We start from the raw sequence: 114,874 nt of genomic DNA on the forward strand, positions 1-114,874 counted from the left end.
CCCCCGAATCGGTGCGCATCATGATCATCGAGATGTCCTCGACATCGATCACCGGATTCAGATCCCGCTGCTCCGCCGGCGGCCAGTTATCCATCGAGAACCAGTCACCCATGCGCCGGTCCGAGTTATCACGCCGGGACTCCACCCGCCCATACACGGCGAGGTCACCGACCCCGACCACGGTCCGCGAGGAGGTGCCGGCGAGCCAATGCATCACATCGATGTCATGCGCACCCTTCTGCAGCAGCAGGCTCATCGACTTGTCCCGCTCGGCATGCCAGTCCTTGAAGTAGTAGTCACCGCCATGACCGACGAAATGACGGCACCAGATCGCCTTGACCTCCCCGATCTCCCCACGATCGATGACGTCCTTCATCATCCGCACCACCCGCATATGCCGCATATTGTGCCCGACATAAAGCTTCGACCCCGTGCGATACGCGGTCTCCAAGATCCGGTCCGCGTCCTCGATCGAGATCGCCAGCGGCTTCTCCAGATAAACCGGAACCCCGCCCTCAAGAAGCTCGACCGCGATATCGGCATGAGTGAAATCCGGCGTCGTGACGAACGCCCCATCAAGCACCACACCCGAAGCGAGCAGATCAGAGACCGAAGCGAACACCGGGACATCCCCGAACAGACGCGCAGCCCGCTCATGCGTCTGCCGCGCAGGATCCACCGCCGCGACCACCCTGCCCCCCGCCCCCGCAACATGCAACGCCACCCCCGCACGCGCACCCACACCGATCACCGCCGAACGGAACTCCTCGGTCGGCGGGGTCTGGTCGTGTTCTCTCATGTCATTCCTTTCTGGTCGGTCGTGGCGAGGCCGGACCGGGGAGCCCCGGTCCGGCCTGTTGCGACGGGCGTTAGCGCACGGTCAGCGTCACGGACTGCGAGGCGTCTCCCGGCGCCTGCTGCTCGAGCCGCATGCGTTCGTTCACGTACTGCAGGGCGAGGCCGCTGTTGCGATTGACCAGTCGGTAGGTGGTCGATCCGTCGAGCGAAGTGCCGTCGGTCGCGACGCGCTGCAGGTACCACTGATCGCTGCCCCCTGGCGTGCCGAGGCCCGCCGAGGTCAGGGGCTGGGCATCGGCCTGCGGCGTCCCGACGGTCACGACGGCATCGACCGCGCGCTGCGCGGCGGGCGCGGAGCCCGACACCTGCAGGTCCTTGCCGGTCGCCGCATCGACGAGGCGGTAGAAGCCGCTGTTCTCATCGCTGCTGCCCCGGACGTCCTTGACGGGCTCGAGCTTCCAGGTGGAGACCCCGGTCGCCGCCCCGTTGCCGCCGTCCAGCCCCGGGCCCCGGTTCGCCGTCACCGCCTTGCCGCCGACCCGCAGCACGTAGGCCGAGCCCACGCTCACGGCATCACCTGCCGTGTCCCGCGGTGTGTACTCGGTGCTCACCGCCGCTGATCCGTCGCCGGCGGTCTGCGCGATGTCGACGACCTTGCCGTTCAGATCCGAGATCGTCAGGAACGATCGTCCGGTGACGTTCTGGTTCGTCAGGCTGCCGTTGTCGAGGGAGGTGAGGTAGCCGCCGTTGGATCCGGCGGGCATGAGCCCCACGACCTTCCACGAGTTCGGATCCCCGAGATCCGCGGTCTCGTAGACGTTGCCGTCGTAGCCGACGATGCGGTAGAGCCCCGAGAACGCGTTGTACGAGATGGCCGACTCGTTGTTGGCCGACGGCAGGTACAGGTGGTTCGAGACCGGATCCTTGTAGTACGCGCTGTTGGTGATGAGGTCGACCGTCTGTGCAGCCCCGCTGCCCGGGTCCGTCTGAGTGACGTAGATACCGCCCGTGACGACCTTGACGCCGTTCTCGTACCTGTCGTCGACCGCCTTGAGGGTCATGTCCTGCCCGGTCACCGGGTCGCGGTAGGTCACCGTGCGATCCGGCGCCGACTGCCCTGTGGCGTTGTCGATGACCGTGTGCGCCAGGGTGTTCGCCGTGTAGGTGCGGCCGGAGGCGTCGGCGAAGACGATCAGATGGTCGGCACCGACCTTGGCCGCCTGATAGGACGCGGATGCGGTGTCGCCCGACCCCTTCCAGGCGATGAGGTCTGTCGCCGGGTCGTAGGACACGTTCAGTCCGCCGATGGAGTTGACGTTGCCGTCGATGCCGCCGACGCCGGGCTGCGACCACGATCCGTTGTACCACTTCTGCCAGGTGCCGCTGGCCATGCCGCCGCTGATCGGCGCGCGCGCCATCTCGGTCCAGCTGGCCAGGGTCGACGAGGCCGGCTTCTTGTAGATCTTCACGTTGTAGGTGACGTAGAAGTAGCCGGTCGAGTAATCGATGAACAGCCGGCACCCGGAGTTCCCGAAGGGGTACGACTGCCCCGGCGACGCGGTGTCGTCGATGACCTGGTCGTCATCCCACGCCGACGTCAGCGCGGGCCCCGCGTACTGCCAGGAGGCGCCCTCATCCTTCGAGGTCGCGAGCAGGATCCGGTTGTTGTGATGCCCCGTCGAGACCTTGTCGGCGATCGTCGCGTCCGCTCCCTTGGTCTGCCAGGGGTCGAACTGGAACTCGTCGTTGAGCAGGGCGTGCCAGGTGCCCTGCGGATCCACCCACACGCCGATGACGTCGCAGTGGTCGTCCTGCTGCGGCGACGGGATCGGGAAGGTCGGATCCTTGTCCAGCTGATAGCAGATCGTGCCGGCGTCGGCGTAGTAGGCGGGCGCCTGCACCTTCTGCGTCGTCGTGCCCATTCCGGCGGACACCGCGCCCATGTCGGTGTTCGTGAACGTGCGCGCCCATGCACTCCCGGGGCTCGTGCTGTAGGCGGTGAGAGCGTTCGTCCAGTGGAACTGGCCGTCCTTGCCGAGATAGGCCGACCCGGCGATGTCGCTGGTCAGTCCGCCCTTCAGCGTCGTGCTGCCGGCCGCGGTGTACTGCGGAGGCGTCGGCGCGGTGTCCGCCTGTGCGGCGGCAGGCAGCGCGAGTGCGAGGACCGCGCCCGCGGCGAGAGCCGGGGTCAGTCGTCGCCAGCGGGCTTTGCGTTCTACGGTGCGGTGCGGTTTCATGGTGATGCCCTTTCCTATTCCTCTTCGAAGCGGAGGGTTTGGGTGTGTCCTTCCCGTTCCCCACGTCGCAAGCGCGGAACGGGAAGGCGCCCGCTCATGCGATCACACGAGCGCGACGTCCGGGTTGGGCTCGCGCGGGCCGCTCGCCTGCTCTGCGGCCACGGTCTCGAGCGCGAGCACGATCGGCATCCCCGTGGACGCGGGAGCCGGGAGCTGGACGGTGTGCGCGTCCAGCACGGTGTAGGGCGCCTCCGCGCCGTCGGCGAGCGCGCGGACGGCGCGCAGCGCGACCCCGGAGGGCAGCGCGATCGTGAGGATGCCGGAGACGGGGATTCGGGTGACGATCGCGTGCACGATGCCCGCGGATCCCTCGGCCGGCGCGTCCGGCTCCAGGGGCGCGGTGTAGAAGCCCCAGCCCGGGTAGTCCCAGCCCGCCGCGGGGCCGCTGTCGTGCACCGCCGCGCCGTTCACGGCCATCCAGGCGCCGACGGCATCGGCCAGGCCGACCTCGACGGGCGCGAGCGAGCCGTCGCCGCGCGGACCGAAGTTCAGCAGGAGGTTGCCGCCGAGGCTCACCGTCTGCGCGAGCTGCTCGACGATCTGCGCCGGGGTCTTCCGTCCTCGCTCCGCCCACGCGGAGTCGTGGAAGCCCCAGCTCGCCTGGGTGAGGGTGGCGCAGGCCTCCCAGTCGTGCACGGCGACCGAGGTGTCCCAGGGTGCCGGRAGCCGGCGCTCGTAGCCGCTCTCGTAGTCGCCCATGAGGGCTCCGTTGGAGTCGAAGTGCCGCGCTCCCCGATCGTCGGCGCGGAGGCGGCTGTTCACGATCGCACCGGGGATCCGCTCCTTGAGGAGCTGTTCGATCTCCGCCGTCCAGCGGCCGTTGGCCTTGACCGACTCGTCCCAGGTGCCGTCGAACCAGAAGCCGCGCACCCGGGGGTATCTGTCGGCCAGTTCGAGCAGCTGATTCGTCGCGAAGTCGAKGTAGCGGTCGAACGCGACGCGGTCGTCCTCGGATTCGATCGCGTATCGCCAGTCGGGGTGATGCCAGTCCAGCACCGAGTAGTAAAGGTGGGTGGCGAGGCCCTCGGCCTGGTAGGCGTCGAGGATCTCCCCGAGCACATCGCGTCCCGAAGGCGTGGCGGCGACGGTGAAGTCGGAGTACGCGCTCGGCCACAGGCAGAATCCGTCGTGGTGCTTGGTGGTGATCGTCACGTAGCGCGCGCCCATCCGCTTGGCCGTGCGCGCCCACTCGGCCGGGTCGAACCCGTCGAGCGTGAAGTCGGCGGCGAGCGCGGCCCAGTCCTCCCGGCTCACGTCCGCCGAGTGCGTGAGGAACTCGGCCGCGAACTCGATCGTGCGCCCCTGCCAGGTCCCCGCCGGGATCGCGTACAACCCCCAGTGCACGAACTGCCCGAACCGGTCGGCGCGGAAGGCACGCATCGTCGGGTCCTCGCGGCGGGCGCCGCGGCCTGCGCCGTACTGCAGCGGGATCATCGCGCTTCCCCTCGCGGACCGGTCAGTCCGGGATGTCCGTCCCACGGGACGAAGGTCGCGAGATCGAACTCCGACGTCGCGCCCGAGGCCCACACGAGGCGCACGCGCGTGCCGTCGACGTCCGCCCGCACGCGGTCGCGCCAGCCCCGCGGATCCACCGCGCCACCGCGTTCGAGCACGTGCAGGGTGATCACGACCGTGCGGCCCGTGCCGGTGACGCCTCGGAGCGCGGGGGTCGCCGAGTGCGGTCCCATCGCGTTCGCGTCGCGGTAGGCGAACACCTGAGCGCGGGCCGGGGCACCGTCGTCGGCGACGGCGGGCTCGGGGGCATCCCACCCGTGCAGCCCGACGACCGCGGCGAGCAGGCCGTCGCGGCCCTGCGCCCACGCTCCATCCTCGAAGACGCCGGTCGCGAGCTCGCGATCGTCGGCGACCGCCCAGCCGCCCTCGCGCATCGCCCAGGGCCGGTCCGTCTGCACGAGGTGCGCACGGACCTCGGCCGTGCCCTCCCCCGCGGTGACGGTCGTCACGGCAGTGCCGGGCAGGGCGCGTCGGTGCAGCTGCGGTACGTGCACGGATCCGGCAACCTCACCCTCGACGCGGGTGGCGCGCAGGGAACTGCGGCGGCTGCCGGCGCCGTCGTCGTCGAGCAGCGCGAAGTGCGAGTCGATCGCCTCGGCCCAGGCCGGCCCGGTGCCCGGCGCGGTGTGCGTCGAGTACGCGAACTTGGCATAGTGCGGGTCGTCGCGGTCCTCATCCTCACCGACGGGCAGCGTCGTGTGGTCCGAGCCGTGGTTCGCCATCCGCACGATCCCGTCCGAGGCTCCGCGCAGCACCCACCCCACGGGTTCGATCGGGGCGGTGAACCCTCCGCGGTCGGAGGGCTGCGCCTCCTCGACGTCGGTCCAGACCGGCGCGGTCTCGGGCTGCGCGAGCCCGAGGAAGCCGATGCCTGCCAGATACGGGGATCCGAAGCCGCTGTAGTCCTGGCACATCGGCTCGAACTCGTCGTACCAGCCCAGGCTGAGCGGACCGTCGGCGCCGACTCCCTGCGCGGTGAAGCGCGCGAGCACGCCGGAGGCGATGCGGCGGGTCTGGCCGGGGGTGAGCGCGCTGGCTCCCGAAGCCTCCGCGCACCAGAAGGCGGCGAGCACGGCCGTGCGGTAGGTGAGCGAGCGGCCCTGATGCAGGAGCGCGCCGTCGGTGGCGACCATGTGCGCCTGCGATGCAGTGAAGTCGTGGAGGCGCTCAAGGTACCGCTGCCCCTCGGGCGTGTGCACGGTGTCCGTCATCCGGTACCAGGCCCAGAGGTAGGGGTGGATCGCCCAGGCGTTGTAATAGTCAACGGCATGCTCCGGACCATCCGTGTACCAGCCGTCGCCGAGATACCAGCTCTCCACCCGCGCCACGTTGCGGACCGCATGCAGTCCGCGCACGTCCTCGTCGACCGAGCGCAGGAAGCCCTCTGCCATGGCGGGGAACAGCTGCCAGTTGTTCTGCCACACCTCGCAACGGGCATGATGTCGCAGCCAGTCCGCGATCTGAAGCTGCTCCGGCCGGGTCAGACCCGACCACAACCGGTCACGGCTGATGTGCAGGGAGAACGCGACGTTCGCGGCCTCGACGATCGAGTTCGTGATCCCGGTCAGGGGCAGGCGGCAGCTGACCCCGCGGGGCCATTCCTCCGCCCCGCCCGGCCGAGTGCCGGCCAGCAGCGCGCGGGAGTAGTACTCCAGGTGCTCCTGGACGACCGGGTCCCCCGGATCCACGGCACCCGCGATGCGCGGAGCGGCGAGCAGGAACGACCGACCCACGGCCTCCATCCCCTCGCGTCGTGGTCCGTCGCCGGTGATCCGTCCTGGCAGACGCGGCAGGGCGCCCTCCGGGCTGGCGTAGCGGCGCACCTGGCCCAGCCAACGGTCCGCCACCGCCTCCCATTGCGCCCTGCCCCAGCCCGTGAACGGGGAGAGGACCGGATCCATCGCGATCGTCGTCGAGATGTCTTCCCTCACGGTTCCCTCTCCCCCGCCGCCCTCTCCCACGTTCACGGATCCGCTGCGTCTCAGGCGCTCGGGGACGGGCTGGCCGTCGCGCCGCTCAGCGCCTTCTGGAACTCGGAGCGGATGGCGTCGCCGCCCGCGCTCTTCCACGTCGAGATCGCGCTCTTCACGTCGTTCAGCGAACCACGTCCGGCGATGTAGTTGGTCACCGCGTCCGAGACCGGCTTGGCGATCGTGATCCCCTGCTTCGCGTTGGTCGGGCTGAACAGGCCCAGAGTCGGATCCGCCACGCCGATCGGGACGAGCTTCGAGTACGCGTCGTGCAGCACTTTGATCGCATCGGGGAACTGCGGCGAGTACAGCGTGTTGGGGCCTGCCGCCAGATACCTCCACGGGACGGCCGTGTTCAGGGCCGCCGCGGGCGTCGGGATCGGGTTGCCCTTGGCGTCGCGGGTGTAGTCGGTGCCCTCGGCGCCGAAGTTCATCAGGAGGTACTCCTCGCTGCCGAACGGCGCCGCCAGGAAGTTCGCCACCTGCAGCACCTGCGTGATGTGGTCCGTGCTGCCCTTCTTCACCATCGTCCAGGCGAAGTCGATGTTGTCCAGCCACACCGTGGCCTTGCCGCCCGTGGCGCTGAACGGGATGAACGGGGCGACCTTGTTCGCGGGGTTCGCCGCGGGCACGGTCTGCTGGTATCCGCCGGGCTTGCCGAAGGCCGGCAGCCCGTCGTAGATCTGCGCGACCTGGCCGGAGATGAACGCGTTCGACATCTGCGACTTGGTCCAGCCCTCGCTGCCGGGGGCGAAGCATCCCGCGGCGTAGAGTTTCTGCACGAACGAGACCATCTCCAGGTACTCCGGTGTCTCGATGTCCTTCACGAGCTTGCCGCTCTTCATCGTCCAGTTGTACGGGACGTGGAAGATGTGCTCGAACGGGATCAGACCGAACTTGGTGCTACCGAGGGCCCAGCGGTCGGCGCCGGTGAGCTGCTTGGCGAGGGAGAGGTAGTCGTCGGCGTTCTTGATGGTCGAGGTGTCGGTGACGCCTGCGGCCTCGAAGAAGGTCTGGTTGATGAAGCCGGATCCGCCGGTCATGCCGCGAGGGATCGGGATTCCGTAGAGCTTGCCGTTCTGCACGGCCGGCTTCCAGAACGCCTGCGGGATGTTGGCCAGGTTCGGGTAGTCCTTGGATTTCTCGCCCGCGAGGAACGGTGTGAGGTCCTGGCAGGCCGACTCGAGGAAGCCGATGATGTCGGCGATCGCAGCGCCGTCGTTGAGCATGAGGTCGGGCATGTCTCCGCCCGCGATCACGGTGTTGAGCTTGGTGTCGTAGTCGTCGCTCGAGACCGCGGTGATGTCGACCGTGCCGCCCAGGCGCTTGTTGATCTCCTGCCAGGCCGGGTTGGACGCCGCGGGCGTGGGCGGCGGACCGAAGATGTTCGTGATCGCGGAGACCTTCTGCCCCTTGAGGAACGGTGCAGGCACCGATCGGAACGGCTTGGCCGGGTAGTTGAAGAAGGCTGCGGGAACCCCCTCGGCAGTACCGGCGAGATCGGGCGTCGCACCGTTCAGCGGGATGTACTTCGGCAGCACAGAGGCCGAGGCGGCGGAGGCGTTGAGGGCGCCCTTCGTGCCGCAGCCGGCGAGGGAGCCCGCGGCGACGACGCCGAGGACGCTGAGAGCGGCGAAGGACAGGAAGGTCCGCCGGTTCGTTTCGAGAGCCACGATGGGCTCCTTTCTTTGCAGGGGAGGTGGATCGATCGGGTGGAACGGGACTCAGCCCTTGACGGCGCCGGTGAGGACGCCCTTGGTGAAGTACTTCTGCAGGAAGGGATAGACGAGCAGGATCGGGATGACGCTGATCACGACGACGGCCATCTGGATCGCCTGCGACGGCGCGGAGATCTCGCCGGCCGACGCCGTGTCGAGCGGGGATCCCAGCAGCACGTACTGGCGCAGGATCATCGACAACGGCCACATGTCGCTGTTCAGATAGAGCATCGCGTTGAAGAAGGCGTTCCAGTAGGCGACCGCGTAGAACAGGCCGACCACGGCCAGCACGCCCTTGGACAGCGGCAGCACGATCTTGACGAGGATGCGGAAGTCTCCGGCGCCGTCGATCCTCGCCGCCTCGAACAGCTCCTGAGGCAGACCCATGAAGAAGGAGCGGACGACCACGAGGTTGAACGCCGAGATCAGGGTGGGCAGTACCAGCGCCGCATAGCTGCCGAGCAGGCCGAGCTGCTTGACCATGAGGAAGCTCGGGATGATGCCGGGAGTGAACAGCATCGTGAACAGCGCTGTCAGCAGGATGAACCTCCCGAACGCGAGATCGCGACGCGAGAGCCCGTAGGCCATGCCGACGGTCGCGGCGAGCGAGCAGAGCGTCCCGATCACGGTGATGAGCATGCTGCGGACGAGCGCCGCGGTCATGATGCCGCCGGAGAAGATCGTCTCGTAGGCGGCGAACGTCGGGTGCAGGGGGAAGAGCACCAGGCCGTTGGCGTTCGCGATGTCGGTGCTGTCCGAGAGGCTGGTCGAGATCACCGTGAGGAACGGGTAGATCGTCGCAACGCAGATCAGCGTGACCACGAGTGCTTTGCCCGTGATGCCGAGACGGCTGGGCTTCTCCATCCAGGCCGGCCGCGCCGACTCGGCATTGCGGTTCCTGCGTCGGGTACGGGGCATGACGACCGCCCTGGTCGTCAGCTGCACGTCACTTGCCACTGGAGTACACCCCTTCCTGGCCGAACAGATGAGCGACCTTGTTGGCGCCGAGCACGAGCGCGAGGCCGACGATGCCCTTCACGAGACCGACGGCCGCTGCCGGGCCCCATTGCCCGTTCTGGATGCCGTGGTAGTAGACCCAGGTGTCGAGCACCTCGCCGGCCCCCGCGCCGACGTTGTCGCGCTGCAGCACGATCTGCTCGAACCCGACCGAGAGGATGCTGCCCAGGTTCAGGATGAGCAGCAGGATGATGACCGGCATGATCCCGGGGATGGTGATCGTCTTCATGCGCTGCCAGGGGCCCGCGCCGTCCACGGCGGCGGCCTCGTACAGCTCCTGGTCGATGTTCATGAGAGCGGCGAGGAAGATGATCGTGCCCCACCCTGCGTCCTTCCAGGCCGACTGGATCGATACCAGGAACGGGAAGAACCAGGGCGTGGTCATGGCCTCGAACGGCTGCATCCCCATCGCCTGCATGAGGTGCGGCACCACGCCGGTCGCCCCGAGCACCTGCCCGAAGATCGACACGATGATCACCCAGCCGAGGAAGTGCGGCAGGTAGACGACGCTCTGCACGAACTTCCGGATCCGGTTCGACATGATGCTGTTCAGCAGCAGCGCCAGCACGATCGGGATCGGGAAGAACAGCACGAGCTGAAGACCGGTGATCACCAGCGTGTTGCGCAGCGCCTGCCAGAACGTCGGATCCCCGAAGATCTTCACGAAGTTGTCGAAGCCGACCCACGCGCTGTCGATGAAGCCCAGATAGGGCTGGTAGTCCTCGAACGCGACGATGTTGCCCGGCAGGGGCAGCCAGTGGAAGACCACGAAGTAGAGGAACCCCGGCGCGATCAGCAGGAGCATGACCCTGTCGCGCTTGACCCGCTCCCAGAGGCTGCGCTTGCGGTGCGCGGGCACGCTGTCGACCCGCGAGGCCCGGCGGCGCACCTTCGCCGCGGGACGCGCGGGCTGCGCACCCGCAGCGCCGTCGCCCGGAGTCGTCGTGCTCTGCACGAACGGCTCGCTGTAACTGCTCATCTTCGACCTCGACCTGAGACGGGGAACCTTCATCGGTTCACGCAAATTCTAGAAAGCGCTTGCTGTGCTGCGAACGTACCCGACGGATCTGCGAGTGTCAACGCTCGGTGCGATATCGCTGAAACATTGATTTTCAAGGGCTTGCAACCTCTGGGAACCCTCGCCCCTGTGGACGGAACGCGTAGTATGCGCTTACTATCAGGATGCAGAACGAAAGGATCGCTGTGGATCACAAGCCCCAGACCGCACGCCCCGCCGCCGTGGTCGTCATGGCGGAGGACTCGTTCGTGGAGGTGTTCTCCGCGGATGCCCTCGCGCGGCTTCGGAACACGGTCGACATCGTGGGACCTCTTCCGATCAGGGACTTCGCCGCGCCCGCGGCCCGTGAGGCGCTGCAGGAGGCGCGCATCATGTTGACCGGCTGGGGCGCGCCGCGCATCGATGCGCACGTGCTCGACCTCGCTCCTCGGCTCGAGGCCGTGGTGCACACCGCCGGCACCGTGAAGACCTTCCTCGACGCCGAGGCGTTCCGCAGGGGCATCAGGGTGAGCACGGCGGCGGCGGCGAACGCCACGCCCGTGGCGGAGTTCACGCTCGCCGCGATCGTTTTCGGACTCAAGCGCGCGAGCCGTTTCGCACACCAGCTGCGCACCACGCAGCGGCATCGCACCGTCGACGGCATCCCCCCGATCGGGACCAACGGCGTCACGATCGGAATACTCGGTGCGTCGAGGGTCGGCCGCGAGGTCATCGCCCTGGTCTCCCGGCTGGATGCGCGGATCCTGGTCTGCGACCCCTATCTGACCGCCGCGGAGGCCGCACGACTCGGCGTCGAATCCGTTTCCCTCGCGGAGATGTGCCGCCGCAGCGACGTGCTCACCCTGCACGCCCCGAGCACGCCCGACACGCGCCGGATCATCGGTGAGCGCGAGCTCGCGCTCCTGCACGATGGCGCGCTCATCGTGAACACCGCCCGCGGCGCCCTCATCGACACGGAAGCCCTGTCCGCGGAGCTCGTGACCGGACGCCTCGACGCATATCTGGACGTCACGGATCCGGAGCCGCTACCGGCGGGCTCTCCGCTGTACTGCCTGCCGAACGTGGTGCTCACGCCGCACATCGCCGGCGCCCTGGGGAATGAGATCCATCGGCTGGGCGACTCCGCTGTGCGCGAGGTCGAGCAGTACGTTGGTCGAGGGATCCTCGCGCACGAGCTCCGCGCCGACGAGCTGGCCTACACCGCCTGATCGAAGAAGCGCACGACGTGAGAGAGCGGGCCGACGGCCCACGAACGGAGGATGGGATGACGACCCAGGACGACCGCGCCACGGTGGGTGCCTTGCACACCGTGACCATGTCCGATGTCGCCGAGCGGGCGGGAGTCTCCTCGGCCACGGTCTCCCGCGTGCTCAACGGCAACTACCCGGTGGCTCAGGCGACGCGCGATTCCGTGAACCGGGCCATCGAAGATCTCGGCTACACGGCGAACGCGCACGCCAGAGCGCTCGCGAGCTCGGCCACGCACAGCGTCGGCATCATCGTGAACGACCTGGTGGATCCGTTCTTCTCGTACATCGTGCGCGGCGTGGAGCAGGAGGCCTCCGCCACGGGCCGGCTCTGCATCGTGGCCGCCTCGCAGGGCGACGTCGACCGCGAGATCGACCTCATCGACCGCATGATCAGCCAGCGCACCGACGCCGTGATCGTGGTCGGCGGAGGTTACGACGATCCGCGCGCACGACGCCGGATGGCCGAACGCGCGAGGACGCTGGCCGGTATCGGATCGACGCTCGTGCTGTGCGGCCGCCCTTCGGTGGGCGAGCAGGCGCCGACGAAGATCGTCGGCTACGACAACGAGGGCGGGGCCTTCGCGGTGACGCAGCACCTCATCGCTCAGGGCCATCGCCGGATCCTCTACCTCGGCGGTCCGATCGGGCTCTCCACGAGCGTCGCGCGTCTGGCGGGCTTCCGCCGGGCGATGCAGTCCCACGGCTACGACGTCCCCCCGGAGCTCGTGCACCAGGGGGCTTTCGGACGTCGTTTCGGCCACACCACGATGGGCGAGATCCTGGACGGGAACCCCGGCATCACCGCGGTYTTCGCGGCGAACGACCTGGTGGCCGCCGGCGCTCTGGACGCGATGACCGCACGCGGCGTGCGCGTCCCCGAGGACATCTCGCTCGTGGGCTACGACGACATCCCGCAGTCCAGCGAGCTCACCCCCAAGCTCACCACCGTGCACGTGCCGCTCGAGGACATGGGACGCGAGAGCGTGCGCCTCGCTCTGAGCCGCACCGACGACGCGTTCGGCCGTCACGCCGAGGGCGAGATCATCGTGGGGACGCGCCTCGTCGAGCGCGAATCCGTCGCCGCCCCGCGTGCGACGCCCTGGGCTCCCCGCTGCTGAACGCGGGCGAGGAGCCTGTCTCGAACGACCCCATGCCCTGCGCTGACGGGCGCCCCCGGAGTCCCGGGGGTCGGGTTACGGACGATCGATTCCTTTGAACGTCTCCAGCACGGTCGTGCCGTGGGTGGTGGCGTCGTCGGGCATGTTGCCGATGCCCTTCGTGGTGGGGACGGCGGTCACGGATTCCCAGAGGTGGTCTGCGTTGCCCGATGCGAGGCTGAGGAGGGCGTCGCGAACAAACTTGTCTCGGACGATCTGCTCGTCGCTGGCGCCGGGCCGAACCTGCCCGACGATGCCGTACATCTCAGTGCCGTGCACGGCCTCGGCTCCCTCGACGGGGCCGATGGAGAGCAGGTGCGCGTTTCCGCCCGCCGCGGCGTGGGCGAGCGCACCGCGAGCCTGGGGCAGTGTGAACGAGTAGTCGGTGAGCAAAGCGCCGCGGACCTCGACCGGAGTACGCCCGCCAACGTCGTATGCGCTGATGATCTTCCTGGCCCGGCTACTCGGAAGACGGTTCCGGGTGGCGAACTCTTCTACCAGGCCGTCGATGCTGCCGGGATCGAAATCCTCGGTCCGATACGTGACCCAGTAGTCCGTCTCGTGCGTCGTGCTGCTGAACAGGATGTCGACGTCGCGGTGGCGTCCGGATTCGAGGGCCCGCATAGGGTGGGCGGTGAGGACGCCTCCCGGCCGGTTCGAGTCATCGACGAGCGCGACGACGTCGTTGTCGATCCCGTGCGCGGCGCCGGGATCTGGCGACTGGGTCCTGCTCATCGTCTCGGCAAGGAGACGCGCGTCGATGTTCAKGAGCTGCTCGGGGTCGTCCTGGATTCCGAGCGCGGTGAGGACTGCCAGGRCACGTTCTTCGGCGCCCCACGCCGGTACCTGGCGCGAGGGCATGCCGGAGAACGCGGCAATGCGGTGGTACAGACCGTCTGCTGAGGGCGCTGCGAGCAGAGCCAGTGCCGAGAAGGCGCCGGCGCTGTGACCGGTGACCGTGATGTTGTCCGTGTCGCCACCGAAGCGGGCGATGTTCTTCCGCACCCACCGCAGGGCGGTGATGATGTCCTGCAGGCAGAGGTTGGTCGCTTCTGCGAGTGCGCCGCCGTAGTGGGAGAGGGACAGCGCTCCGAACGCGCCGAGCCGATAGTTGAGGGAGACTCCGACGGCCTTGCCGGTGGCGGCGAGGCCAGCCAGGTTGGACGTCGTTTGAGTGTTCGCACCGAGCATCCACCCTCCGCCGAAGATGTAGACGATCACGGGCAACGGCTCGTCGCCCGCATCCTCCGGCGCCCAGACGTTGAGGTTCAGACAGTCTTCACTGAATCCGCTATCGGCTTCCAGCCAGCTGGTATCCCCTGCCTGCAGGGGCGCCGGTCCCTTCTGGTCGTAGGGCAGGCGGGGGTCGAAGGGCAGCAGGACCGGGCGGCGGAACCGTTCCGCGGTGGCGAACGGAATACCCAGCCAGGAGCGGACTGTGTGCTCGGCAGTCAGGGTGCTGCGACCGAGGGCGCGCATCGATTCAGGCATGGTTCTGCTCCTCATTGTGGAACGGGTGCCCCGGTGCGGGGATGTTGACGAGGGCGTGGAAGGCCTGACGTACGGTGCGTTCGTCCAGGTCCGCGTGGGGGTGCGCCAGCCGGTGGCTCCACCAGCCCCAGAGCATCGCATTGACGGACAGAGCTGTGCTGTTCGGCATCACGCGGTGCAGCAGGACGAGGGAGTCGTCTTCGACTGCCTGAAGAACGTCCGCGATTTTCGGATTTCGCGCGCCGTAGTGACGTATCTCTTCGTAGAGGCGGATGTCGTCAATCGTGGGGCTCGTTGCGCCCATCGTCGCGTCTACCAGCACGTCGACCACGTCGGCCCGGGTCTGCGCCCGACGGAGCGGGTCCGCGTAGCGAGGTTCGAGATCGGCGCGGGTCGTGTCGAGCGCGCTCACGATGAGGCCCTCGAGCGTGGGGAAATAGTAAGTCATCGATCCCAGCGGAACTCCGGCATGCGCGGCGACACCGCGATACGAAGCCGCCTCGATCCCCCCGGCCATGATGACCTCCAGCGTTGCCTGAAGAATGCGGGCGCGGCGTCCGGGGTCGTTTGGCTTCCCGCGGCGCATGTTCTTCTCCAACCCCGACCTAGTACGTACACTGGTACATACCTTAGTACGTACCGCAAGAGAATCCGAACGCAGGAGGAGGGACATCGCATGAGCGGCGAAGAACTGCAGGAGCTGGCACGGGCGCGGGTTCAGGAGCTGCCCGGCGCGGGGCTGGAACACCCGTTCGGGCCCGGCTGGGATGTCTACAAAGTTCGGGAGAAGGTATTCATGCTGCTCACCGACGTCACCGGCGAACCCATCGTGATCTTGAAGACAGACCCGGAAGACAGCAAGGCGCTTCAGGAGCAGTACGCGGAGATCACTCCGGGATACCACATGAACAAGAAGCACTGGATCACGTTGCACCCGTCCGGCGATCTTCAGGAGCAGCTGATCGAGGACTTGGTCACGGGGTCGTACATACTCGTCGTCGAGAAGTTGCCACGCGCGAAACGCCCGGTCGACCCTGCCAGGTTCGGCTGGCGCCACCAGTGACACTCTTCGAGGCGCGAGCCGACAGCGAAAACCGCCGCGCATCAACGCGAAAAGCCACCTGAACCCAGGTGGCTTTTCGCGTGATCAAGGGATCCGCGTACGGGTTCGCACGCGTTCCACGTGCAAACCCTCGTGCCCCCGACAGGAATCGAACCTGCGACCTACGGTACCGGAAACCGGCGCTCTATCCTCTGAGCTACGGAGGCGTACCGAACGAGCCTAGCATCGGATCCGCCCCGTTTCCGACCTACCGGATCGGGCAGACTGGACGCACGATGACTCTGCCCCCGCCCTCTCCTGCCTCCCCTCAGCCCACCCTGCCTCCGGGCACTCCGGTGCACACGAAATGGGGTTGGGTGACGGCGTGGATCCCCATGGCGTCGCTGCTGCTGACCATCGGGCTGCTCTGGATGATGAGCGCGGCGATGCTGGACTGGTTCCAGCAGCTCGCCTTCATGGTCGTCGCGCACCAGGGCGACCCCCGCGCCCTCGACTCTTCTTTCATCGCCGGCATGTTCGGCACGATGATGCCGTTCACCCTGGGCAGCGCGGCGCTGACCCTGATCAGCTGGGGCCTGTACGCCCTCGGTGTCTTCGCCGCGTACTTCGACTACGCCGCCCTCGGACGGCTGGGCTATCCCCGGCGCTTCCACTGGGCCTGGAACTTCCTCAACCCGGTGTACCCGATCGGGCGCGCGGTCGTGGTGCACCGCCAGACGGGCGCCGGCAGGGCGACGCTGTGGATCGCGGTCTCCGCCACCGCCGCGACCTTCCTCATCTCGATCGTATGGACGCTCTGGCTCGTCTTCGCGATGCTGCAGGTGATGACCGTCTTCACGGGCACGATCGCCTGAGGCGGATCACGGGGTCAGATCACCAGCACTCAGATCAGCACGGCCCCGAGCAGAGCCAGCACCGCCAGCAGCGGGAACAGCCCCTGAACGGTCGCCGCGCGCGCCTTGCTGCGGTCCGAGAGGATCAGCACGAGCGCCGCGGCGAGCATCGACGCGACGCCCGCCATCATCAGCGTCCAGCCGATCGCGAACGACGCGGTCGGGGCGACGATCAGGCCGATGATCACCAGGATCGCGAGGAACAGGTTGTAGAAGCCCTGGTTGAACGCGAGCGGCTTGGTGACCTCCGCATCCTCGGCGGTCGTGCCGAAGATGCGACGGGTGGAGGGATGCGTCCAGCGCACCGACTCCAGCACGAAGATGTAGACGTGGATCAGGGCGGCGAGCCCGGCGAACACGGATCCCAGGATGAAGAGCATGGGCCGATTCTGCCGCGTGCCGCGCACCGGGGCGAGAGGCGCGCTCTATCTCCGGTATCCGTGCACCGGTGCGGCGGTCGCGGGCGGTTCCCCGACCTCGAGGATGGTATGCCCGGTGCACGGCGTCGTCGTCACGCTGGCCCGCTCGATGCGCGACACGGCGAACCATCGCATCGCGTCGCGCAGCCGGCACCACCCGACCAGGTACCACTGGCCGTTCGTGCATGCGAACAGGACGGGCTCGACGTCGCGCGTGGTCGTCGACCCCTCCCTCGCCGTGTAGCGGATGCGGACGACACGCTGATCCGCCATCGCTTCCTCCAGTGCCGACCTGATCGCGCGTGAGGGGACGGGAAGCCGGTCGACCCAGACGCGATCGGCCAACGCGTCGGACCTTGCGCGGGTCCGGGGGTCGAGGACGTCCATGATCTTCCGGACCCCGGCTGCCGCCAGATCCGCGTAAGGGGCATCGGGTGCCGCGGACACGGCCGCCATGAGCGCCACCGCCTGCGCGGCAGTCAGGCTGACAGGCGGCAGAGACCCACCCAGGGCCATTCCGTAGCCGCCGCCGGGGCCCGGGCGCGACCAGAGGGGTGCTCCGCTGCTCTCGAGCGCCGCGAGATCTCTCTTGACGGTCCGGACGGACACGCCGAACTCTCGTGCCAGCCGCTCGGCAGAGCAGCCGCGGGATCCGCTGCGGCGCAGCATCTCGGATAGGGCGTGGAGTCGCTCTGCTCGTTTCACCGCGTCGCTCTCCAGAATTTCATGACATAAATAGTGACATACTGCTGCCCGCGGGGTCGGCGAAGCTGGTGAGATGACACAGAAGACGGGCAACCCCACCATCCTTCTCATCGCCGGCCATTGGCTGGGCGCCTGGGCATGGGACGAAGTGCTCGAGCATCTGGGATCCGTCGGCTCTCACGCCGTCGCGATGACACTGCCCGGTCTGGATGCCGACGATCCGGAGCGGGCCGAGAGAACTCTCGACGATCAGGTCGCGGGGATCCTCGACGTCCTTGCCCGAAACGGCGTCTCTGCGAGCGAGCCCGCGATCGTCGTCGCGCACAGCGGAGCGAACGTCCCCGTCACTCTTCTCCTCGACCGGCATCCCGAGCTCGTCCGTCGCGTGGTGTGGGTCGATTCAGGTCCGGTGGCCGCGGGGAGTGCGTTCGCCCCTGACCTCCCGGAGGAGGTGAAGGATCTTCCGCTTCCCTCCTTCGATGTCCTCGCTCGGCAGGCGAGCCTCGAGGGTCTGAGCACCGATGCCCTCGCACGTTTCCGCGCGCGAGCCGTTCCCGAGCCGGGTCCCGTGCTTCGCCAGCCCGTCCAACTCGTGAACGACGCCCGCCACAGGATTCCGACCACTCTGGTGTGCTGCTCGATCCCGAGTGCTCAGCTGCTGGACCTGGCGCGAGGGGGCCACCCCATGTTCGCCGAGGTCGCGAACCTCGAGCACCTCGACGTCATCGATCTGCCGACCGGCCACTGGCCGCTGTGGAGTCGTCCCCGCGACCTCGCCGACGTCATCCGCTCAGCGGACCGTCCTGCCCTGCGGTAGCGGGCTGCGGCTCGCCCTAGCGGCACGGCGCGCCGTCAGCTCCGCGGCACCCGACGGTAGGCGAGGTCGCGGATGTCGCGGCCCTTCGCGATCCCCTTGCGCTCGAACGCCGTCATCACGCGACCGTCGAAGCGCTCTGCCCACTCCCCCTCGAACGCGCGCTCGAATTCGGGCGCCTCGTCGAGCACCTCGCGCATCTGCAGCGCGTAGTCCTCCCAGTCGGTGGCGAGGCGCAGAAGACCGCCGTCGCGCAGAGCGGCGCCGGCCGTGGCGCCGAAACCAGGACGCACCAGACGGCGCTTGGTGTGCCGCTTCTTGTGCCAGGGATCGGGGAAGAAGATCCACGCCTCGTCGGCGGACCCTGCGGGAAGGTAGGTGGCGAGCACCTCTGGTGCGTTCGCCTCGATCAACCGGAGGTTGCGCACCCCCTCCCGCTCGGCGTCGAGCATCGTGCGGGCAAGACCCGCACGGAACACCTCGACCGCGAGGAAATCCCGGTCGGGGTGCGCTCCGGCAGCAGACACGATCGCGTGCCCCTGACCGGATCCGATCTCCACCGTCAGCGGCGCCTCGCGCCCATAGGCCGCGGCCACCTCGAGCCGCGCCTCGGGGTGCACCGAGGTCCAGGCGACGTCGCGCGGGACGTCCAGCACGTAGAACGCGGCCAGCTCGGCGAACGCCCGCTCCTGCGCCTCGGACATGCGGCCGCTGCGGCGGACGAACGAGACAGGTTCGTCACGGAAGGTGCGGGGTTCGGGCATCCCTCCAGGGTATCCGCCGTCCGGCGTCCCGCCGGCCCGTCCTGCCCCGCGGGCCGAGCGTCCGCTCATCGCGCGCGCCCGTCGATCGGCTCGGTCACGAAGTCGATGAGCTCCTCGACCCGGCCGAGCAGCGACGGCTCCAGATCCCGGTAGCTGCCCACCCTCGAGAGGATGCGCTTCCACGCGTGCGCGATGTCGGTCTGCGACTCCGCGGGCCAGCCGAAGGCACGGCAGATCCCGGTCTTCCAATCGGTGCCGCGCGGGATCTGCGGCCAGGCGCGGATGCCGAGCGCCGCCGGCGTGACGCACTGCCACACATCGATGTAGGGATGCCCGACGATGCGCAGATGCGCCCCGTGCGCGCCGCGCATGATCTGCTCCACGATGCGCGTCTCCTTGGAGCCCGGCACGAGGTGGTCGACGAGCACGCCGTAGCGGCGGTCACGCCGCGGCGGGGCCTCGGCGAGCAGTTCCTCGAGCAGATCGACGCCCTGGAGGTACTCGACCACGACCCCCTCCACGCGCAGATCGTCGCCCCAGACCTTCTCCACGAGTTCCGCATCGTGCCGCCCCTCGACGAGGATCCGGCTCGGCAGCGCGGTGCGCGCGCGGGAGTCGCCGACGGCGAAGGATCCGGACGCGGTGCGCTTCGTCGCGCCCTCCGCGGCCGCACGCGCGGGGTGCACCAGGCGCACCGGCTCCCCGTCGATCATGAAGCCCGCACCCATCGGGAACAGCCGGCGGCGTCCGCGGTAGTCCTCCAGCTCGACCTGTCCGCCCTCGATCCGGGTCACCGCCCCGCAGAAGCCGTCCACTGCGACCTCGACCACGAGGTCCTTCTCGGCGGCGACGTCTGCGGTGACCTTCGCGCCGCGGTCGCGCCAGCCCTTGGCGAGCACATCGGATCCGTACCTGTCGTCCATCGCCACCAGCCTACCGAGGGCGCGTCCGCCCTCCGCCGTCGACGCCTCGGCAGGACAGGAGAAACACAAGGACGCACGCCCTAGACTCGCTCCAGGGGCGTTCCGGGTCCCGGGAGGAGCGAAGATGCGCACGCGCTGGGCTGTCGTCGTCGGTGTGGTCCTGGGCGTGCTCGGCATGTCGTTCCTCTCCGCCCCTGCTCTCGCGAGCACCGACCCGACCGCGTCCACCCCGGCCACAGCCCCGGTGACGCTCGGATCCGACTTCGTCAACGACGAGGCCGGCGCCCTCAGCACCTCTGAGAAGAAGGAAGTCGAAGACCGGCTCGAGACGCTCAGCCGCTCGCAGAACCTCCAGCTGTTCGTGGTGTTCGTCGATGCGTTCTCGAACCCCGAGAACAGCCAGGAATGGACGAACCAGGTCGCCGTGGACAACGGTCTCGGCCAGCAGCAGTACCTGCTCGCGATCGCCACCGAGTCGCGGCAGTACTACCTGTCCGCAGACAAGGCGGGCCCGATCCCGCTGACCCGCGTCGACCAGATCTCCCGGTCGCTCGTGAACGACCTCCGCGACAAGCACTGGGCCGCCGCCGTGAACACGGCGGCGGACGGTTTCGGAGGATCCGGATCCTCCGGTGCCGATCTCGGCGGCATCCTGCTGGTCGTCCTCTGCGTGCTCGCGATCGTCGGCGCGATCATCGTGCTCGTCGTGATGCGCCGCCGCGCCGCCGCGCGGGTGAAACCGGCCGCCACCCAGCCGGTCGGCGATCCGCTCGATGCCATCAGCAACGAGGAGCTGGCCAAGCGCGCCGGGCTCGCCCTGGTGCACACCGACGACGCGATCACCTCCTCCACCGAGGACCTCGGCTTCGCCACCGCGCAGTTCGGCGACGCCGCGACGAGCACGTTCACCGACGTGGTCGCCAAGGCGAAGGGCAAGCTCGACGAGGCCTTCTCGCTCAAGCAGAAGCTCGACGACGAGATCCCCGACTCCGACCAGCAGCGCCGCGACTGGCACCTGCAGATCATCCGACTGTGCGAGTCGGCCGACAACGCGCTGGATGCGAACGTCGCCGCGTTCGACGAGCTCCGCAAGCTCGAGCAGAACGCGGAGCAGGCCCTCACTCAGCTGAAGGCGCATCGCGAAGCTGCAGCCTCAGCCGCAGCCGCAGCCCCCGCCGCGCTGCAGGCTCTGTCCGCCGAATACGACGCCTCCGCCCTGCAGACGGTCGCGGGCAATCCTGCAGAGGCCGCGAGCCGGCTGGAACTCGCAGACGCCCACATCGCCGAGGCGACCGCGCAGCTGGCCGCCGGCAAGCGCGGTGAAGCCGCCTTCGCGATCCGCACGGCGGAGGAGGCGGTGCTGCAGGCGACGCAGCTCGCTGCCGCGATCACGACGCTGCGGGCCGACCTCGGCTCGACGGAGACGCAGGCGCAGGCGCTCATCGCGAATCTCGAACAGGACCTCGCGGGAGCCGCTGCGCTTCCGCCATCCCCCGAGCTGAACGCCGCGGTCGCGGCGACCCGCACGGCACTGGACCAAGCCCGTACCGACGCCACCGGCACCGGACGCCGCCCGCAGGCCGTGCTGGAGTCGCTGACCGCGGCCAACACCCGCATCGACAGCACCGTGGACGCGATCCGCAACGCTCAGCAGCAGGCCGAGCGCGCCCAGCAGGTGCTGGAGCAGACGCTCACACAGGCCCGCGCGGAGATCTCCACGGCCAACAGCTACATCACCACGCATCGCGGGGCGATCGGCCCCGACGCGCGCACCAGGGCGGCACAGGCGTCCGCGGAGTACGACCAGGCCGAGGCCGCGCGTGTCGCGGATCCGAACACGGCGCTGCAGCACGCGCAGCGCGCGATCGCCCTCGCCCGAGAGGCCACCCAGCTCGCCGCAGGCTCCATCGACTCCTGGGGCAATGGCGGCGGCTTCGGCGGCGGCGGGGGCGGCGGAAACCGCAGCGGTATGGGCGATGCGATCCTCGGCGGCATCATCGGCGGCATCCTGTCCGGCGGCGGCGGGCGCTCCAGCGGAGGCTGGGGCGGCGGAGGCGGCGGCGGGTGGCGCTCCAGCGGCGGAGGCGGCGGGTTCAGCCCCTCGAGCTTCGGCGGCGGAGGCCGCGCCGGATCCGGCGGCCGCTTCTGACACCTGGACTCGCAGCTTCTCTTGACGTGCACGACCCCATCGACCGGAAATCTGGAAAGGACATCCCATGACCAAGCAGTCCATCTTCGGCCGCATCTCCACCCTGGTGAAGGCCAACATCAACTCGCTCATCGATTCCGCGGAGGACCCGCAGAAGATGATCGATCAGTTGGTCCGCGACTACACCAACAACGTCGCGGACGCCGAGTCGGCCATCGCTGAGACGATCGGCAACCTGCGCCTGCTCGAGCGCGATCACCAGGAGGACGTGCAGTCCGCCGCGGAGTGGGGCAACAAGGCCCTCGCTGCCAGCCGCAAGGCCGACGACCTGCGCGGGGCGGGCAACACCCCCGACGCCGACAAGTTCGACAACCTCGCGAAGGTCGCTCTGCAGCGTCAGATCAGCTCCGAGCAGGAGGCGCGGACGGCCGAACCGCAGATCGCGGCCCAGACCGAGATCGTCGACAAGCTCAAGTCCGGCCTGAACGGCATGAAGGACAAGCTCGTCGAGCTGAAGAACAAGCGCAGCGAACTGCTCGCCCGCGCCAAGGTCGCCGAGGCGCAGACCAAGGTGCAGGACGCGGTCTCGTCGATCAACGTGCTCGACCCCACCAGCGAGCTGGGCCGGTTCGAGGACAAGGTCCGCCGTCAGGAGGCGCTGGCCCAGGGCAAGGCGGAGCTCGCCGCGTCCAGCCTGGACGCGCAGTTCGAGAGCCTCGAGGACATCGRCCAGCTGACCGAGGTCGAGGCCCGTCTCGCGGAGCTCAAGGCAGGCGCGACCAAGCCGCAGGAAGCACTCGAGGGCTGAGATGACCCGCTTCCTCGTCGTCCCGCAATGGCAGGGCTCCCCTGCCCCGCGGGCGATGCTGCTCACCGAGGGGGCCTCGGCGATCGCCGGCGACCTCCCCAGCGCGCGTACGACGGTGCTGGAGGTCCCGCTCGAAGCCGGCGATGCCGAGGGCACGGGCGTGCACAGGCTCAGCAGCCTGCGCCGGACGAGGGAGCTCATCGAGGAAGCGATCACGGCGCATGCCGAACCCACGCTCGTGGTGGGCGGTGACTGCGGCGTCAGCGTCGCCGCAGTCGCCGCCCTCCCCGGCGCACTGCACGACGTCGCGATCGTCTGGTTCGACGCGCACCCCGATCTGCACACCCCCGAGTCCTCGGCCTCCGGCGCTTACGCGGGCATGGCTCTGCGCGCACTGCTCGGCCACGACTCGTTCCCGATCGACGGCCCCTCGGGGCTCACCCCTGAGCGCACGGTGCTGGTGGGCGCACGGGCCGAGGACGACGCGGAGAGCGCCTATCTCGCGACGTCCGGGATCGTTCGGCTCGATGATGTCGAAGACGCGCGGGCTCTCGCGGCGGCGGTGGCCGCCACCGGGGCATCCCGCGTGTACGTGCACATCGATGTCGACGTGCTGGATCCGTCCGAGCTCGCCGGCGTCTCCTCCGCGGTGCCGTTCGGCCTGCGCACGGCCGACATCGTCGCCGCCGTGAGGGCGCTGCGCGAGCAGCTGCCGCTCGCGGGAGCGACCATCGCGGGCTTCGCTCCACGCTCCCCCGGAGATGCAGTCCAGGACCTGGGCGCGATCCTGCGCCTGATCGGCGCTCTCGCGTGACGGCGGGCGACGCCGCCCGCATCGCCGCGATCGAGGCCGAGGCCGCCGAGGTGCTGGAGCGCGGGCGACGGCGGGACCTGCGTCTGCCCTCCGTGCTGCTGCGCTCCCCGATCAGCCGCCTCGGCTACGCCTGGGGCATGGCCGTGGGCTGGATCTGGGGCGGGCTCTGGAGCACCGGCGAGATCGAGCGCCGCGAGGGGCTGTGGATCTTCCGCGGAATGCCGGAGTGGACCTTCGCGCGCGGCGGTGTCTGCGTCGCGGGCTGCTACCTCACCGGCGACACGGTTCCCGACGACCGCGTCCTGCGGCACGAGGCCGTGCACAAGGCGCAGTGGCTGCGCTACGGCCTTCTGATGCCGTTCCTGTACCTGCTCGCCGGGCGGGATCCGCTGCGCAACCGCTTCGAGATCGAGGCCGGTCTCGAAGACGGGCACTACCTGCCGCGTCGCTGAGCCTCCGGTCCCCGATCCGGTCGGTCCCTGAGGCTGTCGAAGGGCCGGATCCGGTCCCGGTCCCTGTCGAAGGGTCCGGTGCGGGACTCAGAGCAGCCGGAAGCGCTCCGGCGCGGTGATCCGCGCGGGATCCATGCCGAGCCGTTCCGTGAGGTGCTCCGCGATGTCGGCGGTGCCGAGGAAACTTCCGAGCAGCGTCACCGTGGTGTGCTCCTCCGCGCCATCGCACAGCATCTCGTCGGCCCAGGCGATCGCGGCGCGCGAAGCGGCCGTGCCCTGAGTACACCGGCGGGCGGTGCCCGGGGCGCCGGAGCGCGTGGCGCGCGGCAGCCAGGTGACGGTCATCCGCGGCGGGACCGTGACCGCGGAGATCGACTCCGCGTCGGGAACCTCGATGAACACCCGTCCCGTCGCGCACAACGGCAGCGTCGAGAGTTCCGCCTCCAGCTCGGCCAGGGATCCCTCGTCGGCGACGATCAGATGCTGGGCCTTCGTGGAGCGACGCAGCGCACGGCGCTCGGCGCGTGCGGTGGTACGGATCGCAGTGGTCATGATGCCTCTACGATATCACCGGATGAAGGGTTGCCTAACCTACCTCCGCGGCCCCGATGCGGCGGCCACGCGGCTAGCCGACCAGCGCCGCCCCGAGCGCGTCCAGCTCTGCACGGGTCAACCCGGACGCGAGCAGATAGTCCGCCGCCGATCCGTGCTGCTCGTCGATGCCCTTCAGCAGRTCTCGCATGACCGGCGCCGGCGACTGCGTGGCGACCGCGATCGCGTCGTGCGCGATCGGCAGACGCTCCTCGAGCCATTTCGCGATCGCCCTGTTGCGGGACTCCGGAAGCTGCGAGGCGGTCAGCGCGTAATCCTCCACGATCGCCTCGCGATCGGCGCCGACGGCGGCGAGCGCGAGTGCGACGCTCACGCCCGTGCGGTCCTTGCCGAGCGTGCAGTGCACGAGCGTGGGCTCCCCCGCCGACAGGATTCGGACGACCTGCACGATGCGGTCCGCACCGTCGTCGACGATGCGCCGGTAGAGGCCGGGGAGACTGACATCGCCCATCAGGAAGGAGGCGACAGAGCCCGCGAAGAGCGGGATACGGTCGATGCGCAACCCGGGCAGTGCGCAGGGCTCGGCGCTCGCCTCGCTGTCGTCACGGAGATCCACGACACGCGCGATCCGCTCGGTCAGGAACGAGCGCGCATCGGCTCCGACGTGCGCGAGGTTGCCGGAGCGGAACAGAACGCCCTCGCGGATCCGGGAGGCGCCGGCGGGCATGCCGCCGACATCGCGCAGGTTCGTGATGCCGGGCACATCGAGCAGGATCATGTGTGCCTCCTCACCGTGCGCCACCCGCGCCTCCCATCAAGCCTAGGGCGTACCCGGCCCGCACGGCCCTCCGTAGGATGAGAGCGATCCCGCACGGCCGGCGAGACCATGTCCCAGTTCTGGCTGCTCCGGCACCGGTTTCGCAGCCAAAAGTGGGACACGGTGGGGCCAGAAGTGGGACACGGTGTGCGGGCGAGCGAAGGGGCTGGCGGGATGAGCGGGGAGAGCGAGCGGCGCGGCGTGCTCGACGGCGTGCGCGTGGCGGACTTCTCCCGGGTGCTCGCCGGACCTTATGCGACCATGACGCTCGCCGATTTCGGCGCCGACGTGCTGAAGATCGAGCCGCCGGACGGCGACGACACGCGCCATTGGCTTCCGCCCGTCGACGCGGACGGCACGTCGACCTACTTCGGCAGCGTCAATCGCAACAAGCGCTCCGTCGCGCTCGATCTGACGGTCGAGGCCGACCGTGCGCAGGCGGTGCGGCTCGCCGGCACCGCGGACGTGGTCATCGAGAACTTCCGCCCGGGTGTCATGGAGCGCTTCGGACTGGACTACGCCGCCGTCCATGCCGTGAACCCCGGCGTCGTCTACTGCTCCATCACGGGTTTCGGGGACGGCCCCGGCGCCTCCCTCGCCGGCTACGACCTCCTCGTGCAGGCCGTCGGCGGCCTCATGTCCATCACGGGTGATCCAGAGGGGACCGCGGCGAAGGCCGGCGTCGCCCTCGTCGATGTGCTGTGCGGGCAGAACGCGGTGACCGGGATCCTGCTCGCCCTGCGCGAGCGCGACCGCACCGGCCTCGGCCAGCGGGTCGAGGTCTCCCTGCTGCAGAGCCTCCTGTCCGCTCTGACGAACCAGGCCGCCTCGACCCTCGCCACCGGGATCCCGCCCCGCCGTCTGGGCAATGAGCATCCCTCGATCGCCCCTTATGCCCTGTTCCGCGCGGCCGACCGGGAGCTCGTCATCGCCGTCGGCAACGACAAGCAGTTCCGCGCGCTGGCCGAGGCGCTGGGACAGCCGTCGCTCGCCGCGGACCCGCGCTTCGTCCGCAACGCCGACCGTGTCACGCACCGCGACGCCCTCACGACGCTGATCGAGCACGAGCTCGCAGATGCCGAAGCCGCGCACTGGGTCGACGTGCTCCGCGCAGCGCGGATCCCCGCCGGCCTGGTCCACGACGTCGCGGAGGCGATCGCCTTCGCCGAAGAGCTGGACCTCGACCCCGTGGTCCAGCTCGGACCCTCCCGCACGATCGCGAATCCGATCCGGCTCTGGGATGCCCCCGCGGCCTACCGCACGCCGCCGCCCGCACTGAACGACTCTCCGTCCGCCGCCTGGCGCACCGAAAGGACCTGAGATGACGACCGCTCCCCGCATCGATGCCGTGTTCGACCTCGACGCCCTGCTCACGCTCGAGGAGCGCGACTGGCAGCAGCGCGCACGCACCTTCGCCCAGGAGAGCATCCTGCCGGTCATCGACGAGGATTTCGAGAACGCACACTTCCGCCGCGAACTCATCACCGAGCTCGGCGCCGCCGGCTTCCTCGGCATGCATCTGACCGGCTACGGCTGCGCGGGAGCCGGGGCCGTCTCGTACGGTCTCGCCTGTCTCGAGCTGGAGGCCGCGGACAGCGGCTGGCGCACCTTCGTCTCGGTGCAGGGATCGCTCGCGATGAGCGCGATCGCGAAGTACGGCTCCGAGGACCAGAAGCAGACGTGGCTGCCGCGCATGGCGACGGGGGACGCGGTCGGCTGCTTCGCGCTCACCGAGCCGCAGGGCGGCAGCGATCCGGCCGCCATGACGACCACGGCTCGCCGGGACGGCGATGACTGGGTGATCGATGGCGCCAAACGCTGGATCGGGCTCGCCTCGCTCGCCGATGTCGCCGTCGTCTGGGCGCGCGTGGACGATCCAGCCCTCGGTGAGGGCGGCCGGTCGGTCAGGGGCTTCCTCGTGCCGACCAACACTCCTGGTTTCACGGCGACCCCGATCACCGGCAAGCTGTCGATGCGCGCCTCGGTGCAGTGCGATGTCGCGCTCGACGGCGTCCGGCTCCCCGTGGATGCGATCCTCCCCGGAGCCGAGGGCCTGTCCGGGCCGTTCGGCTGCCTGAACGAGGCGAGGTACGGCATCATCTGGGGAGCGATGGGCGCGGCGCGCAGCTGCCTCGAGGCCGCGCTGGAGCGTGCGACGAGCCGGGAGGTCTTCGGCAAGCCGATCGGCGCCAACCAGCTCACGCAGGCGAAGCTCGCCGACATGCTCGTCGAGGTCGAGAAGGGGATCCTGCTGGCGCTGCATCTCGGGCGACTCAAAGAACGCGGTGCGCTGACTCCCGCGCAGATCTCGGTCGGCAAACTGAACAGCGTCCGCGAAGCCCTCGAGATCGCGCATCAGGCCCGCTCGATCCTGGCCGGCGACGGCATCACCAACGCCTACCCGGTGATGCGCCATGCAGCCAACCTGGAGTCCGTCCGCACCTACGAGGGCACCGATGAGATCCACCAACTCGTGATCGGTCGGGCGCTCACAGGGCTGAGCGCGTTCTGATCCGGATCCGGACGCATCGGCCGGACTCGCCGATCGTGTCGGATCATTACGCTTGATAGATCACCGCAGATACGCGCATATTCACCACAATTCGCGCATTTTTGCTGAGCGCACTGATCCCTTGTTTCGCACCGGCGGCTGCACAGGAGCACAATGAGGACGTGTCCCACGTCGCACCAGAAGAGATCACAGAGTTCTCCTTCCTCGCCGGTCAGGCCCGCGCACTCGGAGCCGAGGTTCCGCCCGCCGGGCGTCTGACCCTGCCCCTCCCCGACGGCCGCACGCTGAGCGCGCTGCGCTTCGGCGACGGGCCCGTCGAGGTCACCCTGCTGCACGGGGCTGGACTCAACGCGCACACGTGGGACACCACGGTGCTCGCCCTGGGGCGGCCCGCGCTCGCGATCGACCTCGCCGGCCACGGCGACTCCTCCTGGCGAGGCGACGCCGACTACACCGGCCGCAGCCTCGCCGCCGACGTGATCGAGGCTCTGCACGCATGGACGGACCGCCCGCAGGTGCTGGTCGGGCAGTCCCTCGGCGGGCTCACCGCCGCGGCCGTCGCCGCCCGCGCCCCCGAACTCGTCCGCGAACTCCTCGTCGTCGACATCACTCCCGGCGTCGACCAGAGCGTCGGCCCCGCGGCCCTGCGCGAGTTCTACCGCGTCGTCGACGCCGCCAGCCGCGATGAGCTCGTGGATCGCGCGCAGCAGTTCGGCTTCGGCGGATCCCGCGAGGACACCGCCCGGGGCGTGTTCCTCAACACGCGCGTACGGGCGGACGGCCGGGTGGAGTGGAAGCATCACTTCGCGCACATCGCTGCGCAGCTGCTGGACGCGCCGCCCGCCGCGTCCGAATCCTCCGCCACGCCCGCCGCGCCGGTGCCGACGATCCTCGGCGAGCACGGCTGGGCGGACCTCGACGCCGTCTCCGCCCCGCTGACCCTGGTCCGCGCCGCACACGGATTCGTCTCGGACGCCGCAGAGCAGGAGTTCCGCACCCGCGTCCCCGGCGCACGCGTGCTGCACCTCGAAGGGAGCCATAACCTGCAGGAGACGGCACCCGCCGCCCTCGCCGAGATCATCCGCACCGCCGCGGACAGCACCGGCTCCTGACCGGTCTCAGGTCTCACGAAATGTGACGCCGCGTCTCACCATCCGCACTCCGCGGTGAGGCGCAGCCCTAGGCTMGACCGCACAGCACGACCCGCACCGCACCTACAGCACCGCACCCACAGCACCGCCCGAGAGGATCCCCCGCATGCACCGCACCCGCGCCGCCCTCGCCCCGCGCCGGCCCCGCGCGCCGCGCCGCGCCGCCGTCGCCCTGCTCACCGGATTGACGGCCGCCGCGCTGATGCTGTCCGCCTGCACCGGCTCCCCCGCCCCCTCGGGAAGCAGCGCCGCGGGTGCCGCCGACGCGAACGCGGCCCTCACCGTGGGACTCGTGCTGGAGCCGTCGAGCCTCGACATCCGGCACACGAGCGGCGCAGCCCTCGAGCAGGTGCTCGTCGACAACATCTACGAGGGACTGGTCAGCCGCACGCAGGACAACAAGATCATCGACCGGATCGCGAAGAGCCACGAGATCTCGTCGGATGGGCTCACGTACACGTTCGTGCTCAACGACGGCATCACGTTCCACAGCGGCGCGAAGCTCACCTCGGCCGACGTCGTCGCCTCGCTGCAGACCGCCAAGGACGACAAGACCGTGCAGGGCCACGCCGACCTCGCCGGCGTCGCCTCGATCACGGCCAAGGACGACAAGACGGTCGTGATCACGCTCGCCCAACCGAGCCAGAACTTCCTGTTCAGCCTCACCGGCACGGCGGGGCTCGTCTTCCAGAAGGGCGATACGACCGATCTTCAGGCCGCCGAGAACGGCACCGGCCCGTTCACCCTCACGCAGTGGAAGAAGGGAGACTCGCTCTCCTTCGCCCGCAACGACAAGTACTGGGGGACGAAGGCGGGCGTGAAGAGTATCGTGTTCGACTACATCCCCGACTTCACCGCAGGGGTGAACGCCGCGCAGAGCGGCACGCTCGACGTGCTCACCGCGGTGGACGCGAACCTCGCCCCGCAGCTCGATGGGAAATTCACCATCACGAAGGGCCGGACCACCGATAAGGGCACGCTCGCGTTCAACAACGCCAAGGCGCCCCTGAACGACCAGCGCGTCCGCGAGGCGCTGCGCCTGGCGATCGACCACAAGGCGATMATCGAGGCCCGCGGCGTCGGCGCCACGCTGTACGGCCCGATCCCGCAGCTCGACCCCGGCTACAAGGACCTCTCGAGCACCGCGCCCTACGACCCGGAGAAGGCCAAGACGCTGCTCAAGGAGGCCGGCCAGGAGAACCTGTCCCTCACGCTCACGATCCCCTCGTTCTACGGCACCACGGTGCCGCAGCTGCTCACGAGCGACTTCAAGAAGGTGGGCGTGACCCTGAAGGTGAACTCCGTCGAGTTCCCCGCCTGGCTCGACACGGTCTACACGAAGCACGATTACGACCTCAGCTTCGTGCTGCACGTCGAGCCGCGCGATTTCGGCAACTTCGCCAACCCGGACTACTACTTCGGCTACAACAACCCCGAGGTGCAGAAGCTCTACACCCAGTCGCAGACCGAACTGGACGCGAAGAAGTCGGCCGACCTGCTCTCCCAGGCGGCGGAGATCGTCGCGAAGGACGACGCCGCGGACTGGCTGTACGAGGATCAGACGCTGACCGCGGTGCGCGCGGGCGTGAACGGCTTCCCGAAGGACTCGATCAACTCGCGGCTCGACCTGCGCGGCGTGACCGTCTCGAAATAGCGGTCTGCTCTGTGCTCCGCTATGCGCTCACCCGAGGAGCCCTGCTCATCGCGGGGCTCCTCGTCGCGAGCGCACTGATCTTCCTCGCGCTGCGGGTGTTCCCCGGCGACGTGGCGCAGCTGCTCGCGGGCGACAAGGCGACCCCGGCGCAGGTCGCCGCGATCCGCACCGCTCTGGGGCTGGATCAGCCGCTCGTGCTGCAGTACCTGGGCTGGATCGGGGGCGTGCTGCGCGGCGACCTCGGCACGTCGCAGCTGAACGGCGCCTCGGTCGCCGCCGAGCTCGCACAGAAGGCTCAGGTGACGGTGCCGCTCGCGACGCTGTCGCTGCTCGTCGCACTGGTGATCGCCGTGCCCCTGGGCATCGGATCCGCCATGCTGCGGGGACGTGCGGCCGGCACCGCGCTGAACACCGCGGCGCAGGCGATCGCCGCCATCCCCGTCGTCTGGGCTGGCATGATGCTCGTCGTCGTGTTCGCGGTCTGGCTGGGCTGGCTGCCGGCGCAGGGCTTCCCCCGCGGGGGCTGGGCGGATCCGGGCGCCGCGCTGCAGTCGCTGATCCTGCCCGCGCTCACGATCGGCGCGATCGAGGGCGCCCTGCTGCTGCGCTTCGTGCGCAGCGCGACCCTGCAGGCCGCATCGCAGGACTTCGTGCGCACGGCCGCAGCGAAGGGCCTCACCCGCAACCGCGCCCTGATCCAGCACGGGCTCCCGGCCGTCGGCCTCTCGATCATCACCGTCCTCGGCATCCAGGTCGCGGGGATCATCGTCGGATCCGTGGTCGTGGAGCAGCTGTTCACGCTGCCGGGGATCGGGCGCATGCTCGTCGCCGACGTCGGCACGCGCGACCTCGTGAAGGTGCAGGGCGAGCTGCTCGTACTCACGGGCATGGTGCTCATCATCGGCTTCGTCGTCGACCTCGTGCACCGCGCGCTCGACCCCCGGCAGCGGGAGGCCGACGAATGACTCGGACTCCGCCCTTCGAAAGCACCGGACGCCGGCCGAACGGGCTCCGCCGCCTCCTCTCCTCCGCCTCCGGGATGTTCGGGCTCATCGTGGTGGCCGCGATCCTCGCCACCGCTCTGGTGTCGCTGTTCTGGACGCCGTTCGACCCGCGCGCCACCGACGTGGCATCGCGCTGGCTGCCCCCGGGTTGGCCGCATCTACTCGGCACCGACCTCACCGGCCGGGACATCCTGAGCCTGATCATGGCCGGATCCCGCACGACCGTGCTCGTGGCGGTCGGCGCGGGCGTGATCGCCACGCTGATCGGGCTCGCTCTCGGCGCCCTCGGCGCGCTCACGGCGCGCTGGGTACGCGAGACCGTGGCGGTGCTCGTCGACGTCCTCATCGCCTTCCCCGTGCTCATCATCGCCATGCTCATCTCCACGGTGCACGGCGGATCCCTCTGGGTCGTGGTGTGGGCGGTGGGCATCGGCTTCGGCGTGAACGTCGCCAGGGTCACCCGCCCCGAGCTGCGCCGCGTGCAGCACAGCGACTTCGTGATCGCCGGGAAGGCGTCGGGGCTGAGCCCCCTGCAGAACCTCGTGCAGCACCTGCTGCCCAACATCGCCACGGTGTTCATCGTGCAACTGAGCTGGGCCATGGCCACGGCCGTCCTCGCCGAGGCCGGCCTGTCGTATCTCGGTTTCGGCGCGTCGGTCGTCGACCCGTCCTGGGGGATCCTGCTGGCCGACCTGCAGCGCTACATCCAGATCCACCCGCTCACCGTCGTGTGGCCGGGGCTCGCGATCACGATCACGGTGCTCGCGTTCAACCTGCTCGGCGACGCGTTGCGGGATGCGACCGATCCCACGCTGCGCACCGGACGGCGTCCGTCGAGTCGGGCGCGCGCCGGCGTGCCCCGCCTGCCGGAGGTGACCGCATGAGGCTCGAGGTGACCGACCTCGTCATCGAGATCGACGGCCGCAGGGTCGTGGACGGCGTCTCCTTCGCCGTGCCCGACGGCGCGCGCGTCGGCCTCATCGGCGAGTCCGGATCCGGCAAGTCGCTCACGGCACTCGCGCTCATGGGGCTGCTGCCGGACGGCGCGTCCGCCTCGGGAAGCGTGCGCTGGAACGGCCGTGAGATCCTCGACCTTCCGGACCGCGAGCTCGCCGAGTTCCGCGGCGACGAGATCGGCATGGTCTTCCAGGAGCCGCGGACGGCGCTCAACCCGATCCGCACGATCGGCCGCCAGATCGCCGAGACCATCCGGATCCACGAGCGCATCGACCGGCGCGCGCTCCGCGTCCGCACTGTCGCCGAGGCGGCCCGCGTCGCGCTGCCTGATCCCGAGCGCATCGTGGACCGCTACCCGCATCAGTTGAGCGGCGGTCAGCGCCAGCGCGCCGCGATCGCGATCGCTCTCGCCGCTCGTCCCCGCCTGCTCGTCGCGGACGAGCCCACCACCGCCCTCGACGTCACGATCCAGGCGGGCGTGCTCGCCCTGCTGCTCTCGCTCGTGGAGTCGGACGGGATGTCGCTCGTGTTCATCACACACGACCTCGCCGTGCTCGCTCAGGTCGCCACGCACGCCGTGGTGCTCGCCGACGGCAGGGTCGTCGAGTCAGGGCCGCTCGAGACGCTGCTGACCGCGCCGGCGTCGCCGATCACGCAGGGCCTGCTGCGCGACGCGACCGCGACCCTGTGGCGCGGGGAGGACGAGGGATGAACGAGAACCCGCTGATCCGTGCCCGCGGGCTGCGTCGCGAGTACCTCCGCTCGCGGTCTGCGAGTCTGTCGAAGGGCGCCCGGCGCGCCCGCACCGTCGCTCTGGATGGCGTGGACCTGGACGTCACCGCCGGGCGCGCGCTGGGCATCATCGGCGAGTCCGGATCCGGCAAATCCACCCTGATCCGGCTGCTGCTCGGACTCGACCGCCCGACCGCCGGCACCGTCCAGGTCGACGGGCGCCCGGTGGACGCGACAGCCTCGGCGCGGGCGCTGCACTGGCTGCGCCGCGAGACGGGCCTCGTCTTCCAGGATCCGTACGCCTCGCTGGATCCACGGCAGTCGGTCGGCCGGATCGTGTCGGAGCCCCTGCGCGCGCTCGATATCGACGGTGATCACCGCGCCAGGGTCGCAGAGGTGCTCGCCCAGGTCGGCCTGGATCCCGAGGCGGTGTCGCGCTACCCGCACGAATTCTCCGGCGGTCAGCGTCAACGCGTTGCACTGGCCAGGGCGATCGCACACCGTCCGAGGATCCTCATCGGCGACGAGCCGCTGTCGGCGCTGGACGTCACCGTGCGGGCGCAGATCCTCGATCTGCTGCGAGCGCTCAGCCGCGACGGTATGACGCTCGTGCTCGTGTCGCACGACATCGGCGTGGTGCAGAACCTGTGCGACGACGTCGCCGTGATGAAGGACGGACGCATCGTCGAGCACGGCTCCACCGCGCGCGTGCTGCACCGCCCGGAGCAGGACTACACGAAGCGGCTTCTCGCGGCGATCCCGGTCATCCCGGGGCGCTGAGCATTAGAGGGACTTCTGCAGGAACAGCACGTCCAGGGTGCGGCCGAACTTCACGCCGACGCCCTTCAGGTGCCCCGCATCGACGAAGCCGTACCGGCGGTGCAGGGCGATCGATGCTCCCGCCGCCGTCGGCTCGATGACGGCGATGAGCTCGTGCAGCCCCGCCTTCTCCGATGCGTCCAGCAGCGCCTCCAGCAAGGCCTTCCCGAGTCCGCGCCCCGCGGCGTCGGGGCTCAGGTAGATCGTGTTCTCCGCGCTGAACCGATAGGCGGACTTCGCCCGCCAGTGCTGCGCGTACGCGAAGCCGAGCACGGCGCCGCCGGCATCCGCCGCCACGAGGAAGGGCAGCCCGGTCGATGCGAGCAGCTCGTGCTTGTGCTCCCAGACCGCGAGCTCGGTCTCCTCCTCGTCGAAGGTGACGGTGCTGGTGCGCACGTAGTGGTTGTAGATGTCCCGGATGGAGGCGAGGTCCTCCGCCTGCGCCGCACGGATCCGCGGGGCGGGTGCGGGCGACACCGCCTCGGCCGCCTGCGGGAGGATCGGGGTTTCGCTCATGCGATCCTCCAGTCGACGGGGCTGGCGCCCTGCTCCTCGAGCAGCGCGTTGACACGGGAGAACGGCCGGGATCCGAAGAAACCGCGGCTCGCCGAGAGCGGCGACGGATGCGCGGACGCGACGACCGGGGTCGCGCCCAGCATGGGCCGAAGGCCCTCGGCGTCGCGGCCCCACAGCACCGCGACGAGCGGGACGTCCCGTGCGACGAGGGCGCGGATCGCGAGCTCGGTGACCTTCTCCCAGCCCCACCCGCGGTGCGAGGCTGGCGTGCCTGGACGCACCGTGAGCACCCTGTTCAGCAGCATGACCCCCTGGTCGCTCCATGCCGAGAGGTCGCCGTGCGGAGCGGGCGCGATGCCGAGGTCCGTCTCGAGCTCGCGGTAGATGTTGCCGAGGCTGCGCGGCAGCGGGCGCACGGCCTGGTCCACCGCGAAGGACAGCCCGATCGGATGCCCCGGGGTGGGATACGGATCCTGCCCGACGATGAGGACCTTGACGTCCGCGAGCGGGCGGGAGAAGGCGCGCAGCACGTTCTCGCCGGCGGGCAGATAGCCCCGTCCCGCCGCGGTCTCCGCACGCAACCGGTCGCCGAGTTCTGCCACGAGCGGGGCGACGGGGGCGAGCGCCTCGGCCCAGCCCTCGTCGAGCCGGCCGTCCGCGGCGAGTTCGGCCAGCGACTTCGGCATCAGAGCACCGCCCGGTCGCTCGAGACGGTCACGCCCTCGGATCCCGCGAACACGCGCCAGACGCTGCCCTCGCCGGCGATCCGCAGACCCTCGGCGTCTGCGATGAGCACGGTGCTCTCGTCGATCCCGAGCCCGCCGTCGATCGCACCCGCCTCGGTGGCGGCGATCAGGCGGCTGAGCGTGCCCCACTGCGCGACGTGCACGTCGATCGCCACGTCGACCAGACCGATCCCGGAGACGACCGTGATCTCGTCGAGGTCCTCCGCGGTCTCCTCGGGGGCGATCGCGACCTCGCCGATCCGCCAGCCGCCCAGGATCGCGCGCTCGGCGGCGATCATCGCGCCGGCCGAGAACCCGAGATACGGAGTGCCGGCCTGCACCGCGGTGCGGATGACGTCGTATCCGGCCTCGAGGGCTGCGTGATAGGCGGGAGTCAGGCCCCCGCCGATGACGATCGCGTCGACGCCGTCGAACACACCGGGATCCACGACGTCGCTCAACCCCACGGTCACGACCGTGGCGTCGATCGGCGTCGCCCCGTCGGCGGTGAGCGCGTCAAGGAGGTCGCCCGCATGCTTCGTCGAAGCGTCCTCCCGCACGGTCACCACCACGACGGACGGTCGCTCGCGTCCGGCAGCCACGGCGAGCGCCGTCGCCTCCGCCGTGAACGGCGCGTACGCGGCGCGACCGAACCCGCCTCCGACCAGATGCACGCCCACGGTCAGTCCTCTCCTCGCGGGCGCAGCGGCCCTCGTGCGAGCAGGTGCGCGGCGGCCTGCGCCACGGGGCGGATCACGACGAGATCGAGGTTCACATGACCCGGTGCGTTCAGGGCGTAGGCGATCACGTCGGCGACGTCCTCCGCGACCAGCGGCGCCTCGACGCCCGAGTAGACCGCCTCGGCGGCGACCGCGTCCCCGCCGAGCCGGCGCAGGGTGAACTCCTCGGTGTGCACGAGGCCTGGCGCGATCTCGGTCACCCGGATCGGCTCGCCGTTCAGTTCCTGACGCAGCACCTGCGGGATCATCGACTCCGCCGCCTTGGCGGCGTTGTAGCCGGATCCGCCAGGGTAGGACTGACGTGCGGCGGTCGAGGTGAGGAACAGCAGGTCCGCGTGGCCGCCGTTCCCCGCGGCGACACGCAGCTGCGGCAGCAGCGCGGCCGTGAGCTGCTGCACGGCGAGCACGTTCGCTTCGAACATCCACCGCCACTTCTCCGCGGATCCGTCCTCGACCCGCTCCGTGCCGCGCGCCCCGCCGGCGACGTGAACCACCGCGTGCAGCGGACCGGTCTGCGAGAGGTGCTCCGCGAGTCCGGCGATCTGGTCGGCATCCGTGAGGTCGGCCGCATAAGCGGTGGATCCGGTCTCCGCGGCGAGCGCCTGCAGACGGTCCTCGCGGCGTGCCACGCCTACGACGTCCCAGCCGGTCGCCCTGAGCACTCGTACCGTCGCCTCGCCGATCCCGGTGCTCGCGCCGGTCACGACCGCGCGTCTGCTGTTCTGGGGACCGTCGTTCGTCACGCTGTTCACCATGCGACAACGCTACGGGATCCGCGAGCGCGCTTCGACGAGCAATCCGGCCCGATCGTCCCGGCCGATCCGCGCGATTCCGCGGCTCGGGCGTGTTACGTCACATTTCTCGCGCCTTGTTGACAGCACCCGCCAGTTCGTACTCTCGATGCAACGCCACCGGTCCTCGCCCCTGTCGAGGAACCACGGCCCACCTGCCCTGCGACGCGGTTCCGGTGTCGCGCATCCATGAAGGAGACATCATGACCGCTGCGGAGAACTGGCGCTTCGAGACCAAGCAGATCCACTCGGGCGCCGCGCCCGACCCCGTCACGAAGGCCCGCGCGACGCCGATCTACCAGACCACGTCGTACGTGTTCGACAACGCGGACCACGCGGCGAACCTCTTCGCCCTGGCCGAGTTCGGCAACATCTACACCCGGATCCAGAACCCGACGCAGGACGTGCTCGAGCAGCGCCTCGCGGCGCTCGAGGGCGGCACCGGCGCGCTCGTGCTCGCCTCAGGACAGGCCGCGTCGACGTTCGCGATCCTCAACATCGCCCAGGCCGGGGACCACTTCGTCTCGAGCTCCTCGATCTACGGCGGCACCTACAACCTCTTCAAGTACACGCTCGCCAAGCTCGGCATCGAGGTCTCGTTCGTCGAGAACCAGGACGACATCGAGGAGTGGCGCCGCGCGGTCCGCCCGAACACCAAGCTGTTCTTCGCAGAGACCATCGGCAACCCGCAGATCAATGTCCTCGACATCAAGGGCGTCGCCGACGCTGCGCACGAGGCGGGCGTGCCGCTCATCGTCGACAACACGATCGCGACCCCGTACCTGATCCGTCCGTTCGAGCACGGTGCGGACATCGTCGTGCACTCCGTCACCAAGTTCCTCGGCGGCCACGGCACCACGATCGGCGGCGCGATCATCGACGGCGGATCCTTCGCGTGGTCGCAGAACGTGGAGAAGTTCCCCGGTCTCACCGAGCCGGACCCGTCCTACCACGGCGCCAGCTACACCGCCGCGGTCGGCGACGGCCTCGCCTACATCATCAAGGCGCGCGTGCAGCTGCTCCGCGACCTCGGCTCGGCGATCGCCCCGCAGAGCGCCTGGAACCTCATCCAGGGCATCGAGACGCTGTCGCTGCGCATCGAGCGCCACGTGCAGAACGCGCAGGACATCGCCGAGTGGCTGGACGGGCGCGACGACGTCGCCACCGTCAACTACTCGGGGCTTCCCACCTCGCCCTGGTACGCCGCCGCGAACACCTACGCCCCCAAGGGCGTCGGCGCCGTGCTGTCGTTCGAGCTGAAGGGCGGCGTGGACGCCGGCCGTGAGTTCGTGAACAGCCTGTCCCTGTTCAGCCACCTCGCCAACATCGGTGACGTGCGCTCGCTGGTCATCCACCCCGCCTCCACCACGCACGCCCAGCTCACCCCCGAGCAGCAGCTCACCGCGGGTGTCACCCCGGGGCTCGTGCGTCTCTCGGTGGGTCTCGAGAACATCGAGGACCTGAAGGCCGACCTCGACCAGGCCCTCACCGCCGCGCGCAAGGTCTCCGAGGCCGCCCGCGCCTGATCTGCCGCTGAGCGGGGTGCCCCCGCTAGCATCCACGCCCCCTCTGAGGGACGCACTTCAGCGGGGGCGTGGATGCTGCGAGGGGGCGTCGCCGCCAGGGCGGGTCGTGCGGAGGCAGTTGGTCCACACACACTGACGCCCGCGCGGGATCCGCACAGATCACGGGGACCGCGTGCCGTGCGCCTGGGCCAGCCGTCAGGCTACGTGGATGAAGACGACCATCGGCCTCGCCCAGGCGCGCGAGCTGCTGCAGACGCGCGAGGATCTGCTGAACACCGGACGCAGTCAGCGTCAGATCCGCTCGCTGGTCTCGGCCGGCCGGTTGATCCGGGTGCGGCGCGATCGCTACATCGAGCCGACCGCGCACGACGATCTCTGGAATGAGGGTCGCCACCTCATCGCGGTGATGGCGGCCCACCTCAACGCGGATCCTCCTGGTCCGGTCTTCTGGGGCCCCTCCGCCGCCGCCGTCCTCGGCCTCCCCCTGTACCGCCTGGACCCGAAGAAGGTGCACACCGTCATCCTCGGTGCGCGGCACGGGCGCACACGCGCCGGCATCGCGCAGCACGGCGTGGGGATCGACGACGCGGACATCGTCGAGGTCGACGGGATCCGATGCACCTCGCTCGAGCGCACGGTGCTCGACCTCGCCTGCACGACGTCGCCAGAGGCGGGGCTGTCCGCCGCGGACGCCGCGCTGAGACGCGTCGCCGTCGAAGGACATCGTCAGGATCCGGATCGCGCGACCGACTGGCATCGCCGGATGTCCCTGCGCGCCGCCGCCGTCCGATCCCGCGGTGTGCGCCAGGCACGCTGGATCCTCGACTTCGCGGACGGCCGCGCTCAGCTGCCGGGAGAGAGCGTCAGCCGGCTGCAGCTCCACCGCATCGGGTTCACCGGCCTCGTGCTGCAGCCGCACGTGATCGGCGCGGAGGGGGATGACTACTGGATCGACTTCGGCTTCCCGCGCAACAGGGTCTTCGGCGAGTTCGATGGTCAGGGCAAGTATCTGGATCCGGAGATCCGCGGCGACCGCACCACCGAGGATGCGGTGCTCGCCGAAAAAGACGCGAGGACGACATCCGCGGCGTCACGGGCTGGCGCTTCGCCCGCTGGGAGGACCGCCACATCCGCACCACGGAGACGCTCTCGGCCCGGCTGCAGGGCTTCGGCGTCCGCCCACCGGCCTGACCCGAACTCGACGCCCCCTCTGAGCGTCCACGCCCCCTCCGAAGGACGCCGCTGCGAGGGGGCGTGGAGGCTGCGAGGGGGCGTCGCCGCACACCGAGGCCGGGCTGGCGCCCACGTGACCAACCAGGCCAGCACGACCACGCACCGACACCCGCGGATCCGTAACCTTCCGCGTTCCCCCGCCCGCACCCGGGAGAATGGATCCATGGACTGGCAGACGACCTCGGAGGACACGGTGCCCTCGGCGCGCGTGTCGGAGGCGGACGCCCGCCTGCTGCGTGCCCGACCTCCCTCCACCGGAGCCTGGCGCGACGGGGATCCCGCCGGCGATCGCCGGTTCGAGGCCTTCGGGCCGTTCCGCACCGAGGGCGGGGCCGAGCTGCCGCTGATCCGGCTCGCGTACGAGTCCTGGGGCGAACTGAACGAGGCGCGCGACAACGCGATCCTGATCCTGCATGCGCTCACCGGCGACAGCCACGTCATCGGCGAGGCCGGCCACGGGCACCCGACGAGCGGCTGGTGGGGCGAGATCGTCGGCCCCGGCTGCGCGATCGACACCGACGAGTGGTTCGTGATCGCCCCGAACATGCTGGGCGGCTGCCAGGGATCCACGGGCCCCGCGAGCATCGCGCCCGACGGCTACGAGTGGGCATCCCGCTTCCCCTACCTCACGATCCGCGACCAGGTCGCCGCACAGGTGCTGCTGGCGGACGCGCTGGGCATCGAGCGCTGGGGCGCCGTGATCGGCGGATCCATGGGCGGCATGCACGCCCTGGAGTGGGCCGTCGGCCACCCCGAGCGGGTCGAGCGGCTGGCGATCCTGTCCTCTCCCCCGATCACGACCGCCGACCAGCTCGCCCTCAACTTCGTGCAGCTCGAGACCGTGCGGATGGATCCGCGCTTCGCGGGCGGCGAGTACTACGACGCGCCCGTCGGCGAGGGTCCGCACCGCGGCCTCGCCCTGGCCCGGCGGATGGCCCTGCTCAACTACCGCAGCCCGATCGAGCTGAACCAGCGGTTCCAGCGGTCTTGGCAGTCCGACGTGTCGCCGCTCGGCCAGGGCGGACGCTATGCGGTCGAGAGCTACCTCGACTTCCACGGCAACAAGTTCACCCGGCGGTTCGACGCGAACAGCTACCTGACGCTCGTGGAGGCGATGAACTCGCACGACATCGGGCGAGACCGCGGCGGCGTCGAGGACGCGCTCAAGCGGGTGACGGCGACGACGCTCGTGCTCGGGATCGACACGGACCGGCTGTTCCCGGTGGATGGCCAGCACCGCATCGCCGGCAGCATCCCGCACACGCTGGACGGGAACAAGGCCGTCGTGCTCGCGAGTGACTTCGGCCACGACGGCTTCCTCATCGAGACCGACGCCGTCGGCATGCACCTGGGCCGCCTGCTCGCGTCCTGAGCAACCGCGCCACGGCCGGGCTCGCTGACGAGCTCACCGGTTCACCCCCCCTCACCGGCTCACCGGCTCACGCCCGCTCGTATCGCCACACCGGCTTCTCGGCGATGAGCCGATCGCGGGCCCCGGGCGCTCCCCCGGCGAGCTCGTCGCCGTCCCAATAGAAGATCGTGCCGGTCTCAGTTGGTTCCATCCTCGTCCGGAACACGGCACGATCCGGTACGCGAGCCAGCGCGAACGCCTCCTGCACCGTGGACGCGCCGCGCAATCCGTGCAGCGTGCGCCACGTCGGAGGCTTGAGCGAGATCTCGCCCGCGTCGTTCGCGGCCAGAGCCTCCTCCGGCGTGAGCCAGCGCACCTCGACGACCTCGTCCTGCGCCGCGATCACCCCGGTCCCCGGATCCGCCGTGAGGAAAAACCAGGTCCGGACGCGCTTCGGGATGCCCGCCGGCGGCACCCAGCACGAGAGCAGCACGAGCCGTTCCAGGGCGAGCCCCACCTCCTCGGCGGTCTCGCGCAGCGCGGCGCGTCCGGCGTCCTCGCTCTCCTCCGCACCCGCGACCCGGTCGCCGGGCTCGAGCATGCCTCCGGGGAACACCCACGCGCCCGCGAACGAGCCGCGGTCCGGACGACGTGCCAGCAGCACCTCGAGCCCGTGCGTCCCGTCGCGCAGGATCACCGCGGTGCCCGCGACGGGAAGGTCGTCGTCTTCGGCGGAGCTCATCCGCCCATGCTAGGACGCACCGGGGCACGCCGGCCGCAGCGGCCCGGCGATCGGTTTCGGCTCAGACCAGATCGCGCACCCGCACGGATCCGGTCTCCGTGTGGAAGCGGCGCTGCACGGCATACGAGACGATCGCGATCCCCAGGCCGATGACGGCGAGGCCGGCACCCACCCAGGACGGCGCGGCGAAGCCCCATCCCCACGCGATCACGAGCCCGCCGAGCAGGGCGCCGAGACTGTTGCCGATGTTCAGCGCGGAGTGGTTCAGCGCCGCGGCGATCGACTGGTTGTCGCCCGCGACCTCCATGAGCCTGGTCTGGATCGCGGGGCTCAGGATCGACGAGAGCAGCGCCATGATGAACGAGAGCGGCACGAGCAGCCAGATCGAGAACGACAGGATCGCGAGCAGCACGAGCACCACGGACATCGCGCCGAGCCCCACGAGCAGGGTGAGCCGCAGATTGCGGTCGCCGAAATAGCCGCCGAGCAGGTTGCCCACCGTCATGCCCAGGCCGAACACCACGAGCGTGACGGGCACCATCCACTGCGGCGCTCCTGCCCGCTCCGTGACGACCGGCGCGATGTAGCTGTACACGGCGAAGAAGCCACCGAAGCCGATGGCCCCGGTGCCGAGCGCGAACCACACCTGGGGGCGCCGGAACACGCGCAGCTCGGAGCGGAAGGTGCGGCCTGGATCCCCCTCGTGCTCGGGCACGAAGAAGGCGATGCACACCGTGGCGAGCGCGAACACGATCGTCACCACGAGGAAGGCGCTGCGCCAGCCGACGTGCTGCCCGAGATAGGTCCCGGCCGGCACGCCGACCACGTTCGCGATCGTGAGACCGGTCAGGATGAACGCCACGCCCTTGGCCCGCTTGCCGGGGCCGAGCACGTCGGAGGCGACGAGCGCGCCGATCCCGAAGTAGGCGCCGTGCGGCAGCCCCGCGATGAATCGCGCGAGCCCGACCGTCTCGAAGGTGGGCAGCACCACGGCGAGGCCGTTGCCGAGGGTGAGGGCGATCGCGAGGCCGATCATCACCTTGTGGCGCGGGAAACGGGCGACGAGCCCCGCGATCGTGGGGGCGCCGAGCACCACGCCCAGGGCGTAGAGCGAGACCAGGATGCCGGCGCGGCCGATCGCCTCGTCCGGGTTCTGCGCCCAGAGCTCCGGCAGCAGGTCCTGTGCGATGTTCGGGAGCAGGCCCATGGCGACGAACTCGGTCATGCCGATGCCGAAGCTGCCGATGGCGAGGGAGAGGAGCGCCCGCTTCGCCGCACCCCTCGAGAGGCTCGAGGGTTTCATCCCTCCAGTTTAGCCTCGATCCACCGATGACATCGGACTCGTGCGGTGGCTCTAAAGCCGAAAAGCCGCCGCTACTCGGCCCCGTCGCCGCTGGAATGGAAGTTCGTATCCGCGAGCCGGTGGAGCATGAGGGCGACTCCGAGACGGGTCCGTCCGCGGTCATCGGAGGGGTCGTACCCGAGGAGGCGCGGCAGCTCCTCCAACCGAACGCCCATCGTGGAGTGGTGGACACCGGCGGCGGTCGCGAGGGTGCGCTGGCTTGCGGCCGAAACCACGAGACGCAGCATCCGCTCGGTCCAGGGGCCGGACGCCAGCTGCCCCACTGTGAGCACGTCCGGATGCGGGAGGATGTCATGATCGGCTGCTTCGGCGATCTGGAGGAGCACTCCGAGCGAATCGGCGGAGACGACGGGGGTCTCGTCATCCGTCAGGCGGAGTGATGTCAATGCTGAGCGCCAGGATGCGCGGACATCGTCGCCGGGGCGGACGGCGATCCCCATCCCTGCCCGACGCGCCGGGGCATCGGCGGTTGCGGTCATCACCACGGCGCGGACGATGCCGAAGGGCGAAGCGATGATCGCATTCGGAAGCGGACGGTCCATCGGGATACCGGCGGGCACTGCGACGGCCCGGATCTGCGCCTGAGATCCGAGCCCCAGCCGTGTGATCGCCTCTTCCCTGTCTTCCAGGTCGGCGTCGCCGCTGAGCAGCGTTTCGATCGCACGGCGCTTGGGCGCCTGGGTGTCGAGGCGCATCGAGGTGACCGAGACCGCCAGGGCGAGTCGATCGAGCACCATCGCGTCGTTCGCGTGCGCCTCACCGGAGCGTTCGAGCCACACGCGGGACCCGTCATCCGCCACGCCCGTCGGCCAGCCGTGCGGTGTACCGGCCGGGAGGTCGGATCCGTCGGCTGCGTGGCGTCGGCCGCTCTCGGCGCCGTCGAGGATCCGCCCGATCGTCGCCCCGCAGAGCACTGCCGCTCCGCGCAGCATCCCGTCGATTCCGACCCGACCCTGCACCAGCGTGTCGAAGTAGGTGATGACCTTGAAAGTCTCGCTCGCCGCGGGGTCGAGTGCCGAGAGCCGTCCGGCCAATTCCTTCATCCGAGCCTCCTCGCCCGCTCTGCCCCACCCTAGACCGGGGCGGGGCAGAAGGGCCGGGCTCAGCTGTCGAGCATCCTGGTGAGCCAGCGGTTGCGGGCCTCGAGCATGGCGATCGACAGCTGCGCCTGCGGCGCGAGACCGTCGAAGCCGTGGAACCCACCGGGCCAGACGTGCAACTCGGCGTCGCCGCCGGCCTCCCAGAGCCGAGTCGCGTAGGCCACGTCCTCATCGCGGAAGACCTCGGCGCTGCCCACATCGATGAAGGTCGGCGGAAGCCCCGAGAGGTCGTCGGCGCGCGCCGGCGAAGCATAGATCGACACCGCGTCGGTGCCCCGGCGCTCGCCGAGGAGCGCATTCCACCCGGTGAAGTTGCTCGTCCGATCCCACACCCCGATCCCATCGATCTGCTGCGAGGAGATGGTCTCGTTGCGGTCGTCGAGCATCGGGTAGATGAGCAGCTGCGCGCGCAGCTGCGGCGTCTTGCGGTCGCGGGCGAGCAGGCCGACACCCGCGGCGAGCCCACCTCCGGCGCTCGCGCCCGCGATCACGATCCGCGCAGGATCGATCCCGAGCTCCTCGGCGTTGGCCGCGGTCCAGACCAGGCCTGCGTAGCAGTCCTCAACGGGATAGGGATCCGGGAAGTCCGGTGCGAGGCGATACTCGACACTGACGATGACCGCACTGTGGCTGGCGACGTACGGCAGGAACTCGCCGACGCCGACGGAGCGGTCTCCCATGATCATCCCCCCACCGTGGAAGTGGACGATTCCGGGGCCGACCGCGGTGCAATCGGCGGGACGGTAGACCGACACGACGATGTCGGCGCCTTCATGGCCCGGGATCGTCCGCTCCTCGTGCACGGCCCCGACCTCGGCGACCAGGTCGTCGAACGGAGCAGTCCATGAGGCCTGGCGCAGTGTCGGGATCATCTCGGGAGTGAGGCTGGAGGGCATCATCTCGGCGAGCACAACGAGTGCTGCGGCGAGTTCAGGGTCGAAAGGGGGCGCGGGATAGGTGGGCATGAGTGCCTCCGATGGTCGGTCGCCGCTTCCTTGCGACGCTAATCGATGATCTCGACCCGCCCGTCCGGACGGCACCGCCGGGCGCGCGCACTTTCGCCTTCACTATCCGCCATTTGGCGGACCTGCGACCTGAAGGGACCGCTCACGCCGATCCCCTCAACACCGGGCCCGTCGGAGGATCGAGGCTCAGAGGCTGCCGGAGTCCTCGATCGCCCGCTCGAGGCGTGCGATCTTGCCGTCGATCTCGCCGGTGTAGCCGGGGCGGATGTCGGCCTTGAGCACGAGCGACACGCGGGATCCGAACGGCATGACGGCCTCGGTGGCGCGCTTCACGACGTCCATGACCGTGTCCCAGTCGGGACCCTCGATCTCGGTGAACATGCTCGTGGTGCGGTGCGCGAGCCCGGAGGCACGGACCACCGCCACGGCGGCGGCGACGGCGTCGTGCACCGAGGCGTCGGCGCTCTCCAAGCGCTCGGGGGCGGATCCGCTGGGGGCGACGGAGAAGGCGACGAGCATCAGGACCTCCTGGTTTCGGGGAGTTCGGCGGCGAGGGACGAGGTGCGGCGCACCGGGGTGCGCACGATCGCGCGGATCGCGATCACGCAGATGACGACGACCAGGATGTTGCGGGCGCTCAGCAGTGCGATCGGCAGCGCCTCGGCCGCCAGCAGGTGGTCGTACACCACAGGGTAGACCGCCTGAGTGAGCGCGTAGTCGACGAGCACGAGGATCGCGGGGATCCGCACGCGAGGGCCGTCGAACAGGCACCACAGCACGAGCGGCGCGAGCATCCAGACCTGGAACTGCGGCGAGCCCACTTTGTTGCACGCGATCAGCACCGCGACGAGGGCGAGCATGGTCGCCGGCAGCAGGCGCCGCGCCGAGGCGCCGGCGCGCAGCTTCCACAATGCGAGCGCCGCCACAGCGACCACGCCCACCACCATGAGCGGTGTGAGCAGCGCTGCGACGACGTCGACGCCGGGGCCGGCGAGCTGGAAGGTGAGGATCTGGCGGTCGTACTGGATGCGCGTCACCCCGATCTGGGTGAGCCACAGCAGCGGAGTCGCGCCGACCGCCTCGATCTGCAGCCCCCGGCCGCTCATCTGGCTGAGGAAGCCGAGCAGGTTCTTGGATCCGCCGAGCAGCACGAGCCCGAGCACGACGACGAAGGTGACGATCGCGGCCGAGACGATCATGCGGATCCGGCCGCGCAGCAGGGCGAGTGCTGCGACGAACAGAGCGCCGGGCCAGATCTTGATCCAGGCGCCGATCGTGAACAGCGCGCTCGCCACCGCCGGTCGGGAGAACAGCCACAGGCCGCCGATGATCGCGAGCGGCACGGTGATCGCGTCGATCCGGAACATCGCGATGGGGCCGAGCAGCACCAGCGCGCCCATCCAGAGCAGGGCGGCGCCGCGACGGATCCGGCTGCGTCGCGCCGCGGTGCCGCGCAGCAGGCACGCGAATCCGACCGCATCGAGCGCCGTCACCAGGATCGACCAGGCGACGACGTAGCTCGCGGATCCGACGGCGTACGACCCGGGGAAGAGCGGATGGATGAGCTGCGACAGCCCCTGGGCGATGAGCATGGGCACGAGGGCGAGCTGCGGGTAGACCCAGCTCTCCGTGACGCCGACGATCGCGCCTCCGCCGAGGGCGTTCCGCGCCCACGGCTCGTACACGAAGACCGTGTCGCCCATCGGCAATGCGGGCATCTTCCACCCGATCATCGCCACGTAGAGGTGCGCGATGACGAAGGCCAGCCACAGCATGGTGAGCGGCAGTCCCGCCTTGTGCAGGACCGAGGACGCGCGCCGAGCGGCGCCTCCGGTCGATTCGGCACGGGTCGCGCCCGTCGGCTCGGCACCGCTCACGCGCGGCCCTCCTCTGTCACTACGTGGTGGTCGATGTCTTCGGACTCGCCGTCGTCGGCGAACGCGAGGGCGAACGCGGCCGGCAGCGCCTCCGCGACGTCCAGCGCGACAATGGGGTGGCCCGCTCGGCCGGCGCCGACTTCGGCGGCGATCCGTCCGGCGACGCCGTGCAACCACGCGGCGGTGGCCGCCAGCTCGGCGAGCGCGGTCGTCCCGTCTGCCGCCCGGTCGGCGGCGACGATCGCGCCCAGTACGCCGCCCAGCACATCCCCGGTCCCGGCGGTCGCGAGCCAAGGCGTTCCTGTTCCGACGGTGATGACGGCCGTGGCGTCGGCGACGAGCGTTGTGGCCCCTTTGAGCAGCACCGCGCCGCCCAGCGCAACGGCGGTCTCGTGCACCGCCTCCGCGCGCGCCTCAGGATCCTGCAGAACGTCGGCAGAGAGCGCCGCGAGTCCCAGGGTCGACCGAAGGCGCACGAACTCCCCTGCGTGCGGGGTCGCGATCACGGGGGCGGCCGCCGCGGGGAGCAGATCCAGAGCTCCCGCATCCACGACGACAGGATCCGAACCGGCCAGCAGCGCCCGCAGCGCCGACGTCTCTGAGTCGGCGCGGGTCGAAGCGTCGGTGCCGGATCCGATCACCCAGACATCGGCGCGGACCGCGTCAGCGTCGGGTCCGGTCGTGACGGTCTCCGGCCGCCTGGCGAGCACGAGGTCTGCCGCACGCCGGGGGCCGACGTAGCGCACGTAACCGCAGCCCGCCCGCCACGCGCCCTCGACGCCGAGGACCGCCGCACCCGGATACGCGTCGGATCCGGTGCGCAGCGCGACCACGCCGCGGCTGCGCTTGTCGTCGCGATCTCCGGGCGCATGCAGCAGGCGGCGGACGTCGCGTCTCGTCCACACGATGCGGTCATGCGCGTCACGGACGCCGGTGGACGGAGAAGGCATGGGGTCAACGGTACTGGGCCGAGGCTGTGCGCGCCGCCGTCGGACGCCGCGAGGCGGATCCGTCCGCCACGCGCCTGCATGCCCTCTGCGACGGGTAGCGTCGTCCCGTGAGCCTTCTGTTCTCCCCGCTGACCATCCGCTCCCTCACCCTGCGCAACCGTCTGTGGGTCTCCCCCATGTGCATGTACAGCGCCGTCGACGGCGTGCCGCAGGAGTGGCACCACACGCATCTCGCGCAGTTCGCCTCGGGCGGTGCCGGACTGATCGTGGCCGAGGCGACCGCCGTCGTGGCGGAGGGCCGGATCAGTCCGCGCGACACCGGCTTGTGGAACGACGCGCAGCGCGACGCCTGGGCGCCGATCGTCGATGCCGTGCACGCGCGCGGTGCACGGATCGGGGTACAGCTCGCGCACGCCGGACGCAAAGCCTCGACGTGGTGGCCGTGGGCGCAGGAGCACGGTTCCGTCCCCGCCGCCGAGGGCGGCTGGAGCACCGTCGCCCCTTCGGCGATCCCGTTCGAGGGTTTCGCGGCGCCGGAGGCCATGGACGAGGCGGGAATCGCCGACGTCATCACTGCCTTCGCCACCGCGGCGCGTCGCGCTCTCGACGCCGGCTTCGACGTGCTGGAGATCCACGGCGCGCACGGCTACCTGCTGCACCAGTTCCTCTCCCCGCTCAGCAACCATCGCGAGGACGCGTACGGCGGATCGCTGGAGAACCGGGCCCGCCTGCTGCTCGAGGTCACCGAGGCCGTGCGCCGGGTCGCGGGCGACGAGGTCCCCGTGTTCGTACGGATCTCGGCCACGGATCACGCCCCCGGCGGCTTCACGCCGGACGAGGCGGCCACGGTGGCGGACTGGGCGGTCGCGCACGGCGCCGACCTCATCGACGTCTCGAGCGGCGGCCTCGTCGCGCACCAGCACATCGAGGTGCATCCGGGCTATCAGGTTCCGCTCGCCGCCGCCGTGCGGCAGGGCGGTCGCATCCCCTCCTCCGCGGTGGGGCTGCTGACCAGCGGGGCGCAGGCCGAGGCCGTGCTCGCCGAGGGCGCTGCGGACGCGATCTTCGCCGGACGGGAGTGGCTGCGCGATCCGCACTTCGGTCTGCGCGCCGCCCACGAGCTCGGCGACGACGTCGCCTGGCCCGACCAGTACCTGCGCGCCCGCTGGCGCTGAGGCGCGCTCCGACCGGCCCCTGAGCGAGCGCCCCTCCCGGTCCCTGAGCGAGCGCCCCTCCCGGTCCCTGAGCGAGCGCAGCGAGACGAAGGGCTCAGCGCCCGAAGCCGCGGCGGGTGATGTCGCGCACTTCGCCGACGAGCTCCTCGATGATGTCCTCCAGGAACAGGATCGCCRTCGTCCGGCCGGCCGCATCGCGCACCTGCGCGAGGTGACGGCCCGCGCGGCGCATGATCGCGAGTGCGTCCTCGAGATCCGTGTCCTCCTGCATCGGCACCATCTGGTGGATCCGCTTCGCAGGGATCGGCGCGGCCGCACGCGCTGCCGCATCCGGTCCCTCCGCAGAGCGGATCACGTCCTTCAGGTGCACATAACCCACGGGCACGCCCTCGGGGTCGACCATCACGTAGCGCGAGAAGCCGTGCTTGGCGACGGACCGCTCCACATCGTCCGGCGTCGCGCCGAGCGGCAGCGTCACGAGCCCGGCGAGCGGCACGGCGACGTCTCGTGCGTCCTTGTCGGTGAACTCCACCACTGCGCTGACGGTGCCCGCGGAGTCGGTGAGCACGCCCTCACGCCGGGACTGGTCCACGATCGTGGCGACCTCGTCGAGCGTGAACGTCGAGGCGGCCTCGTCCTTCGGCTCGACGCGGAACAGCCGCACGACCCCGTTGGCCGTGGCGTTCAGCGCGCGGATCACCGGATAGAAGACCTTCGAGATCCACACCAGCGGCGTCGCGAGGATCAGCACGGCCCGGTCCGGCACGGAGAACGCGAGGTTCTTCGGAACCATCTCTCCGAAGACCACGTGCAGGAACGACACGATGACAAGGGTGATGATGAACGCGATCGCGTCCACGGCCCCCTCGGCGAGCCCCAGCGCGCCCAGGGGCGCAGCGAGCAGGTGGTGCATCGCGGGCTCCGAGACGTTCAGGATCAGCAGCGAGCAGACGGTGATGCCCAACTGCGAGGTCGCCAGCATGAGCGTGGCGTGCTCCATCGCATACAGGGCGGTGCGCGCGGAACGGGATCCGCGCTCGGCGAGCGGCTCGATCTGCGAGCGGCGCGCGGAGATCACCGCGAACTCCGCCGCGACGAAGAACGCGTTGAAGGCGAGCAGCACGAACAGCCATGCGATTCCGGCCCAGTCGCTCATCGCCCGCCTCCTTCCTCGGTCGCTGCCTCAGGCGTGAAGCGGATCCGATCCACCCTGCGACCCTGCATGCGCACGACGTGCAGGGTGCCGCCCGGCACCGGCACCTCGTCGCCGGCCTTGGGCAGTCGCTCCAGCACGCTCATCACGTAGCCGCCGACGGTGTCGTACACGTCGCCCTCCGGCACCTCGATGCCGGTGCTGGCGCGCAGCTCGTCGGGCCGCAGCTCCGCGGGGAAGGCGATCCCGTCGCTGCCCTTCACGACGCCGGCTCTGCTGCGATCGTGCTCATCGGACACCTCGCCGACGATCTCCTCCACGAGATCCTCCAGGGTCACGATCCCGGCGGTGCCGCCGTACTCGTCCACGACGATCGCGAGCTGGTAGCCGCCGCCGCGCAGCTCGGCCACGAGCGCGTCCAGGTGCACGGTCTCGGGCACCCGCAGCGGCTCGGAGGCGAGCGCCCCCACCGGCACCTCGGTGCGGCGATCGCGCGGCACCGAGACGGCCGCCTTCAGGTGCACGACGCCGGTGATGTCGTCGAGGTCCTCGTCGAAAACCGGGAAGCGGCTGTGGCCGGTGCGCCGGGCGAGGCCGATCACGTCGTCCGCGGAATCCGCGGCCGCGATCGCGTGCATGCTGGGCCGCGGCGTCATCACGTCACCCGCGGTCAGCCGAGCGAAGCCGAGGCTGCGGTCCAGCAGGGTCGCGGTGTCCTCTTCGAGCAGGCCGGCGCTCGCGGAGCGGCGCACGAGCGAGCTGAGCTCCTCCGCCGAGCGGGCTCCGCTGAGCTCCTCCTTCGGCTCGATGCCCATCGCGCGCAGCACGCCGTTGGCGCTGCCGTTCAGCAGCGAGACGATCGGGCGGAACACCATCGTGAACGCGGTCTGGAACGGGATGACGACCTTCGCCGTGGCCACGGGAAGCGCCATCGCGAAGTTCTTCGGCACGAGTTCGCCGAGGATCATCGACAGCACCGTGGCGACGGTCATGGCGACGATCACCGCGATCGTGACGGTGACAGCCTCGGGGATCCCCCACGAGCCGAGCACCGGACGGAGCAGGTTCGACAGCGCCGGCTCCATCGTGAAACCGGTCAGCAGCGTGGTCAGCGTGATGCCGAGCTGCGCCGACGACAGATGCGTCGAGGTGATCTTGAGCGCCGCGATGGTCATGCCAAGGCGGCTCTCGCCGCGGTCCTGTCGCGCCTCCAAATCGGCGCGGTCGAGGTTGACCAGTGCGAACTCGCTGGCGACGAACAGACCCGTCCCCACGATGAGCAGAAGCCCCACGCCCAACCAGATGTAATCCATCACGGTGTCACCCCCGACGAAGCGGAGAGCAGGCAGTGGGGCGATGTACTACACGAGGGAGGGTCGTCCATGGTGCGAACGATTCTACTGGCTCGTGGCAGAAGCGAAGCTGAGCGGATGCCGGATCAGCCGGGGGGTCACCAGCTGACCGGCAGCGCCTTGCCCTCTTCGTATCCGGCCGCGGACTGCAGGCCGACCAGCGCGCGCTCGTGGAACTCCGGCACGGAGGCGGCTCCGGCGTAGGTGAACGAGGAGCGCACGCCGGAGGTGATCATGTCGAGCAGATCCTCGATGCCGGGACGGAGCGGATCCAGGTAGATCTTCGAGGACGAGATGCCCTCGGCGAAGAGCTCCTTGCGTGCACGCTCGTAGGCGTCGAGACGGCCGAAGCGCGCCTGCACGGCCTTCGTCGAGGCCATGCCCCAGGACTCCTTGTAGAGACGCCCCTCGGCGTCCGCGCGCAGCTCGCCCGGCGCCTCGATCGTGCCGGCGAACCAGGATCCGACCATGACCGACGCGGCTCCTGCGGCGAGCGCGAGGGCGACGTCGCGCGGATAGCGCACTCCCCCGTCCGCCCAGACGTGCGCGCCGAGCTCGGCGGCGGCCTGCGCGGTCTCCCGCACGGCGGAGAACTGCGGACGACCGACGGCGGTCATCATCCGGGTGGTGCACATCGCGCCGGGCCCGACGCCGACCTTCAGGATCGACGCTCCCGCCTCGACGAGATCGCGCACGCCGTCGGCGGTGACGATGTTGCCCGCCACGATCGGGATGCCGAGCTCGAGCGCCGACACCGTGCGCAGGGCCCGCAGCATGCCCTCCTGGTGACCGTGCGCGGTGTCGACCACCAGCACGTCCACCCCGGCCGCCGCGAGGGCCTTGGCCTTGGCGGCGACGTCGCCGTTGATGCCGACGGCCGCGGCGACCGCGAGGCGCCCCGAGGCGTCGACCGCGGGGCGGTACAGCGTCGAGCGCAGTGCGCCGCGCGCGGTCTGCGTGCCGACCAGGTGCCCGTGCTGGAGCACGCACACCATCTCGGCCTCGACGGCGGTGATCGCGTCGAACGCCGCCCGCGGATCGGTGACGTCCTCCGCGTCGAGCGACGGGGAGTCCGCGCGGACCAGATCGCCCAGCTGCGCATCCCGCAGCGCGGTCGCGAGGCGCACCGCGGGCAGGATTCCGTGGATCGCGTCGGCGTGCAGGCCGTCCGGACCGCCCGGCGCATCGGCGACCACGATGCCGTGACCGTCGGTGGCGGGCAGCAGCCGGAGCGCGTCCTCCACGGTGGCCAGCGGGGAGAGCACGAGCGGGGTGTCCCAGGACACCGGCTGGCGCTTGACCCAGCGGATCGCCTCGTCCAGCTCCTGCAGCGGCATGTCCTGCGGCAGCACCCCGATGCCTCCGCGGCGCGCGAGGGTCGCGGCGAGTCGAGGACCGGTCACCGAGTTCATGTTCGACGACACGAGCGGGACGGTCGCGGGAGTGCCGTCCTGCGGCGCGAGATCGACCTGGAGGCGGCTGGTCACATCCGAGTGGCGCGGCACCAGGAACACGTCGGAGTAGGTGAGGTCGACCATGGGTTGTTCGCCGGAGAACTGCATGCTCTCAGGGTAGCCGTCCTCGCCCGGATCGCCTCGGGATCGCGGTCGGCGGACCGCCGGGGACGGCTTCCGTGCGCCGCTGCGGCGAAAGGTCCTGCCATACACCGCGATCCAGGCCCGCACCGCACCTCTGACACGTTAGGCTTGACACCCGGATGAGTGGCCATACCCGGAGACCACCGGGGACGGATCCCACCAGATTCAGCGATGAAAGAGGGCGATCTAGCGTGTCGAGYCAGGTGACCGGCGTCGGGACTTCTGGAGATGGAGAGTTCGGGGCCAATTCCTGGCTCGTCGACGAGCTGTACGAGCAGTTCAAGCTCGATCGCAACTCCGTCGACAAGGAGTGGTGGCCGGTCCTCGAGAACTACCATCCCTCCCAGCCCGCGGCGGCTCCCGCCGCCCCCTCCGCCCCCGCAGCCGCGCCTTCGGCCGCACCGGCCACGGCGGCCGATGCGCATCCGGTGACCGCGCCGATCCCGGTGATCGGCCAGCAGCCCGTCGCGCGCACCACGACGAAGCCCGCACGCCAGGCCCCGATCCCCGCCCAGGCGCAAGACCGCGCCGCCGCGGAATCCGGCACCGAACAGCACGAGGACGTCGTCACGCCGCTGCGCGGCATGCCGAAGACGCTCGCCGCCAACATGGACGAGTCGCTCACCGTCCCGACCGCGACGAGCGTGCGCACCGTCCCGGCGAAGCTGATGATCGACAACCGGATCGTCATCAACAACCACATGTCCCGCACGCGCGGCGGCAAGGTGAGCTTCACGCACCTCATCGGCTGGGCGCTGATCAAGGCGCTCAAGGAGTTCCCGAGCCAGAACGTCTCCTACGCCGAGGTCGACGGCAAGCCCAGCGTCGTCGCCCCCGCGCACGTGAACCTCGGCATCGCGATCGACATCCCGAAGCCCGACGGCACCCGCGCCCTGCTCGTTCCGAGCATCAAGCGCGCCGAGTCCCTCACCTTCAGCGAGTACCTGTCGGCGTACGAGGACCTCATCACCCGCGCGCGCGGCAACAAGCTCACCGCCGCCGACTTCCAGGGCACGACGCTGTCCCTCACGAACCCCGGCGGCATCGGCACCGTGCACTCCGTGCCGCGCCTGATGAAGGGCCAGGGCTGCATCATCGGCGCCGGCGCCCTCGAGTACCCGGCCGAGTTCCAGGGTTCGAGCCAGAAGACGATCGACGTGCTCGGCATCGGCAAGACGATCACGCTCACCTCGACCTATGACCACCGCGTCATCCAGGGTGCGGGCTCGGGCGAGTTCCTGAAGAAGGTGCATGAGCTGCTGATCGGCGAGCGCGGCTTCTACGAGAGCATCTTCCGCGCGCTCCGGATCCCGTACGCGCCGATCCGCTGGAACAAGGACATCGCGGTCGACCTGGCCGAGCGCATCGACAAGACCGCACGCGTGCAGGAGCTCATCAACTCCTACCGCGTGCGCGGCCACCTGATGGCCGACATCGACCCGCTCGAGTACGTGCAGCGCACGCACCCCGACCTCGAGATCGAGACCCACGGGCTGACCTTCTGGGATCTGGACCGCGAGTTCGTCACGAACGGCTTCGGCGGCCAGCGCCAGCTGAAGCTGCGCGACATCCTCGGCGTGCTCCGCGACTCCTACTGCCGCACGCTCGGCATCGAGTACATGCACATCCAGGACCCGGACCAGCGCCGCTGGTTCCAGGACAAGGTCGAGGTCAAGTACGTCAAGCCCGGCCACGACGAGCAGCTGCGCGTGCTCAGCAAGCTCAACGAGGCCGAGGCCTTCGAGACCTTCCTGCAGACCAAGTACGTGGGTCAGAAGCGCTTCTCGCTCGAGGGCGCGGAGTCGCTCGTCCCGCTGCTGGACGAGATCCTCCAGGGCGCTGCCGGGGCGGGCCTCGACGGCGCCGCGATCGGTATGGCGCACCGCGGCCGCCTGAACGTGCTCGCGAACATCGCGGGCAAGACGTACGGCCAGGTGTTCCGCGAGTTCGAGGGATCCATGCAGCCGGGCAACCAGCGCGGATCCGGCGATGTGAAGTACCACCTCGGCAAGGAGGGCACCTTCGTCGCCGACGACGGCGCCGAACTGCCGATCCTCCTCGCCGCGAACCCCTCGCACCTGGAGACCGTCGACGGTGTGCTCGAGGGCATCGCCCGCGCCAAGCAGGACCGCAAGCCGATCGGCACCTTCACCTGGCTGCCGATCCTGGTCCACGGCGATGCGGCCTTCGCCGGCCAGGGCGTCGTCGTAGAGACCCTGCAGATGTCGCAGCTGCGCGGCTACCGCACCGGTGGCACGATCCACGTGGTCGTGAACAACCAGGTCGGCTTCACCACGCTGCCCAACGACTCGCGCAGCTCGGTGTACGCGACCGATGTCGCCAAGACGATCCAGGCGCCGGTCCTGCACGTGAACGGTGACGACCCCGAGGCCGTGGTGCACGTGGCTCAGCTCGCGTTCGAGTACCGCGAGCGATTCCACCGCGACATCGTGATCGACCTCGTCTGCTACCGCCGCCGCGGTCACAACGAGGGCGACGACCCGTCGATGACGCAGCCCCTGATGACCGACCTGATCCAGGCGAAGCGGTCGGTGCGCAGCCTCTACACCGAGTCCCTCGTCGGCCGCGGCGACATCACCCAGGAGGAGTACGACCAGGCCAAGGCCGACTTCCAGAACCGCCTGGAGATCGCCTTCGCGGAGACGCACGCGGCGGAGACCGGCGCCACGCCGATCGCACCCGACCTCGCGCCCGTGGACGACCAGATCGGCTCCCCCGAGGTCACCGGCGTGCCGCTCGAGGTCGTGCATCTCATCGGAGACGCGCACGCGAACAAGCCCGAGGGCTTCACGGTGCACCCGAAGCTGCAGCAGGCGATGGACAAGCGCGTCGACATGAGCCGCAGCGGCTCGATCGACTGGGGCTTCGGCGAACTGCTCGCGTTCGGCTCACTACTCGTCGAGGGCACCCCGGTGCGTCTCGCCGGTCAGGACTCCCGACGCGGCACGTTCGTGCAGCGTCACGCGGTGCTGCATGACCGCGCGAACGGCCAGGAGTGGCTGCCGCTGGCGAACCTCTCCGACAACCAGGCCCGCTTCTTCGTCTACGACTCGCTGCTCAGTGAATACGCCGCGCTCGGCTTCGAGTACGGCTACTCGGTCGAGCGCCCGGAAGCACTGGTGCTGTGGGAGGCGCAGTTCGGCGACTTCGTGAACGGCGCGCAGTCGGTCATCGACGAGTACATCTCCGCGGCCGAGCAGAAGTGGGGCCAGCAGTCGAGCGTCGTGCTGCTGCTGCCGCACGGCTACGAGGGCCAGGGACCGGACCACTCCTCCGCCCGCATGGAGCGCTTCCTGCAGCTGTGCGCGCAGGAGAACATGACCGTGGCACGCCCGTCCACGTCGGCGAGCTACTTCCACCTGTTGCGCCGCCAGGCGTACGCGCGTCCGCGCAGGCCGCTCATCGTGTTCACGCCGAAGGCGATGCTGCGTCTGCGCGGCGCGACCAGCCCGGTGGAGGACTTCACGCAGGGCCGCTTCGAGACGGTCATCGACGACACCCGCGAGCTGGATCGCACCGCCGTCAAGCGCGTGATCTTCCACTCCGGCAAGGTGCACTGGGATCTGGTCTCGGAGCTCGAGAAGAACCCGAATCCAGAGGTCGCGCTGGTGCGCGTCGAGCAGCTCTACCCCGTGCCGCTGCGCACGCTGAAGACCGTCGCCGACACGTACCCCAACGCAGAGATCGTCTGGATGCAGGAGGAGCCGGAGAACCAGGGCGCCTGGCCGTTCCTCGCGCTGCACTTCCAGACCGTGCCGGGTCCGCGCGTCGTGCGTCCGATCACGCGTCCCGCATCGGCGGCGCCGTCGACCGGATCCTCGAAGGTGCACGCCGCCGAGCAGGCAGACCTGCTCTCGAGGGCGCTGACGATCTGACCCGTCCGCTCAGCCGATCGACGCGGTGTCCCGGTTCTCCGGGGCACCGCGTCGTCGTTCCCGCACCCCGCGCACCGCGGTCACGGCGAGTGCGATGATCGCCACCACCGCGGGGACCACGAGCGCGACTCCGGCGAGCAGCAGCAGTCCGATCGTGCAGACCGAGGCGATCACGGCCATCCACCATCCAGGCGTCCGCCGCGGCAGGATCCGGATCGCGGCGATCATGCCGATCGTGTAGACGGCGACCATGCTCGCGGTATGGATGAGGATGAACGGCTGCAGGTCGAAACCGGTCGCCCAGGACACCCCGAAGTAGGCCAGCACGAGGGCCATCGACAGCAGCAGGGCGCGCCGCGGCACCGCGCCGGACTCGGCGCCCTTCGCGAACCAGCGCGGCAGATCGCCGTTGGATGCGAGCGACGCACCGAGCTTGCCGAACGCGGCGAGGTAGACGTTGAGCACGCCGAGCGCGACCACCGCCGACACCACGCCGATCAGGGTCGGCGCCGCGCGCACCCCTCCGGCCTCGGCGAGATCGAGCAGGACGACGTCGCCGTGCCCCGCCCTCTCCCCCAGGGCGCCGACCGTCACGACCTGCAGCGCGAGATAGCTTCCGCCGGCGAGCACCAGCGTGATGGCCGTCGCGAGCGGGATCGTGCGGCGCGGCCGCGCGAACTCTCCGGAGATGTGCGTGCCGACCTCCCAGCCGGCGAATGCCCACACGAACATCACGATCGCGGTGCCCACCCCGCCCCAGCCGTGCGGCAGGAACGGCGTGAAGCTCTCGGGTCGCACGGCGGGCGCCGCCACCGCGACCACCACGACGACGATCGCGAGCAGCAGACCGGTGAGCACCAGCTGCAGCCACCCGGTGAGCCGCACCCCGAACAGGTTGGCGACGAACGGCACCACGAGGAAGCCGAGGGCCAGCCACGGGATGCCGGCGCTGTCGATCCCGACCGCGGTCGCGATGTAGCGCGCGCCGAGCACCGACACGACCGGCCCTCCGGCCGCGACGCCGAAGAGGAACCAGTATCCGGTGGCCCTGGCCGCGGTCGGCCCGAGAGCGCGACGCGCGTAGCTGGCGACGCCGCCCGGATCCGGATGGCGGGCCGCCAGCGCGGCGAACGCGCCGGCGAGCGGCACGGCCAGGAGCGTGATCACCCCCACCGCGATGAGGCTCGCGGGGCCCGCGGTCTTCGCCGCGAGCCCGGGGAGCACGAGGAGCCCGGTACCCAGGACCGACGCGAGGTACAGCGCGATCCCCTGCGCGAGGCCGAGCCCTGACGGCGCATGTGTGCCGAGCTCGGTGCCGTCTGATCCCTCGGCGGGGCGGAGTGCGGTCATGCCCTCACGGTAGCGAGGGCGTCGGACATCTCAGTACCAGATGGTGAGGGCGGGAGCCACCGCGGTGCCGAAGGCGTTCTGGATCGCCGCCGCCGTCTCCGCCGAGGTCGAGATCCGGCCCGCCGCGCGCAGCGTCGGCGCGCTCACGCCGCCGAGGTACAGCGACGACAGCGCATCGACGCCGAGCTCGACGTCTGGCGCATCCGTCGTCACGCCGACGACGCCCTTCCCGTCCTGGCCGACCTGCAGACGCCAGGATCCCTCGGCGAGTCCGAGTGGATCCGACACCCGCAGCACGAGATCCAGCGGGGCCCGGTACGAGCGCGCGCCGAGCGCGACGGGCACGTCGAGGATCCGCAGCCAGCCGTGATCGTGCACGGTGGTCTGTACGGCGCGCTGGTTCACGACGAGCCAGGGCAGCGGATCGTCGACCGGCCGGAGATCCGCGTGCACGGCGCGGATCAGATCGTGGTTGACGGCGAAGGCCCAGAGCACGCGCAGCGCCTCCGGAGTCTCGGCGTCGAGGTGACGGATCGCGAGATCGGCCGCGAACTCGTCGGAGAGCTCATCGAGCGTGTACGCGAGCACCCCGCGGGTGACGCCCTGGGCGTCCACCGCCCTGACCCCCCGCACGGCGCGGGACTTCTCGTCAGCCGGCACGAGCCCCGCCATCCGACGCCAGCGCAACGGCCAGCCGGGGATGTCGCCGGCGCGATCGAGACGAGCCCGCTCATGCACCTCGTCGAGCGCCTCCCGCAGCGCATCGGGCTCCACGTATTCGATCGTCGTGGCCCCATCCCCCGTCGGCAGGGTGACGCCGCCGGCACGCCGTGCGTCCACGCGCAGACGCGACACAGGGATCGCGGGGCCGAAGCCGTAGCGTCCGTAGATCGTCGCCTCGGTGGCGGTGAGCCCCGCGATYGGCACGCCCGCCGCGGCCGCCGCGCGCAGCTCCCCCTCCAGGAGGTTGCGCGCGATCCCCCGACGGCGATGCGTCGCCGCGACCGTGACCGCGCTGATCGCCCACATGTCGACGTGCGCTCCCCTGTCGCCGGGCACCGTCATCGGCGTCACCCAGGAGTCGACCGTCGCGACCGGCAGCTCGGCGCCCGGCGCGTACACGCCCACGTTGCGCCGCTGCGACATCGTCTCGCCCATGAGGCGGATCGTCTCGTCGTCGGGTTCCTTGTCCAGGAAGCCTCGCGCGTCGGCGCGCACGAAACCGCGCAACTGCGCGGGATCCGACAGGTCGACGATGCGGTACTCGAGGCGCGAAGCGCTCAGGCGCTCCTTCGAGGTCGGGTCGACGGGGACGTCACGGGCGTCGAGGTCTGCCATGCCCCCAGCCTATCCACGGTCGAGGACGGCGCGGCGGCCGCGAGGTGCGCCCGCGTCAGACCGTTGCGGTCAGTGGACGCTCGCCTGCACCGCGCGCAGCTGCGCCAGCACCTGGTCGCGGAGCTCCTCCGGGGCCGTCTCCTTGCACGCCCGCGACACGACCTCGGTCAGCGTGGTCGCGACCAGAGCCTCCTCTGCGCAGGACGGGCAGTTGTCGAGATGCTCGCGGATGTCGGAGTGCTCCGTCTTGCACATCTCGTTGCGGAGGTACTCCTCCAGGTCCTGCCGCGCCTTGGCGCATCCGCAGTCCGTCATTTCGTACTCCTCGTGCCGGCCGTGGCGATTCCTCGCTCTGCGGCGTAGTCCGCCAGCAGCTCCCGGAGCATGCGGCGCCCGCGGTGCAGGCGGCTCATGACGGTGCCGATGGGGGTCTTCATGATGTCGGCGATCTCCTGATAGGCGAAGCCCTCGACGTCGGCGAGGTACACCGCCAGCCGGAAATCCTCCGGGACCGCCTGCAGCGCCTCCTTGACGACCGACGCGGGCATCCGGTCGATCGCCTCGGCCTCGGCCGAGCGGCTGTGCGAGGCCGTGGTCGATTCGGCGCCGCCGAGCTGCCAGTCCTCCAGCTCGTCGATCGTGCCCTGATAGGGCTCGCGCTGGCGCTTGCGGTAGATGTTGATGTAGGTGTTCGTCAGGATCCGGTACAGCCACGCCTTGAGGTTCGTGCCCTGCGTGAAGCTCGACCACGAGGCGAACGCCTTCACGAACGTCTCCTGGACGAGGTCCGCGGCATCGGACGGGTTGCGCGTCATGCGCATGGCGGCGGCGTACAGCTGATCCATGAAGGGGATCGCCTGCTCCTCGAATTCCCGGCGCGCGGAGGAATCCGCGTCCGGCTGCGCGTCCAACGGTGCGTGATCGTTCATCGCCAGCCAGTTTAGGCCGATCTCGTCGAGCGCCACCGGTTCGAGAGTCGCGAGCATGCGCACCGCCTTCCGTTTTCCCGCCCTCCGCTGCCGGAGGCCTTCAGTAGGGTAGGAACCGATGAGCGCCTCCACGTATTCCCCCGCACCGCGCGGACGCTGGTCCGCGCCGCTTGCCGCAGGCACCCTGAGCGCGCGGCTGCGCGTGCCGGGATCCAAGTCGCTCACCAACCGCGAGCTGGTGCTGGCGGCGATCGCGGACGCGCCGGGACTCGTCTCCGCCCCTCTGCACTCGGACGACTCCGCCCGGATGATCGACGCGCTGCGCGCCCTGGGCGTCGGCGTCGAGGAGCAGCCGGGCACCGGCGGGTTCGGACCCGACCTCCGGATCATCCCCGCACGGCTCACCGGCGACACCACGGTCGACTGCGGGCAGGCCGGCACCGTCATGCGCTTCATCGCGCCGCTCGCGGGACTCGCCCGCGGCGACGTGCTGCTGACCGCGCACGAGACGGCGCTGCACCGCCCGATGGGCGCGATGATCCACGCGCTGCGCGACCTCGGCGTCGACATCGAGGACAACGGCAGCTGGTCCCTCCCGTTCACGATCCGCGGGCGCGGCCATATCCGCGGCGGTCGCGTGGAGATCGACGCCTCCGCATCCAGCCAGTTCGTCTCCGGCCTGCTGCTCGCCGCACCGCGCTTCGATGTGGGCCTGCACCTCGTGCACACGGGCGAGCGGCTGCCGAGCATGCCGCACATCGACATGACCGTCGAGGCCCTGACCCGGCGCGGGATCAAGGTCTCCCGCCCCGCCCCCGGGGAATGGATGGTCGAGGGCGGCGTGCCGCGATCCAGAGAGATCGCGATCGAGCCGGATCTGTCCAACGCGGCCCCCTTCCTCGCGGCCGCGCTCGTCGCGGGCGGCGAGGTCTCGGTCGAGGGGTGGCCGGCGCGTTCCACGCAGCCGGGCGCCCTGCTGCCCGAGCTGCTGGAGCGGCTCGGCGCCGAGGTGCGCCGCGCGGACGGCGTGCTCACCGTGCGCGGCACCGGTCGCATCCGCGGCGGGGAGTTCGACCTGTCCGCCGCCGGCGAGCTCGCGCCCACCTTCGTGGGCCTGGCCGCCCTGGCCGACGCGCCCACCGCGATCACCGGCATCGGCCACATCCGCCTGCACGAGACCGACCGGATCGCCGCGCTCGCCGGCAACCTGCGCGCGCTCGGCGGCGAGGCCGAGGAGCTCGAGGACGGCATCCGCATCGTGCCGGCCGCCCTGCAGGCCGGCACCTGGCCTGCGCATCACGATCACCGGATGGCCACCACGGGCGCCCTCATCGGCCTCCGCGTGCCCGGCGTCGAGATCGACGAGATCGGCACCACGGCGAAGACGCTGCCCGAGTTCACCCAGCTGTGGGAACGGCTGCTCGCCGTAGACGTCACCGGGAGCGCCCTCGCGTGAGCTGGCTGGACGACGACGGCGACGACGAGCTCGACGACTTCGACGAGACCCAGATCCGGATGCGCCCCAATCCGAAGGCCAATCGCCCGCGCACCAAGCGCCGTCCCGCGCACAGTGACGCAGAGATCGGGCGCGTGCTGGGGGTCGACCGAGGGCGCTACACCGTGCTGCTCGGCGAAGGCGGCGACGCCGATGACGAGCGCACGATCACCGCGGTGCGCGCCAGAGAGCTGCGCCGCACCCCGATCGTCACGGGCGACGCCGCACGGGTCGTCGGTGACATCTCGGGCGAGGACGGCACCCTGAGCCGGATCGTCGGCATCCTCGAACGCTCCTCGCTGCTGCGCCGCAGCGCCGACGACACCGACCAGGTGGAGCGGGTCATCGTCGCCAACGCCGACCAGATGCTCATCGTGGTCGCCGCTGCGGATCCGGAGCCCCGTGCGCGCCTGGTGGATCGCTACCTGGTCGCGGCGCTCGACGCCGGGATCCGCCCGCTGCTCGTGGTCACCAAGACCGACCTGGCGGATCCGTCCGAGTTCCTGAAGCACTTCGAGGGTCTGGATCTCCAGGTCTTCACGAGTGCTCAGGGCGAGATGCCGGTCGACGAGATCGGCAGGGCGCTCATCGGACACTCCACCGTCTTCGTCGGACACTCCGGCGTGGGCAAGTCCACGCTCGTGAACGCGCTCGTGCCGGCGGCTCACCGCGCCACGGGGCACGTGAACGAGGTCACCGGCCGGGGCAGGCACACGTCCTCGTCGACGGTGTCGCTGCGCTATGTCGCCCCCGACCCGACCCCCGGATCGGGCTGGGTGATCGACACCCCGGGCGTCCGCTCCTTCGGGCTCGGACACGTGGAACCGCAGAACATCCTCGCCGCCTTCACCGAGCTCGCCGCGATCGCGGAGAACTGTCCGCGCGGCTGCACGCACCGGGCCGACGCCGAGGACTGCGCGCTCAACGAGGCCGCGGCGGACGGAGCGCTCAGCGGGGCCGGCCTGTCGCGGCTGGAATCCCTGCAGCGGCTGCTCGCGACCTTCGCGGACAAGCTCTGAGCGGATCCGCTCCCGCGCATACGGGTAGCCTGGAGGCGTGACTGCGCAGCGCCTCGAACCCGGATCCACCGCCCCCGACTTCACCCTGCAGGACCAGGACGGCGCGTCCGTCTCGCTGCACGATCTGCGCGGCAGGAACGTCATCCTGTACTTCTACCCGGCGGCGATGACCCCGGGATGCACGACCGAGGCGTGCGACTTCCGCGACAGCCTCGCCTCGCTGCAGGGCGCCGGGTACACGGTACTGGGCGTCTCCCGCGACGACGTGGCGAAGCTCAAGCAGTTCGCCCAGCGCGACGCGCTCTCCTTCCCCCTGCTGAGCGACGCCGACCTCGCCGTCCACCACGCATACGGGGTGTGGGGCGAGAAGAAGAACTACGGCAAGGTGATCCAGGGAGTGATCCGCTCGACCTTCGTCATCGACGAGGACGGCGTGATCGCGCACGCCCTCTACAACGTCAAGGCCACCGGCCACGTCGCCCGCATCCGCAAGCTCGTGGGGCTCGCGGCGTAACGCGCGTCAGTCGTCCTGCTGATCGGCGTCGGCGCTCCGGCGGGCCTCCGCCCCCGCGCGCCGCGTCAGCAGGAACAGCAGCACCGCACCGATCGCAGCGGGGATCAGCAGCGCGACCACGAACACCACGGGGAACGGCCGCACGGTGAGCGCACTCAGTGCGACCGCGATCGCGAGGATCTGCACCACCATGCCGCCGCTGCGCCCGAACGAGCGTCCGCGCAGCACGGCGAAGGCCAGTGCGGCGAGCCCGACGGCACCCACCGCGCTGAGCCCGATCAGTCCGAGGGCGGAGGGCAGAGACGACGCAGCCCCGGAGCTCAGGCCGAACACCTCCATGAGCGTCACCGCGAGCAGCGCCACCGCCTCCAGAGCGAGCACGGCCGCTGCCGCGATGGTCAGTCTCGACGGGCGCATGCGGGCTCCTGAGGGTGTTGTCGGGGCGATGGCGTTCGCTCGCGGTTCGCCTCCCGTTCACACGGAGTGCAGAAAATCCTTGATCGTTCGCCTTTCATGTAAGAGAATAGATCACAGCCATGTGCTCCCACAGCGGCGTGGGGCGAGCATCCGCTCGCATCACCGATGGGCGTCGACCCCCCGAACGCCGCCTATGAATTCCGGGCACGCGAAACTCGCGCGCCCATGACATTTCCACACTGAGGAGCCCCCATGGATTGGCGCGACAAGGCCGCCTGCCTCACCGTCGACCCCGAACTGTTCTTCCCCGTCGGGAACACCGGTCCGGCCGTCGATCAGATCGAGAAGGCGAAGGCCGTGTGCGCCCGGTGCACCGTCACCGAGGTATGCCTGCAGTACGCCCTCGAGTCCAGCCAGGATTCGGGCGTGTGGGGCGGACTCAGCGAGGATGAGCGCCGCGCTCTCAAGCGCCGCGCAGCCCGCGCCCGCCGCGCCGGCTGATCCTCGCCCGGTTCGAGTCAGGACGGACGAGCGGCCCGCAGCCTTCGGCTCGGGCCGCTTCGCGTGCCGCGCTCAGCCGTGAGTCGACACGTCGCGGGTCCGCATCGCGGACGAGCGTCGTGTCGGCTCAACCGTTCACCCAGCGCATGGGGAGGTCGATCGTGACCTTGGTCCCCTCGCCGTCCGAGCCCTCCCACACGATCGTCCCGCCGAGTTCGCCCTGGATGAGCGTGCGGATGATCTGCGTGCCGAGGCCCTGACCGATCCGCCCTTCGGGCAGACCGTGTCCGGTGTCGCTGACGATCACGCGCAGATTCTCGTCGGTGCGCTGGGCCTCGATCATGACCAGGCCCTCCTGTCCCGCGAGCCCGTGCTCGACGGCATTCGTGACGACCTCGGTGAGGGCGAGCGCGAGCGGCGTCGCGTACTCGCTCGGCAGCACGCCGAACCGTCCGGACGACTGGGTGCGCGCCCGCGTGTTGGGCGCAGAGGCCACCTCGGCGACGAGCTTCAGCACGCGCGCGAACACCTCGTCGAAGTCGACCTTCTGCGCGAGCCCGCCCGCGAGCGTGTCGTGCACCACGGCGATCGACTCGACGCGGCGCATGGCCTGGGTCAGCGCGTCGCGCGCCTCCTCGGAGTGCGTGCGGCGGGCCTGGATCCGCAGCAGCGACGCGACCGTCTGCAGGTTGTTCTTCACGCGGTGATGGATCTCACGGATCGTCGCATCCTTGGTGATGAGCTCCTGCTCCTGGTGGCGCAGCTCGGACACGTCGCGGCACAGCACGATCGCGCCGATCCGGGTGCCGTGGTCCTTGAGCGGGATGGCGCGCAGCGAGACGGTGACCCCCCGCGCCTCCACGTCGGTGCGCCACGGCGCGCGCCCTGTCACCACGACGGGCAGCGACTCGTCGACCTGCCGCGAGGGCGGGACGATGCGCGTCGTGACCTCGACCAGGGACTCCCCCTCCAGCTCCTCGTCGAAGCCCATGCGGTTGAACGCGCTCAGCGCGTTCGGACTGGCGAACGTGACGATGCCGTCGACATCGATGCGGATGAGGCCATCGGATGCGCGCGGGGCGCCACGACGCGGCGAGGTCGGCGCCGACAGGTCGGGGAACTCCCCGCCCGAGATCATGCGGAACAGGTCGTCCGCGGCCTCGTTGAAGGTGATCTGCTGCCGTGAGGGCGTACGCGCCTCACCGAGATTCGTGTGCCGGGTGAGCACGCCGACCGGGCGCGCACGCTCGCCGTCGGTACCGATCTTGCGGGAGCGGACGATCGGCACGGCCCTCACCCTGGTCGGCGTCTCCTCGAACCAGTCGGGATTCGCCGAGTCCACGATCTCGGTCGTGTCGAAGGCGCCCTGAACCTGGGTGCGCCACTGCGGCCGCACCCGCTCTCCCACGATGTCGCGATAGAACAGCGTCGCCGCGCCGCTCGGCCGGGTGTGCGCGACCGCGATGAAGGATCCGTCGGCCGTCGCGATCCAGATCACGATATCCGCGGAGGCCAGATCGGCCAGCAGCTGCCCGTCGCTCGCGAGTCGATGCAGCCATTCGACGTCTTCGTCTGCGAGGCAGCCCTGGGCCTGGGCGAGATCACTGAGTGTCGACACCCTAGACAGCCTAAGGCGTTTCACCCGCCCCGCACGCGCGGGACGAGGCGAGGGACGGCAGGCTCAGAGCACGGCGAGCGATGTGGCCCGCCAGCGCCGGTCCAGCCCCTCCAGCCGGACCGCCACCGCCCTCGTGCGCCCGGGGGTCTGCACGATCAGGGTGGCCTCGACGACGCCGTCCGCGGGCGAGGACACGTGCGTGGAGAGGATGCGGAACACCGGCCTGGTCGGCGCCGCCCCGCGCGCGCTCCGCGCCCGTGCAGAGAGGTTCGCGCGCGTCGTCAGCACGATGAAGGCCTCCTCGGCGAACCAGCGGGCGAGCTGATCCGCTTCGCGCACTCCGGCCAGCACCTCGAGGACGCCACGCGTCAGGCTCTGCAGAAGCGGAGTCGGATCCGGCAGCTCCGCGCTCGGTGTCGGTTGCGGCGCGAAATCCTCGAGCGTCATCATCGGCGTACTCCCCCTCGAGGCTCGGATGGCGTGACTCGCATTCGAGCACGTCCGCGGGCGGGGCGGAGCCGATCGGCCGAGGCATGTGGACAACCCGTATGCCGTTTGCGGCACATCCCCTAACCTCGACGGCATGGAATGGGACCGGCTGTTCGAAGACCTCGAGGATCAGGTCGCCTCGGGCTGGGAGGCCGAGCGCGCAGCGCTGGACGCCGAGACCGAGCGGCTGCGCATCGCCCGGCTCGGCCTGCGCACCCGGCTGGGCGCGCTCATGGACGAGGGCGGGACGGTCGCCGCCGTGCTCACCGATTCCACCCGCGTGCACGGCCGGCTGCGGGCGGTCGGCGCGGACTGGACGGCCCTGCAACCGCAGGGCGCGCCGGGGATCGTGCTGCTGCCCGCGCACGCCGTGGAGCTGTGGGCGCTCGACCACGGGGCGCTGCTGAACAGCAGCGCCGCCACCGCGCCGCTCTCGCCGTTGCGCGAGCGGATGACGTTCCGGTTCGTCCTACGGGACCTCGCCCGGCGCCGCAGCGGAGTCACGGTGCGCACCCGCTCCGGCACAGTACTGGCCGGGACGATCGACCGCGCGGGCTCCGACCACCTCGATCTCGCGCTGCACGATGCGGGCTCGCCGCGGCGAGCGCGCGCGGTCGCCGGATTCCGCATTCTGCCGTTCGCCTCGGTGCTCTCCCTCAGCACGAACGCTCCGGCAGCGGGCCTCGGCTGAAGATCGTACGACCGCCCCTGCCCCCACCATTCCGAGTCGTCCCCACCAGCGCACGCCATAGCCTCCGCTCACAGGGACGACCCGGAGGGTGGGCGGCACGCGCCGGCGCCCGCGCCGAAGGCAGATGCTCCACATCCGAGTCGTCCCCACCAGCGCACGCCATGGGCTCCGCTCATAGGGACGACCCGGAGGGGGTGAGCGTCGACGGCGTCCGGGGTCATTCGCCGAGGCGGACCGGCGGCCCCCACAGCTCCGGGAAGCTCGCCGCATTCGCCTGCCGCCATAGCGCCCTTCGCCGCGCGTCCTCCGCCTGCTCCGCGAGGTACTCGGTGATCGAAGCCTCCTCGACCCGCCACGCAGCGGGGACGCCGAGTCTCGCGCCGCGCAGCCGGCTCTGCATGATGAGTTCGACGATCTCGTCGACCTGCACCCCGAGGAGCTCTGCCACCTGCGCCAGCGAGAGATAGCGCACGGCTGGCGTGGATGCGTCGGGCATGCATCCATTGTGCTCCGCGTCGGCGCATCCGAGGCGGTGGACGGGGCGCTGTGGATAACTTCCTCGCCCGCTTCCGGAATCTGTGACCATGGGCGCATGAGCACCGCACGCGCCGCGCGCCGGCCCTGGACCGATCTGCGCTTCTTCATCGGCCTCGCCTTGATCGTCCTGTCGGTCGCCGGCGTCTGGCTGATCGTGGGCGCGGCGAAACAGACCCGTCCCGCGCTGCAGGCCGTGCGCACGATCGTCCCCGGCGATCCGCTCACCTCCGCCGACGTGCGCGTGGTCGACGTCGCCCTCGGCACGGTCGGATCCGGCTATCTCACTCCCGGCACGCTCGGGCCCGGCCTGATCGCGACCCGCACGATCGCCGAGGGCGAGCTCGTTCCGTCGACCGCCGCCGCAGACGCCGACAACGGACGCACGACCTCGGTCGTGGTGCGCAGCGCGGCGTCTGTCCCCGGTTCGGTCGACAGGGGCTCCGTGGTCGAGCTGTGGACGGCCGACCCGCGTGCCGAGGGCAAGGGCTTCGACGCACCGCGCGTGCTGCTGCCTGAGGCGACCGTCGCCTCGGTCGACCGCGAAGACGGCCCGCTGTCGGCGAAGGTGACGACGCTCGAGCTCGTCGTGAGCCGGGCGAAGGTCGGCGAGGTCCTCGGGGCGCTGACCGGCGGATCCTCCCTGTCCGTGGTGCCGGTCGGAGCCCGCTCGTGACCGGGGTCGTCCTGGCCCTGCCCTCGGAGCGCGCCGAGACGCTCGCGGACGAGCTGGAGCTCGCGGGTGTCGCGGTGATCGCGCGGATGCCGCCGCACCAGGCCGCCCGTCTGGTGGCGCACGCCGACGAGCTCCGCGACGCCGAGGCGCTGCTGATCCCGGCCGAGCGGGCGTGGCTGAGCCCGGCGCTCCGCGGGGCCTGCGACCGTGCGGGCGTGCGGATCCTGACGCTGGGCGACGGGCCGGCCGCCGCCCGCCTCGCGCACCGGCACGGACTGGGTACGCCTCTGCCCGGATCCGCGAGCGGCTGGGACATTGCCGACGCGCTCCGCCACGGAGGCGCGCATGCCGGTGCGGACGAGACGAGCGCAGACGGCGCCGAGACCCGGCCGAACCGGCTGATCGCCGTGTGGGGTCCGCACGGCGCTCCCGGACGCAGCACCGTCGCGGTGCAGCTCGCCGCGCTCTTCGCCGCACCGGATCGCGGGGTCGCCCTCGTCGACGCCGACACGCACGCACCGTCCCTCGCCCTCCTGCTGGGGCTCACCGACGACGGACCCGGCATCGCAGCCGCCTGCCGCCGTGCGGAACTCGGACTCCTCGACGGTGCCGAGCTCAGCCGGCTCTCCCGTGCGGTGGAGTCGTCCGGCGGCGCCGTCGACGTGCTCGTCGGGATCAATCGCCCCTCGCGCTGGCCCGAACTGTCCGCGGCGCGACTGCAGGCCGCGCTCGAAGCGTGCAGGCRCTGGAGCGCGATCACCCTGGTCGACGTCGCGGCCTCGCTCGAGGCCGATGAGGAGATCAGCAGCGATCTGGACGGACCCCGACGCAACGCCGCGACGCTCATCGCCCTGCGCAGTGCCGACCGCATCGTCGCTGTGGCCTCCGCGGATCCGGTCGGAATCGCCCGGTTCGTGCGCGGCTACGCAGAGCTGCGCGCCGAGGTCGGCGACGTCCCCGTCACGGTCGTCGTGAACAAGGTGCGTCCCGGCCCCCTCGGCATCGACGCACGCGGTCAGATCCGACGCGCGCTGGACCGGTTCTCCGGCATCCGCGACGTGCACTTCCTGCCGTACGACCAGCGCGCGCTGGATGCCGCAGCACTGCATGCCAGGCCCGTGCCCGACGTGTCGGGGCGTTCCGCGTTCACCGCCGCGGCGCGCGCACTCTCCGCCGTGCTGCTGCGCGACGCGCGCAGTCCGGGGACGCGGCGCGAGCGGCGTCTCGGAGCTGCGGCCGCCGCGGTCTGATCCGACCGAGCTACTGCCTGTAGCTCGCGAGGAAGTTGCCGAGACGCTCGATCGCCTCGGTGATCACGCGCGGTTCGGGCAGCGTTACCACGCGCAGGTGGTCCGGCGTCGCCCAGTTGAAGCCGGTCCCCTGCACGAGCAGGATCCGCTCCGCGACCAGCAGGTCGTAAATGAGCTTCGCGTCGTCGTGGATCTCGTGCACATTCGGATCCAGCCGCGGGAACGCGTACAAAGCCCCGGTGGGCTTGACGCAACTGACGCCGGGGATCGCGGAGAGCCCCTCCCAGGCCGCGTCGCGCTGCAGATGCAGGCGTCCGCTCGGGGCGATCAGCGACTCGATCGACTGCACACCGCCGAGAGCCGCCTGTACCGCGTGCTGCGCAGGCACGTTCGGGCACAGACGGGTGGACGCGAGCAGGGTGATCCCCTCGATGAAGCCCTTCGCGTGCTGCTGCGGACCTGTGATGACGAGCCACCCGGACCGATATCCGGCAACCCGGTACGTCTTGGAGAGCCCGTTGAAGGTCAGGCAGAGCAGATCAGGCGCGAGGGTCGCGGTGGAGATGTGCTGCGCGTCATCGAAGAGGATCCGGTCGTAGATCTCGTCGGACAGGAGCAGCAGATCGTTCTCCCTCGCCACCTGCACGATGCCCTGCAGTACTTCGCGCGAGTACACAGCGCCCGTCGGGTTGTTCGGGTTGATGATGACGATGGCCTTGGTGCGCGGGGTCACCTTGGACCGCAGATCCTCCAGATCCGGGTTCCACCCGTTCTCCTCGTCGCACAGGTAGTGCACCGGGGTTCCGCCGGCGAGGCTGGTCATCGCGGTCCACAGCGGATAGTCCGGGGCGGGGATGAGGACCTCGTCGCCCTCGTCCAGCAGCGCCTGCATGGTCATCGTGATGAGCTCGGAGACTCCGTTGCCGAGGTAGACGTCCTCGGGATCGACGAGCGGGAAGCCGTCGACCTGCTCATAGCGGCTGACCACGGCGCGGCGCGCCGAGATGATGCCCTTGCTGTCGCTGTAGCCGTGCGCAGCCGGCAGTGTCGCGAGCATGTCGCGCACGATCTGCTGCGGCGCCTCGAACCCGAAGACCGCGGGGTTTCCTGTGTTCAGCTTGAGCACCGAGTGGCCTGCCGCCTCCAGCCGAGCCGCCTCGACGAGCGCGTTGCCGCGGATCTCGTAAAGGACGTTCTTCAGCTTGGACGACTGGTCGAAGGTTCTCGGTGTCATCGGCCAAGATTACCGCCCGCGCGAGGCCTGCTCGTGCACGCGCGTCGCGCTACGCGCCCCTGGCGGCCCCCGCGCGCACCGCCTGGGCGTGCGCGATGCGCGCCCGCCGGCTGCTCTCGACGTGCGCGACGGCGAGCTCGGCGGCCCGCACCGCATCGCGCGCCCTGATCGCCTCGAACAGCTCGGCGTGCTCCCCGCTGATGTGCTGCAGGTCATCGTGCTGCGAGAGCGCCCAGCGCAGTCTGCTGCGGATGCTCTTCATCATGTCGCTCAGCAGCCGGTTCTCGGCGAGGTCGGTGACGATCTCGTGGAAGTCGGCCGCGGCGCGGCGGGATCCGACCCCGTCCCCCGATCGCGCGCTCGCCACCTCCGCATCGAGCGACCGCCGCAGCCGGGCGAGACCGTCGCGCCCGTGCCGCTCGGCCGCGCGCCGGAACGCCAGCGGCTCGAGCACCGCGCGCACCTCGTCGAGATCGGCGAGGTCGGCGTCGGTGAACTCGCGCACCACGGCCCAGGTGTGCGGACGCAGCTCGACGAGGCCCTCCGCGACGAGCACCTTGAGCGCGTCGCGCACCGGCACCCTGCTCACCCCGAACTCCGACGCGAGGTCGCGTTCGATCAGGCGGCCGCCGGGCGCGCGCACGCCGTCGAGGATCGCGTCGCGCAGCCACGACGCGACCTTCGTGGATGCGAGCTGACGTTCCCCCGAGCCGGTCACGGCCCCATTCTTCCATCGCGGGTCCGCCGCAGATGACGCGCGCGACGCCGACGCCGCACTGTCGTCGGCGACGAAGGAGGCCGGCACCCTCGAGGGGTGCCGGCCTTCTTCGTGCCCTGGATCCTGCGGGACCTACTTCTTCTTGCCCTGTGCGCGACGCTCCGCCCGGTTCACCGGAGCGGCCTGACCGCCCTCGACGCGCTGCCCGAAGGCGCCGCGCGCGGCGGGCGCGGCGGGCTCGGCAGGCTCTTCGCTCTCGGACTGGGCGCGCGAGGCGGCCTGACGGAGCCGATCCGTCGCCGCCTGCTGCACCTGACCGCGGTCGTTGCGGACCTCGACGTCGCCCGCGTCGTTGGGGGCGGAGTACTCGAGGCGCTGATCGCCCGCCGACTCGGCGAGGCCCTTGGCCTCGACCTCGGTGATGCCCTCGTCTCCGGCCTGACGCACCTCGACCTCGAGGTTGTAGAGGTAGCCGACCGACTCCTCCTTGATCTGGCCCATCATGGCCTGGAACATCGAGTAGCCCTCGCGCTGGTACTCGACCAGCGGATCGCGCTGCGCCATCGCGCGCAGGCCGATGCCGTCCTTGAGGTAGTCCATCTCGTAGAGGTGGTCCCGCCAGCGGCGGTCGAGCACCTGCAGCACCACTCGACGCTCGAGCTCGCGCGTCGCGGCCTCGCCGAGCGCCTTCTCGCGCGTCTCGTAGGCCACCATGGCGTCCGAGACGAGCTCGCGCTTGAGGCCTTCCGCGGTGATCCCGCCCTTGCGACCGCCGGCCTCGGCGACCACCTCGTCGATCGTGACGTCGACCGGGTAGAGCGTCTTGAGCTCGGTCCACAGGCTGTCGAAGTCCCAGCTCTCGGTGTGGCCCTCGGCGGTGTGGTCGTCGACGACCGCGCCGATCGCGTCCTCCACGAAGTGCTTCACCCGGTCGGCGATGTCGTCGCCCTCCAGGATGTGCCGGCGGTCGGTGTAGATCGCCTCGCGCTGACGGTTGAGGACGTCGTCGTACTTGAGGACGTTCTTGCGCATCTCGGCGTTGCGCGCCTCGACCTGGCTCTGCGCGCTGCGGATCGCGCGGGTCACGAGGCCCGACTCGATCGGCATGTCCTCGGGGAAGTTCGTGCGCGCGAGGATCGCCTCGGCGGCGCCCTGCTGGAAGAGCCGCATGAGGTCGTCGGTGAGGCTCAGGTAGAACCGGCTCTCGCCGGGGTCGCCCTGACGACCGGAGCGTCCACGCAGCTGGTTGTCGATGCGGCGCGACTCGTGGCGCTCGGTGCCGAGCACGTACAGGCCACCGGCCTCGACGACCTTGGAGCCCTCGGTCGAGACCTTCTCCTTCATCGCCTCGTAGGTCTCGTCCCACGCGGCCTCGTACTCGTCCGGCGTCTCGACCGGATCCAGCCCCTTGGCCTTGAGATCCTGCACGGCGAGGAACTCGGCGTTGCCGCCGAGCATGATGTCGGTTCCGCGACCGGCCATGTTGGTGGCGACGGTGACGGCGCCGAGGCGGCCGGCGCGGGCGACGATCTCGGCCTCGCGGGCGTGGTTCTTGGCGTTCAGGACCTCGTGCTTGATGCCCTTCTTGCTCAGCAGCCGGGAGAGGTACTCGCTCTTCTCGACGCTGACGGTGCCGACCAGCACGGGCTGCCCGTTCTCGTGACGCACCGCGATGTCCTCGACCACCTGCGCGAACTTGGCCGTCTCGTTCTTGTAGACGAGGTCGGACTTGTCCTGACGGATCATCGGCCGGTTGGTCGGGATGGGCACGACGCCGAGCTTGTACGTCGACATGAACTCCGCGGCCTCGGTGTCAGCCGTTCCGGTCATGCCCGCGAGCTTGTCGTACAGGCGGAAGTAGTTCTGCAGCGTGACGGTGGCGAGCGTCTGGTTCTCGGCCTTGACCGGCACGGCCTCCTTGGCCTCGATCGCCTGGTGGATGCCCTCGTTGTAGCGGCGCCCGACGAGGATGCGGCCGGTGTGCTCATCGACGATCATGACCTCGTCGTTCATCACGACGTAGTCGGTGTCGCGCTTGAACAGGGCCAGCGCCTTGATCGAGTTGTTCAGGAAGGAGATGAGCGGGGTGTTCGCCGACTCGTACAGATTGTCGATGCCGAGGTAGTCCTCGACCTTCTCGATGCCGGGCTCGAGCACGCCGACGGTGCGCTTCTTCTCATCGACCTCGTAGTCAACGCCCGGCTCCAGCGTGCGTGCGATCTTCGCGAACTCCGCGAACCAGCGGTTCGCCTCGCCCGACGACGGGCCCGAGATGATCAGCGGCGTGCGCGCCTCATCGATGAGGATCGAGTCGACCTCGTCGACGATCGCGAAGAAGTGTCCGCGCTGGACGAGATCCTCCTTGCGCCACGCCATGTTGTCGCGCAGGTAGTCGAATCCGAACTCGTTGTTCGTGCCGTAGGTGATGTCGGCGTTGTACTGCTCACGGCGCACCTCGGGCGTCTGCCCGGACACGATCACGCCGGTGGTCATGCCGAGAGCGCGGTAGACGCGGCCCATGAGCTCTGACTGGTACGTCGCGAGGAAGTCGTTCACCGTGATGACGTGCACGCCCTGCCCGGCGATCGCGTTGAGGTAGGACGGGAAGGTGGCCACGAGGGTCTTTCCCTCACCGGTCTTCATCTCGGCGATGTTGCCTTCATGCAGGGCCGCGCCACCCATGATCTGCACGTCGTAGGCGCGCATGCCCAGGGTGCGCTTCGCGGCCTCGCGGACGGCGGCGAACGCCTCYGGCATGAGCTGCTCGAGGGTCTCGCCCTTCTCGAACCGCGCACGCAGTTCGACGCTCTCGTTGCGGAGGTCCTCGTCGCTGAGCTTCGCGAAGTCGTCCTCGAGCGCATTCACGGCCTTGACGACGCCGTTCAGGCGGCGCAGGATCCGTCCCTCACCCGCGCGCAGCAGCTTCTCAAGAGGATTCGCCACGGATTCCATCTCCCTATGGGTCTGACCCGCGCGCGTCGCGCGCACGGCATACGAACTCATGTTACCGGGCCGTGACCTGTCGATCCCCTGCACCGGGCCCGTGGATCCGATCCGACGCCGCGGTACGGCACTCCGGGCGACGACACACCGCGCGACGGACGCCGGTGGATGTTTCCGGGTATGCATATACTCGGAAACAGATTCCGGGAAAGGAAATATTCATGTCCGTTCGCCAGAGCCTCCTCGCCATCCTCGATCAGGGCCCGTGCTACGGGTACCAGCTGCGTGCCGAGTTCGACCGCCGTACCGGCTCGACCTGGCCGCTCAACGTCGGTCAGATCTACAACACACTCGAGCGCCTGGAGCGCGATGGGCTCGTCGATCGCGGCGACGCCGACGACCAGGGACACGTGTACTGGGCGATCACGCAGGCCGGATCCACCGAGGTCTCCGGCTGGCTCTCCTCCCCTGTCGAGCGCGGCACGGGCACCCGCGACGAGCTCGCCATCAAACTCGCGGTCGCGGCGACTCTGCCGGGCGTCGACGTGACGGCCGTCATCCGGACGCAGCGCAGGGCCTCGCTCGCGCAACTGCAAGAGCTGCAGCGCACGAAGTACGCGGGCTCCCAGCCGGACAGCCCGCAGGAACTGGCCTGGACGCTCGTGATCGACAGCATGATCTTCCAGGCGGAGGCGGAGGTGCGCTGGCTCGATCACACCGGGCAGCGCCTCGCCCAGCACCCCCGGCACGCGCTGGAGCTCGAGCTCTCCACGGAGCGCCCCAAGCGCGGGAGGCCCTCCGGCCGATCCGTCGCGGCGTGATCGCCGAGGGCGTAGCGGATCCACAGCCCGTGCACGGTCCGGGACCATAGGATCGGCCCATGGCCGGATTCTGGGGCAGACGCAAACGTGAACAGGAAGAGCTGCAGGCGCAGGACGCGGATCTCGCGCGGCGCGCCGAGCAGGCGATCGTCGCTGCCGACGAGCGGATCCGCACCTCCTCCGATGAGCTCGCCTTCGCCACGGCGGAACTCGGCGACGAGATGACCGCGGACTTCCACTCCGCGCTGGAAGCGGTGCGCTCGCATATGGGCGAGGCGTTCCAGCTTCACCAGCTGAACCACGACGAGATCCCGGACACCGCGGAGGAGCTGCGCACCCGCAACGCCCGCATCATGCAGCTGTGCCAGTGGGCCGAGGATCTGATCGACGAGAAGTCCGCCGCTATCGCCGACTCCGTCGCCCGGGTGYGCAATGCGCCGCAGGTCGTCGCCAAGGTGCGCGCGGATGCCGCAGCACTGGAGGGCAGAGTGCCGCAGGCGCAGGCGTCTGTGGAGCGACTCGCTACGCGCTATTCCGACGCCGCCATGCAGCGCGTCGCACGGAGCGCCGAGGAGGCCGCCCAGCTCGTGGTGTTCGCGAACCACGGCGCCGACGTGTTCGAGCGTCGCCGTGACGCCGGCCGCAATCAGGAGGCCGTGCTCGCGCTCGAGACCGCGACCGAGGCCACTCGCCGGGCGGCCTCGCTGCTCGACGCCGTGGACGACTTCGAGATCGAGGCGCTGCGAGCCGAGTCCACGTTGGCCGAGGTCGTCGCCGACTCGCGAGGCGACCTGGCCGCCCTGCCGATGGCGCCCGACGCACCGGCCGTGGCCGCAGCCGCCGCCGAACTGCAGCGAGCTCTGAACACCCTCACGCCCGCCGGAGACCGCTCCGACCCCTTCGGCGAACTCACCCGCCTGCGTGCAGCGAACACCGCGCTGGACGCGGCGATCGCGGCCGCGCGCTACCGCGCGGAGCACCCGCTGCCCGCGATCGACACCGTGCAGCACGCGCTCGATGACGCGGACCGGCAGCTCGGCGTCGCCCGCGGCCTGATCGAGGGACACCGCGGCTGGATCGGCGCGGACGCCCGCACGCGTCTCGCCGAGGCCGAGCGGCTCCGCATCGACGTTCCGGGGCTGCTCCCCGCCGAGGAGACCCGTGAGCAGGCCCTCAGCGCCGCACGTCGCGTCGCCCAGCTCGCCGCAGAGGCGCTCCAGCTCGCTCAGCACGACATCGACCGGTCCCGCCCCGACCAGGGCTGGGGCGGCGGCGGAGGCAACGGCTGGGGCGGTGGCGGCGGCTGGGGCGGCGGCCGAGGCTCCGGCGGCGGAGACGTCGTGACCGGCGTACTCGGCGGCCTCGTCATCGGCGGCCTTCTCGGCGACATCTTCGACTGACCGTCTTCGACCCGCCCTCTTCGAGTCGTCCCCGTGAACGCACTCTATGGCGTGCGCTCACGGGGACGACTCACCTCAGCGAAGCGCCCCGGTCCTGAAGGACCGGGGCGTTTCGACTGTCAGGACCGCGTCAGCTGACGAGCTCCTCCGCGGGGGCCGCCTGAGTGGTGAGCGAGATCACGCCGTAGTCCCAGCCCTTGCGGCGGTAGACGACGCTCGGGTGGTCGCTGCGCGCGTCCACGAAGAGGAAGAAGTCGTGCCCGACCAGCTCCATGCGGTCGACGGCCTCTTCGACGGTCATCCACTCGGCATCGAAGTTCTTGGTGCGGATGACGACCGGGGAGTACTCCTCCTCGATCTCGAGCGTCGGGATCGCGCCGGTGGAAACCGCATGAAGCGTGTCCGCGGAGACGGGGTGCACGTCGATGCCCGCGAGCTCGCCGGTTCCCTTCTCGAACCGCGCGCCGCGCGGATGGTGCCGCCCGTCGATGCGCCGCTCCTTCGCGCGCCGCACCTGCTCGATGAGCTTGTCGACGGCGAGGTCGAGAGCCACGAACTTGTCCGCGTCGCGTGCCTCCGCGCGGACCAGCGGACCCCTGCCGATGAGAGTGAGTTCGACGGTCTCGTCCTCCACATGACCGCCGCGATAGGAACGATGAGTGACCTTCACGTCCAGGCTCTGCGCCTTCGTCGCGATAGTCGCGATCCGTGCGGTCTTCTCTTCGACCACCGCTCGGAATCGATCGCTGATGCCGACTCCGACACCGACGATGTTCGTTTCCATCCTGACCTCCTTGTTCCGGTCCGCCCGGCCAAGGGCGGACCGTGGTCGCCTTTGTGAGTCCCCACCGTAGTCGCCCGACCCCGACATGTCATCCACAATTCATCTGCGTGTCGTGCGGATCCGCTCCGAGACCCCTCCCGCCGGAGGCGCGGGTCCGCAGCCCCTCCTCCCGGCGCGCTCATCCGCGTCGTCGGGTGGCGGCGACGGCCACCGCGCCGACGACCTGGAACCCTGCGGCGCCGAGCGCTCTGGCCGCCTCGGCACAGGTCGCGCCGGTGGTGATCACGTCGTCGACGATCAGCGCGGACGCTCCGTCTCCGGCACGCGACGCGATGAGGCCGCCGGTGACGTTGGACCGGCGCTCGTGCGCGCCGAGCCCGCGCTGATCGCGCACCCGGCGCACATAAGACAGCGTTCGCAGCAACGGGATGCCGGTGCCGCGGGCGAAGATCTCCGGCACGCGGTATCCGCGACGCCGGAAGGCCGATCGCGTGGTCGGCACCGGCACCACGACGTCGATGCGGCGGGGCGCGGTCGCGCCCGTGCACAGGTCGTCGACGGCCGCGGCGAGCGCCGGCCGCAGGGGCCGGATCAACGAGGTCTGCCCGTCCTCCTTGACCGCACGCAGCACGGAGGCCGCGACCCCGTCGAACACGAGGCCGGCCCGCAGCGGAACGTCGTCGGACCGGGGGCGCACCACGCGCGGCTCGAGCTCGGCCTCGCACGAAGTGCACAAGGCCGTCCCCACCGCCCCGCACCCGGCGCACACGGAGGCGAAGACGAGATCAGCGATCTCCCGGACGAGCCGGCGTGCGGCGGACGGTGCCGGAAGCCGATCGCCGGGCGACGAAGGCCGTGTCATCGGAGGCATGCCGCGAGTATGCGCGCCGAGGTCCACCCGCGGGACGGGCGATCCGTGATCGGTGCGCAGCCGCCCCTCCCGAGGGGCTGTGCAGGACGATCGAACCGGCTCAGCCGCCGGTCTGCCCGCCGAGTTGCACGGCGAGCACCTTCACGTTCGTGCTCACCTGCGTCGAAGCGGGGCCGCTGCGCACCCACAGCACGCCGTTGCCGAACAGCTGCACCGTGGTCGTCGGCGATGCCGGGGCGATCGTCTGCGTCGCATCAGGCACATCGACGGTCCTCGCCGGCCCGCCCACCTGCTGCAGACTCAGCCCGCGGCTCGTCCCGTCAGTGGCGAGCACACCCACGGTCATGTCGTCCAGCCAGGTGATGTCGAGCGCTGCGGCCGGCCACGCGATCACGTTCGGATTCCCGACGCCGATCGCCGTGGGCGCGCCGCGGTCGTCCCGCGTGATGGCGACGACCTCGATGCGGACCTGGCCGTTCGAGGTCACGGCCAGGGCGAGCCGGGCGCCGTCTCTGCTCACCGCCATCGCCGTGATCTGTCCCGCGTCGGAGGGGCCGGCGATCGGGCGCGAGGGCGACGACGAGCCCGAGTTCGACCAGGCCAGGATCGACGAGGGCGAGTTACGCGGAACGGTCCAGATGTAGCCGAAAGGATCCAGGGCCGGTGCGATCAGAGCGGGACGGCCGTCGATCTCGTCTGTCCTGCCATCGGTGACCGCGTACACGACGCCGCTCGCCCCCTGCACCGCGACGCGCTGACCGCCGGTCGCCGCGCGGATCGCGGTGATCTGCTCGGGGAAGTTCTCCAACGGCGTGGAGACGCCGGCGATCGGGGTGAGCTCGCCGCCGGCCAGATAGCCGAACCCCTTGTCCGTCAGCACGAGCGGACGCGGGTCGACCGTGGTCGGCGTGGCCGTGGCGGATCCCGCGTTCAGATCGCGGCCGGCGACGGTGAGCTTGACCTGCAGGATGCCGACCCCGCTCAGGCTGCTCAGGCTGCGTTCGAGCTGGGTGCGCATCCGCGCCAGCGTGACCGGATCCTCCTTGCCCGCGGCGTCGTTGAGCGCGACCTCGGCGATCTGGGAGTCGAGTGTCACCGCGTTCCGGCCGAGCGCGATGTCCCCGGTGAAGGCGGTGCGCACGGCCCCGGTCAACCAGGGACTGGGCTTGCCGCTGATCAGGGACTGCACGATCCTGCTCGCGGTGTTCTCCCGTTTCGGGAACCAGCGCACGTCGGGCACCAGGTAGGTCCAGGTCGGGTCGAAGTACTGCAGTGCGTAGGGGGCGAACACGTCCGCGGCGGCGAACGAATCCGCGTCCAGCACGATGCCGTCCGGCGCCGCGGAGATGCGCCACTGGCCGTCTTTGTTCTTGGCGAGCGAGAACATCAGTTCGGCCGCACGGTTCACGGGAGCCCCGGAGTACGCGCCCGTCTCGTCCACAGTCCCGGTTTGCTGCAGTCCGAGGTGCACGCTGGTCGAGGTGGCCGCCTTGGTGACGTCGGGGACGTCGAAGCGGCGCTCGGCGGATCCGGTGTCGATCGTGACCCCCACGTCCGGCTTCCACTTCTGTGCTTCGTCGGAGGTGAGGAACTGCCGTGCGATGCTCCAGCTGTCCTTGGGACTCGAGGCCGCATCGATGAAGCCGCGGACGATCTCCTTGGGATCCATGCCGTTCGACGGGCCCTGCGGCACGAACGCGAGATCCGAGCCGCCTCCGCTCTGCCCCGCCGTGAGGCCGGGGCGCACGTCGCCCGTGACCGGCAGCGACGCACAGGCCGTCAGCCCGAGGAGGGCGAGTGCGATGGCCGCGCCGCGCAGGATCCGTCCGATTCTCATGACTCCTCCTGCGGGTCCGCCGGGGACGCCGGCCGTGCATGATCGCCCTGCTGGGCGATCGGCGCCGTGGTGACGCCGATCTCGGCGATCGCCTCGATCGGCTCCAGAGGCACGGGCGATGCGCCGTCGAGCGGACGGGATCCGCGCGGAAGGGTCAGCACGAAGTTGGTGCCCTCCCCCGGCCGCGACCACACGGTCAGGGTGCCCCGGTGCAGTCGTGCATCTCCCAGCGCGATCGACAGTCCGAGCCCGGTGCCGCCGATCGTGCGCTTGCGCGAAGGGTCCGCCCGCCAGAACCGGTCGAACACGCGCTCCGCGTCCTCCGCGGTCATGCCCATGCCCCGATCCCGCACGCCGACGGCGACCGCGTTCTGGCTGCTGTCGACCGTGATGACGATGGGATGCCCCTCGCCGTGCTCGATCGCGTTTCCGACGAGGTTGCGCAGGATGCGGCGCACGCGGCGCGGATCGAGATCCACCGGGGTGTGCCCGCCGGGTGCCACGAAGCGCAATTCGGTGTCGTGCGACTCGGCCAGCGGGCGCATCTCGTCGACCATGTCCTCCGCGAGGTGCGCGAGGCTCACCGCCTCGGTCTCCAGCTGCACGGATCCGGCGTCGTAGCGGCTGATCTCCAGCAGGTCCGCGAGCAGCGTGTCGAAGCGGTGCACCTGCGTCTGCAGCAGCTCCGCGGTGCGCGCGGTCGTCGGATCGAACTCGTCGCGACGATCGTTGAGCATCTCTGCGGCGAGCCGGATGGTCGTGAGCGGCGTGCGCAGCTCGTGCGAGACGTCGGAGACGAACCGCTGCTGCACGAGCGACAGCTCCCCGAGCTCCTTGATCTGCGCCTCGATGCTGTCCGCCATGGCGTTGAAGGACCGGCCCAGCGTGGCGAGCTCATCCTGCCCTCGTACGGGCAGGCGCACATCGAAGTCGCCGCCGGCGAAGCGGGCACTGGACTCGGCGGCCTCGGTGATCGGCTGCACCACGGTGCGCAGCGAGAACCAGGCGATCACGCCGATCAGGGCGACGAGCACGATCCCGGCGATCCACAGGCTCGACTGCACGAGCACGAGGGTCTGCTCGGTGTCCGCGAGGTCGTATGCGATGTACAGCGCGTACGCCCCCGCATCCGGGATGTTGAGCTGCTGGCCGACGAGGATCCCGGCATGCGCCGAGCCGTCGGCATCGTGCAGCGCTACCGGCTGCCACCATTGCTTGGTGGCGTCCTTCGTCACGCGCTGCGTCAGCTGATCCGAGATGAGTTCCTGGCTGAAGCCGGTCTGGGTGAATCCGACGCCGGCCTGCGAGCCGAGCGAGATCACTCCGTACAGCGGGGACGCGGAGACAGACTGCACCTGCACGCTGACGTCGCGCATGAGGCTGGTCAGCGCGGTGCGGTTGCCCTGCGTGTCCGCCGAGTACAGCATCGACTGCGCAGAGTTCGCCGCGCGTCCTGCGTCCTTGAGCGCCTGGTCCTTGCGCGCCTCCCAGAGGTTGTTCTGCACGGCGAGCGCCATCGCCACACACGTCACCAGCACGGCGATGCTGGTCAGGGCGAGGGCGATCACCATCGTGCGGAACCGCAGCGACTGACGCCACAGCTGCGCCGTGCGGTGCCCTCCGCCGCGCACACCGCGCATCGCCGCGTTCGCGAGCGCCACGGTGTTCGTCATCGGCGGACTTTCAGCATCGGCGGGGGCCGCTTCTTCTCGGCGGAGGCGTCGGCGCGACCCGCGTGCGGGTCAGACCACGCTCCCCGCGCGGTATCCGACGCCGCGGACGGTCGTGACGATGCGCGGGTTGTCCGGGTCGACCTCGACTTTGGCGCGCAGGCGCTGCACGTGCACGTTCACGAGCCGGGTGTCGGCCTTGTAGTGGTATCCCCAGACCTGCTCGAGCAGCATCTCCCGGGAGAACACCTGCTGCGGCTTGGAGGCGAGCGCCACGAGCAACTGGAACTCGAGCGGAGTGAGAGCGATCGGGGCGCTGCCGCGCCGCACCTCGTGCGCGTCGACGTCGATCGTCAGGTCTCCGATGCGCAGCACCTCGCTGGTCGACTGCGGCGTCGGCCGCAGCCGGGTGCGGATGCGCGCGACGAGCTCTTTCGGGTTGAAGGGCTTGACCATGTAGTCGTCGGCACCGACCTCGAGGCCGCGCACCACGTCGGCGGTGTCGCTGCGGGCGGTGAGCATGATCACCGGAACCCCGGACTCGGCGCGGATGCGGGTGCAGATCTCGATGCCGTCCATACCGGGGAGCATGAGATCCAGCAGGACGAGGTCGGGGCGCTGCGCGCGCCACTCGTCCACGGCCTTCGCGCCGTCCGCGCAGAACACGGGCTCGAAGCCCTCCGTGCGCAGCACGATGCCGATCATCTCGGCCAGGGCCGTGTCGTCATCGACCACGAGGATGCGTGAGGTCATGGGCGGGCAGTCGTCTTTCGGATCTCGCGGTGTTCGGATCTCTTGCGTGACGTGGGCGCGAATGTGCACCCCCACGTCGGTCCAGCGTACTTCACGACCCGCGGAAGTCGGCCGAAGGGGGTCGCTCGCGCCCCGTCGCGTCGCCGATCCGGCCCGGCGCGGCGGTATGACACGATGGACGCACACGCGAACCGGAGGACTCGTGAGCCAGCAGAGTGTGAATGCGCAGGGCTGGACCCCCGCGCCCAAACCCGGCCTCATCCCGCTGCGCCCGCTCGGGTTCGGCACGATCCTCGGGAAGTCCTTCGCCGCGCTGCGGCACAATCCCAAAGTGCTGTTCGGCTTCGCCGTGGTGGTGCAGCTGATCGTGATGATCGTGGTCCTTGCCGTCGTCGGAGCGGTCTCGTTCGCGACCCTGACCCGCCTCAGCACCGTGCAGGCGGGCAGCCAGGAGTGGATCACCCTCTACCTCGGCTCGTTGGCCTTCATCGGCCTGGCCGGCCTGCTCATGGGGCTCTTCTCCGTCGCATTCACCGCCATCGTGCAGGGCATCGTCGCCGCGGACGTGCGTGCTGCGGTGCTGCGCGAGAGCGCGACGCTCGGCGCCCTCTGGCGCAGAGTGCGGCCGGCGGTCTGGCGCCTCATCGGCTACACACTGCTCTACGGCGTCGCCGGCGTCGCGGCCGCCGTGGTCATCATCGGCGTGCCCTTCGTCGCGATCGGCGTGCCGACGGGCTTCGACGGCGCGGGCATCGCCTTCGCGATCTTCGGCATGCTCGCCGGGATGGCCGGGCTCGTGGTGCTGTCGGTCTGGGTCGGCACGAAACTGATGCTCGTACCGTCGCTCCTGGTGCTCGAGGGCGCCGGCGTGCGCGCCGCGATCGTCCGCTCCTGGCGGCTCACCCGCGGACGGTTCTGGTTCGCCTTCGGGATCGTGTTCCTCATCGGCGCGATCATGTACGTCGGCACGCAGGCGATCAGCATGATCGGCGGACTGATCACCTCCCTCTTCGGCCCCGTGCTCAACCCCACGGGCAGCACGGAGCTCTCCCTGGGCGTGAGCGCGGTCGTGGGCCTGGTGATCACCCAGGTCCTCGTCGTCATGCTGCAGTCCATCAGCTCCGTGGTGCAGGCTACGGCCGGTGCACTCGTCTACATCGACTGCCGGATGCGCTACGAGGGACTGGACCAGGATCTGATGGCGGCCATGGAGCGCCGAGCGGCCGGTTACGACGACGGAACCGATCCGTTCCGGGTGGACTCGGGCAGAGCCGTCCGTGCCGGGTTCCGCCCTGCTCCGACCGCGGTGCCGTATCCCCTGCCGCCCGGCCCCGTCCCCGGCTATCCCGCGCCGCAGGGCTACGCCGGCGCACCTGCACCACAGGGCTACCCGACCGTGCCCCCGGGCCACCCGGCCGCTCCTCCGGTGTACCCGGCTGCACCGCCCAGCGCTGCTCCGACGGCGCCGCCGCCCGCTCCCCCCGCGCCATCAGCGCCGATCCCGCCCGCGCAGCAGAGCCCCTGGGCCGTGCCGCCGCCGGACGAGGGATGGACCGCGCCGGGATCCGATCGGCGATGATCGGCCTCGCCCTCCCCGTCGCGCTGAGCGCCCTTCCCGCGGCGTTCGGTGCGAAGCTCGCTGCGATCCCGCTGGTCCCCGACGGCGACAGCGCGCGCGAGCTCGCGGAGAAGGAGCTGTCCAAGCCCGAGTACCAGCAGGCGAAACCGACCCTCATCGACCAGTGGGCACGGGCCGTGGTCGATTGGCTCGTCGACCTGCTCACCCCGCAGCACGCCGTGGATCTCGGCCCGTGGGCCGCGATCGTGATCGGCGCCCTGCTCGTCGCCGCGCTCATCGCCTTGCTGCTGATCTGGGGACGTCCGCGCCGTTCCAGGACCGGCGCGGCAGGAGCGGTGCTCCTCGGCTCCGCGGACGACCGCACCGCCGCGCAATTGCGCGCGGATGCCGACCGCGCCGCGCGCGAGGCCGACTGGACCGAGGCGATCGTGCTGCGCTACCGCGCCATCGCCCGGTCGCTCATCGAACGCGACCTCATCGCTCCGGCTCCCGGTGCGACCGCGCAGACGATCGCCCGCGAAGCGGCGGTGCCGTTCCCCGCCGAGGGCGAGGCCCTGCACGCCGCCGCCGTCGCGTTCGACGACGTGCGCTACCTGGGACACCCCGGTTCCGCGGCCCGGTACCGGACCCTCGCGGACACGGACGATCGTCTGGGGGCCCTGCGCCCGCCCGCGCTGCCCGAGGCGGTGTCGGCATGAGCGCCGTCGCGCCGCCGTCCGCGCCTGACACGGCGGCCCCCGGTGACGGATCCGACGCTCCCTCTCCCGAAGCCCGTCGCATCGGCACGCTCGTGCGGGCGCCGCGGCGCCTCCGCCGCATACTCGGCTGGGTCCTCGTCTCCGCACTCGTGCTGGTCGTCGCCGCCGCAGGGCTGCTGCTCACGGCCCCCTCTCCCACGCAGCGCGGCGCGCTCGACCCGGAACGGCCCGGCCCCGGCGGCATGCAGGCGCTCGCGCAAATCCTCCGGCAACAGGGCGTCAGCGTCGACGTGGTGCGCTCCAGGGCCGACGCCGTCAGCCGGCTCGACGCGAACACGACCCTGGTGATGAGCGATCCGTACCCGCTCAGCGACGCCGCGGTCACGAAGCTCACCGATGCAGCGCACGACGTCGTGCTGATCTCTCCGAGCTCGCGGATGCTGCGGATGCTGCAGCTCGGCACCTACGGGCAGGCGTCCTCGCCTCCGAGTGCCGGGGCCGACTGCGACGTCCCCGCATTCGCACACGTCGGGACCATCGCGCCGGGCCAGCTCTTCCTCCCCGACCCGGGGGTCACGAGCTGCTTCGGCGACGCGACAGACGGTGCGGCCGTCCTGATCGCGGAGCAGGACGGCGCCCGCCGCGCCATGGTCGACGGTGCGGCGCTGTTCACGAACGAGCACCTCGGCGAGAACGGCAACGCGGCGCTCGGGCTCGCATTGCTCGGCGCGCGGCCGCACGTCATCTGGTACGTGCCCTCGTACGAGGACTCGGACCGCACGGACATCGACGTGCCGAAGAGCCTGGCCGACCTCACCCCCGGATGGGTGACGCCCGTGATCGTCCTCGGCATGATCACCGCGCTCCTCGCCGCGGTGTGGCGCGGACGACGCTTCGGGCCGCTCGTGGCCGAGACGCTGCCCGTCACGGTGCGCGCCTCGGAGACGATGCTCGGTCGGGCGCGCCTCACGGCGAAGGCCGCCGACGCCGCACATGCGGCGGACGCGTTGCGCGCGGGCACGATCTCCCGCCTCGCCGCGCGCCTGGGTCTGCCCGCCAGGGCGGATGCCGCCGCCGTGGCGGACGCCGCCGCCGACCGCATCCGCGTGGACCGGGCAGGCGCACGTGCCCTCCTCGCCGGCCCGCTGCCGGTCAGCGACGCCGAACTCGTCCCCTACGCCCGCCGTCTCGCCGAGCTGGAGAACGCCGTCGAGAACGCCGTCCGCATCGAAAGGAGCACCCCGTGACAGATCGTCCCGGCATCGACCCCGCAGGATCCGCCCCGCTCGGATATCCTCCGGCGCCGCCCGCGCCTCCTGCGGCCGTGCAGAGCCCGTCCCCCGCAGCGCCGACGCCCGCCACGCACACGGCCGCCGGATCCGACGATGCTGCGCTCCGTCAGGCCATGCAGCGCGTGCGCGCCGAGGTGGACAAGGCCGTGGTCGGTCAGGCCGGCACCGTCACCGGACTGCTCGTGGCGCTACTTGCCCGCGGGCACGTGCTGCTGGAAGGCGTGCCGGGCGTCGCGAAGACCCTCGTCGTGCGGTCCTTCTCCCGCGCTCTGGGGCTCGACACCAAGCGCGTGCAGTTCACCCCCGACCTGATGCCGGGCGACGTCACCGGATCCCTCGTCTACGACGCGCGCACCGGCGAGTTCGAGTTCCGCCGCGGCCCGGTGTTCACGAACATCCTGCTCGCCGACGAGATCAACCGCACGCCGCCGAAGACGCAGGCGGCGCTGCTGGAGGCGATGGAGGAACGCCAGGTCTCCTCCGACGGCGCGAGCCTCCCGCTTCCCGATCCGTTCCTCGTCGCGGCGACGCAGAACCCGATCGAGCACGAGGGGACCTACTCGCTGCCGGAAGCGCAGCTGGACCGCTTCCTCATGAAGCTCGTGGTCGGCGTGCCGGAGCGCGACGCCGAGGTCTCGGTGCTGCGTCGGCACGCCGACGGCTTCTCGCCGCGCGAGCTCACGGATCTGCACCCCGTGGTCAGCGCCGACGAGATCCTCGCCGCGCAGCAGGCCGCCGGGCGCGTGCAGGTCACGGACGACGTGCTCGGCTACGTGGTCGACCTCGCCAGGGCCACCCGGCAGTCCCCCTCCGTGCAGCTGGGGGCGAGCCCGCGCGCCTCGACCGCTCTGCTGGCCGCGGCGAAGGCCTGGGCATGGCTGAACGGCTCGAGCGCCGTCACCCCCGACCACGTGCAGACCATGCTGATCCCGGTCTGGCGGCACCGCCTGCAGCTGCGCCCCGACGCCGAGATGGAGGGCGTATCCGCCGACGCCGTGCTCACCAGCGTGGTGCAGCAGACCAGGGTTCCGATCTGAATGTTCCTCACCGGACGCCTCGTCTTCGTCGCCGCACTCGGCGTCGTGCCGCTCGTGGTGCTCGACACCGTCGGGGTGCCGCCGTGGTTCGTGCTGCTCGGCTGGCTCGCTCTGTGCGCGCTGCTCGTGGGCGTCGACGTCCTGGCGGCGGCTCCGCTGGGGGTGCTGCGGGTGAACCGCGAGGTGCCGAACCGCGCGCGTCAGCACGAGCCGGTCGCCACGACGGTCATCGTGCAGAACCTCGGTGCGAGCCGGCTGCGCGGTCAGCTCCGCGATGCCTGGCAGCCGACGGCCGGAGCCGCGGACCGGGGCAGAGCCGCGCTGGACCTGCCCGCGGGCGAGCGTCGGCGTGTGCCGATCGTGCTGCTGCCGCGCCGCAGGGGCGAGCTGACGAGCGAGTTCGTCGCGATCCGGTCCCGGGGCCCGCTGGGACTCGCAGGACGTCAGGGGCGTCACAGGGTGCGCGGGGCGATCCGGATCCTGCCGCCGTTCACCTCCCGGCGGCACCTCCCCTCGCGCCTCGCGCGGCTGCGCGAGCTCGACGGCAACACCAGCGTCCAGGTGCGCGGACAGGGCACGGAGTTCGACTCGCTGCGCGAGTACGTGCGCGGCGACGACGTGCGCTCGATCGACTGGCGCGCCACCGCCCGCGCGGGAACCACGATGCTGCGCACGTGGCGTCCTGAGCGCGACCGGCACGTGGTGATCCTGGTCGACACCGGCCGCACCGCCGCGGCGCGCGTGGGCGACGGCACCCGCCTGGACGCGGCCTACGAGTCCGCGCTACTGCTGTCCGCGCTCGCCCAGCGCGCCGGCGACCACATGCATCTGCTGCTGTTCGACCGCGCCGTGCGCGGCAGGGTGAGCGGTGTGGACGGGGCGGCGCTGCTGCCGGCTCTCTCCGATGCCATGGCGCCCGTGCACGCCCGCCTCGTCGACACCAACTGGGGCGCCGCGTTCGCCGCGATCCGCTCTCTCACCACTCGACCGTCGCTGATCGTCGTGCTGACCGCGCAGGACGCGGTGGAGAGCGCGCGATCGTTCCTCGGCGCCTTCCCTAACGCCTCGCGCGCGACCACGATCCTGGTCGGATCCGCCACGGATCTCTCGATCGACGACCTGGCCCGCGCACGAGAGTCCCGCGAGGACGTCTACCTCGCCGCGGCCGCCGAGCGCACGCTCGCCGATGCCGCGCGCGTCGCCGACGCGATCCGACGCGCGGGCGGCGAACCGCTCACCGCGGATCCGGACGACCTCCCGCCGCGCATCGCGGACCGCTATCTCGAGCTCAAGGCGGCAGGCCGCCTCTGACAGTGCCGCCCTCTGGCCGCCCTCTGGCCGCCCCGTGGCCGCTCAGGTCGCGAAAAGTGTCGCCTGTGAGGCCACAGAACGACAGATACTGCGACCTGAACGGTGCGACACGCCATCCATTCGGAGCTTTTCCTGAATCATTCAGAAAAAGCTAGGGTGGAGCCATGGACACGTCGGCGATCCTCCGCGACGCGGGACTGCGCGTCACGGTGCAGCGCATCGCGGTGCTCCAGGCGCTCGCCCTCGCTCCGCACAGTTCCGCGGATCGCATCCACACCGCCGTCGACGGCGCCGGCATCGCCCTGCCCACGGTGCACGCGATCCTCGGAGACCTCGCGACGGCCGGCATCATCCGCCGGGTCAGCCTGCCCGATGCCGACCGCGCGCTCTTCGAGGTCGAACCCGGCGACAACCACCACCACATGCAGTGCGTGCGCTGCGGCCGCCTGGAGGTCGTCTCCTGCGCCGTCGGCGCCTCCCCCTGCCTGCACCCTGCCGAGGACCACGGCATGCGACTGCTCGAGGCCTCCGTCACCTACCGCGCGGTCTGCCGCGCCTGCGACGAGGTGCGCCCTGCCGCCTGACCGGGACTCGCGCCGCGTCTGCCCCTGCGCCGTCGCCCAGGAGCGGTGCTCGGCGCACCATCGACCGACCAAAGAAGAGGAAAGGATCAGCCTTGTCTGAGAACACCTGCCCGATCGACCATGCCGGCAGTGCATCTGCCCCGCGTCCCGCGGGAGGCCGCACCGGCAACACCGACTGGTGGCCGGAGCGTCTGAACCTGCGCCAGCTCGCGAAGAACCCCGCCGTGGGCGACCCGCACGGCGCAGAGTTCGACTACCGCGCCGCGTTCGAGGCGCTCGACCTCGAAGCCGTCAAGCGCGACATCGCCGCCCTGCTCACCGAGTCGCAGCCCTGGTGGCCGGCGGACTTCGGCAACTACGGACCGCTCATGATCCGCATGGCCTGGCACTCCGCGGGCACGTACCGCGTGTTCGACGGCCGGGGCGGCGGCGGCACCGGCCAGCAGCGCTTCGCCCCGCTGAACAGCTGGCCCGACAACGTGGGACTGGACAAGGCGCGCCGCCTGCTCTGGCCCGTGAAGAAGGCCTACGGCAAGGCGCTGAGCTGGGGCGACCTGATGATCCTCGCCGGCAACGTCGCGCACGAGCAGATGGGCATGCCCACGTTCGGCTTCGCCGGGGGCCGCCCCGACGTATGGGAGCCGGATGAGGACGTGTACTGGGGATCCGAGAAGATCTGGCTCGACTCCAGCGCCCGCATCGACACGGATGAGCAGGGCGAGCGCTCGCTCGAGAAGCCGCTCGCGGCCACCATGATGGGCCTCATCTACGTCAACCCCGAGGGCCCGGAGGGCAACCCGGATCCGGTGCTCGCCGCGAAGGACATCCGCGAGACGTTCGGCCGGATGGCGATGAACGACGAAGAGACGGTCGCTCTCATCGCCGGGGGCCACACGTTCGGCAAGACCCATGGCGCCGCCCCGGAGGCGGGCAACGTCGGCGAGTCGCCCGAGGGGGCGCCGATCGAGCAGATGGGCCTGGGCTGGAAGAGCAGCCACGGCGCCGGACACGGCATCGACGCCATCGGATCCGGCCTCGAGGTCACTTGGACCTATCACCCCACCCGCTGGGACAACGAGTTCTTCCACATCCTGTTCGCCTATGAGTGGGAGCTCACCACGGGCCCCGGCGGTGGCAAGCACTGGAAGCCGACCGATGGCGCGGGCCTCGACATGGTGCCGGAGGCGCAGGGCGAGGGCCGCCGAGAGCCGCGCATGCTCACGACGGACCTGGCGCTGCGCGAGGATCCGATCTACCGCGAGATCTCGTTGCGCTTCAAGGAGGACCAGGCAGCGTTCACCGACGCCTACAGCCGCGCGTGGTTCAAGCTGACCCACCGCGACCTCGGCCCCAAGGCCCGCTATCTCGGCGCCGAGGTGCCGGCGGAGGACCTGCTCTGGCAGGACCCGGTGCCCGCACCGGAAGCTGCTCCGATCGGCGCCGCGGACATCGCAGACCTGGAGCAGCGCATCGCGGCGACCGGCCTCAGCGTGTCCGACCTCGTGTCCACCGCGTGGGCCGCGAGCTCCTCCTTCCGCGGCAGCGACAAGCGCGGAGGCGCGAACGGCGGCCGAATCAGGCTCGAGCCGCAGCGCAGCTGGGAGGTCAACCGCCCCGCCGAGCTTGCGCGCGTGATCGCGGCGCTGGAGGGCGTGCAGGCCGCGTTCAACGCGGAGGGCGGCGCGCAGGTGTCGTTCGCCGACCTCGTCGTGCTGGCAGGCAACGTCGGAGTGAAGCAGGCCGCGGCCGCCGCCGGGCGCGCCGTCGAGATCCCGTTCACGCCGGGGCGCACGGACGCCACGCAGGCGCAGACCGACATCGAGTCGTTCCAGTACCTCAACCCGCAGGCGGACGGCTTCCGGAACTACGTCAGCGACGTCGCCCGTGCGATCCCCGCAGAGGTGCTGCTCGTCGACCGGGCGGGGCTCCTGACGCTCTCCGCCCCCGAGATGACGGTGCTCGTGGGTGGCCTGCGCGTGCTCGGAGCGAACTGGGACGGATCCGCCCACGGCGCGTTCACGCACACCCCAGGCACCCTCACGAACGACTTCTTCGTGAACGTCCTCGACCTGAACACGACCTGGAAGCCGCTGGATCCCGGATCCCACGCATTCCAGGCCACGGACGACGCAACGGGCGAGAAGACCTGGGTCGGCACGCGTGCCGACCTCGTGTTCGGCTCGAACTCCGAGCTGCGGGCTCTGGCCGAGGTGTACGCCAGCGATGACGCGGGCGCGAAGTTCGTGGACGACTTCGTGAAGGCCTGGGTCAAGGTCGCCGAGCTCGACCGCTTCGACGTGCGCTGAGCCCGCCGCACGGATCCGGTCCCTGAGCTCGTCGAGGGGACCGGATCCCGACGCCGACGGCCCGTCCCGATCCCGGGGCGGGCCGTCGGTGTTGCGCGCTCGCCGCGCCTTCGCCGGTAATGTCGCTGACGGACAGCGGCGCCCCACTTCCCCGCGGCGCCAGACAGCAAGGAGCCCCATGTCCTCCTCCCCCGTCGACGCACCGGCCGCCCCGGCCTCGTCGCTCGCCCCGCGCCTGGTCGCGGAGGGCCTCGGCACGTTCCTGCTCGTGGCCGCCGCGATGGGCACTGCCCTGTTCGCGTCGAGCCACTTCACGGATCCGGGCGCGCAGGGCTCGGTCTACCTCGCGGTAGCGCTCGCCGTCGGTCTGTCGGTGCTCGTCGGCGTGTACGCCTTCGGTCCGATCTCGGGCGGGCACTTCAACCCCGCCGTCACGCTCGGCGCCGCGGCCGCGGGACGAATCGCGTGGCGGGACGCGGGTCCCTACATCGTCGCGCAGTGCGTCGGAGGCGTCGTGGCATCGACGGTGCTGACGCTGATCGGCACGTTCGGCCCTGACGGCTGGCTGCCCCGGGCGCAGGACGCGGGCTTCGCCAGCAACGGCTGGGGGTCGCTCTCCCCCGGCGGATTCGGGGTATGGGCCGCGATCATCGCCGAGGTCGCGTTCACGGCGCTGTTCCTGTTCGTGATCCTCGGCGTCACGCATCCGACGCGCGGCACGCCCTTCGCGGGCGTCGCGATCGGACTGACGCTCACGCTGGGCGTGCTGGCGACCCTGCCGATCGACAACGCCTCGCTGAACCCCGCACGCTCGCTGGCCACGGCGATCTACGGAGGCATCGCGCCGCTCGCGCAGCTGTGGGTGTTCGTGATCTTCCCGATCCTGGGCGCCCTGATCGCCGGCTTCACCTACCGCGCCCTGTTCGACCAGCCGCCCGCCCCCGCCCGCCCCCGCTGACCGCGAGCGCTGACCGCGAGACCGAACCTGCGTCCCGAGACCGACGATGAGAACCGCGGTCTCGGGACGGAGGTTCGGTCTCGGCGTCTGTCGCTCGGCGTTGGGCGCAGGAGCCGGATCCGGAGCCGGATCCGGGGGGGGTCAGCCGGCGACGAGCGTCGGCGTGCCGGCCTCGAACTCGGTGAGGTCGCCGCTCTCGCCCAGATGCTGCGCGCGACGGCCCAGGATCAGCATGTAGGACAGGAACACCGCCAGCGCGAGCGCACCGATCCCGATCTTCACGGGCCAGGGCAGTCCCCAGCCGGTCACGAATCCCTCGACCAGACCGGAGAGTCCGAGGGCGAACACGAGTCCGATCGCGACGATGCCTAGTGATCGCCCTGCGGCCGCGAGCGCCTCGCCGCGGGTGCGCTCCCCCGGCACCAGCCAGGCCCAGAAGATGTGCAGGCCCGCCGCCGCCGCAACGAAGATGCAGGTCAGCTCGAGCATGCCGTGCGGCAGCAGGTAGAGCACCACGACGTCACCGCGGCCGAACGCGAACATGACGCCGACCGCGAGGCCGACGTTCACGGCGTTCTGCAGGAGGACCATGATCGGCCAGATGCCGGTCACTCCGAGCAGCACGCACTGCGCCGCGATCCAGGCGTTGTTCGTCCACACCAGGCCCGCGAACTCGGCCGCCGGGTTCTCGGTGTAGTACTCCGTGAAGGAGTGCTCGACGTAGTACTGCAGGTCAGCCTTGGATCCGAGCGCCGCGACGAGGGCCGGATCCGCGCTGATCCAGATCGCCACCCCGACGATCACGGCGAGGCTCGCGAGTGCGATCACGAGGGTGGTCCAGCGCAGCCGGTACAGCGCGGCGGGCAGCTGCAGGGTGAAGAAGCGGGCGATCTGTCGGAGCACGTTGTCGCCCTGCCCCGTCAACCGCAGCCGCGCCCTGGCCAGGATCGTGGAGACGTGCGCACTCTGCGGCGAGGAGCCCACCGAGCTGCGCAGATCGGCCAGATCGGCCGATGCCGCGCGGTAGCGCGTGATGAGCTCGTCGACGCCGGCGCCGTCGAGAGGTTGCCGGCTGAGTTCGTCCAGGCGCGCCCACTCACGGCCCCTGGCATCGGCAAGTGCGTCGGCGTCCACGTGTTTTACTGTACCCATGTCGGATGCCAGCGCCTCGAACTCGGTGGGCGCTGCGCACTCGATCGCGGCGCTCGATCCCGGCGACGAGGTCCTGTCCGGCGAGGCCGTCGCGATCGAGGTCCAGCCGGTCGGCCTGTTCTTCCGCGCGCTGGGCGCGCTGATCGACGGCGTCCTGAGCTGGGCGGTCTTCGTCGGGTACATCGCCGTGCGCTACTGGCTGCTGGGGGCCTTCGGCGATCCTGCGCTGGATGGGATCCTCTCCGTGCTGGCTCTGGTCACGGCGTTCCTGATCGTGCCGTGCACGATCGAGACCCTGACGCACGGTCGCAGCCTGGGCAAGCTCGCGGTGGGCGGGCGGATCGTGCGCATCGACGGCGGCGCCGCCGGCTTTCGGCACGCGCTCATCCGCTCCCTGATCGGTGTGTTCGAGACCTATCTCACCTTCGGAGCCGTGGCCTTCCTGACCGCGGCCTTCACCGCGCGGTCGCAGCGCCTGGGCGACCTCGTCGCCGGGACGTACAGCCAGAAGGTGCGCACGCCGCGCCTCGTCGCGCGAGTGCTCGTGATGCCACCGGGGCTCGAGGCCTGGGCGGCGATCGCCGACGTCGCACGCATGCCGGATCGGCTCGCGCGGCGGATCTCGCAGTTCCTGGACAGCACGACGCAACTGCTGCCCGCCGCCAGAGTACGGATCGCGCACGAGCTGCTGACCGAGGCATCGGCCTACATCTCGCCGATGCCCGCTGCTCCCCCCGAGGCCGTGCTCGTCGCGGCGACGGTGCTGCGCCGGGAGCGCGAACGTCGCGCGCTGGCCCTCGCCGACGTGCGCGTGCAGCGCCTCAGCGGCGTCGACGTGGGCGTGTGATCACCGCCGAACGGTCCCTGAGCGAGCGCAGCGAGACGAAGGGTCAGGCCTGCAGGGTCTCGTGCCGGACGACGATCCAGCCCGCCGGCACAGAGAGGCGCTCGGCGTGGATCGCGCACAGGTCGTGCGCGTGCGGGTCGTTCCCGGCCCCGAGCGGGCCCAACGCCGCCATCTGGTCGCCGTAATCGTAGGTGAGGGTCGCCACGGCCTCGCGCGCGCAGCCCACCTTGGAGCAGAGTCGTCCGTACATCCCCTTCAGGCTAGGGTTCTGCGCCGTGCATGCCGGGAGGCCGCGCGCACGACCGCCGGATCCGCCCGCCTGCCGCAGAGAGCTCCGGCGACGCCTAGACTGGCGGCATGCGCCGTGTCCGCCCCTCCCGCCGCGCGGTCGTCCCGCGTCGTGGCGACCGGCACGGCCGCCACGGCCGCCTGGGCCGCAGCTCGGTCGTGCGGCCGCCGCTTCCGCCCCTCGACGGACGACTCGACTCGTTCGATCTGCACGTCGGATCCGCGGTGGAACTGCTGCGCTCGATGTGGCCGGATCTGCGCCCCGTGCGCATCGAGATCGCCGCGATGCCCACCCACTCGGATCCGGACGGGCTGCCGCGCTGGCTCGTGGACACCCAGGCGCAGCGGATCGTCCTGTTCCGCGTTCCCATCGAACGGCTGCTCGAACCCGGTCACGACGACGCATCGCACCGTCGCGTCGCGATCGAGGGCGCGGTGTTCCGTGCCGCCGCGCAGTACATCGGGCGCGAGCCGTGGGAGATGGATCCGCGCGGCTTCGACGCTGACGAGTGACGTGCCCGGCGCGTCGGGCGCCGTGCCCGACGCCTAGCGCTGATAGACCGTGATCGGGGCCKCTGCGGCGTCGGTCGCCCAGACCGGATATCCCGCGAGCCGACCGATGCCCGAATAGACCACCGCGGCGCGCACGGCCGTGGGCGACGAGAGGGTGTACGTCGTGGAGGCGCGGATCGCGACCGTCGCTGCACCGTCGGGCTGCAGCGTGACCCGCTGAGTCGTCCCGCCGTCGATCGGGGTGAGCTCGACCGTGGTCGTCTGAGCCGACGCGTTCTGCAGGTGCAGCTGCGGTGCGGGTCCGTCCGCCACCGCGAACGCCGTGGCGCCGGTGAGGGCGGGGGCCGGCGTCATCCAGTCGAAGTCTGATCCCTTGGCGGTGCCGGTGGTCTGCCAGGCCGCGGCGACCACGGGCGTGCTGGCCTCGAGGTCGATCGAGTAGAGCCCCGGCTTCAGCGCGGAGAAGTTGACGGATCCGACCTGGCCCGCGGTGAGCTTCACGGTCTTCGGGTCGCCGACCTTGCTGCCGTTTGCGGCGTTGCGGGGCTGCAGAGTCACCGTGGCATCGGCGTCCGGGGCCAGCAGGCGCACGGCCGTCGAAGCGTTGTCGTCGTCGTTCGAGCCGACCAGGGCTCGCACGCCGAGCAGCGAGAAGTCCTTCTGGGGCTGCGCGATCGCATCCTGCACGTCGATGCCGACCGGATCCAGGGTGCGGATCAGGCTCGACTGCAGCGCCGCGCGCACCGGGGCTCCGCTCGAGGTCACCTTGACGACGGGGCTGCTCTCCCCCGCCGAGCCCGCGACGAGCGGCACGGTGGACTGGGTGCGCGGGGGCACCACGAGCTCGGAGGAATGGGTGCCGCCGGTCGAGCCGTACTCGGTGAAGGTCACGGTCGCCGTGACCGCACCGGGGTTCGCGATCAGCAGGATGTCGCTCGATCCCGTGGTGCCGGCGCCGCCCACGATCCAGGACTCCTGGCTGGGCGGACGGCACGCGGACGCCGCGAACCCGGAGAGGTCGTCGGCGGAGACCGTAACCGACTGGGCCGCCGCGACGAGCGCCGGCTCCCTGTTCTGCGGGGAGGCGGTGAACCCTGGCGCGACGGTGGTCCCCACCAGATCGGACATTCCGAGCTCGGTCGAGGTCAGGTTCGCGCCCGCAGCCGCCCCGCTGACGAGTTTCGGGGTGCCCGCCACGCTGAGCTGGGAGGCCTGGGCAGCATCGCGTCCGAGCGCGAGGAAGGACCCTGCGCAGCTGAGCAGCGTGTCGCCCGCGACGGGCTTGACCGTCGTGTGCGCCGGCTCGTTCGCGATCGTCGGCCAGGCCGCGGGGATCGCGATCACGGCGCCCGCGACGCAGGCGGCCGAGACGACGACGCCGGCGGTCAGCCGGGCGCCGGTGGCGACGAGACGAGCGGAAGTCCTGCGGCTCATGCGTCTGCCTCCTTCGCGGGCGTGGATGCGGTCTCGGCGGGTGCGGATCCTGGATCCCGAGGGTCGGGATCGGCGCCGGGATCGGGGCGGGGTTCATCGTGATCCGGTTCCGGGCCGGCAGAATCCGGGGCGGCGTCCGCTGCGTCCTGCGCGGGTACGTCGCCCGCGGGCTCACTCACGGTCGCGGGCTCTGGTGTGGTCTCCGCCGCAGTCGCATCGGGCTCTGCGGGAGCCTCTGCGGCCGCCTCGGCCGGCGCCTCCTCGTGCCCCGTCTCCGTGGGAGCCTCGGCGACCGCGAGGGCTTCGGCTTCGGCTTCGGCTTCGGCTTCGGCGGGAGCCTCGGCATCGGCCGCGGTGGCGGATACGGGGCCGGCGTCCGACGCGACCTCATCGCCGGGCGCGGACACGATGGCGGGGACCACGACGGACGCGGGCGCGGCCTTGCGCTTCTTCGAGGCACGCGCGGGGCGCTCCCGCTGCGGCTTGACCGGGCGGGGAGCCCGCTCCGGCAGCACGCCGACGGCGCGGGGAACCGCACGCGCGGCACGGCGCGAGGCACGAGTCGGGATCGAGAGCAGGAGCGCGGCGAGCAGCACGATGAGCTCCACCGTCACCACGAGTTGCGCGGTCGCGCGCTGTCCGACGCTGAGCCCCCCGCGGGCGGCCGGCTCGGCATTCATGCGCCACAGCACGCCGCGGGCCGTCTCGCCGACGCGCACGAAGCCCGCGCGCTGGTCCAGGGCCGTCTCGGACTGCAGCCGCAGCGAACGCTCCGCCGACGTCTCCTTGTCCGATCCCGCCTGCACCAGGACGAAGCGCACGCCCAGCGCGCCGAGCGCCTTGGGCGCATCGAACTGCCGCGCGGACACGAGGTCGACCGTCAGCTCGGTGTAATTCTTGCCTGGCACGGAGGTCGCGGTGTTGATGATCGTGGACTGCGCACCGAGCGTCGCGCTCGCGCCCCACACGACCGTGCTGGCGAGGGCGCCGTCCGGTTGCGCGCTCAGCACGAGGGTGCCGAGCTCGCGATCGGCGCGGGCCTGCGCGTTCACATAGGCCGGCAGCGTGGTCAGTTCACCGCGCTGGATGGTCGCGGTGCCTGCGACGAACGACACGGCTGTCGGCACCGCGCACACCACGACGCCGGCGGCGGCGATGAGAGCGGCGGCGCTGCGCAGGGCCGGACGGGTGATCGCGCAGTCCAGGGTCACGAGGGCCCCACCCAGCACGCCGATCCAGGCGAGGCTCAGCCCGGTGCCGGGCCAGAGCGGCACGGCCTGCGACTGCGCGAAGGCGACCGTCACGCCGACTGCGGCGAACGCGGTGGCGAGACCTGCGGCGGCGACGAGGAGGGATCCGATCCCGACGCTCCAGCGACGCGTGATGGTGGAGAACACGGCGAGCAGTGCGAGCGGAGCAGCCAGCCAGAGCACCCACGGTGTGTCCTTGACACCGAGGAGCGCGGGCCAGCCCGCCTGGTCCATCGTCGGCAGACCGGCGAGCAGCGACAGACGCCCTGCCGCGTCTGCGGCTGCTTGCGGCGCCACGACGATCGCACCGGGATCCGACAGCAGCGCCCACAGGGATCCGTGTGCCGCGTGCCAGATCGCAAGCGGCGCGAACACGACGACGGCGGGCACCAGCACCCAGATCATGCGCACGGCGCCGCGCACCGTGCGGCGCGCGAGCAGCCACACGATGGCGATGAGCCAGAGCAGCACGAACGCGGGAGCGAGGGAAGGCGCACAGGCCAGCGCGGCGGCCGTCAGCAGAGACGCCGCCCCTGCCGCGCCCCAGGAGCGCTGGGCGACGAGAGCCGTGTGGAACACCCACGGCAGCAGCAGGTGCAGCAGCGCTGCGGCCGGGCGCCCCTCAGCGAGGCCGATCAGGAAGGTGGGAGCGAGCGCCCATACGACGCCGGCGAGGATGCGCAATCCCGGCTTGTCGGTGATCCGGGTGGCCGCGAACCAGCCGCCGAGGACGGCGAGTGGCAGAGCCGCGACCCAGAGCAGCAGCAGCGCGTACGAGGGCGACCCCGGCCAGAGCGAGCCGAGCACGGCCAGCACACCGGAGAACGGATCCGCCGGGCCGACCACGTCGACCCCGAAGCCGTGCTGCCCGTACGCGGCATCGCGCCACAGCGCCGCGACGGTCTGCCGCAACGGCAGCAGCGCGCCTCCGCCGAGGGCGGGCCAGGCCAGCAGCGAGGCGAACAGCGCGACGCCCGCGACCAGTGCGGCGAGCACCGCCCAGGCGCCGCCACCGGAGAAGAATCCGAGGTCCTCATGCACGCCGGCCTCGGTGCCGTGTCCGTCGTCCAGGCGCTGGCGCAGCTGCGTGCGAGTCACGCGGAGCGGAGCGATGCTCGCCCAGCTCGCGCTGCGGTCGGCGTGGATCTCCCGGCGGGAGCGGGTGACGGCGGATCCCGAGACCATGGCGAGTCCCGCCGCGCCCCATTCCGGAAGCACGGCGGCGGGGCGTTTGCCCGTCAAGTGAGTGATCGAACGCCACAGGGCGAGCGGCAGCAGCGAGAGCCAGTGCAGTGGCACCACGGCGGCGGGAGCATAGCTCAGGCGCCGGTGCAGCTGTGCGCGGCGCCGCGCGAACGCGTCCGCGGCGGTCCCTTCGGTCTCTGCGCCGTCGTCGACGACGATCCGCGCGCCTGCGGCGAGCACCAGGCGCCCGCCCGCGAGGCGCGCGCGGATGCCGAGGTCGAGCCCCTCGTCGCGTCCGCCCAGGCCGGCGTCGGGGCGGAGCCCACGACCGGCGCGCAGGAGCAGACCGCGGGCATCGGCGCCGAGCGCGTCGTCCATGCCGTCGTGCTGGCCCTGGTCCAGCTCCCCGCGTGCGGGGTCGACGGCACGGCCGAGGCGGGTCATGCTCTGCCCGAACGACACGATGCGGTGCTCGTCGAGGGCGCTGACGAGTTTGGGCGCGGCGATCGCCGCCGCGGGTGAGCGCTCCAGTGCCCCGGCGAGTTGCGCGAGCGCCGCGGGGGCGGGAGCGCAATCCTCGGTGAGGATCCACAGCGCTGCATCATCGGCGACGCGCGGCAGCGCGAGGGCGACCGCGGCGGCGAGCGTCGTGGAGGCCTTGGTCTCGATCACCGCTTCTGCGGCCTCGGCGACGCGGGCGCTGCCGCGGAGGGCGCTCGACGAGCCGCATGCGACGATCGTCAGCGCATCCGGCCGGCGGGTTTGCGCGGCCAGCGCATCGAGGGCGCGCAGCAGGCGCGCGAGGGAGGTCGCACCCGAACGGGCGACGAGGACGGCGTGTACTCGGGCAGACATGACGGGGTCAGCCTAAGCGGGCCACCGCCGGCTGGTGGGATGGGACGCGGGCGCGTCCCGGTTTTCCCGGCATACGCATTGCTCGGGCCAGGCGGGGACGGCAGTCACCGAGCACGCTCCGCCCCGGTCACTGAGCGCTGTCGAAGTGCCGGTCGCTGAGCGCCGTCGAAGTGCCGGTCACCGAGCGCTGTCGAAGTGCGTCAGCCGGCGCGGCGCTTGAGCTTGCGGCGCTCGCGCTCGGAGAGCCCGCCCCAGATCCCGAAGCGCTCGTCGTTGTTGAGCGCGTACTCGAGGCATTCGCCGCGCACGTCGCAGGACGTGCAGATGCGCTTGGCGTCACGGGTCGAGCCGCCCTTCTCCGGGAAGAAGGCCTCTGGATCGGTCTGCGAACAGAGCGCGTCGCTCTGCCACGCGAGTGCGTTGTCGTCCCCCTCGGTCGGGCGACGGACGCCCGGCACCCCCAACTGGACCGGATCAACGAACCAGTCGTCGGGAACGTCTGAACGGTATGCCGTCATGTCGCCCTCTCCCTCGTATCCCCCCGGGTGCCCCGCGGGCCGCGTTGCACTACTAATTACACCCGTGTCATTCGTCCTGGTCAAGTCGCGGATCGTAAACCCTCAAGCACGCATTGAACGTTCTTCGACGCGTACGGCGTGTCGCACCGGCGTCTCGAAGGCCCGGCCGCGCTCCCGACGTCACAGGACACGGGCGGTACTCTGAACCACGATGGCCCAGCACTCCCGACTCTCCACGGCACCCCCGCCGAGCGCTCCGGCACGCGAGTCCACCGGGCACCTTCTGCTGCGCGCGCACATCGTGCTGCTGCTGTTCTGCGTGTTCGCGCACACCGCGGTGTTCAACCTGCTCGGCGCGGACGGGGCGGCCGTCGTGCTGGGGGTGCTGCTTCTCGGCACGCTCGGGCTCGCGATCCCCCGCATCGCGCTGGCCCGGCCTGCGCGATTCCCCTGGCGCCGGATGCCGTGGACGGCGCTCGGATACACGGCGCTGGCGCTGCTGTCGGTGTTCTGGTCGGGATGGCCCTGGGCGACCCTGCTCACCTGGACGCTGCAGGCGGCGATCACCGTCGTCGCCCTGTTCATCGCGTTCACGCTGAGCTGGCTCGAGATCGTGCGCGCGCTCTCGAGCGCGCTGAAGTGGATCCTCGGGCTCTCGCTGCTGCTCGAGCTGTGGGTGGCGCTCGCCCTGAGGCATCCGCTGCTGCCGTTCTTCTCCGAGCTGCCCGCGGGCAAGCCGGATCCGCATTGGTACTGGGTGCGCGGCGACCTGTTCGACAGCGGCCGGGTGCAGGGCATCGTCGGCAACTCGAACACGCTCGGCATCCTGTGCGCCTTCGCCCTCGTCGTGTTCGCGCTGCTCTACGCGCAGGGAGCACGACGCAGGCCCGCGCTGCTCGTCTGGATCGTGCTCGCCGCGTTCTTCTTCCTCCGAGCAGGTTCCGCCACCGCGTACGCGTCGTTCGCGGTCGGCGTGCTCGTCCTCGGCGCCGCCCTGCTCATGCGCCGCGCGCGGGCGCCGCACGGACGCACCAGGGTGTACGCCCTGTTCACCGCGTTCGCCGTGGTCGGGGCAGCGGCCGCCTGGTTCGCCCGCGACGCGCTGTTCGGAGCCCTCGGCAAGTCCTCCGACCTCACCGGACGCCTCGAGATCTGGCGCAAGGTGTGGACGCGCGCCGTGCAGCACCCGGTCTTCGGCAACGGGTTCTCCTCGCCGTGGGTGCCGTGGGACCCCGCGTTCCACGACTGGATCATCGACCACCGCATCACGGTGTTCATGGCGCACAACATGTGGTTGGACGTGTTCCTGCAGCTGGGCGTCCTCGGCGTGCTGCTCATCGCGATCGCCTTCTTCGCGTTCGCGTGGCGCGCCTGGTTCTTCGCCGTCGACCGGCCCCGCTGGGATCTCCTGCAGGACCGCCCCTACGCCGCACTGTCACTGCTGCCGACGGCGCTCGTCGCGATGCTCCTGGTGCTGGGGCTCGCGGAATCGACGCCGATCATGCTGTGGGGCTGGCTGCTGCTGATCCTGCTGTCGTTCAAGATGAAGATCTCGCCGTTCGTGGGATCCGGCCCCGGCGAGGGCGCGCCGCCGCAGTCGCGCCGGCGGACGGCATGACCACTCCGCGGCGACGCCTGGCGAGGACGCTCGCCTCGGTCGAGATGGCGCGCGCCTACTCGACCTGCGCGCTGCTGAGCGTGTTCGGCTCCTTCGCGATCTCCGCGTTCACCTCGTCCGCGACGCTCAACACGATCATCGCCGTGCTCTGCGTGATCGGAGTCGGCATCCTCTGGGTGCGGCGCGAGGAGCTCAGCCCGCTGCGCCTCGCGCCGTCGACGCTGCTCGCGTTCCTCGCCTGGACGCTCGCGAGCGCGGTCTGGTCGACCGCGTCCGCCGCCTCGTTGAAGGCCTGGGCCGCCCTGGCCGGATACGCCGTGATCGCGGTCGTCGTCGGGCACATCAGAGACACCCTGCAGACCGTGAGGGCGCTGGGGGACGCGCTGCGCATGCTGCTCGGTGCATCGCTGATCGCAGAGATCATGAGCGGGATCCTGCTGGACATTCCGTTCCGCTTCCTCGGCATCCAGGGCGAGCTCGCGGTCGGAGGGCCGATCCAGGGCCTGTTCGGCACGCGCAACATGCTCGGCTTCATCGCGGTCATCGCCGTCATCACGTTCGTGGTGGAGTGGCGCTCGCAGTCGCTTTCGGCGGCGATCGCGATCCCTTCCGTGGTGGTGGCGGGATTCCTCGCTCTCTTCTCCGCCTCGCCCACCGTGCTCGTGCTCGCGGCCGCCGTGGGCGCGGCCAGCGTCGCGCTGGTGATCGTGCGGCAGGCCCCCGTCTCCCGCAGGCGCCCTCTGCAGTGGGCGATCGGCGGGGTCGTCCTCGCGGTGCTCATCACGATCGCGATCTTCCGCACCCGCGTCGTCGCCGTGCTCGACGCGGGCAGCGACTTCAACATCCGAGTCGACCTGTGGAGCAACCTGCTCACCTACGTGCAGCAGCGCCCCGCACAGGGGTGGGGCTGGTTCGGCCTCTGGAACGACGCGCTCTACCCGTTCAACTCGATCAACTACTTCACCAACGACCACCACGGCAGTGCGCTGAACGCGTTCTTCGACACCCTCCTCCAGGTCGGCGCAGGCGGCCTCCTGCTGTTCTGCCTGCTCGGCGGCGTCGCCCTCGTGCGCTCTTGGCTGGTCGCGAGCGTACGCCGCTCCGTCGTGTACGCCTGGACGCCTCTCGTGCTCGTCGCCCTCGCCGTCGATTCGGTGTTCGAGAGCTTCACGCTCGTCAACGCCGGATGGTTCCTGCTCGTGCTGTGCGCCCTGCGCGCCGGCCAGTCCCGGTCCTGGCGCGAGAACATCGACGCCGTGCAGACGAGCTCGACGCCCCTTCCGGACCGCTGAGCGGCAGCGGCACGAGATCCTCCCGGGCCCGCGTTCAGCAGTGGACGCGGAGGCAGAAGGTATCCTTGAACGCGATTCGTCTCGAGTCGCTATCCACACAATCGGAGCACACGTCTTGACTCACGTCCTTCAGAACGTCGTCTTCCCGCTCGAGCGGGATCCCGACCTCCTCCCTCTGTACGTAGACCCGGAGACGTGGTCCGTCATCGACGAGGAGCCGGTGCGGGTCACCAGCCGGGCTCACATCGGAAACGTCCTCGGACGCTCCAGCGCGCGCATCGGCGCCGGCCGCCGCGTCTCCTTCGCCTCTTACTTCAACGCCTTCCCCGCGTCCTACTGGCAGCACTGGACGTCGGTCCGAGACCTCCGCCTCACCGTGCGCACGGAGGGGCGCGCGACGGTCCTCGTCTACCGCTCCAATGGAGGCGGCACACGTCAGCGGATCGAGACGCGCGAAGTGTCCGGCACGTCGTCCGCGTCCTTCGACCTCCGCCTCGACCAGTACAGCGACGGTGGCTGGATCTGGTTCGACATCGTGGCCGACCACGAGGATGCGACCTTCGAAGGCGCCGAGTGGACGACCGAGCAGGCACCGGCACGCTCCGGCAAGGCCTCGCTGGGGATCACCACCTACAACAAGCCCGACTACTGTGTGCAGACGCTTCAAGCGCTGATCGACGCCCCCGAGGCTCTGGAGTTCGTCGACCGGATCTTCCTCATCGACCAGGGCACGCAGCGCGTGGACGCGCGCGACGAGTACCCGGCGATCGCGGAGAGCCTCGGCGAGACCCTGCAGATCATCACTCAGCCCAACCTGGGAGGCTCGGGCGGCTTCTCCCGTGCGATGCTCGAGACGCTCCAGCGTCCGGAGAGCGACTTCGTCCAGCTCCTCGACGACGACGTGCGCATCGAGCCCGAGGCCCTGCGTCGCTCGATCACGTTCGGCAGGTTCGCCACAACGCCGATGCTCGTGGGCGCCCACATGTTCGATCTGCTCGACCGCCCCAAACTGCATGCCTGGGCCGAGGTCGTGGACGAGGAACCGTTCATGTGGCGCAACCTCTTCCAGGAGAAGATGCCGCACGACTTCTCGGCGATCAACCTGCGCCAGCAGCCGTTGCTGCATATGCGTCTGGACGCGGATTACAACGGCTGGTGGATGTGCCTGATCCCGGTCGAAGTGATCCGCAAAGTCGGGCTCTCCCTCCCCGCGTTCATCAAGTGGGACGACGCGGAGTTCTGCCTCCGCGCCGGCGAGGCCGGCTTCCYCACGGTCTCCCTGCCCGGCGTGGCACTCTGGCACGTCTCCTGGGTCGGTAAGGACGACTCGATCGATTGGCAGGCCTACTTCCACGTACGCAACCGGATGGCCGCCGCCCTCATCCACTCGAACGCACGACGGGGCGGTACGCTCCTCCGGCACAGCCGCCGGGTCGACCTCAAGCATCTGATGATGATGCAGTACTACCCCGTCGCGCTCCGCATGAAGGCGCTGCGCGATGTGCTCTCCGGGCCTCAGCACATGCGCGCGAATCTCGGCACCGCGATGCCCCAGGCCCGCGCGATCGCTGCCGACTTCCCCGAGACCGTCGTGCACAAGGACTCGGGTGTGCCCCTGAGCTCGCGCCGCGGACGCCAGGTGTTCAAGCGGCTCAAGGCGCACGTCTTCGACAGCCCGACCGGCATCGCGCTGCGCTGGTTCACCGCGTCGACGCTGGTCTCGCACTGGTTCCACACGCCGGAGTCGGCGAACGTGGAACGACCAGAGGTCGAGTTCGGCAAGGGTGACGCGGCCTGGTGGCGCGTGCCTCTGCACGACAGCGCCTTGGTCAGCGCTGCCGACGGATCCGGCCACAACATCTACACCCGGGACCGCGAGAAGTTCCGCGAGTTGCTGAAGGAGACGGTCCGACTGCACGCCGCCCTGCGGCGGCGGTGGCCGGAGCTGCAGAAGCAGTACCGGGCTGCGCTCCCCGAGCTCGTCTCCGAGGAGTCCTGGAAGTCGACCTTCGAGGGACACTCGTGACGGCTCCCGGAGTCGGCTTCGATCCGGCCGCAGCGACCATCGTCGTCGTGACCTTCAACCGGTCGCATCTGCTGCAGGGCCTGCTGGACAGCATCGTGGGGATGGCCCCCAAGCCGGGACGGGTCGTCATCATCGACAACGCCTCGTCCGATGACACCACCGATGTCGTGGACTCGTACCGGGACAAGGTCGGCACCGAGATCGTGTATCGGCGTCTGGAGACCAACACGGGCGGATCCGGCGGGTTCAGCGAGGGCATGCGCACTGCGTATGAACTCGGATCCGAGTGGATCTGGCTGATGGACGACGACGTGGAGGTGCTTCCCGACGGCCTCGCCAGGATGGGCGCCTGGGCCCCGCGGTTCAAGAGCATCCAGGGCCGCCGCTACGACTACGACGGCAGCGCGTTCTACTGGCAGTACCGGATCGCCGAGCGCATGGGGATACCGATCCCCTTCGCTCCCGCCGGTTTCGATGCAACGGGGTTCAAGCCGATGAACAGCGGCTGCTTCGAGGGCATGTTCATCCACCGCTCGATCGTCAAGCAGATCGGTCTCCCCGATCCCCGGTTCTTCATCTACTGGGACGACCAGATGTACGGCTGGCTCGCCTCGCGGCGCACCCAGGCCGTGATCGTCGACGAATTCGTGCTGCGGCGCACCCGAGAGATCAAGCAGTGGGACATGGGCGTGCGGCACATGAACGCATCCAGCAATGCGTACCGCTACTACATCATGCGCAACCGCGCCTATCTGAAGCACTACTACCGCGCGCACCACGTGTACAACCCCGTGTTGTTCGGCCTCGGCACGGCGATGACCTTCGCGAAGGAGCTCATCCGCCTGGTGTTCGTCGAGCGCACGGTGCGCGGTACGAGCAACCTGTTCCGAGGGCTCCGCGACGGCGGTCGGATCGGCCGCGACCGGAGCTGGCGCCCGATGCCCGCACTGGAGGACTGACGAGTGATGAGCGAGCACAAGCCAGAGGCCGTCTGGGTCTTTCCGGACGAGCCGAGGAAGCGCGGAGGCCGCATCGCCCTGATCGTCGGGCTCACAGTGGCGGTRCTGGTCGCTGCGGCGATCGTGGTGCTGTTCCTCATCCCGCGCGGTGACGGGTCGCCGTCGCCCACCCACAGCCCCACGAGCACGGCGACACCGACGCCCTCCTCGTCTCCCACGCCCACGACCTCCCCGACGCCCTCACCGACGGTCGTGCCCTCCACCGAGCCCACGACGCCGCAGACCTCCCCTCCGCCGGCCCCTGATCCGTCCGTCGCCGAGTTCCGCGGTCACGTGCAGCCCCGCCTGGACGCCGCGGCCCGTGGGCTCGGCCTGGCGCAGGGCCAGAGCGGCGACACCGCGGTGCAGATCGTCGACTCTCTGCAGAACGACGCCCAGAACCTCGCCGGGCAGTCGGCGCCGGCCTCGATCGCCGTCCAATGGGGCGAGGACGTCAACACCTACTCCGCCAAGCTGCAGGCGCTGCGGTCTGCGTACGCCGGAGGATCGGACGCGTCAGGACCACTCGCGGATGCCCGTGCGGTGCTCGAGCAGCTGCGCGGCCTCGTCGGGCTCTGAGTCCGCGCGTCACCGCCTGAGCGCCCGTTCCCCTCGAGGGGCGGGCGCTCAGGCGTTGTCCGCGTTGTACCGGTCCAGTACGGCGCCGATACCCGCGTCCAGAACCAGACCCCCCTTGTCGAGGTACAGGCCGCGCGTGCAGAAACGGCGCAGATCCTTCTCGTTGTGCGAGACGAAGAAGAGCGTGCGTCCCTCGGCGAGAAGCTCGTCGATGCGCTGGTAGCACTTGTCCCGGAAAGACTTGTCACCGACCGCCAGCACCTCGTCGACGAGCAGGATCGGTTCTTCGAGCTGCGAGACCACGGAGAACGCGAGACGCACCTTCATGCCGTTGGACAGGTGCTTGTAGGGCGTGTCCTGGAACTTCTCCAGTTCGGCGAAGTCGATGATCTCGTCATAGCGGGCGGCGACTTCAGCGCGGCTCATCCCGTGCAGTCCCGCGGTCAGCCGCACGTTCTCGCGGACGGTGAGCTCGCCGACGAAGCCGCCGGTGAGCTCGATCAGCGGCGCCACTCCGCCGTGCACGCGCACCTGCCCCTCATCGGCGAGGAGCACGCCTGCGACGAGCTTCAGCAGCGTGGACTTTCCCTGGCCATTCCGTCCGACCACGCCGATCGCCTCGCCCTGCCGCACACGGAAGGAGACATCTCGCAGCGCCCAGAACTCGCCAGGACGGTTGCGCCGATTCTTCCCCGCGAACAGGTCCTTGAAGCTGCGGCGTCCGCGCCGGCCGAGCCGGAATCTGACGCCGAGTCCGTCGACCTCGATCGCAGAGCGCTGCTCGGTCATCAGAGCTCCTTCAGCACGTCGCGCTCGAGCGAGCGGAAGGTGAACAGTCCGAGGACGAGGAAGATCACCGTCACGACGGCGCCGATGATGACCGGCTCCGGCTGCCACTGCCCAGGGAACAGTCCGACGCGGTAGAGCATGAAGATTCCGGACAGCGGGTTCAGCGCGCCGATCAGGTGCAGCTGGTGCGGCAGATCCTTGAACCCGTAGATGATGGGAGACACATAGAACAGCGCCCGGAGGATCAGCGCCGTCGTGCGCTCAAGGTCCGCCCAGAGCACGCACAGCGGCGCGACGAGCAACCCGAGACCGATCAGCAGCAGGGTCTGCCAGATCATCGCGACGGGGAAGAGCAGCAGCGACCAGTTCGGCTTCGCCCCGGCGAACACCGCGAAGAGGACGAGGACCGGGATCGCGAACGCGAACTCCAGCCCCTTGGTCAGGATGACGCGCATCACCCAGATCGACCGCGGGATCGCCGTCGAGCGGATCAGACGCGCATCCTTCTTGAACGCCCGCGTGAACTCCCCCACCGCGGTGTTGAACCACACCCACGGCAGCAGCGCGACGATCAGGAACACGATGTAGGGCTGCTCCCCCACCTGTCCGCGATGGAAGACCTGCGTGAACACGAACCAGTAGATCGCGCTCATCACGAGCGGATCCAGTACCGACCAGAGGTAGCCGAGCACGCTCGTCGCGTAGCGCACCCGCAGATCGCGCGCCGACAGCAGCCAGAGCGAGTGGAAGTAGCGTCGGGACATACCTCCCCCCCGCGTCTCGGTCACCGTCACGATGAGATCCTATCGACGGGCGGGGGCGTTACCCTGCCGGCTCGGTCCGTCACGCCAGCTGGTTGTTCCACATCGACAGCGCGGATCCGATGGCCATGTGCATGTCGAGGTACTGGTAGGTGCCGAGGCGTCCACCGAAGGCCACGCCGTGCTCGCCCTTACCGAGCTCCCGATACGCCAGGAGCCCTTCGCGGTCGGTCTGCGTGTTGACCGGGTAGTAGGGCTCATCGCCGCGCTCGGCGAAGCGGGAGAACTCCCGCATGATCACGGTCTTGTCCGCGGGGTACCGGTCGGCGCGCTCCGGGTGGAAGTGACGGAACTCGTGGATGCGCGTGTACGGCACGTCCGCGTCCGGGTAGTTCATCACGCTGGTGCCCTGGAAGTCGCCGACGTCGAGGACCTCCTGTTCGAGATCGATGGTGCGCCAGCTCAGCTCGCCCTCGGCATAGTCGAAGTAGCGGTCCACCGGACCGGTGTACACGATCGGCACCTGACCGACGGTCGCCTTCTTGTTCAGAGGCTGCGACTCGTCGAAGAAGTCCACGTTCAGCTTGACGTCGATGTTGGGGTGATCGGCCATGCGCTCCAGCCACGCGGTGTACCCGTCGGTCGGCAGACCCTCCCACGTGTCGTTGAAGTACCGGTTGTCGTAGTTGTACCGCACCGGGAGACGGCTGATGATCGACGCGGGCAGCTTCTTCGCATCGGTCTGCCACTGCTTGGCCGTGTAGTCGCGGATGAACGCCTCGAAAAGCGGGCGCCCGATCAGGGCGATCCCGCGCTCCTCGAGGTTCTTGGCCTCATGCGCGTCGAACTCGCCGGCCTGTCCCGCGATGAGGACCTTCGCCTCGTCGGGCGTGTAGGCACCGCGGAAGAACTGATTGATCGTGCCGAGGTTGATCGGCAGCGGGTAGACCTCGCCCTTGTGCGTGGAGTAGACCCGGTGCACGTAGTTCGTGAACGTCGTGAACCGGTTCACGTACTCCCACACGGTGGGGTTCGACGTGTGGAACAGGTGCGCCCCGTACCGGTGCACCTCGATGCCGGTGGTCGGCTCGTCCTCGCTGTACGCGTTGCCGCCGATGTGATGACGACGGTCGATGACGGTCACCTTGCGTCCTGCTGCTGCGGCACGCTCGGCGATGGTGAGGCCGAAGAAACCCGACCCGACGATGAGGAGATCCATGACAACCATCGTATCGGCGTGGGAGCGCCACGCCTGAGCAGACGCCCCGCGCCTAGTCGGGCATGCGGGGAAGCACCTTCTCCAGCGCCGGCGCGAGTCGACGCACGTAGTCGAGGTTGAGATGGTCCGCGTCGTAGTAGACCACGATGCCCCCGACCACGGCGTAGCAGAGCCCCTCGGCGCAGAAGAACCGGCTCGCGTCGAAAGGGCGGACCCGGTCGTTCGCCATCCTGGCCGCAGCCACCAGGTAGGGATCGGCGGGGTTGGCCTTCTCCTCGGGCACGGCGCATTCCACCGGCCGGGCCTCGTGCAGCAGAGCGCAGCCAGGATCGCGCACCTCGGCGTTGAACGGAACCCCGCCCAGCGGGACCACGACGATCCCGGCATCGGCCCAGATGCTCCAGGTGCGGGTGAGGCCGTCCACGAACTGCTCGGGCTGCGGACGCCCGGTGCCGTCGTCCACCAGCTGCGCCCTCCCCGCGGACGACGTGAACACCAGGTCGGGCGCTTCCTTGAGGACCTGGTCCGTGACCTTCGTCGACCAGGAACGGCACCGGTCGCGGTCCGCAGGCGAGGACGGTGTGCGGAATCCGATGTAGGGCGCATCGTTGACGGGGCAGCCCCCGCCGAAGCTCCAGGTCACGGACCAGCCCTTGCGGCGAGCGATGTCGAGGATCGCGCCCTTCCACTGCTCCGCGTGCGAGTCCCCCACGATCCATACCCGCACGGGATCGGGTGCGCCGCCGCTGAAGTCGCAGGCCGCCGTCGCGGGAGCCGCCCCGAACGCGACCCCTCCCGGCACCACGGCGCACTCCGGGGGCGAGGAGAAGTACGCATTGCGCGAGCTCATCACCGGCTCGTCCGCGGGACCGAAACGATCGGGGCAGGCCGCCGACGGATCGAGCGCCTGCGGTCCGTGGCACGCAGCGATCTGCACGCTCGCCGGTGGATGCTCGGCCTCGACCTTGGCCGTGCCGACCGTCAGGAGCAGGCCCGCGGGCACTGCGACGACGAGCATGCCAGCCACCATCCCGATCAGGCTCACGGGCGTCGACCGCCGCAACGGCTTCCAGCTCTGGCCGGGGACCTCCACGAAGCGCCGCGTGAGCCAGGCCAACCCCAGTGCGACCGCCAGCACGCCGATCTTCCGCAGGGTCGAGAGTTCACCTCCCAGTAGGAACGGCATGAGGACGATGAGCGGCCAGTGCCAGAGGTACAGCGAATACGAGATGTCGCCGAGCCACTGCACAGGACGCAAAGAGGTGGCCGCGCCGTGCAGGAGTCGGGAACGCCCGGTTCCCGCCACGATGACCGCGGCGGTCCCGAGCGCGGGCAGCAGCGCGGTGGCGCTCGGGAAGGGCGTGCTCGGTCCGTAGAAGGCTGCGGCCACGGCGATCGCGATGAATCCTGCGATCGCGAGAGACTCTGCGGCGGCACGAGGCAGCCTGCGTGTCACCAGGAGCGCGACGAGGCCGCCGATCCCGAATTCCCAGACACGGGCATAGGTGACGAAATAGGCGGGCCCCGGCAGTGAGATCGTCACCACGACACTGAGCGCGAGCGAGACCGTGACGAGCACCGCGAGTGCGACGGCGGCGACCCTGCGGGGATGCGCAGAGCGGCGCGAGGCCCACCACCAGGCGGCGATGAGCACGAGCGGCCAGACCAGGTAGAACTGCTCCTCGACCGATAGCGACCAGTAGTGCTGCACCGGCGTGGCCTGCTCGTTCAGCGCCGAATAATTGACGCTCATCGCGCTGAGGAACCAGTTCTCGACGTATCCCGCGCTGGCCAGGATCTCTCCGCCGGTGCGAACCCACCGGGGGTACGGAAGCAGGAGGAACGCAGCGATCGCGGTGATCAGCAGGACCAGGAACGCCGCGGGCAGCAGCCTCCGCACCCGGCGCGCGTAGAAGGCGCCGAGCGCGATGCGCCCGCGTTCCATCTGCTCCGTGACCAGGTGCCCTGTGATGAGGAATCCCGAGATCACGAAGAACACATCGACGCCGACGTACCCTCCGGTGACTCGCGCGGGCCACAAGTGGTTCAGGACGACGAGCAGAATGGCCACGGCCCGCAGAGCCTGGATGTCGGTCCGGAACCGCCGCCGACCCGCCGCGGGAACCGCGTCGCCGCGGGCTATCGGAGGCTCCGGGCGGCGAAGAGAGAGCGGCCGGGTCCTGGGCAGACACGGTCGGGGGCGCGATCTGGCATGGCACCCATGATATCGGCGCCCCTGCGGGCCCCGCGCCGCCGATGCACTCGGCACTGCGCCCAGGAGATGCCGAGTCGGGATCTGTCAGAATCTCCTCATGTCGACGCTCCCCGCCCTCGCGCAACGTCTCTGGGCGAACGCCGCACTGCGCTATCTGATCGTCGGCGGATTCTGCTTCGTCGTCGACGTCGGCCTGCTCTGGCTCACCCACGACGTGCTCCGCGTCCCCCTGGTGATCGCCACGCCTGTGGCTTTCCTCGCCTCGTTCGCGGTGACCTACACTCTGCAGAGGGTCTTCGCCTTCGGATCCGATGCCAAGCTCGCGCCGAGCGTCGTCCGATACACCGCACTCGTGATCTTCAACACCCTGGCAACGACGGGGATCGTCTGGGCCGCACCGGCGCTCGGCTGGCCGTGGATCGCGGGCAAGATCCTCGCCGTGGTGCTCACGACCATCTGGAACTACTTCGTTTACCGCCACTGGGTGTTCGCCACCCCCGACGCTCGGAGCGCCGATGTATAAGAACGCCGTGATCGCGGCTGTCGTCCCCGCCTACAAAGAGGAGCGGATGATCGCTCGGGTCATCGAGACGATGCCCGCGTTCGTGGATCACATCGTGATCGTGGACGACTGCAGTCCGGATGCGACCAGCGACGTCGTGCGCGACTCTGACGACCCCCGGGTCACGCTGATCCGTCACGAGGTGAACCAGGGCGTCGGCGGCGCCATCATCACCGCGCACCGGGCCGCGCTCGAGCTCGGCGCCGACGTGAACGTGGTCATGGCCGGCGACGCGCAGATGGATCCCGCGCATCTCCCCGCCCTGCTCGACAAGGTGACCGACGAAGGGTTCGGATTCGCCAAGGCGAACCGCTTCTACGGCCCCGAGTCCTTCCGCGGCATGCCGGGGTACCGCGTGTTCGGCAATGTGGTGCTGTCCTTCATGACGAAGCTCGCATCGGGCTACTGGAACCTGTTCGACCCCCAGAACGGGTATACCGCCGTGCGGACGGAGGAACTCCGCCGCGTCGACTTGGACCGGATCGCCAAGCGGTACAGCTTCGAGAACGATCTGCTCATCAAGCTGAACATCCTCCAGGTGTCCGCGACAGACGTGCCCATTCCCGCGGTCTACGGGGACGAGGTGTCCAGCATCAAGCTGCGCAAGGTCGTCCCGGAGCTCATGAACAGGCTGACGGTCGGCTACTGGAGCCGCATCTGGTACCGCTACGTGCTGTGGTCGTTCTCGCCCATCGCTCTGCTGCTGTTCCTCGGCATCATCCTGTTCGTCGTCGGCGTCGGGATCAGCATCTGGGTGATGATTCAGATCGCCGCCTCCGTCGTCGCCACGGCCGCCACGGTGATGCTCGCGGCATTGCCGTTGATGATCGGGATCCAGATGCTGATCAGCGCCCTTCAGCTCGACATCCAGGCCACGCCCTCGACACCGACGCACAGCCCGTTCGTCGCGCCGGCCGACCGCCACCGCACCGAGGCCTGAGCCCGGCTTCTACCGGCCTCGGCGACGGTGGTCACGCCGTCGCCGAGGGTACAGGCGTCAATCGCACGCGGTGATGCGGTAGAGGACCGCATCCGGGCCCTCGGAGTCCGCCTTCACGAATCCCGGCGCGGTGGCGAGGTCCTGCAGACCGGCGAACCGGTGGTTGCCGCCGTGCACCTCTTTGTTGCCGAAGTCGATGACCCAGCGCACGCCCGTTCGCTTCAGCGCCGCACAGACCTGGGGATCGCTGGCGGCCTTGTTCGCCTTGTCCAGGATCAGTTCCATGTCGGGCGTCAGCTCCTGATAGATGTGCGGTACGAGGGCGTGTCGGTTGGCGATGACGAAGCCCAGCGAGGCACCCGTCCAGGGCGATCCGACGGTGACGTCCCCGGCGGGGACGTTCTCGGGCAGCCGCTTGAGCAGCGCCATCTCCTGGGAGGAGAGCAACGGCGAGTTCGGCGCCAGGCTGAAGGACTGCCGCGCGGCTGCCACTTCCGCCGACATCGCGGGTCCGGTCTGCGTGAGCACCAGCACGATGGCCGCGCCGACGGCCCCGACCGAAGTCGCGACGGCGACGTGCGCACGCTCAGGCAGCGGTCGTACCAGTGCGGCGGCCGCGAGCCCCACACCGATGGCACCGAGCGGCACGACCAGAGTCGGCGTGAGAGAGGCGATCCGGAAGAGGTCGCTGTACCAGGTGCCCGTAAGGCCGTACCGCAGCACGCCTGAGGGGAATGACGCACACACGACGTAGAGGAAGCCGATGGTCGCCCATCCGGCCACCAGCCACCACCACCTGCGACGGAGCGCCAGGATCAGCACGATCCCGAGGAACATCACCGCGGTCGCGGTCAGATTGTCGGGTCGCCAGCCGACGCCGTTCAGGAGTACGTCCTGAACGGCATGGGAGAACGGCATCGCCGGAGGCCA

At 70.3% G+C, this 114,874-nt stretch carries 102 protein-coding genes and 1 tRNA gene (1 of these 103 cut by a window edge); 47 read left to right on the top strand and 56 right to left on the bottom strand.

What is annotated here, in order from left to right:
- From AC1DG4_RS05795 to AC1DG4_RS05825, 7 genes are all read right to left on the bottom strand, one after another.
- The coding region (locus AC1DG4_RS05795; RefSeq protein ID WP_477421125.1) for a Gfo/Idh/MocA family protein at positions 1-799 on the bottom strand (799 nt) is incomplete at its 3' end.
- Positions 800-869: 70 nt separating this feature from the next.
- Complete coding sequence (locus AC1DG4_RS05800; protein WP_477379356.1) at positions 870-3,035, bottom strand: hypothetical protein; 2,166 nt, start codon at positions 3,033-3,035, stop codon at positions 870-872.
- A 102-nt stretch (positions 3,036-3,137) separates the two neighbouring features.
- Positions 3,138-4,529 carry an alpha-L-fucosidase gene (locus AC1DG4_RS05805; protein ID WP_477421126.1) on the bottom strand — a complete coding sequence of 464 codons (1,392 nt, stop codon included), beginning with the start codon at positions 4,527-4,529 and terminating at the stop codon, positions 3,138-3,140.
- Positions 4,526-6,541, bottom strand: coding sequence for a DUF2264 domain-containing protein (locus AC1DG4_RS05810; RefSeq protein WP_477379360.1), 2,016 nt, complete (start codon positions 6,539-6,541; stop codon positions 4,526-4,528). Before AC1DG4_RS05810 ends, AC1DG4_RS05805 begins: the two co-directional genes overlap by 4 nt.
- A 50-nt stretch (positions 6,542-6,591) precedes the next feature.
- Positions 6,592-8,253 carry an extracellular solute-binding protein gene (locus AC1DG4_RS05815; RefSeq protein WP_477379362.1) on the bottom strand — a complete coding sequence of 554 codons (1,662 nt, stop codon included), beginning with the start codon at positions 8,251-8,253 and terminating at the stop codon, positions 6,592-6,594.
- A 51-nt stretch (positions 8,254-8,304) separates the two neighbouring features.
- The gene (locus tag AC1DG4_RS05820; protein WP_477379364.1) at positions 8,305-9,255 is read right to left on the bottom strand and encodes a carbohydrate ABC transporter permease; all 951 of its coding nucleotides are present in this window, start codon (positions 9,253-9,255) and stop codon (positions 8,305-8,307) included.
- Positions 9,245-10,294, bottom strand: a complete 1,050-nt coding sequence (locus AC1DG4_RS05825) for an ABC transporter permease (protein WP_477379366.1) — start codon at positions 10,292-10,294, stop codon at positions 9,245-9,247. The genes AC1DG4_RS05820 and AC1DG4_RS05825 overlap by 11 nt, the downstream gene beginning before the upstream one ends.
- Before the next feature lie 224 nt (positions 10,295-10,518).
- Here AC1DG4_RS05825 and AC1DG4_RS05830 point away from each other — a divergent pair, with 224 nt between their 5' ends.
- Both AC1DG4_RS05830 and AC1DG4_RS05835 read left to right on the top strand, forming a co-directional pair.
- Positions 10,519-11,541, top strand: a complete 1,023-nt coding sequence (locus AC1DG4_RS05830; protein ID WP_477379368.1) for a hydroxyacid dehydrogenase — start codon at positions 10,519-10,521, stop codon at positions 11,539-11,541.
- A gap of 56 nt (positions 11,542-11,597) precedes the next feature.
- On the top strand, positions 11,598-12,701 hold the full coding sequence (locus AC1DG4_RS05835) for a LacI family DNA-binding transcriptional regulator (protein WP_477379370.1): 1,104 nt from the start codon (positions 11,598-11,600) through the stop codon (positions 12,699-12,701).
- 75 nt (positions 12,702-12,776) lie between these two features.
- Here AC1DG4_RS05835 and AC1DG4_RS05840 read toward each other — a convergent pair whose 3' ends face one another.
- Both AC1DG4_RS05840 and AC1DG4_RS05845 read right to left on the bottom strand, forming a co-directional pair.
- Positions 12,777-14,231, bottom strand: coding sequence for a carboxylesterase family protein (locus tag AC1DG4_RS05840; RefSeq protein WP_477421127.1), 1,455 nt, complete (start codon positions 14,229-14,231; stop codon positions 12,777-12,779).
- Positions 14,224-14,829 carry a TetR/AcrR family transcriptional regulator gene (locus AC1DG4_RS05845; protein ID WP_477379374.1) on the bottom strand — a complete coding sequence of 202 codons (606 nt, stop codon included), beginning with the start codon at positions 14,827-14,829 and terminating at the stop codon, positions 14,224-14,226. Before AC1DG4_RS05845 ends, AC1DG4_RS05840 begins: the two co-directional genes overlap by 8 nt.
- A 78-nt stretch (positions 14,830-14,907) precedes the next feature.
- On the opposite strand from AC1DG4_RS05845, the gene AC1DG4_RS05850 reads away from it, so the two are divergent.
- The gene (locus AC1DG4_RS05850; RefSeq protein ID WP_477379376.1) at positions 14,908-15,294 is read left to right on the top strand and encodes an MmcQ/YjbR family DNA-binding protein; all 387 of its coding nucleotides are present in this window, start codon (positions 14,908-14,910) and stop codon (positions 15,292-15,294) included.
- Positions 15,295-15,427: 133 nt separating this feature from the next.
- Here the strand turns inward: AC1DG4_RS05850 and AC1DG4_RS05855 are convergent.
- Positions 15,428-15,500 (bottom strand) — tRNA-Arg (locus AC1DG4_RS05855).
- A gap of 69 nt (positions 15,501-15,569) precedes the next feature.
- Between AC1DG4_RS05855 and AC1DG4_RS05860 the strand changes: the two genes are divergently transcribed.
- Positions 15,570-16,148, top strand: a complete 579-nt coding sequence (locus AC1DG4_RS05860) for a hypothetical protein (RefSeq protein WP_477379378.1) — start codon at positions 15,570-15,572, stop codon at positions 16,146-16,148.
- A 29-nt stretch (positions 16,149-16,177) separates the two neighbouring features.
- On the opposite strand, the gene AC1DG4_RS05865 is transcribed toward AC1DG4_RS05860, so the two are convergent.
- Positions 16,178-16,567 carry a DUF1304 domain-containing protein gene (locus tag AC1DG4_RS05865; RefSeq protein WP_477379380.1) on the bottom strand — a complete coding sequence of 130 codons (390 nt, stop codon included), beginning with the start codon at positions 16,565-16,567 and terminating at the stop codon, positions 16,178-16,180.
- Between the two features lie 45 nt (positions 16,568-16,612).
- Positions 16,613-17,311: a helix-turn-helix transcriptional regulator gene (locus AC1DG4_RS05870; RefSeq protein ID WP_477380378.1), complete on the bottom strand. Its 699-nt coding sequence runs from the start codon at positions 17,309-17,311 to the stop codon at positions 16,613-16,615.
- Between the two features lie 73 nt (positions 17,312-17,384).
- Between AC1DG4_RS05870 and AC1DG4_RS05875 the strand changes: the two genes are divergently transcribed.
- Positions 17,385-18,128 carry an alpha/beta fold hydrolase gene (locus tag AC1DG4_RS05875; protein WP_477379382.1) on the top strand — a complete coding sequence of 248 codons (744 nt, stop codon included), beginning with the start codon at positions 17,385-17,387 and terminating at the stop codon, positions 18,126-18,128.
- A gap of 35 nt (positions 18,129-18,163) precedes the next feature.
- Here AC1DG4_RS05875 and trmB read toward each other — a convergent pair whose 3' ends face one another.
- Together trmB and AC1DG4_RS05885 are read right to left on the bottom strand one after the other, a co-directional pair.
- On the bottom strand, positions 18,164-18,889 hold the full coding sequence (gene trmB, locus AC1DG4_RS05880) for a tRNA (guanosine(46)-N7)-methyltransferase TrmB (RefSeq protein WP_477379384.1): 726 nt from the start codon (positions 18,887-18,889) through the stop codon (positions 18,164-18,166).
- Between the two features lie 65 nt (positions 18,890-18,954).
- Positions 18,955-19,812: a DUF3097 domain-containing protein gene (locus AC1DG4_RS05885; RefSeq protein WP_477379385.1), complete on the bottom strand. Its 858-nt coding sequence runs from the start codon at positions 19,810-19,812 to the stop codon at positions 18,955-18,957.
- Positions 19,813-19,936: 124 nt separating this feature from the next.
- Here AC1DG4_RS05885 and AC1DG4_RS05890 point away from each other — a divergent pair, with 124 nt between their 5' ends.
- The 4 genes from AC1DG4_RS05890 (at position 19,937) to AC1DG4_RS05905 (ending at position 24,035) form a co-directional block, all read left to right on the top strand.
- Positions 19,937-21,961: a TPM domain-containing protein gene (locus tag AC1DG4_RS05890; RefSeq protein WP_477379387.1), complete on the top strand. Its 2,025-nt coding sequence runs from the start codon at positions 19,937-19,939 to the stop codon at positions 21,959-21,961.
- Positions 21,962-22,028: 67 nt separating this feature from the next.
- Positions 22,029-22,769: a PspA/IM30 family protein gene (locus tag AC1DG4_RS05895; protein WP_477421128.1), complete on the top strand. Its 741-nt coding sequence runs from the start codon at positions 22,029-22,031 to the stop codon at positions 22,767-22,769.
- 1 nt (position 22,770) lies between these two features.
- A complete protein-coding gene (locus AC1DG4_RS05900; protein WP_477379391.1) occupies positions 22,771-23,583 on the top strand; it encodes an arginase family protein in 813 nt (270 codons plus the stop codon).
- Positions 23,580-24,035: a Fe-S oxidoreductase gene (locus AC1DG4_RS05905; RefSeq protein ID WP_477379393.1), complete on the top strand. Its 456-nt coding sequence runs from the start codon at positions 23,580-23,582 to the stop codon at positions 24,033-24,035. The genes AC1DG4_RS05900 and AC1DG4_RS05905 overlap by 4 nt, the downstream gene beginning before the upstream one ends.
- Before the next feature lie 87 nt (positions 24,036-24,122).
- Here the strand turns inward: AC1DG4_RS05905 and AC1DG4_RS05910 are convergent, their stop codons facing one another.
- Both AC1DG4_RS05910 and AC1DG4_RS05915 read right to left on the bottom strand, forming a co-directional pair.
- The gene (locus AC1DG4_RS05910) at positions 24,123-24,587 is read right to left on the bottom strand and encodes an SIP domain-containing protein (RefSeq protein ID WP_477379395.1); all 465 of its coding nucleotides are present in this window, start codon (positions 24,585-24,587) and stop codon (positions 24,123-24,125) included.
- A 73-nt stretch (positions 24,588-24,660) separates the two neighbouring features.
- The gene (locus tag AC1DG4_RS05915; protein WP_477420500.1) at positions 24,661-25,365 is read right to left on the bottom strand and encodes a tyrosine-protein phosphatase; all 705 of its coding nucleotides are present in this window, start codon (positions 25,363-25,365) and stop codon (positions 24,661-24,663) included.
- 213 nt (positions 25,366-25,578) lie between these two features.
- Between AC1DG4_RS05915 and AC1DG4_RS05920 the strand changes: the two genes are divergently transcribed.
- From AC1DG4_RS05920 to AC1DG4_RS05955, 8 genes are all read left to right on the top strand, one after another.
- Positions 25,579-26,724: a CaiB/BaiF CoA transferase family protein gene (locus AC1DG4_RS05920; RefSeq protein ID WP_477379399.1), complete on the top strand. Its 1,146-nt coding sequence runs from the start codon at positions 25,579-25,581 to the stop codon at positions 26,722-26,724.
- 1 nt (position 26,725) lies between these two features.
- Complete coding sequence (locus AC1DG4_RS05925) at positions 26,726-27,916, top strand: acyl-CoA dehydrogenase family protein (RefSeq protein ID WP_477379401.1); 1,191 nt, start codon at positions 26,726-26,728, stop codon at positions 27,914-27,916.
- Between the two features lie 161 nt (positions 27,917-28,077).
- On the top strand, positions 28,078-29,028 hold the full coding sequence (locus AC1DG4_RS05930) for an alpha/beta fold hydrolase (protein WP_477379403.1): 951 nt from the start codon (positions 28,078-28,080) through the stop codon (positions 29,026-29,028).
- Between the two features lie 145 nt (positions 29,029-29,173).
- Entirely contained in the window at positions 29,174-30,721 is a 1,548-nt protein-coding gene (locus tag AC1DG4_RS05935) for an ABC transporter substrate-binding protein (RefSeq protein ID WP_477379405.1), read from the top strand.
- 11 nt (positions 30,722-30,732) lie between these two features.
- Entirely contained in the window at positions 30,733-31,686 is a 954-nt protein-coding gene (locus AC1DG4_RS05940) for an ABC transporter permease (RefSeq protein ID WP_477379407.1), read from the top strand.
- Entirely contained in the window at positions 31,683-32,609 is a 927-nt protein-coding gene (locus AC1DG4_RS05945; protein WP_477379409.1) for an ABC transporter permease, read from the top strand. Before AC1DG4_RS05940 ends, AC1DG4_RS05945 begins: the two co-directional genes overlap by 4 nt.
- The gene (locus AC1DG4_RS05950; protein WP_477379411.1) at positions 32,606-33,394 is read left to right on the top strand and encodes an ABC transporter ATP-binding protein; all 789 of its coding nucleotides are present in this window, start codon (positions 32,606-32,608) and stop codon (positions 33,392-33,394) included. The genes AC1DG4_RS05945 and AC1DG4_RS05950 overlap by 4 nt, the downstream gene beginning before the upstream one ends.
- Positions 33,391-34,194, top strand: a complete 804-nt coding sequence (locus AC1DG4_RS05955) for an ABC transporter ATP-binding protein (RefSeq protein ID WP_477379413.1) — start codon at positions 33,391-33,393, stop codon at positions 34,192-34,194. The genes AC1DG4_RS05950 and AC1DG4_RS05955 overlap by 4 nt, the downstream gene beginning before the upstream one ends.
- 3 nt (positions 34,195-34,197) lie before the next feature.
- On the opposite strand, the gene AC1DG4_RS05960 is transcribed toward AC1DG4_RS05955, so the two are convergent.
- The 4 genes from AC1DG4_RS05960 to AC1DG4_RS05975 are packed head-to-tail and all read right to left on the bottom strand — an operon-like array spanning position 34,198 to position 36,969.
- On the bottom strand, positions 34,198-34,749 hold the full coding sequence (locus AC1DG4_RS05960; RefSeq protein WP_477379415.1) for an N-acetyltransferase family protein: 552 nt from the start codon (positions 34,747-34,749) through the stop codon (positions 34,198-34,200).
- Positions 34,746-35,435 carry a uracil-DNA glycosylase gene (locus AC1DG4_RS05965; RefSeq protein ID WP_477379417.1) on the bottom strand — a complete coding sequence of 230 codons (690 nt, stop codon included), beginning with the start codon at positions 35,433-35,435 and terminating at the stop codon, positions 34,746-34,748. The genes AC1DG4_RS05960 and AC1DG4_RS05965 overlap by 4 nt, the downstream gene beginning before the upstream one ends.
- Complete coding sequence (locus AC1DG4_RS05970) at positions 35,435-36,154, bottom strand: Type 1 glutamine amidotransferase-like domain-containing protein (protein ID WP_477379419.1); 720 nt, start codon at positions 36,152-36,154, stop codon at positions 35,435-35,437. The genes AC1DG4_RS05965 and AC1DG4_RS05970 overlap by 1 nt, the downstream gene beginning before the upstream one ends.
- A 2-nt stretch (positions 36,155-36,156) precedes the next feature.
- Positions 36,157-36,969: an SDR family oxidoreductase gene (locus tag AC1DG4_RS05975; protein ID WP_477379421.1), complete on the bottom strand. Its 813-nt coding sequence runs from the start codon at positions 36,967-36,969 to the stop codon at positions 36,157-36,159.
- Positions 36,970-37,208: 239 nt separating this feature from the next.
- Here AC1DG4_RS05975 and AC1DG4_RS05980 point away from each other — a divergent pair, with 239 nt between their 5' ends.
- Positions 37,209-38,531 (top strand): bifunctional o-acetylhomoserine/o-acetylserine sulfhydrylase, encoded by a 1,323-nt coding sequence (locus AC1DG4_RS05980; protein ID WP_477379423.1) that lies wholly within the window; start codon positions 37,209-37,211, stop codon positions 38,529-38,531.
- Positions 38,532-39,927: 1,396 nt separating this feature from the next.
- Positions 39,928-41,136, top strand: a complete 1,209-nt coding sequence (gene metX / locus AC1DG4_RS05985) for a homoserine O-acetyltransferase MetX (protein WP_477380380.1) — start codon at positions 39,928-39,930, stop codon at positions 41,134-41,136.
- A 67-nt stretch (positions 41,137-41,203) separates the two neighbouring features.
- On the opposite strand, the gene AC1DG4_RS05990 is transcribed toward metX, so the two are convergent.
- The 7 genes from AC1DG4_RS05990 to AC1DG4_RS06020 all read right to left on the bottom strand — a co-directional run bounded on the left by AC1DG4_RS05990 (position 41,204) and on the right by AC1DG4_RS06020 (position 48,112).
- Positions 41,204-41,857, bottom strand: a complete 654-nt coding sequence (locus AC1DG4_RS05990; protein ID WP_477379425.1) for an NUDIX hydrolase — start codon at positions 41,855-41,857, stop codon at positions 41,204-41,206.
- 61 nt (positions 41,858-41,918) lie between these two features.
- Positions 41,919-43,160 (bottom strand): MFS transporter, encoded by a 1,242-nt coding sequence (locus AC1DG4_RS05995; protein WP_477379427.1) that lies wholly within the window; start codon positions 43,158-43,160, stop codon positions 41,919-41,921.
- Between the two features lie 71 nt (positions 43,161-43,231).
- Entirely contained in the window at positions 43,232-44,263 is a 1,032-nt protein-coding gene (locus AC1DG4_RS06000) for a CdaR family protein (RefSeq protein ID WP_477379429.1), read from the bottom strand.
- A gap of 59 nt (positions 44,264-44,322) precedes the next feature.
- Positions 44,323-45,285, bottom strand: a complete 963-nt coding sequence (locus AC1DG4_RS06005; RefSeq protein ID WP_477379431.1) for an alpha/beta hydrolase — start codon at positions 45,283-45,285, stop codon at positions 44,323-44,325.
- A 186-nt stretch (positions 45,286-45,471) separates the two neighbouring features.
- A complete protein-coding gene (locus AC1DG4_RS06010) occupies positions 45,472-45,804 on the bottom strand; it encodes a thiamine-binding protein (protein ID WP_477379433.1) in 333 nt (110 codons plus the stop codon).
- The gene (locus tag AC1DG4_RS06015) at positions 45,804-47,162 is read right to left on the bottom strand and encodes a hypothetical protein (RefSeq protein WP_477379435.1); all 1,359 of its coding nucleotides are present in this window, start codon (positions 47,160-47,162) and stop codon (positions 45,804-45,806) included. The genes AC1DG4_RS06010 and AC1DG4_RS06015 overlap by 1 nt, the downstream gene beginning before the upstream one ends.
- Positions 47,159-48,112 (bottom strand): ADP-dependent NAD(P)H-hydrate dehydratase, encoded by a 954-nt coding sequence (locus tag AC1DG4_RS06020; protein WP_477379437.1) that lies wholly within the window; start codon positions 48,110-48,112, stop codon positions 47,159-47,161. Before AC1DG4_RS06020 ends, AC1DG4_RS06015 begins: the two co-directional genes overlap by 4 nt.
- 107 nt (positions 48,113-48,219) lie before the next feature.
- Between AC1DG4_RS06020 and AC1DG4_RS06025 the strand changes: the two genes are divergently transcribed.
- Positions 48,220-49,287: an NADH:flavin oxidoreductase/NADH oxidase gene (locus AC1DG4_RS06025; RefSeq protein WP_477379439.1), complete on the top strand. Its 1,068-nt coding sequence runs from the start codon at positions 48,220-48,222 to the stop codon at positions 49,285-49,287.
- Positions 49,288-49,381: 94 nt separating this feature from the next.
- Here AC1DG4_RS06025 and AC1DG4_RS06030 read toward each other — a convergent pair whose 3' ends face one another.
- The 3 genes from AC1DG4_RS06030 to guaB1 all read right to left on the bottom strand — a co-directional run bounded on the left by AC1DG4_RS06030 (position 49,382) and on the right by guaB1 (position 53,354).
- Positions 49,382-50,443, bottom strand: coding sequence for a hemolysin family protein (locus AC1DG4_RS06030; protein WP_477421129.1), 1,062 nt, complete (start codon positions 50,441-50,443; stop codon positions 49,382-49,384).
- The gene (locus AC1DG4_RS06035; protein ID WP_477380382.1) at positions 50,440-51,753 is read right to left on the bottom strand and encodes a hemolysin family protein; all 1,314 of its coding nucleotides are present in this window, start codon (positions 51,751-51,753) and stop codon (positions 50,440-50,442) included. The genes AC1DG4_RS06030 and AC1DG4_RS06035 overlap by 4 nt, the downstream gene beginning before the upstream one ends.
- A gap of 137 nt (positions 51,754-51,890) precedes the next feature.
- Positions 51,891-53,354, bottom strand: a complete 1,464-nt coding sequence (gene guaB1, locus AC1DG4_RS06040) for a GMP reductase (RefSeq protein ID WP_477379443.1) — start codon at positions 53,352-53,354, stop codon at positions 51,891-51,893.
- Between the two features lie 227 nt (positions 53,355-53,581).
- Here guaB1 and AC1DG4_RS06045 point away from each other — a divergent pair, with 227 nt between their 5' ends.
- On the top strand, positions 53,582-57,286 hold the full coding sequence (locus AC1DG4_RS06045) for a multifunctional oxoglutarate decarboxylase/oxoglutarate dehydrogenase thiamine pyrophosphate-binding subunit/dihydrolipoyllysine-residue succinyltransferase subunit (protein ID WP_477379445.1): 3,705 nt from the start codon (positions 53,582-53,584) through the stop codon (positions 57,284-57,286).
- Between the two features lie 9 nt (positions 57,287-57,295).
- Here the strand turns inward: AC1DG4_RS06045 and AC1DG4_RS06050 are convergent, their stop codons facing one another.
- The 4 genes from AC1DG4_RS06050 to AC1DG4_RS06065 all read right to left on the bottom strand — a co-directional run bounded on the left by AC1DG4_RS06050 (position 57,296) and on the right by AC1DG4_RS06065 (position 60,960).
- On the bottom strand, positions 57,296-58,636 hold the full coding sequence (locus tag AC1DG4_RS06050) for an APC family permease (protein WP_477379447.1): 1,341 nt from the start codon (positions 58,634-58,636) through the stop codon (positions 57,296-57,298).
- A gap of 30 nt (positions 58,637-58,666) precedes the next feature.
- Positions 58,667-59,974, bottom strand: a complete 1,308-nt coding sequence (locus tag AC1DG4_RS06055) for a GNAT family N-acetyltransferase (protein WP_477379449.1) — start codon at positions 59,972-59,974, stop codon at positions 58,667-58,669.
- Between the two features lie 69 nt (positions 59,975-60,043).
- Positions 60,044-60,289 (bottom strand): mycothiol system anti-sigma-R factor, encoded by a 246-nt coding sequence (gene rsrA, locus AC1DG4_RS06060; RefSeq protein ID WP_477379451.1) that lies wholly within the window; start codon positions 60,287-60,289, stop codon positions 60,044-60,046.
- A complete protein-coding gene (locus tag AC1DG4_RS06065) occupies positions 60,286-60,960 on the bottom strand; it encodes a sigma-70 family RNA polymerase sigma factor (protein ID WP_477379453.1) in 675 nt (224 codons plus the stop codon). Before AC1DG4_RS06065 ends, rsrA begins: the two co-directional genes overlap by 4 nt.
- Positions 60,961-61,021: 61 nt before the next feature.
- Here AC1DG4_RS06065 and aroA point away from each other — a divergent pair, with 61 nt between their 5' ends.
- From aroA to bcp, 3 genes are read left to right on the top strand one after another with little or no spacing between them, the layout of a single operon-like run.
- On the top strand, positions 61,022-62,359 hold the full coding sequence (gene aroA / locus AC1DG4_RS06070; RefSeq protein WP_477379455.1) for a 3-phosphoshikimate 1-carboxyvinyltransferase: 1,338 nt from the start codon (positions 61,022-61,024) through the stop codon (positions 62,357-62,359).
- Complete coding sequence (gene rsgA, locus AC1DG4_RS06075; RefSeq protein WP_477379457.1) at positions 62,356-63,417, top strand: ribosome small subunit-dependent GTPase A; 1,062 nt, start codon at positions 62,356-62,358, stop codon at positions 63,415-63,417. Before aroA ends, rsgA begins: the two co-directional genes overlap by 4 nt.
- Before the next feature lie 37 nt (positions 63,418-63,454).
- Positions 63,455-63,931: a thioredoxin-dependent thiol peroxidase gene (bcp, locus tag AC1DG4_RS06080; RefSeq protein ID WP_477379459.1), complete on the top strand. Its 477-nt coding sequence runs from the start codon at positions 63,455-63,457 to the stop codon at positions 63,929-63,931.
- A gap of 6 nt (positions 63,932-63,937) precedes the next feature.
- On the opposite strand, the gene AC1DG4_RS06085 is transcribed toward bcp, so the two are convergent.
- Positions 63,938-64,348 (bottom strand): hypothetical protein, encoded by a 411-nt coding sequence (locus tag AC1DG4_RS06085; RefSeq protein WP_477379461.1) that lies wholly within the window; start codon positions 64,346-64,348, stop codon positions 63,938-63,940.
- Between the two features lie 252 nt (positions 64,349-64,600).
- Between AC1DG4_RS06085 and AC1DG4_RS06090 the strand changes: the two genes are divergently transcribed.
- Positions 64,601-64,849, top strand: coding sequence for a WhiB family transcriptional regulator (locus AC1DG4_RS06090; protein ID WP_045249333.1), 249 nt, complete (start codon positions 64,601-64,603; stop codon positions 64,847-64,849).
- A gap of 127 nt (positions 64,850-64,976) precedes the next feature.
- Here AC1DG4_RS06090 and AC1DG4_RS06095 read toward each other — a convergent pair whose 3' ends face one another.
- A complete protein-coding gene (locus tag AC1DG4_RS06095) occupies positions 64,977-66,467 on the bottom strand; it encodes a sensor histidine kinase (protein ID WP_477379463.1) in 1,491 nt (496 codons plus the stop codon).
- 63 nt (positions 66,468-66,530) lie between these two features.
- On the bottom strand, positions 66,531-66,914 hold the full coding sequence (locus AC1DG4_RS06100; protein WP_477380384.1) for an Rv3235 family protein: 384 nt from the start codon (positions 66,912-66,914) through the stop codon (positions 66,531-66,533).
- A 136-nt stretch (positions 66,915-67,050) separates the two neighbouring features.
- On the opposite strand from AC1DG4_RS06100, the gene AC1DG4_RS06105 reads away from it, so the two are divergent.
- Positions 67,051-67,647: a hypothetical protein gene (locus tag AC1DG4_RS06105; protein WP_477420504.1), complete on the top strand. Its 597-nt coding sequence runs from the start codon at positions 67,051-67,053 to the stop codon at positions 67,645-67,647.
- A gap of 217 nt (positions 67,648-67,864) precedes the next feature.
- On the opposite strand, the gene AC1DG4_RS06110 is transcribed toward AC1DG4_RS06105, so the two are convergent.
- On the bottom strand, positions 67,865-68,143 hold the full coding sequence (locus tag AC1DG4_RS06110; RefSeq protein WP_477379467.1) for a helix-turn-helix domain-containing protein: 279 nt from the start codon (positions 68,141-68,143) through the stop codon (positions 67,865-67,867).
- A 96-nt stretch (positions 68,144-68,239) separates the two neighbouring features.
- Here AC1DG4_RS06110 and AC1DG4_RS06115 point away from each other — a divergent pair, with 96 nt between their 5' ends.
- Entirely contained in the window at positions 68,240-68,857 is a 618-nt protein-coding gene (locus AC1DG4_RS06115; protein WP_477379469.1) for an SAF domain-containing protein, read from the top strand.
- Positions 68,854-70,107 (top strand): CpaE/TadZ family protein, encoded by a 1,254-nt coding sequence (locus AC1DG4_RS06120; RefSeq protein WP_477421130.1) that lies wholly within the window; start codon positions 68,854-68,856, stop codon positions 70,105-70,107. Before AC1DG4_RS06115 ends, AC1DG4_RS06120 begins: the two co-directional genes overlap by 4 nt.
- A 10-nt stretch (positions 70,108-70,117) precedes the next feature.
- On the opposite strand, the gene AC1DG4_RS06125 is transcribed toward AC1DG4_RS06120, so the two are convergent.
- The 3 genes from AC1DG4_RS06125 to secA all read right to left on the bottom strand — a co-directional run bounded on the left by AC1DG4_RS06125 (position 70,118) and on the right by secA (position 75,002).
- Positions 70,118-71,341: a pyridoxal phosphate-dependent aminotransferase gene (locus AC1DG4_RS06125; protein WP_477379473.1), complete on the bottom strand. Its 1,224-nt coding sequence runs from the start codon at positions 71,339-71,341 to the stop codon at positions 70,118-70,120.
- A 49-nt stretch (positions 71,342-71,390) separates the two neighbouring features.
- Positions 71,391-72,059 carry a GntR family transcriptional regulator gene (locus tag AC1DG4_RS06130; protein WP_477379475.1) on the bottom strand — a complete coding sequence of 223 codons (669 nt, stop codon included), beginning with the start codon at positions 72,057-72,059 and terminating at the stop codon, positions 71,391-71,393.
- 132 nt (positions 72,060-72,191) lie between these two features.
- A complete protein-coding gene (secA, locus tag AC1DG4_RS06135) occupies positions 72,192-75,002 on the bottom strand; it encodes a preprotein translocase subunit SecA (protein ID WP_477379477.1) in 2,811 nt (936 codons plus the stop codon).
- Between the two features lie 221 nt (positions 75,003-75,223).
- Here secA and AC1DG4_RS06140 point away from each other — a divergent pair, with 221 nt between their 5' ends.
- Positions 75,224-75,823: a PadR family transcriptional regulator gene (locus tag AC1DG4_RS06140; RefSeq protein ID WP_477379479.1), complete on the top strand. Its 600-nt coding sequence runs from the start codon at positions 75,224-75,226 to the stop codon at positions 75,821-75,823.
- Between the two features lie 59 nt (positions 75,824-75,882).
- Positions 75,883-77,223 (top strand): coiled-coil domain-containing protein, encoded by a 1,341-nt coding sequence (locus AC1DG4_RS06145; protein ID WP_477421131.1) that lies wholly within the window; start codon positions 75,883-75,885, stop codon positions 77,221-77,223.
- Between the two features lie 130 nt (positions 77,224-77,353).
- Here the strand turns inward: AC1DG4_RS06145 and hpf are convergent, their stop codons facing one another.
- The 5 genes from hpf to mtrA all read right to left on the bottom strand — a co-directional run bounded on the left by hpf (position 77,354) and on the right by mtrA (position 83,138).
- On the bottom strand, positions 77,354-78,007 hold the full coding sequence (gene hpf / locus AC1DG4_RS06150; RefSeq protein ID WP_045270191.1) for a ribosome hibernation-promoting factor, HPF/YfiA family: 654 nt from the start codon (positions 78,005-78,007) through the stop codon (positions 77,354-77,356).
- Positions 78,008-78,185: 178 nt separating this feature from the next.
- The gene (locus AC1DG4_RS06155) at positions 78,186-78,878 is read right to left on the bottom strand and encodes a ComF family protein (protein WP_477379483.1); all 693 of its coding nucleotides are present in this window, start codon (positions 78,876-78,878) and stop codon (positions 78,186-78,188) included.
- A 100-nt stretch (positions 78,879-78,978) separates the two neighbouring features.
- Positions 78,979-80,715 carry an LpqB family beta-propeller domain-containing protein gene (locus AC1DG4_RS06160; RefSeq protein ID WP_477379485.1) on the bottom strand — a complete coding sequence of 579 codons (1,737 nt, stop codon included), beginning with the start codon at positions 80,713-80,715 and terminating at the stop codon, positions 78,979-78,981.
- The gene (gene mtrB / locus AC1DG4_RS06165; RefSeq protein WP_477379487.1) at positions 80,712-82,388 is read right to left on the bottom strand and encodes an MtrAB system histidine kinase MtrB; all 1,677 of its coding nucleotides are present in this window, start codon (positions 82,386-82,388) and stop codon (positions 80,712-80,714) included. Before mtrB ends, AC1DG4_RS06160 begins: the two co-directional genes overlap by 4 nt.
- Positions 82,389-82,457: 69 nt before the next feature.
- A complete protein-coding gene (gene mtrA / locus AC1DG4_RS06170) occupies positions 82,458-83,138 on the bottom strand; it encodes an MtrAB system response regulator MtrA (protein ID WP_045270195.1) in 681 nt (226 codons plus the stop codon).
- Positions 83,139-83,340: 202 nt separating this feature from the next.
- Here mtrA and AC1DG4_RS06175 point away from each other — a divergent pair, with 202 nt between their 5' ends.
- The 8 genes from AC1DG4_RS06175 to AC1DG4_RS06210 all read left to right on the top strand — a co-directional run bounded on the left by AC1DG4_RS06175 (position 83,341) and on the right by AC1DG4_RS06210 (position 92,903).
- Positions 83,341-84,717, top strand: a complete 1,377-nt coding sequence (locus AC1DG4_RS06175; protein WP_477379489.1) for a glycerophosphoryl diester phosphodiesterase membrane domain-containing protein — start codon at positions 83,341-83,343, stop codon at positions 84,715-84,717.
- Positions 84,714-85,415: a DUF4129 domain-containing protein gene (locus AC1DG4_RS06180; RefSeq protein WP_477379491.1), complete on the top strand. Its 702-nt coding sequence runs from the start codon at positions 84,714-84,716 to the stop codon at positions 85,413-85,415. The genes AC1DG4_RS06175 and AC1DG4_RS06180 overlap by 4 nt, the downstream gene beginning before the upstream one ends.
- On the top strand, positions 85,412-86,662 hold the full coding sequence (locus AC1DG4_RS06185; protein WP_477379493.1) for a DUF4350 domain-containing protein: 1,251 nt from the start codon (positions 85,412-85,414) through the stop codon (positions 86,660-86,662). The genes AC1DG4_RS06180 and AC1DG4_RS06185 overlap by 4 nt, the downstream gene beginning before the upstream one ends.
- A gap of 158 nt (positions 86,663-86,820) precedes the next feature.
- A complete protein-coding gene (locus AC1DG4_RS06190; RefSeq protein ID WP_477380386.1) occupies positions 86,821-87,744 on the top strand; it encodes an AAA family ATPase in 924 nt (307 codons plus the stop codon).
- Positions 87,745-89,055: a DUF58 domain-containing protein gene (locus AC1DG4_RS06195; RefSeq protein WP_477379494.1), complete on the top strand. Its 1,311-nt coding sequence runs from the start codon at positions 87,745-87,747 to the stop codon at positions 89,053-89,055.
- Positions 89,056-89,219: 164 nt separating this feature from the next.
- On the top strand, positions 89,220-89,639 hold the full coding sequence (locus AC1DG4_RS06200) for a Fur family transcriptional regulator (protein WP_477379496.1): 420 nt from the start codon (positions 89,220-89,222) through the stop codon (positions 89,637-89,639).
- Positions 89,640-89,731: 92 nt separating this feature from the next.
- Complete coding sequence (gene katG / locus AC1DG4_RS06205; RefSeq protein WP_477379498.1) at positions 89,732-91,945, top strand: catalase/peroxidase HPI; 2,214 nt, start codon at positions 89,732-89,734, stop codon at positions 91,943-91,945.
- Positions 91,946-92,123: 178 nt separating this feature from the next.
- Entirely contained in the window at positions 92,124-92,903 is a 780-nt protein-coding gene (locus AC1DG4_RS06210; protein ID WP_477379500.1) for an aquaporin, read from the top strand.
- A 141-nt stretch (positions 92,904-93,044) separates the two neighbouring features.
- On the opposite strand, the gene AC1DG4_RS06215 is transcribed toward AC1DG4_RS06210, so the two are convergent.
- Complete coding sequence (locus AC1DG4_RS06215) at positions 93,045-94,037, bottom strand: stage II sporulation protein M (protein WP_477379502.1); 993 nt, start codon at positions 94,035-94,037, stop codon at positions 93,045-93,047.
- Between the two features lie 16 nt (positions 94,038-94,053).
- Here AC1DG4_RS06215 and AC1DG4_RS06220 point away from each other — a divergent pair, with 16 nt between their 5' ends.
- Complete coding sequence (locus AC1DG4_RS06220; protein WP_477379504.1) at positions 94,054-94,902, top strand: RDD family protein; 849 nt, start codon at positions 94,054-94,056, stop codon at positions 94,900-94,902.
- Between the two features lie 43 nt (positions 94,903-94,945).
- On the opposite strand, the gene AC1DG4_RS06225 is transcribed toward AC1DG4_RS06220, so the two are convergent.
- Positions 94,946-95,152: a DUF3499 family protein gene (locus AC1DG4_RS06225; RefSeq protein ID WP_477379506.1), complete on the bottom strand. Its 207-nt coding sequence runs from the start codon at positions 95,150-95,152 to the stop codon at positions 94,946-94,948.
- Positions 95,153-95,259: 107 nt separating this feature from the next.
- On the opposite strand from AC1DG4_RS06225, the gene AC1DG4_RS06230 reads away from it, so the two are divergent.
- Positions 95,260-95,703: a hypothetical protein gene (locus AC1DG4_RS06230; RefSeq protein WP_477379508.1), complete on the top strand. Its 444-nt coding sequence runs from the start codon at positions 95,260-95,262 to the stop codon at positions 95,701-95,703.
- A 33-nt stretch (positions 95,704-95,736) separates the two neighbouring features.
- Here AC1DG4_RS06230 and AC1DG4_RS06235 read toward each other — a convergent pair whose 3' ends face one another.
- The 3 genes from AC1DG4_RS06235 to AC1DG4_RS06245 all read right to left on the bottom strand — a co-directional run bounded on the left by AC1DG4_RS06235 (position 95,737) and on the right by AC1DG4_RS06245 (position 100,945).
- Positions 95,737-97,137 (bottom strand): DUF5719 family protein, encoded by a 1,401-nt coding sequence (locus AC1DG4_RS06235; protein WP_477421132.1) that lies wholly within the window; start codon positions 97,135-97,137, stop codon positions 95,737-95,739.
- The gene (locus AC1DG4_RS06240) at positions 97,134-100,427 is read right to left on the bottom strand and encodes a glycosyltransferase (RefSeq protein WP_477379512.1); all 3,294 of its coding nucleotides are present in this window, start codon (positions 100,425-100,427) and stop codon (positions 97,134-97,136) included. The genes AC1DG4_RS06235 and AC1DG4_RS06240 overlap by 4 nt, the downstream gene beginning before the upstream one ends.
- 200 nt (positions 100,428-100,627) lie before the next feature.
- Entirely contained in the window at positions 100,628-100,945 is a 318-nt protein-coding gene (locus AC1DG4_RS06245; protein WP_477379514.1) for a WhiB family transcriptional regulator, read from the bottom strand.
- Positions 100,946-101,156: 211 nt separating this feature from the next.
- Between AC1DG4_RS06245 and AC1DG4_RS06250 the strand changes: the two genes are divergently transcribed.
- From AC1DG4_RS06250 to AC1DG4_RS06270, 5 genes are all read left to right on the top strand, one after another.
- Complete coding sequence (locus AC1DG4_RS06250) at positions 101,157-102,563, top strand: O-antigen ligase family protein (protein ID WP_477379516.1); 1,407 nt, start codon at positions 101,157-101,159, stop codon at positions 102,561-102,563.
- Positions 102,560-103,855: an O-antigen ligase family protein gene (locus tag AC1DG4_RS06255; protein WP_477379518.1), complete on the top strand. Its 1,296-nt coding sequence runs from the start codon at positions 102,560-102,562 to the stop codon at positions 103,853-103,855. Before AC1DG4_RS06250 ends, AC1DG4_RS06255 begins: the two co-directional genes overlap by 4 nt.
- A 115-nt stretch (positions 103,856-103,970) precedes the next feature.
- Positions 103,971-105,881, top strand: coding sequence for a glycosyltransferase (locus tag AC1DG4_RS06260; RefSeq protein ID WP_477421133.1), 1,911 nt, complete (start codon positions 103,971-103,973; stop codon positions 105,879-105,881).
- On the top strand, positions 105,878-106,840 hold the full coding sequence (locus tag AC1DG4_RS06265; RefSeq protein WP_477379522.1) for a glycosyltransferase family 2 protein: 963 nt from the start codon (positions 105,878-105,880) through the stop codon (positions 106,838-106,840). Before AC1DG4_RS06260 ends, AC1DG4_RS06265 begins: the two co-directional genes overlap by 4 nt.
- A gap of 6 nt (positions 106,841-106,846) precedes the next feature.
- The gene (locus tag AC1DG4_RS06270; RefSeq protein WP_477379524.1) at positions 106,847-107,458 is read left to right on the top strand and encodes a hypothetical protein; all 612 of its coding nucleotides are present in this window, start codon (positions 106,847-106,849) and stop codon (positions 107,456-107,458) included.
- Between the two features lie 48 nt (positions 107,459-107,506).
- Here AC1DG4_RS06270 and AC1DG4_RS06275 read toward each other — a convergent pair whose 3' ends face one another.
- The 4 genes from AC1DG4_RS06275 to AC1DG4_RS06290 all read right to left on the bottom strand — a co-directional run bounded on the left by AC1DG4_RS06275 (position 107,507) and on the right by AC1DG4_RS06290 (position 112,496).
- The gene (locus AC1DG4_RS06275) at positions 107,507-108,247 is read right to left on the bottom strand and encodes an ABC transporter ATP-binding protein (protein WP_477379526.1); all 741 of its coding nucleotides are present in this window, start codon (positions 108,245-108,247) and stop codon (positions 107,507-107,509) included.
- Positions 108,247-109,011, bottom strand: coding sequence for an ABC transporter permease (locus AC1DG4_RS06280; protein ID WP_477380388.1), 765 nt, complete (start codon positions 109,009-109,011; stop codon positions 108,247-108,249). Before AC1DG4_RS06280 ends, AC1DG4_RS06275 begins: the two co-directional genes overlap by 1 nt.
- Before the next feature lie 79 nt (positions 109,012-109,090).
- Complete coding sequence (gene glf, locus AC1DG4_RS06285) at positions 109,091-110,227, bottom strand: UDP-galactopyranose mutase (RefSeq protein ID WP_477379528.1); 1,137 nt, start codon at positions 110,225-110,227, stop codon at positions 109,091-109,093.
- A gap of 52 nt (positions 110,228-110,279) precedes the next feature.
- Positions 110,280-112,496 (bottom strand): acyltransferase family protein, encoded by a 2,217-nt coding sequence (locus tag AC1DG4_RS06290; RefSeq protein WP_477379530.1) that lies wholly within the window; start codon positions 112,494-112,496, stop codon positions 110,280-110,282.
- A gap of 43 nt (positions 112,497-112,539) precedes the next feature.
- Between AC1DG4_RS06290 and AC1DG4_RS06295 the strand changes: the two genes are divergently transcribed.
- Positions 112,540-112,965 carry a GtrA family protein gene (locus AC1DG4_RS06295; RefSeq protein WP_477379532.1) on the top strand — a complete coding sequence of 142 codons (426 nt, stop codon included), beginning with the start codon at positions 112,540-112,542 and terminating at the stop codon, positions 112,963-112,965.
- Positions 112,958-113,944, top strand: coding sequence for a glycosyltransferase family 2 protein (locus AC1DG4_RS06300; protein WP_477379534.1), 987 nt, complete (start codon positions 112,958-112,960; stop codon positions 113,942-113,944). The genes AC1DG4_RS06295 and AC1DG4_RS06300 overlap by 8 nt, the downstream gene beginning before the upstream one ends.
- Positions 113,945-114,001: 57 nt before the next feature.
- Here AC1DG4_RS06300 and AC1DG4_RS06305 read toward each other — a convergent pair whose 3' ends face one another.
- Positions 114,002-114,874, bottom strand: the final stretch of a protein-coding gene (locus tag AC1DG4_RS06305) for a DUF6541 family protein (protein WP_477379536.1). It continues 1,071 nt past the right edge of the window; 873 of the gene's 1,944 nt are visible here — the last part of the coding sequence; its start codon lies off the right edge, out of view; it ends in the stop codon at positions 114,002-114,004.

The organism is Microbacterium sp. 05N427 (assembly GCF_056397105.1).

Excerpts from the sequence above, each read along its gene's own strand:
- AC1DG4_RS05800 (WP_477379356.1), bottom strand. The coding sequence starts at position 3,035 with ATGAAACCGCACCGCACCGTAGAACGCAAAGCCCGCTGGCGACGACTG.
- AC1DG4_RS05825 (WP_477379366.1), bottom strand. The coding sequence starts at position 10,294 with ATGAGCAGTTACAGCGAGCCGTTCGTGCAGAGCACGACGACTCCGGGC.
- AC1DG4_RS05850 (WP_477379376.1), top strand. The coding sequence starts at position 14,908 with ATGAGCGGCGAAGAACTGCAGGAGCTGGCACGGGCGCGGGTTCAGGAG.
- AC1DG4_RS05860 (WP_477379378.1), top strand. The coding sequence starts at position 15,570 with ATGACTCTGCCCCCGCCCTCTCCTGCCTCCCCTCAGCCCACCCTGCCT.
- AC1DG4_RS05865 (WP_477379380.1), bottom strand. The coding sequence starts at position 16,567 with ATGCTCTTCATCCTGGGATCCGTGTTCGCCGGGCTCGCCGCCCTGATC.
- AC1DG4_RS05875 (WP_477379382.1), top strand. The coding sequence starts at position 17,385 with ATGACACAGAAGACGGGCAACCCCACCATCCTTCTCATCGCCGGCCAT.
- trmB (WP_477379384.1), bottom strand. The coding sequence starts at position 18,889 with ATGCCCGAACCCCGCACCTTCCGTGACGAACCTGTCTCGTTCGTCCGC.
- AC1DG4_RS05885 (WP_477379385.1), bottom strand. The coding sequence starts at position 19,812 with ATGGACGACAGGTACGGATCCGATGTGCTCGCCAAGGGCTGGCGCGAC.
- AC1DG4_RS05890 (WP_477379387.1), top strand. The coding sequence starts at position 19,937 with ATGCGCACGCGCTGGGCTGTCGTCGTCGGTGTGGTCCTGGGCGTGCTC.
- AC1DG4_RS05900 (WP_477379391.1), top strand. The coding sequence starts at position 22,771 with ATGACCCGCTTCCTCGTCGTCCCGCAATGGCAGGGCTCCCCTGCCCCG.
- AC1DG4_RS05910 (WP_477379395.1), bottom strand. The coding sequence starts at position 24,587 with ATGACCACTGCGATCCGTACCACCGCACGCGCCGAGCGCCGTGCGCTG.
- AC1DG4_RS05920 (WP_477379399.1), top strand. The coding sequence starts at position 25,579 with ATGAGCGGGGAGAGCGAGCGGCGCGGCGTGCTCGACGGCGTGCGCGTG.
- AC1DG4_RS05925 (WP_477379401.1), top strand. The coding sequence starts at position 26,726 with ATGACGACCGCTCCCCGCATCGATGCCGTGTTCGACCTCGACGCCCTG.
- AC1DG4_RS05945 (WP_477379409.1), top strand. The coding sequence starts at position 31,683 with ATGACTCGGACTCCGCCCTTCGAAAGCACCGGACGCCGGCCGAACGGG.
- AC1DG4_RS05950 (WP_477379411.1), top strand. The coding sequence starts at position 32,606 with ATGAGGCTCGAGGTGACCGACCTCGTCATCGAGATCGACGGCCGCAGG.
- AC1DG4_RS05955 (WP_477379413.1), top strand. The coding sequence starts at position 33,391 with ATGAACGAGAACCCGCTGATCCGTGCCCGCGGGCTGCGTCGCGAGTAC.
- AC1DG4_RS05960 (WP_477379415.1), bottom strand. The coding sequence starts at position 34,749 with ATGAGCGAAACCCCGATCCTCCCGCAGGCGGCCGAGGCGGTGTCGCCC.
- AC1DG4_RS05965 (WP_477379417.1), bottom strand. The coding sequence starts at position 35,435 with ATGCCGAAGTCGCTGGCCGAACTCGCCGCGGACGGCCGGCTCGACGAG.
- AC1DG4_RS05975 (WP_477379421.1), bottom strand. The coding sequence starts at position 36,969 with ATGGTGAACAGCGTGACGAACGACGGTCCCCAGAACAGCAGACGCGCG.
- AC1DG4_RS05980 (WP_477379423.1), top strand. The coding sequence starts at position 37,209 with ATGACCGCTGCGGAGAACTGGCGCTTCGAGACCAAGCAGATCCACTCG.
- metX (WP_477380380.1), top strand. The coding sequence starts at position 39,928 with ATGGACTGGCAGACGACCTCGGAGGACACGGTGCCCTCGGCGCGCGTG.
- AC1DG4_RS05990 (WP_477379425.1), bottom strand. The coding sequence starts at position 41,857 with ATGAGCTCCGCCGAAGACGACGACCTTCCCGTCGCGGGCACCGCGGTG.
- AC1DG4_RS05995 (WP_477379427.1), bottom strand. The coding sequence starts at position 43,160 with ATGAAACCCTCGAGCCTCTCGAGGGGTGCGGCGAAGCGGGCGCTCCTC.
- AC1DG4_RS06000 (WP_477379429.1), bottom strand. The coding sequence starts at position 44,263 with ATGAAGGAATTGGCCGGACGGCTCTCGGCACTCGACCCCGCGGCGAGC.
- AC1DG4_RS06005 (WP_477379431.1), bottom strand. The coding sequence starts at position 45,285 with ATGCCCACCTATCCCGCGCCCCCTTTCGACCCTGAACTCGCCGCAGCA.
- AC1DG4_RS06010 (WP_477379433.1), bottom strand. The coding sequence starts at position 45,804 with ATGCTCGTCGCCTTCTCCGTCGCCCCCAGCGGATCCGCCCCCGAGCGC.
- AC1DG4_RS06020 (WP_477379437.1), bottom strand. The coding sequence starts at position 48,112 with ATGCCTTCTCCGTCCACCGGCGTCCGTGACGCGCATGACCGCATCGTG.
- AC1DG4_RS06035 (WP_477380382.1), bottom strand. The coding sequence starts at position 51,753 with ATGGATTACATCTGGTTGGGCGTGGGGCTTCTGCTCATCGTGGGGACG.
- guaB1 (WP_477379443.1), bottom strand. The coding sequence starts at position 53,354 with ATGCAGTTCTCCGGCGAACAACCCATGGTCGACCTCACCTACTCCGAC.
- AC1DG4_RS06050 (WP_477379447.1), bottom strand. The coding sequence starts at position 58,636 with ATGACCGCACTCCGCCCCGCCGAGGGATCAGACGGCACCGAGCTCGGC.
- rsrA (WP_477379451.1), bottom strand. The coding sequence starts at position 60,289 with ATGACGGACTGCGGATGCGCCAAGGCGCGGCAGGACCTGGAGGAGTAC.
- AC1DG4_RS06065 (WP_477379453.1), bottom strand. The coding sequence starts at position 60,960 with ATGCTCGCGACTCTCGAACCGGTGGCGCTCGACGAGATCGGCCTAAAC.
- aroA (WP_477379455.1), top strand. The coding sequence starts at position 61,022 with ATGAGCGCCTCCACGTATTCCCCCGCACCGCGCGGACGCTGGTCCGCG.
- AC1DG4_RS06085 (WP_477379461.1), bottom strand. The coding sequence starts at position 64,348 with ATGCGCCCGTCGAGACTGACCATCGCGGCAGCGGCCGTGCTCGCTCTG.
- AC1DG4_RS06090 (WP_045249333.1), top strand. The coding sequence starts at position 64,601 with ATGGATTGGCGCGACAAGGCCGCCTGCCTCACCGTCGACCCCGAACTG.
- AC1DG4_RS06100 (WP_477380384.1), bottom strand. The coding sequence starts at position 66,914 with ATGACGCTCGAGGATTTCGCGCCGCAACCGACACCGAGCGCGGAGCTG.
- AC1DG4_RS06105 (WP_477420504.1), top strand. The coding sequence starts at position 67,051 with ATGGAATGGGACCGGCTGTTCGAAGACCTCGAGGATCAGGTCGCCTCG.
- AC1DG4_RS06110 (WP_477379467.1), bottom strand. The coding sequence starts at position 68,143 with ATGCCCGACGCATCCACGCCAGCCGTGCGCTATCTCTCGCTGGCGCAG.
- AC1DG4_RS06115 (WP_477379469.1), top strand. The coding sequence starts at position 68,240 with ATGAGCACCGCACGCGCCGCGCGCCGGCCCTGGACCGATCTGCGCTTC.
- AC1DG4_RS06125 (WP_477379473.1), bottom strand. The coding sequence starts at position 71,341 with ATGACACCGAGAACCTTCGACCAGTCGTCCAAGCTGAAGAACGTCCTT.
- AC1DG4_RS06140 (WP_477379479.1), top strand. The coding sequence starts at position 75,224 with ATGTCCGTTCGCCAGAGCCTCCTCGCCATCCTCGATCAGGGCCCGTGC.
- hpf (WP_045270191.1), bottom strand. The coding sequence starts at position 78,007 with ATGGAAACGAACATCGTCGGTGTCGGAGTCGGCATCAGCGATCGATTC.
- AC1DG4_RS06155 (WP_477379483.1), bottom strand. The coding sequence starts at position 78,878 with ATGCCTCCGATGACACGGCCTTCGTCGCCCGGCGATCGGCTTCCGGCA.
- AC1DG4_RS06160 (WP_477379485.1), bottom strand. The coding sequence starts at position 80,715 with ATGAGAATCGGACGGATCCTGCGCGGCGCGGCCATCGCACTCGCCCTC.
- mtrB (WP_477379487.1), bottom strand. The coding sequence starts at position 82,388 with ATGACGAACACCGTGGCGCTCGCGAACGCGGCGATGCGCGGTGTGCGC.
- mtrA (WP_045270195.1), bottom strand. The coding sequence starts at position 83,138 with ATGACCTCACGCATCCTCGTGGTCGATGACGACACGGCCCTGGCCGAG.
- AC1DG4_RS06180 (WP_477379491.1), top strand. The coding sequence starts at position 84,714 with ATGATCGGCCTCGCCCTCCCCGTCGCGCTGAGCGCCCTTCCCGCGGCG.
- AC1DG4_RS06185 (WP_477379493.1), top strand. The coding sequence starts at position 85,412 with ATGAGCGCCGTCGCGCCGCCGTCCGCGCCTGACACGGCGGCCCCCGGT.
- AC1DG4_RS06190 (WP_477380386.1), top strand. The coding sequence starts at position 86,821 with ATGCAGCGCGTGCGCGCCGAGGTGGACAAGGCCGTGGTCGGTCAGGCC.
- AC1DG4_RS06195 (WP_477379494.1), top strand. The coding sequence starts at position 87,745 with ATGTTCCTCACCGGACGCCTCGTCTTCGTCGCCGCACTCGGCGTCGTG.
- AC1DG4_RS06200 (WP_477379496.1), top strand. The coding sequence starts at position 89,220 with ATGGACACGTCGGCGATCCTCCGCGACGCGGGACTGCGCGTCACGGTG.
- AC1DG4_RS06210 (WP_477379500.1), top strand. The coding sequence starts at position 92,124 with ATGTCCTCCTCCCCCGTCGACGCACCGGCCGCCCCGGCCTCGTCGCTC.
- AC1DG4_RS06220 (WP_477379504.1), top strand. The coding sequence starts at position 94,054 with ATGTCGGATGCCAGCGCCTCGAACTCGGTGGGCGCTGCGCACTCGATC.
- AC1DG4_RS06225 (WP_477379506.1), bottom strand. The coding sequence starts at position 95,152 with ATGTACGGACGACTCTGCTCCAAGGTGGGCTGCGCGCGCGAGGCCGTG.
- AC1DG4_RS06230 (WP_477379508.1), top strand. The coding sequence starts at position 95,260 with ATGCGCCGTGTCCGCCCCTCCCGCCGCGCGGTCGTCCCGCGTCGTGGC.
- AC1DG4_RS06240 (WP_477379512.1), bottom strand. The coding sequence starts at position 100,427 with ATGTCTGCCCGAGTACACGCCGTCCTCGTCGCCCGTTCGGGTGCGACC.
- AC1DG4_RS06245 (WP_477379514.1), bottom strand. The coding sequence starts at position 100,945 with ATGACGGCATACCGTTCAGACGTTCCCGACGACTGGTTCGTTGATCCG.
- AC1DG4_RS06250 (WP_477379516.1), top strand. The coding sequence starts at position 101,157 with ATGGCCCAGCACTCCCGACTCTCCACGGCACCCCCGCCGAGCGCTCCG.
- AC1DG4_RS06255 (WP_477379518.1), top strand. The coding sequence starts at position 102,560 with ATGACCACTCCGCGGCGACGCCTGGCGAGGACGCTCGCCTCGGTCGAG.
- AC1DG4_RS06275 (WP_477379526.1), bottom strand. The coding sequence starts at position 108,247 with ATGACCGAGCAGCGCTCTGCGATCGAGGTCGACGGACTCGGCGTCAGA.
- AC1DG4_RS06280 (WP_477380388.1), bottom strand. The coding sequence starts at position 109,011 with ATGTCCCGACGCTACTTCCACTCGCTCTGGCTGCTGTCGGCGCGCGAT.
- glf (WP_477379528.1), bottom strand. The coding sequence starts at position 110,227 with ATGGATCTCCTCATCGTCGGGTCGGGTTTCTTCGGCCTCACCATCGCC.
- AC1DG4_RS06295 (WP_477379532.1), top strand. The coding sequence starts at position 112,540 with ATGTCGACGCTCCCCGCCCTCGCGCAACGTCTCTGGGCGAACGCCGCA.
- AC1DG4_RS06300 (WP_477379534.1), top strand. The coding sequence starts at position 112,958 with ATGTATAAGAACGCCGTGATCGCGGCTGTCGTCCCCGCCTACAAAGAG.